Origin of the sequence: Rhizobium sp. LjRoot30 (assembly GCF_964253915.1) — a bacterium.
Classification (GTDB): Bacteria; Pseudomonadota; Alphaproteobacteria; order Rhizobiales; family Rhizobiaceae; genus Metarhizobium.
This window is the reverse complement of record NZ_CAXUSG020000001.1, coordinates 611,713-727,055: the sequence shown is the minus strand read 5'-3', so window position 1 is coordinate 727,055 and position 115,343 is coordinate 611,713. Positions and strand designations below refer to the sequence as shown.

The window sequence follows — 115,343 nt, the reverse complement described above, 5'->3', positions numbered from 1 at the left end:
TAGACCGTCGCGGTCCCGAGAGGTCATGATGCACAACACGCTTCTGAAGACGGATACCGAGCCGGCGCGAGCCGCGTTTTCGACGCGCGGCGTCAGTTTTTCCGTCGAGGGGCGCACACTGGTGCACCCGCTCGATGTGGCGTTCCGGGCCGGGCAGATGTCGGCGCTGGTCGGGCACAACGGTTCGGGCAAATCGACGCTGCTGAAAATGCTGGCGCGACAGATCAAGCCGACGGCCGGCACGGTCAGTTTCGATGGCAGCGATATCGCCGCGATGCCGGCGCGTGCTTTTGCCCGCTCGATTGCCTATCTGCCGCAGGATACGTCGGCGGCGTCGGGCATGACGGTGCGCGAACTGGTCGCCTGCGGCCGTTATCCCTGGCATGGCGCGCTTGGCCGGTTTTCGGAAACGGACCGGGAAAAGACCGAGGAAGCGCTGAAAGTCACCCATGTCGACAGTTTTGCCGATCGTATGGTCGATACGTTGTCCGGCGGTGAACGGCAGCGCGTGTGGATTGCCATGCTGGTGGCGCAGGACAGCCGTTGCCTGCTGCTCGACGAACCGACCTCGGCACTCGACATCGCCCATCAGATCGAGGTGTTGTCGCTGATCCGGCAATTGTCGCACAGCAAGGGGCTGAGCGTGGTGATCGTGCTGCACGACATCAACATGGCGGCGCGTTTCTGCGATCATATCCATGCATTGAAGGCCGGGCGGCTGATCGCCGCCGGCGCTCCGCAATCGCTGCTCAATGCCGATACGCTGAAGGATATCTATGGTATCGACATGGACGTGACCGAACATCCGGTGTTGAAAACGCCGCTTGCCTATGTCGTCTGAGACCCGGTTGCGGCCGGTGGGCCTTACGCGGCGCGGGCTGCTTGGCGGGCTGGCGGGCGGACTGCTGCTGCCGCGGCTGGCATCGGCTGCGCCGGCGCCGGCTGGCCCCGTCGTCGCGCTGGAATATGGCATTGCCTCGACAATGCTGAAGTTCGGCACCGTGCCAGCGGCGGTCGCTTCGCTCGATGGCTGGCAGAAATGGGTGGTCGAGCCGGCCATGCCGCCCGAGGTCGTCGATCTCGGCAGCGCCTGGGAGGTCAATCTCGAAATTCTTGCCGGCATGAAGCCGGAGCTGATCCTGACGACCCCTTTCCTCGCCTTCCTGACGCCAAAACTCGAACCGATCGCCCCGATCGTCAGCATCGATGTCTATGGCACCGGCGGCGATGCACTGGAGCGGGCGATCACCGAGACGGTGAAACTCGGCGATATCCTCGGGCGCCAGCAACAGGCAACGGCGCTGCTTGCCGAAGCCGAGGCGCTGTTTGACGATTGCGCCGCGCGCATTCGCAAGCTGCGGCCCGGGCCGATCGCGGTGGTGAGTTTTACCGACCGGCGGCACGCGCGCATCCACGGGCGGCCGGGTCTTTACCACAGCGTCATGCAGCGTATCGGCATCGAGAATGCCTGGACGGCGGAAACGAACATGTGGGGTTTCCAGACCATCGGCATCGAGGAACTGGGGCGGCTGCAGGCGGAGAGGACACGCCTGGTGGTGATGGAACCGTTGCCGCCGGACGTGCCGACAGCATTGGAACGTAGCACCCTGTGGCAGAGCCTGCCCTTCGTGCGACAGAAACGGGTCTCGACCATGCCGGCGGTGCTGTTGTTCGGCATGGTGGAAGAGGCACGACGGTTCGCTCGCCTGCTGACCGAACACCTGGAGAAACTTGCATGACGGCGCGGTCGCTTTCCCTGCCTTCGGGCGGTTTTGGCGCGCCGGCCGTCGTGTTGCTGCTGGCTGCGGCCGCGGCGATGCTGGCCTGGAACAATGCCGCACCGTCGCTGGCGGCCTGGGGCAATGCGCCGGCGGACTACGATCCGGCGCGCATGCTGCTTCTCTATTCGACGCTGCCGCGTCTGGTCACGGCGCTGATCTGCGGCGCGGCGCTGGCGCTGTCGGGCACGCTGTTCCAGCAGGTGCTGCGCAACCCGCTTGCCTCGCCGACGACGCTCGGCGTTTCCGCCGGTGCCAGCCTTGCCCTGTCGCTTGCCGTCTTGTTTGCGCCGGCGCTGATCGACATCGGCCGCGATCTCGTCGCGCTTGCCGGCAGCGCGGCGGCAACGGCGCTGATCTTTGCGCTCGGCGCGCGCCGGGGTTTTTCACCGTTCTCGCTGGTGCTGTCGGGGCTGGTTGTCAGCCTGTGGTGCGGGGCGTTTTCCTCGATCCTCATCCTGCTCAACGACCGCTACATGGTCAGCCTGTTTATCTGGGGCGCCGGCTCGCTGGCGCAGCAGAGCTGGGATATCCCGTTCGGCCTGTTGCCGCGCATCGGCCTGCTCACCGTGCTGGCCGTCGCCATGGCACGGCCGCTGGGCCTGCTGGAGGTCGGCGAAAACAGTGCAGGTGCACTCGGCCTGTCGGTGTCGCAGCTGCGACTGGCGGCGGTGGCTGTCGCCGTGGGATTGGCCGGTTTCGTGGTCAGTGCCGTCGGCGTCATCGGTTTCATCGGCCTGGTCGCGCCGGCGATCGCCCGGCTGGCCGGGGCACGGCGCGTGTCTAGCCAGCTTCTGTGGTCGCCGCTGATCGGCGCCGCCCTGCTGTGGTTCACCGATGAGGCGGTGAAGGCGATGGCGGGCGTGGTCTCGGATTTTCTGCCCACAGGCGCAGTCACCGCCGTCTTCGGCTCGCCGCTGCTCCTGCTCTTGTTGCCGCGGCTGAAGGCGATGCATCGCAGCGTGCCGGAGGCGCGCAAGCCGCTGCCGCCGCTGATCACGCCCTCGTCGCGTAACCTGCTTTTGGTCTTTGCCTTCTTTGCCGTGCTGGTCGCCGTCGCGCTGTTTTTCGGCCGCACGCCGGATGGGCGCTGGAGCTGGCTCGGCGCTGCGGAATGGGATGCCGTTCTACCCATGCGAGCGCCGCGGGTGTTTGCGGCGCTTGCCGCCGGCGCCATGCTGGCGGTGGCCGGGACGATCTTGCAACGGCTGACCAACAACGACATGGCAAGCCCCGAAGTGCTTGGCGTCAGCGCCGGCGCGACGATCGGCGTTGCGATCTCGCTGTTCGTTTTCCTCTCGCCGGCGCTTGGCGTGCAGATCGGCTTTGCGGCGACCGGCGCCATCGTCATCATCGCCATCATCTTCGTTCTCGGCATGCGGTCCGGCTTTGCGCCCGAACGGGTCCTGCTCGCCGGTATCGCGCTCGGCGCCATGCTGGATGCCTTCATCGGCGTGCTGGCGGCAAGCGGCGATCCGCGGGCGCTGACGCTGATCCGCTGGATGGGCGGCTCCACCTACAGCGTCGATGCCGCCAGTGCGACGACGGTGTGTGTGCTCGCCGCGGTTTTCATTCTGCTGGCGCTGGCCACGCGGCGCTGGCTCGACCTGCTGCCGCTGGGTGCTGTTGCCGCACGCGAACTCGGCATACCGGTATCTCTGGCACGCGGCCTGCTTTTCCTTCTCGCCGCCATGCTCAGCGCCGCGGCGACGCTGGTGGTCGGTCCGTTGAGTTTCGTCGGGCTGATGGCGCCGCATCTGGCGCGGGAAGCCGGGCTGACGCGGGCATTGCCGCAGCTTCTCGGCGCCGCCCTTGCCGGCGGCGGCCTGATGGTGCTGGCGGATTGGGGCGGACGCATGATGGCCTTTCCCTACCAGATGCCCGCAGGCCTGGTTTCGGCGCTCGTCGGCGCCCCCTTCCTGATCTTTTTGCTGCGGCGGCGCGCCTGATCGCGATGGCTGCCGTTACTCGCGCAGCACAGCGGCCTGCGCCTCGACTTCGAGGAAACGCGTCCGGCCGAGATGGCCGGCGCCGTCCTGGATATCGGCGGTAATGGCCAGCTTCAGGGCTTCGGCATTCTTGTTGCGGATGGCATCCAGTGCCTCGGCATGCCGATCGACACGATAGCTTTCGTGCAGGTTTTCGGTGGCCTCGCGCATGAAGGGGCCGAGCCGCAGCCAGATCGATTCGATCAGCGGCACCAAAACTGTGGATGAATGCACCTCGTAGAGACACCGGTGGAAGGCAAAATTCCGCTCGATGCCCAGTTCGATGTTGCCGGCGGAATAGGCTTCGTCGATTTCCATGTCGATCTGCTGCAGGCGCGCCAGCCGAAGATAATCGATATGCGGCAAGGCGCGCTCGGCAGCGATGGTTTCAAGCGCGATGCGGGCGGCGATGATCTCGTCGAATTTGCTGGGATTCATGTCGGGCACCCGCACCCGCCTGTTGTCGAGGTGTTCCAGGGCACCATCCGCCACAAGACGGTGCAAAGCCTCACGTACCGGCATGGCGCTGACGGCAAGCATGTCGGCGATGCCATGGATCGTCACCGGCTGCCCCGGCGGAAAACCACCCGTCATGATGGCGTGCCTCAGGCTGCGATACACCCACTGCTTGACGGATTCGGAAGACAATCTGTCCTCGGACGCCCACATTCTCTTTTCCCCCAACGGGAGCCCATCTCCCCTCCGAAATAACAGGCGCCGATGCAGGAATTTCCACCGCATTCGGCTCTTGCCATGCTAGACTGAGCCTGTCATCTTTTTGATCAAAATTCCGCCATGCACAAAAAATAACCCTTTCCAATTTGATCAAACCATGATTTCATATGATCAAATTCAACACGAGTGTAGAGCCGGATAACAATCTGTCAACAGAGGATCGGCCAAGCCGGACGACCGCCCAACAGTTCATCCGGCGCAAAACAGGGGGAATGGATGGGAAATCAGCCTGCTGGGAAAACCCGCGGCGGTGAGATTGCCATGCAGAATATCGTCAAGGACTTCGGACATTTCCGGGCCGTGAACGATGTGACGCTCAAGATCGCTTCCAATGAATTCTTCACGCTTCTCGGGCCGTCCGGCTGCGGAAAGACGACGCTTCTGCGCATGATCGCCGGCTTCGAGATGCCGACGAAGGGCAGTATCCTGCTCGATGGCGCCGAGATCGCCTCGCTGCCGCCCAACCAGCGCCCGATCAACACCGTCTTCCAGAACTATGCGCTCTTCCCGCATATGTCCGTTGCCGACAATATCGGCTTCGGGCTGAAGATGCTCGGGCGTCCGAAGGCGGAAATCGAGAAGACGGTCGCGGATATGATCCGCCTCGTGCGCCTGGATGGACGCGAGAAGAACCTCGTCACCCAGCTTTCCGGTGGCCAGCAGCAGCGCGTCGCGCTTGCCCGCGCGCTGGCACCGCAGCCGAAGGTGTTGCTGCTCGACGAACCGCTGTCGGCGCTCGACCTCAAGCTGCGCAAGTCGATGCAGATCGAACTGAAGCGGCTGCAGATGGAAACCGGCATCACCTTCGTGTTCGTCACCCACGACCAGGAAGAAGCGCTGACCATGTCCGACCGCATCGCCGTGATGTCGGAAGGCCAGGTGCGCCAGATCGGTTCGCCCTGGGAAATCTACGACCGCCCGGCCGAGCGTTTCGTCGCCGACTTCATCGGCGAGACCAATTTCCTCACCGCCGATGTGGTGTCCGTCTCCGGTGACTGGGCGCGCGTACGCCTTACCTCCGGCGCCGAAATTCCGGCAAGCTTCCCGGCCAACACCACGCCGAGCGGCAAGGTGACGGTGGTGATCCGTCCAGAGCATGCAAAGGCCACGCCGGTTTCGGCAACGTCTGCGCTGCGCGGCACCATCCACGACATCGTTTATCTCGGCACGGACACCCATCTGCATGTCGTCCTGGACGACGGCACGCCGTTCATGGTGCGCCAGCAGAACGCCCGCAGCGGTCCCTGCGGCTTCGAGAAGGGCGAGACGGTCGGCATCGAATTGAGCGACGACGTCGCGCAGATTCTGAGGGACTGAGATGGCCATCAGCCCCGCAGAAGCAAGCGAAATGGTCCGCAAGAAGGACATCCGCAGCCGCTGGCTGCTTAGTGCGCCGGCGCTGATCCTCATTGCCGTCGCCGGCGTCGGGCCGCTGTTGATCGTCGTCTTGTATTCCTTCCTGGCGCCGGGCAATTATGGCGACGTCAAGTGGGAGTTCTCCACAGACGCCTGGTTCAACGTCTTCCTCAGCCGCGACATCTTCGACGACACCGTCACGCTGGCGGACGCACACCTGTCGATCTTCCTGCGCAGCATCCAGCTTGCCGTCGTCACCACGGTGCTGTGCGTCATCTTCGGCTTCCCGACTGCCTATTTCATCGCGACGCGGCCGGTGCATACACGGCAGATCTGGCTGTTCCTGATCACCATCCCCTTCTGGACGAACATGCTGATCCGCGCCTTCGCCATCCAGGAGGTGATCCGCAACGAGGGCATCGTCAACTCGCTGCTGATGGGGCTCGGCCTTATCGCCGCGCCGATCCCGATGATGTTCAGCGATTTCGCCATCCTGGTCGGCATGACCTACGTCTTCCTGCCGCTGATGGTGCTGCCGCTCTATGCCAGCATCGACAAGCTGGATTTCCGGCTGATCGAAGCGGCCTATGATCTGTACGCCAGCCGCTTCAACGTGCTGATGCGGGTGATCGTGCCGCTGGTGAAGCCTGGCCTGATCGCCGGCTCGATCCTCGTCTTCATTCCGGCGCTCTCCTCCTACGTCATCCCGCGCGTTCTCGGCGGCGGCAAGAACCTGATGATCGGCAACCTGATCGAGCTCCAGTTCGGCCAGGGCCGCAACTGGCCGCTCGGCGCCTCGCTGTCGGTCACGCTCGTCATCGTCGTGTTGTTCGCCATGCTCTATTATGTGCGCAACGCCAGCCGGTCAGGAGGCTCCCATGGCTAGGCCATTCTCCGTCAGACGCCTCCCCGGCTTCTCCACGATCGCCATGATCTGCTTCATCGGCCTCTACATGCCGATCATCACCCTGGTGGTGTATGCCTTCAATGCCGGCACCTCCATCGCGGTCTGGGAAGGGTTTTCGCTGCGCTGGTTCCACAGCGCCTGGAACAACACCCAGGTGGTCGATGCGTCGATCCGCTCGCTGCAGATCGCCATCTGCGCCGCAATCCTCGCCACTATCGTTGCCACCATGGCAGCGATTGCCACGACGCGGACGGCGCAATATCGCGGCCTGACCTTCAAATATGCCTTCATCAACCTGCCGCTGCTGGTGCCGGAAATCGTCACGGCTGTGGCACTTCTGATCTTCTTCTCGCAGATCAAGGTCTATACCGGTTACTCCGGCCTCGGCTACCTGATCGCCGCCCACGCCGCTTTCTGCATTCCCTTCGCCTACCTGCCGATCCGGGCGCGCCTGGAAAGCATGGACCTGACGCTGGAGCGCGCCGCCGCCGACCTCTACGCCACGCCGTTCCAGGCCTTCCGTTATGTAACGCTACCGCTGCTCTGGCCCGGTATCCTCGCCGGCATGATGCTCGGCTTCGTCATTTCGCTGGACGACGTGGTCATCACCGAATTCGTCAAATCCGGCGGGCAGGACACCCTGCCGACCTATATGCTCGGGCAGTTGCGCCGTGTCGTGACACCTGAAATGAATGCGATCTCGACAGTCTTTCTGCTGCTGTCGTTTGCTATCGTGACAATCTTCTTCTTCCTCAGCAGAAACGAAAAAACATCATAACAGGAGAACATGCATGCAACGGAAACTGGGATTTGCAGCGCTGGCGCTGCTCGGCTCGACGGCCATCGCGCATGCGGAAGGCGAGCTGAACATCTATAACTGGGGCAACTACACTAGCCCCGAAATGATCAAGAAGTTCGAAGACACCTTCAAGGTGAAGGTGACCGTCACCGACTACGATTCGAACGATACCGCGCTTGCCAAGGTCCGCCAGGGCGGCCACGGCTTCGACATCGTCGTACCGTCCGCCAGCGTCATGCCGATCTGGATTTCCGAAGGGCTGCTGCTCGAGTCGCGCCCCGACCAGATGGAAAACTTCAAGAACGTCGATCCGGTCTGGGTTGACGTACCGTTCGATCCGGGCCGCCACTACTCCGTTCCGTGGCAGTGGGGCACCACCGGCGTGACCGTCAACAAGTCGGCCTACGCAGGCGATATCAACACCTCGGCCATCTTCCTCGATCCGCCGGCGGAACTGGTCGGCAAGGTCAACGTCGTTCCGGAAATGTCCGACGTCATGCACATGGCCGTCACCTATGCCGGTGGCGAACCCTGCACCGGCGACAAGGCAATCCTCAAGAAGACCCGCGACATCCTGGTCGCCGCCAAGCCGAAGTGGGCCTCGATGGCTTACGGCAACGTCGAGCAGTACATCAAGAACGACCTGATGGCCGGCGTGAACTGGAATGGCGCCTCCTTCCGTGCCCGTCTCGGCAACAAGGATGTCGCCTACGGCTATCCGAAGGAAGGTTACCCGATCTGGATGGACAACGCTTCCATCCTGAAGGACGCCAAGAACGTCGATAACGCCAAGCTGTTCATCAACTTCATCATGGACCCGGAAAATGCCGGCATGATCTCGACCTTTGCCCGTTACGGCAATGGCATCAAGGGTTCGGAAGCCTTCATGCCCGCGGACATGAAGGACGCACCGGAAATCAACATTCCGGCAGAACTGAAGGCCGCCGGCAAGTTCAACCTCGCCTGCCCTCCGGAAGTCCAGGAAATCTACACGAAGATCTGGACCGAACTGCAGAAGTAACGGCTTAGGCCAAAACTGGGACTGCCGAGCGGAGGAGCACACTGCTCCTCCGCACATCGGCGGATGATTGCAATGACCCGCACCTTTTCCGATACGCATGGCTTTCCCCGCGCAGACGTGACGCTCGCCACCTGGCGAACCGCCCCCTACAATGTCTGGGCCTTCCAGAACCTTCGCGACCTCGTGCCGACCGCCGAGATCACCTGCGCCAAGGTCGAACCCGAAGAAGCAATCGCCGCCGACAGCATCGCCGATGCAGCGATCGACCCCGGCATTGACGGCATTTCCAAGGTCAGCGACTTCCTGCGCTACGCCCATACCGACGGCCTCGTCGTCATGCGCGACGGCAAGATCGTCGGCGAATATTATGCGCCGCATGCCGACGTGAACCGGCCGCATGTGATCTTTTCGGTGAGCAAGTCGCTGACCGCGCTTATATCAGGCATTCTCGAAGGACAGGGCGTCATCGACCCGGACAAGCCGGTCACCGCCTATATTCCCGAAGCCGCCGGCAGCGCCTATGGCGACGCCACCTATCGCGATGTGCTCGACATGCGCGTCAGCCTCGATTTCGAGGAAGCCTATCTCGATCCGAACGGCGCCTTCGCCCGCTATCGCCGCGCCACCCTGTGGAACCCACGCGACCCCGGCCTGCCCAGCGAAACGCTGCCGGATTTCCTCTTGTCGCTCAAGAAGGCCGGCAGGCCGCATGGCGGCAAGTTTGCCTATCTTTCGCCGAACTCCGACATGCTCGGCATGCTCTTGGAGCGGATCACCGGGGTGCGTTTCGCCGACCTGATGTCCGAACTCCTGTGGAAGCCGCTGGGTGCCAAGAACAACGGTTATGTCACCGTCGACGCGGTGGGCAGCCCGCGCACCGCCGGCGGCATCAATATCACCACCCGCGACCTCGCCCGCGTCGGCGAATTGTTGCGCCAGGGCGGTGCGATCGGCGGCAAGCAGATCGTCAAGCCGGCCTGGATTGCCGACATGACGCAGAACGGCGACCGGCAGGCCTGGATCGACGGCGGCAGCGAGCTGCTGGCCAACGGCCGCTATCGCAGCAAATGGTACCAGACCGGCGAGGCCGACGGCTCCTATTGCGGTATCGGCATCCACGGACAGTGGCTGTGGGTCGATCCGTCCACCGACACGGTGATCGCCACTGTTTCGTCGCAGCCCATTCCGATCAACGACGCGATGGAGAAGGACACCATCTCCTTCTTCCGCGCCATCGGGCGCCTGGCGCTCTAAAAGACAAGAACCATACGAGGGAACACCATGCAGACCGAAGCGAATTTCATCATCCGCAATGCGCGGGTGCTCACCATGGACGAGGCCAAGCCGCGCGCCGAAGCGCTGGCGATCGCCGGCAACAAGATCATCGCCGTCGGCACCGAGGCTGATGTTGCCGCCTTCTCTGGCCTGGACACGATGGTGATCGATGCCGAAGGCAAGAGCGTGCTGCCTGGCTTCAACGATGCGCATGTGCACATCTTCGGTGGCTCGGTGGAGCTGTCGGAGCTGTCGCTGTTCCGCGTCAAGGGTTTTGAGGCGCTGAAGACGGCGGTTCTCGACTATGCCGCCGCCAATCCCGATCTGGCGCTGATCGTGGCGCAGTCGGCCGACTACACCATCATTTCCGACGAGGAGCGCGTCACCCGCCATCACCTCGACCGCATCCTGCCCGACCGGCCCTTCCTGATGTTTGCCCCCGACCACCACATCGCATGGGCCAACACCATCGCGCTGGAAAAGGCCGGCATCCTGCATGGCCGCGACGTCGGCGTCGGCAACGAGATCGTCATGGGCGAGGACGGGCTGGCCAATGGCGAGCTGCGTGAATCGAATGCCATCCGCCCGGTTTCGACCATGGGCAAGACGGGTGCGCGCGAAATGCTCGGCGTCGGCACCGGCGGCGAACCGGAAGGTGTCACGGCGGAAGACCGGGCAAACGACATTGCCGTGCTGAAAGAGGGTCTGGCCTATTGCGCCTCGCTCGGCATCACATCGATCCAGAACATGGACGGCAACCTCTACCAGCTGGAGCTGATCGAGGAGATCGAGAAGGAAGGCGCCCTGCCGGTGCGCGTGCGTATTCCCTTCCACATGAAGAATTTCATGCCGCTCTCCGACCTGGAAGACAAGGCCGCCACCTGGCGCGCCCGCTTCAATACCGACCGGCTGCGCAGCGACTTCGTCAAGATGTTCGTCGACGGCGTGACCGAAGGCGAGACGGCCGTGTTCGTGGATGACTACAGCCACAAGCCGGGCTGGAAGGGCGAAGCGCTGTTCACCCAGGAGCATTTCGACAGCATCACCACCGCTGCCGACAAGCTCGGCCTGCAGATCGCCGTGCATGCCATCGGCGACGGCGCCGTGCGCATGGTGCTCGACGGCTACGAAGCCGCCGCCAAGGCCAACGGCAAGCGCGACAGCCGCAACCGCATCGAGCATATCGAGGTGGTGCATCCCGACGACATCAAGCGTTTTGCCGAACTCGGCACCGTCGCCTCAATGCAGCCGACGCACCCGCCGGGCAGCGCCGGCCTGCCGACGGAACCCTACCTCACCTATATCGGCGAGGAGCGTTGGCCCTACGCCTTTGCCTGGCGGACGCTCGTCGATGCCGGTGCCAAGATCGTCTTTGCCACCGACTGGCCGGTCTCGCCGCTGGCGCCGATGAACTGCATCGAATCGGCGATGACCCGCGGTGTCTGGAAGGAAGGCATGAAGGACGAGCGCCTGAGCTTGCATGAGACGCTGGCAGCCTATACCAAGGGTGGTGCCTATGTGGAGTTCATGGAAGACCGCAAGGGCTCGCTGAAGGTCGGTTATCTCGCCGACGTGGTGATCCTCGACGCCGATGTCGAGGCGACGGCCTTCGAAAAACTGGCAGCAGTTCGTCCGATCAAGACGATCTGCGACGGCAAGATCACTTACGAAGCATGAGGAAGAGCCGCCCGGCAAGGCGGTGAAGGCATGAGCATGATACGGTTTCTGATCTACAACGAAGAGACGGGCTATCGTTAGCGACGACCCTTTTTCGCGCGGGCGCTTCTACGCCCGCGACCGTAGATCAGAACATTTCAGCAATTTGGTGCCTTATGGACAATATGACCTATGCGCAGGATTTCCTGCGTGAGAACCCGGATATCGAGGTTCTCGAAGCCTTCGTGATCGACGTCAACGGCGTGCCGCGCGGCAAATGGATACCGCGCGAACGCGCCCTCGACGTGCTGACCAAAGGCATGGCGATCCCCCGCTCCGTCTATGCCCTCGACGTCTGGGGGCGCGACGTCAATACAGCCGGCCTTGCCGAAGGAACCGGCGATCCGGACGGTATCTGCTTCCCCGTTCCCGAAACCCTGTCGCGCGTCACCTGGCTCAACCGGCCGACGGCGCAGGTGATGCTCGGCATGCACAATGCCGATGGCAGCGGCTTCTTCGCCGACCCGCGCCAGACGCTGGCCGAGGTGCTGCAGCGCTACAAGAAGGCCGGGCTGACACCGGTCGTCGCCACCGAGCTTGAGTTCTACCTGATCGACCCGGTGCGTTCGGCGCTCGATCCCGTTCGGCCGCCGAATTCCCGCGAGGGCCGCTGGCATACCGGCCAGACGCAGGTGCTGTCGATTTCCGAACTGCAGGATTTCGAGGAGGTGTTCCACGACATCTCGATCGCCTGCAAGGCGCAGAAGGTCGCCGCCGATACGACGCTGCGCGAAAACGGCCCCGGCCAGTATGAAATCAACCTCAACCACGTGCCGGATGCGCTGCAGGCGGCCGATTATGCCGTGTTGCTGAAGCGCATCGTCAAGGGTGTCGCCCGCAAGCACGATCTCGACGCCACCTTCATGGCCAAGCCTTACGGCCGGCAGGCCGGCAGCGGCATGCACGTGCATTTCTCCGTACTCGACGAAAACGGCCGCAACATCTATGTCGGCGAGGACGGACCGGCCGATACGCTGATGCATTCCGTCGGCGGGCTTCTGGCCAACATGGGCGAGAGCATGGCGGTGTTTGCGCCGCACGCCAATTCCTATCGCCGGCTGCGGCCGAGCGAACATGCGCCGACCTATGCCTCCTGGGGATTCGACAATCGCTCGGCCGCCGTGCGCGTCATCACCGCCTCCAAGCCCGCAACCCGCATCGAGCACCGCGTTGCCGGCTCCGACACCAATCCCTATCTGGTTCTGGCGATGATCCTGAATGCAGCGCTGACCGGCATGAAGGAAAAGCTGCAACCGGGCGGCGCCATCACCGGCGACGATCACGCCATCAACCACGAGCCGCTGCCGACCAACTGGGATTACGCCCTGCAGCGTTTCGCAAAGTCCAGCTTCGCTTATGCGACGCTCGGGCAGAAATACCGCGCGCTCTACACCGCCTGCAAGCAGCAGGAGCTTTCGGAGTTTTCGCTGCGCGTGACCGACGTCGAATACGACGCATACATCAGGATTGTCTGAGATGAACGCCAAACTTTCCTCTGCCAGCACGAACCCCGGCCACGCCGCCTCCTGGTATGCCGCAAGCGCCAGGGACCAACGGATTCGACCGATGCTCGAGGGTGAGATCGAGGCGGATGTGTGCATCATCGGCGCCGGCTTCACCGGTATCTCCGCAGCGCTCGAACTCGTCGAACGTGGTTATTCCGTCGCCGTCGTCGAGGCGGTGCGCATCGGTTTCGGCGCTTCCGGGCGCAACGGCGGCCAGATCGTCAACGGCTACAGCCGCGATCTCGAAACCATCGCCGGGCGCTACGGCCGCGACAAAGCCGTAAAACTAGGCGCCATGTCGCTGGAAGGCGGCGAGATCATCCGCGGCCGTGTCGCCAAATACGCCATCGATTGCGGCCTCGTGCATGGCGGTTTCTTCGCCGCCTTCACGCCGAAGCAGGTGCGTGAGATGGAGACCCACAAGGCCCATTGGGAAAAGCACGGCCATGGCGGACTGGAGATGGTCTCCAAGGCCGATATCGGCACATACGTGAAGGCCGACCGCTACGTCGGCGGTATGATCGACAAGCTCGGCGGCCATATCCATCCGCTCGACCTCGTTCTCGGCGAAGCCGCCGCGGTGGAAAGCCAGGGCGGCCGGATCTTCGAAAACTCCCGCGTCGAATCCGTCAGCATGGGCGCCAATCCTGTTGTCCGTACCGAGCGCGGCGCGGTGAAGGCGAAATATGTACTCGTCTGCGGCAATGCCTATCTCGGCAAGCTTCTGCCGCAGATCGGCGACCGGATGATGCCGGTCTCTAGCCAGGTGATGGCAACCGAACCGCTGTCGAAAGAACTGATCGAAGATCTGCTGCCGGCCAACTACTGTGTCGAGGACGCCAATTACGTGCTCGATTATTACCGCCGCACCGCCGACAACCGGCTGCTTTACGGCGGCGGTATCGGTTATGGCGGGCAGGACCCGGCCAACCTCACCGGCGTCATTCGCCCCAACATGCTGAAGACCTTCCCGCAGTTGGAAAACGTCAAGATCGACTATGCCTGGAGCGGCAATTTTGCGCTGACCCTGACGCGCATTCCGCATATGGGGCGGTTGGCCGACAACGTCTACTTCTCGCATGGCGACAGCGGCCACGGCGTGACGACGACGCACCTGCTCGGCAAGATCCTCGGCGAGGTTGTCGCCGGTCATGCGGAGCGCTTCGACATCTGGAGTTCGCTGCCGAACTACCCCTTCCCCGGCGGCAAGACGTTCCGCGTGCCGCTGACCATGCTCGGCGCCTGGTGGTACGGCATGCGCGACAAGCTTGGTATCTGAACCTCCCCTTCTCCCCGGCGGGGAGAAGGTGGCCCGAAGGGTCGGATGAGGGGGTTACACGGACAGGTTTTGCCGTGTGGCACCCCTCATCCCGCTGCCGCGACCTTCTCCCCGCCGGGGAGAAGGGGCAGAAGGCGCCCTCTCGTTCCATCCGCGATAGCGCGGGGGTAATACAGGGCCTGCATCGCCAGGCCTGCCCGCCCTTGCCTCTCCCGAGGAATACCCCTAGTTCAGGCGGCAGGGAAACAGGATGGGAGCCTTCATGATCGCCGCGTTGAAGCTGGCCCGCACCATAGCCGCGGCCATGATGGTTTCCGCGGTCACGCTTGTGCTGCCCGCGACGGCCGCGCCGCGCGACATCTCCATTTCCGAACTCTACGATTTTTGCCGTACCCCGGTTTTCGCCGAGGCCCTTCGCAAGGCGGAGAGTTTCGGCTGGCCGCGGATGGACGAGGCCAAGCTGGAAAACTGGCGCGCTTCGTTTCTTAATTACCTCGGCGGTCCGGTGGAGGTGTCCGGCTGGCAGCGCGGCGAGGAAGGCAAAGCCGACGCGCTGTCCTTCTGGATCGCCCATGGCGCAAACGGCCACCGCGCCTGCGTCTACGCCACCCATGACGGCCGGGCGCTGGAAAAGGCACTGACAGAGGAATTCGGCACGCCTGATATGGCCGAGGATTCCGAAATCTCCCGCTCCGCCATCTGGACGCGCGACGGCGCCGAGATTTCCTTCATGAATGTCGGCACTGCGGCACAGGTCAATATTTCATCTCGACCCTGATTGCAGGAAAGACCATGAAAAGCGCCGCCCCGTCGTGCAGGGCGGCGCCCAAGCCGAATTTGCTTGTAGCGATCAGTGCTGGATCATCTCATCAACGATCTGCTTTCCGTCGAGCGACGCCGGATAGTAGGTCGGCCAATTCGTCACCTCCTCCAGCAGGGCCGCGCGATCATTGCCCGAATAGAGATGGTAGTGATCGGCCTTCTCCGGCGCGATCTTGTGATCGCTGAACTGGATAAAGCCGGGCGCATCCGCATCACCGTCCGTCTTTTTGAAAATGAAGCGAACGCCGCGATTTCCCTTCTTGTAGGTCAGAATCTCGTGGCCGTCGGTCACATACTGTCCCGAGACCGATTTGCCCTGGCGCGTGAAGGTGATCTTGTCGCCGGCAATGACGATGCCATCGACATCTGTCTTGTATCCGACCTCGTAATAGTCGCGGACTTCAGCAGCGCTCTTGTCGCCGCTTTCCGCCTTGTGGGCCCAAACCGGCTCCAGCGTGCCATCGACAAGATAGGGATAGACCGACTGCCATTCCCCCTGCCAATCCGAAAGCGGCCGAGCCTTGATCTGATCATCCTCGAAGTAGCCGTGATAGACATCCTTGGCGTTTTCGGAATGCGTATGGTTATGGGTCTTTTCCGACGCGGCGCCCACCACGTTGGCCGTCATCGACACCGTAACCAGCGCCAGTACGGCTCCCAGGACAAGACCGGCCCGCCGGCCTCCAAACATCTTCTGCATCTTCACCTCGATGGTTGTCGGAAGGCGCATCTTCCATTGATTTTCGTAATGTAATACCATTACATTCGTCGAGATAACTTTGAATGCGCTCGCTTGCAAGCCCTTTTTCACATTGTAGAAGATTGCCTGGAGCATTTCCGCGAAACGCGAGAACGCTCCAGCCTTTTGTTTTACGCAATTCCGGACGAAAAACCGCCCCGCATTTTGCTGCAATTGCTTAGCTGCGCAGACCCGGCGCCTCGTGACCGGTGCGCTCGACATATTCGGTGTAACCGCCGCCATACTGATGGATGCCATCCGGCGTCAGTTCCAGCACACGGTTTGACAGGGCTGCGAGAAAATGCCGGTCGTGCGAGACGAACAGCATGGTGCCCTCGTATTCCGACAGTGCCTTGATCAGCATTTCCTTGGTGTCGAGGTCGAGGTGGTTGGTCGGCTCGTCGAGCACCAGGAAATTCGGCGGATCGAACAGCATGCGCGCCATCACCAGCCGAGCCTTCTCGCCGCCCGAAAGCACCCGGCATTTCTTCTCGATATCGTCGCCGGAAAAACCGAAGCAGCCGGCGAGTGCCCGCAGCGGCGCCTGGCCCGCCTTCGGGAAGGCTTCCTCCAGCCATTGCAGGATGGTGGCGTCGCCGTCGAGCAGGTCCATGGCATGCTGGGCGAAATAACCGAGCTTGACGCTGGCGCCGACCGTTACCGTGCCCTGATCCGGTGCCGCCGTGCCGGTGACGAGTTTCAGAAGCGTCGACTTGCCGGCGCCGTTGATGCCCATGATGCACCAGCGCTCCTTGCGACGGACCATGAAGTCCAGCCCGGAATAGATGTTGCGGCTGCCATAGGCCTTGTGGACGTTCTTGATGTTGACGACGTCTTCGCCCGAGCGCGGCGCCGGCTGGAATTCGAAAGCGACCGTCTGGCGCCGGCGCGGCGGCTCGACGCGGTCGATCTTCTCCAGCTTCTTGACGCGGCTCTGCACCTGCGCGGCATGCGAGGCACGTGCCTTGAAACGCTCGATGAACTTGATTTCTTTGGCGAGCATCGCCTGCTGGCGCTCGAACTGCGCCTGCTGCTGCTTTTCGTTCTGCGCCCGCTGCTGCTCGTAAAAACCGTAGTCGCCGGAATAGACCGTCAACGACCCGCCGTCGATTTCGATGATGCGGTTGACGATGCGGTTCATGAACTCGCGGTCGTGCGAGGTCATCAAAAGCGCGCCGTCATAACCCTTCAAAAACTGCTCCAGCCAGATCAGGCTTTCGAGGTCGAGGTGGTTGCTCGGTTCGTCAAGCAGCATCACATCCGGGCGCATCAGCAGGATGCGGGCGAGCGCCACGCGCATCTTCCAGCCGCCGGACAATTTTCCGACGTCCCCGTCCATCATTTCCTGGGTAAAGCTCAAGCCATCCAGCACCTCGCGCGCCCGGCCTTCGAGGCCGTAGCCGTCAAGCTCCTCGTAGCGCGCCTGCACCTCGCCGTAGCGTTCGATGATCGCATCCATCTCGTCGAGACGATCCGGATCGACCATGGCCGCTTCGAGCTCGCGCAGCTCGGCGGCGACGGTGCTGACCGGCCCGGCGCCGTCCATCACCTCGGCCACCGCGCTGCGGCCGGACATCTCGCCGACATCCTGGTCGAAATAGCCGATGGTGACGCCCTTATCGACGGAGACCTGGCCTTCGTCCGGCTGCTCCTCGCCGGTGATCATCCGGAACAGCGTCGTCTTGCCGGCGCCGTTCGGGCCGACGAGGCCGATCTTCTCGCCCCTGTTGAGCGCTGCCGACGCCTCGATGAAGAGGATGCGGTGGCTGTTCTGCTTGCTGATGTTTTCGATGCGGATCATGTGTCTTCGGCGCCCGGGATTGTTGCGGCGCCCTTATGCCACGAGTCCCAGTCGATGTCGCAGCTTTTCCCGTCACTTTTGTTGCAGTGCGGCAACACAAAGCGGATCACCTGACGGCCCAGACGTCCCGGTTTCGCAGCAACGGAAATCTTCTCCCGCAAAATGCCCGTTTAAGAGTGAATCTTTCTATCCTGCCGCGGATGCAAAGACCCGGATGTCTCGTACTCCTTGTCTCCCGCGGCTATTTTCCGGAGCATCACAGATTTAGCGAAATTTCCGCGGAGACATCCATGAAACGCCTTCTGCTTATCGGCGCCGCCCTGGCCACCCTTGCCGGCCCGGCCCTTGCCCAGTCGCCGACCACGATCCTCAATGCGTCCTACGACGTCGCCCGCGAAGTTTTCGCCGCCGAAAACGAGGCTTTCGTCAAGCTGCATCCGGGTGTCAAGGTCGATCAGTCGCATGCCGGCACCTCGAAGCAGGCCCGCGCCATCGTCGAAGGCCTGGAAGCCGACGTCGTGACTTTCAACCAGGTGACGGACATCGATTTCCTGGCGAAGAACGGCTTCGTTTCGCCGGACTGGCAGAAGAATTTCCCGAACAATGCCTCGCCTTTCTATTCCTTTCCGTCCTTCCTGGTGCGCGCCGGCAATCCGAAGAACATCAAGGACTGGGGCGATCTTGCCCGTGACGACGTAAAGATCGTCTTCCCGAACCCGAAGACCTCGGGCAATGCCCGCTACACCTATCTGGCGGCCACCGCCTACGCCAAGGAAGCGTTCAACAACGACGAAGCCAAGGTCGAGGAATTCGTCAAGAAGATCTTCGACAACGTTCCGGTGTTCGACACCGGCGGCCGTGCGGCGACGACGACCTTCGTCGAGCGCGAAATCGGTGACGTGATCATCACCTTCGAAGCCGAGACTCGCTCGATCGCCAAGGAATACGGTACCGACAAGTTCGAAAGTGTCGTGCCTTCGGTGAGCCTGCTGGCGGAGTTTCCGGTCGCCGTCGTCGACAAGGTGGCCGACAAGCGCGGTTCGCGCGATCTGGCCAAGAGCTACCTCGACTTCCTCTACACCGAGGAAGGCCAGCGCATCGCCGCCGAATTCGGCCACCGCGTCCATGATGAAAAGGTGGTTGCCGAGTTCAAGGACAAGTTCCCGGAAATCCGCCTCGTGAAGGTCGACGACGTGTTCGGCGGCTGGAAGAAGATCCAGGAGGAACACTTCGCCTCCGGCGGCATCCTCGACAAGCTCTACGGCGAACGTTGAACCGTAAAGCCGATTGACACAACCGGACCCCGGCAGGCAAAAGCCCGCCGGGGTTCTTCAGGTGATTGCCATGCCGCGCCCCTCCGTCCGTCATGGTCGGGCTTGCCTCGCTAGTCATCGCCGAAGCCTCTGCTGGATCCTCGCCTCAAAGACGAGGATGACCAGGGAGGGACAACAACCCACCCCGCCGCGGCGCACGTCCGGCGGGCGTTTCGATTTCAGGTGAAGGGAAACCCGTTGAAACGTAATGTCCTGCCAGGATTGCATCTGTCGCTCGGCGTCACGCTGTTTTATGTCGGCCTGATCGTCGTGCTGCCGCTGGCGGCCCTCGTCTTCAAGGCGGCAAGCCTCGGTCCGCAGGATTACTGGGCAATCATTTCGTCGCCGCGCGCCGTGGCAAGCTATCGCGTCACCGCGCTTTGTGCGCTGGCCGCCACCGTCTTCAACCTGTTCTTCGGCCTGGCACTCGCCTGGGTTCTGACACGCTATCGCTTTCCGGGCTGGCGCCTCGTGGATGCCATTGTCGACCTGCCCTTCGCCTTGCCGACGGCGGTGGCCGGCATCGCCCTCACCGCGCTTTTTGCCAATAACGGCTGGTTCGGCTCGCTGCTATCGCCGCTCGGCATCAAGGTCGCCTATACACCGATCGGCATCATGATCGCCATGTGCTTCACCAGTCTGCCCTTCATCGTCCGCACCGTGCAGCCGGTGCTGGAGGATCTCGATCCGGCGCTGGAAGAGGCGGCGCAATCGCTCGGCGGCAGCGACTGGACGATCTTCCGCAAGGTCATCCTGCCGCTCCTGACCCCTGCCCTGCTCGCCGGCCTGTCTCTCTCCTTTGCCCGCTCGCTTGGCGAGTTCGGCGCCATCATCTTCATCGCCGGCAACAAGCCGATGGAAACGGAAATCACCGCGCTGCTCGTCTTCATCCGGCTGGAGGAATACGACTACCAGGCGGCCGCGGCGATCGCCTCCGTTCTGTTGATCACCGCCTTCGTGATGCTGGCGCTCACCAACCTGCTGCAGGCGCGTGCCCTGCGCTACACGATCCGGAACTGACCATGCAGCAGGCCAAATCGAAAAAACCGCCCCGCGTCGGTGATACCCCGGCGGTTCGCCGCACGCTGATAACAGTCGTGCTGCTGCTCGGTGCGTTGCTGGTGCTGGCACCGCTGATCGTCATCGGCGCGCAGGCGTTTTCGGAGGGAGTTTCCGTCTTCGCGGCGGCAATTTCCCATCCCGATACGCTGCATGCCATCCTGCTGACGGTGGTCACCGCCCTGATTGCCGTGCCGCTCAACACCGCTTTCGGCGTCGCCGCCGCCTGGTCGATCACCAAGTTCGATTTTCCCGGCCGGCGTTTCCTGCTCGTCGTCATCGAGATCCCCTTCTCGATCTCGCCGATCGTCGCCGGTGTCGCCTATCTCTTCGTCTACGGCCTGCAGGGCCTGTTCGGTCCGCTGCTGGATGCCTACGAGGTCAAGATCCTGTTTGCGCTGCCCGGCATCGTGCTTGCCTCCATGTTCGTCACCGCGCCCTTCGTCGCCCGCGAGCTCATTCCGCTGATGCAGGCGCAGGGCCGCGACCTGGAAGAGGCCGCCACCTCGCTCGGCGCCTCCGGCTGGCGGACCTTCTTTTCGGTGACGCTGCCCAATATCCGTTGGGCGATGCTCTACGGCGTCATCCTGTGCAATGCGCGGGTGATGGGCGAATTCGGCGCCGTCTCGGTCGTGTCCGGCAACATCCGCGGCCAGACAAATACGCTGCCGCTGCATATCGAACTGCTCTACCACGATTACCAGACGACCGGCGCCTTTGCCGCCGCCTCGATCCTGACGCTGATCGCCATCGTCACCATCGTCGCCAAGGTGGCGCTGGAGCGTCGCGGCGCCGGCCGCCGCTCCAGCCGTCCGGCACTTGCCGCCCCCGTTTCCAAAGTTGCAGAGAAGACATCATGAAGATCCGCCTCGACAAAGTCGTCAAGACCTTCGACACGTTCCGCGCCGTACGCGACGTTTCGCTCGACATCGAAAGCGGCGAGCTGGTGGCGCTGCTCGGCCCCTCCGGTTCCGGCAAGACGACGATCCTGCGCATGGTGGCCGGCCTCGAATATTCCGATGGCGGCAACATCTATTTCGGCGAGAAGAATGCCACGAACATCCCGGTGCGCGACCGCGGCGTCGGTTTCGTCTTCCAGCACTATGCCCTCTTCCCGCATATGACGATCGGCGAGAACATCGCCTTCGGCATGAAGGTTTCGAAGGTCAGGCGTTCGCCCGATGCGATCACCAAGCGGGTTCGCGAGCTGCTGCGGCTGGTCAAGCTCGAAGGCCTCCAGGACCGTTTTCCGGCACAGATCTCCGGCGGCCAACGGCAGCGCGTGGCGTTGGCGCGGGCGCTGGCCGTCGATCCCAAGGTGCTGCTGCTCGACGAACCCTTTGGCGCGCTCGACGCCAATGTCCGCCGCGACCTGCGCCGCTGGCTGCGCGAGATCCACGCCGAACTCGGCATCACCACTCTGTTCGTTACCCACGACCAGGAAGAAGCGCTCGATCTCGCCGACCGCGTCGTCATCCTCAACGAAGGCAAGATCGTGCAGCAGGGCACGCCGAACGAGGTTTGCCGCGCGCCGAACTCGGCTTTCGTCATGCGTTTCCTCGGCGATACCAACACACTTTCCACCACCGTAAGAGCCGGAAAAGCCGCCCTGCCGTCCGGCGAAATCGACGCACCCGGCTGCCCGGACGGACCGGCCGATGTTTATGTGCGGCCGACCGACCTCGACTGGGCACTGGACGGCGCCGGCATTCCCGCCACCATTTCGCAGGTGCTCGACCGCCCCGGCAGCCGCCGCGTCATTGCCTCCACCGAAACGGGCGAAGCGCTGGAATTCGACGTCGCGCCGGAAAATGAGGTCAAGGCCGGCGACCATGGCGTGATCCGGCTTCGTCGGGCAAGGGTTTTTCCCCAGCAGGGTTGAGGCGACAAGGCGGCTTCCCATGCAGCCGCCTGCCCCTCGCACGTCAAAAGCTGCGGTGCCGAAAGGCGCCGCAGCTTGTTTCTGAAAACCCGTTATACCGGCCGGGTCCCCAAATCGTCATTCAGCCGCCTGCGCGACCGCCACGGCGCCGGAGCGATCCTTCTCGCCGGACAGACTGCGCTGGCCGAGGCCGACGGTCAGCACGGTGAGGATCCCGGCGGCAACTGACACCCAGAAGCCGGACGGCGCGCCAAAAGTATCGACCACCCAACCGGCAAGGAAGGCGCCCAGCGCCATGCCGATGCCGATCCCTGTCATCACCCAGGTGACGCCTTCCGTGAGCATGGCTTCCGGAACCCGGCGCTCCACCAGTCCGAAGGCGGTGATGAAGGTTGGCGAGATGGCGATGCCGCTGATGAAGACGGCGATGGCCAGAGCCGTGACGCTTGATGCGGCAAACAGCAGCGGCACGGCAGTGACGGCGAGGACGGCGACCGCCAGCAGCAACTGCCGATGCAGCGGCAGCGATGGATTGAGCGCGCCGAGGACAAGGCCGACAATGAAGGATCCCAGCGCATAGACGCCGATGACGAGGCTTGCCGCATCCGGCTGGCCGAGTTCCTTGGTGAGGGCGACGACGCTGACTTCTGCCGTTGCAAACATCGAACCGACGAAGATCAAGGCGAGCGTGATGATCTGCACCGGCCGTTGACGGATCGCCGAACCACGCGGACCATCGTTTTGAAACGGCCTGACCTTCGGCTCGGTCGAGCGCTGCAGGATGAAGACCGTGGTGCCGAGCGCAAGAAACGCCGTGCTGATCAGCATGCCTGCTTCGGGAAACAGGGAGACAGCAAGCCCCACCGACAGCGAGGCGCCGGCAATGTAGACCAGTTCGTCGGCAGCGGATTCAAAGGCGAAAGCCGTGTTCAGCTCCGGTCGGTCGCGGAAAATTTCCGTCCAGCGTGCCCGCAGCATCGCCGGGATGCTCGGCATCGAGGCGGCGAGCAGGGCGGAGAGAAAGAGCGTCCATTCCGGCCAATTCCGGTTGGCACCGGCAATCAGCGCCAGAAAGGCGACAACGGAAACGATCGTCGTCGGAACGATCACCGCCGTCTGGCCAAGGCGATCGACGAAACGCGAGATCTGCGGGGAAATCAAAGCGTTGGCCAGGGCATAGGTCGCCGAGACGGCGCCGGCAAGCCAGTATTCGCCATGGGTCTGCGACAGCATGGCAACGATGCCGATGGGCGCCATCGCAATCGGCAGGCGGGCGAAGAAGCCGGCGAGCGAGAACGCCTTTGCTCCCGGTATCAGGAAGATTTCTCTGTAAGGATTGGTCATGGGGTCATCCTTTGACGAAACAGATGCGCAGCCTACATACGAAGCGTATGTGAATAGCTAGTTGCATACGTCTCGTATGTCAAATAAAATACGCTGCGTATGTGAATGAGGAAAATTCATGAGCAAACCACGCCAGGAGATGATTGCCGAAACACGTGCCAAGCTGCTTGCTGCCGCGCGCAGGGCGTTCGGGACTGTGGGTTATGCCCAGGCATCGATGGACGATTTTACCGCGGAGGCCGGGCTGACGCGCGGCGCTCTCTATCACCATTTCGGCGACAAGAAGGGTCTGCTGCAGGCAGTGGTGACGGAGATCGATGCGGAAATGTCGGCGCGGCTCTGCAAGATTTCCGCCGATGCGCCGACGCGTTGGCAGGGGTTCGTCGATGAATGCGTTGCCTATATCGAGATGGCGCTCGAGCCGGAAATCCAGCGCATCATGTTTCGCGACGGCGCCGCCGTGCTGGGTGACATCTCGCAATGGCCGACCGCCAGCGGCTGCATTGCCGCGACCAGCCGGAACCTGCAACGCCTCAAGGCCGATGGCGAGATTCCCGCACATCTGGACGAGGAGACGGCCGCCCGCCTGATCAACGGCGCCAGCGGCCAGGCAGCGCTATGGATCGCCAATTCGGAAGATCCGCAAGCGACGTCGAAAAAGGCCGTCGATGGTTTCCGGATCCTGCTCGACGGCTTGCGCGTCAAATCGGCCAACTGAGCTACCCGGTCATGTGTTGCCGAACGAAGAAAGTCGTTGCCGGCGTACAGGAGTAGCGGCTGGCCGACAGGCCAACCGCTGTGTTCTTCCTCAAACGGCCGGCGCCCCTTCTGCGGCTTCGGCGCGCACTTCATCGCCGAAGTGCAGCATTGTCGGGATATCGCGGGCCGCGGCGGCCTTGAGGGCAGCCGGCAGGTCGGCGTAATGCGCGAGTTCCTCGGCATGCCAGCCGTAGGCCTTGCCGATCGCCAGAAGGTCGGGCGTATAGATATCGACGCCGAGCGGCGGGATGTTCTGCGAGACCATGTAGGACTTGATCTCGCCGTAGCCGTTGTTGTTGTGCAACATCAGGATCAGCGGCGTTTTCGCTTCGGTCGCCGAGGCCAGTTCGGCGATGGAGAATTGCAGGCCGCCATCGCCAACCAGCGACACGACTGGCCGGCCGGGTTGGCCGACCTTGGCGCCGATGGCCGCCGGCAGGCCGTAACCCAGCGTGCCGTAACCGGTCGCCGAGTTGAAATAGCTGCCCGGTTGTCCCGAACGGAAGCCGAGGTTGCCGGCATAGACCAGCTGGGTGGAATCGCCGACGATCAGCACGTCCGGCAGCGTATCGCGGATGGTGGCCAGCATGGCAAGGTCGCCACGGATCGCCGGCGTCAGATCGGCGGGGGCCTTGGCGATGGCCGCTGCGGTGCGTGCCGCACCGTCATGCTTGCCACCCGGCAGGGCGGCCCGCAGCGCATCGGCGCAGGCAGCGGCATCACCGACAATGCCGATCTCGGCGGCACGGGTGCGCATGATCTGCTTCGGATCGATATCGACGCGGATCAACGTGCCGGGAATCTGGAAGAAGCCGTCCTCATACATGTCGTAATCGGTCGAACCGAATTCGGTACCGATGGCAAGCACGACGTCGGCCGCCTCGATCACCGCGCGCGACGAAACGCAGCTTGGCGACAAGGGTACGTTGAGCGGATGATCCGGGGGCAGGATGCCGCGTCCGTTGGTGCTGGAGATGACCGGGGCATCGAGCTTTTCCGCCAGCGCCCGCACGCTTTCGGCAGCCTGCGCCGCGCCGCCACCAACGAGGATAACCGGCGTCTTGGCGCCTTCCAGCGCCTTTGCCGCAGCGGCAATCGCCGCGACATCGCCCGTGGGGCGTGAAAGCCGCGTTACCTTTTCCGGGACCGGCAGGTGGCCGGCATCGGCGAGCATGACGTTGATCGGCAGTTCGATATGGACGGGGCGGGGCCGCTCGCTGTCGAACACGGCGAAGGCGCGGGCGAGAACCAGCGCCAGTTCTTCCGGTCGGTTGACGGTGTAGCTGAAGGCGGAAACCTGGCTCATCAGCGCCTGCTGGTTCGGCAATTCGTGCAGCCAGCCGTCGCCGGAACCCATGCGGCCGTGCTGGTTGACGGTCGAAATCACCAGCATCGGGATCGAATCGCCATAGGCCTGGCCCATGGCGGTGGCGATGTTGGTCATGCCGGGGCCGGTGATGATGAAGCAGACGCCCGGCTTGCCGGTGGCGCGGGCATAACCATCGGCCATGAAGCCGGCGCCCTGCTCGTGACGAGGCGTCACATGGCGAACCGTGCTGCCGGCCAGGCCGCGATAAAGCTCCACGGTGTGGACGCCAGGAATACCGAAGACGGTATCCACGCCATAGGCTTCCAGCAATTTTGTCAGATACATGCCAGTGCTGATCACGCTTGTCTCCCTTGCGTGTCGAATTATTATACACTTGTATATTAAGACTGCCGTGGCCGGCGCAAGCGAAATCTCAGACCTTGCGCGACAGCAGTGCTGTAACGACCGTCTTCACCAGGATGACGGTGATGACAATGGCGATGAGCACGACCGAAATCGCTGCGATGGCCGGGTCGATATTGTCCCGCAGGCCCATCCACATCATGCGCGGCAGGGTGATGGCGTTGACCGAGGTGACGAACAGCGTCACGCCGATTTCTTCCCACGACAGCACGAAGGACAAAAACAGCGCCGTGAGGATGCCGAAACGGATGTTCGGCAGGATGACCTTGAAGATGCGGGTGCGGATGCCGGCGCCGAAACCGCGTGCCGCAAGATCGATGCGACGGTCCACCTGTGACAGGGCAACGGTGATCAGCACCACGGCGAAAGGTGCGATCATCACCGCATGGGCGACGGCGACGCCGATCCAGGTGTCGTAGCCGACGAGATCGTTGACCTTCGACAGGCCGATCAGGAAGAAATAGAGGGTGATCGCCGAAACCACCGGCGGTGCCACCATCGGCAACAGCACGAAGCCGAGCAGGATATTGGCGAACCACGGCCGGAACATCCAGATGCCGAGGCTGAACATCAGCGCCAGCACCGTCGAAATCACCGAACTGAGGATGCCGATGCGGATCGAAAGCCAGACGCTCTGCAGCCAGGCAGGATTATCGAGCAGCGCCTGGTAATGGCGCAGTGACCATTCGCCTGACGGCATGGCGAGGAAGCGGGTTGGGGTGAAGGACACCGGCACCACCGCAATCAGCGGCAGCAGCAGGAACAGCGCGATCAGCGTCGCAAGCAGAAGGGCAATGGGCGTGGGTTTCGACATGGCCGGTCACCGCAACATGGATTTGGGACGCGCATAACGCATCATCAGCGCCAGCAGGCCGGCAACGATCAGCATCAGGATGACGCTCATGGCGGCGCCCAGGCCCCAGTCGGGGCTTTGGAACAGCCGGAGATAGATCAGTTCGGCGATCATGACGCTGCGGCCGCCGCCGAGGATGGCCGGCGTGATGAAGAAGCCGAGCGCGAAGACGAAGACGATGATGCCGGCGCCAAGCACGCCCGGCAGCGTCATCGGCACGAAGATCGCCCAGAAGGTGCGCAGCCGTGTGGCACCCATGCCGCGGGCAGCCATCAGCACCCGCTCGTCGAGGCTGCGCATGGCGGACGCAATCGGGAAGACGGCGAAAGGAATGAGGAAATGCGTCATGCCGAGCACGACGCCGAATTCGTTGCGCACCAGCGTCAGAGGTTCGGAAATGATGCCGATCTGCTGCAGCCAGGTGTTGATCAGGCCGCGATTGGTGAGCAGCGCCACCCAGCCGAAGGAGCGGGTCAGGATCGAGATCCAGAAGGGAATGAGAATGCAGATTTCCATGGCCAGCCGCTGCATCGGCGTGCCGCGCACCCAGACATAAGCGATGCAATAGGCGGCAGCGATGGAGAGGATGGTAACGATCAGACAGATGCGGAAGGTCCGGATGAACACCGAGATGATCAACGGGTCGGAGACGGCCTTGACATATTGCCCGACCCCGGGCTCCGGCAGGGTGACGCTCCACTGCATGACGCCGAGGAAGGGCACGAAATAGGCAAGGCACAGGAACAGCACCAGCGGGCCGAACAGCAGGGCCGGTTTCATCCTCTCGCTCATCCTCGATCCCTCCTCGATTCCCTTGCCGGCAAACAGGTTTCGCACGCCTGCCTTGCAGAGAATTTTTGCCAATCGCCTTTGCCTCGGCGTATGGCCCCTTCCCCTAACCCTCTCCCTGCATGCAGGGAGAGGGAACTATGCAGCCATGTGCCGCGGCCTTTTGCATCGCCTCTCTCCGCCTGCCACGAGACGTGACAGATCCGCCGGACGGCGAGAGGCGGCTAAACGGTTCGGCGCAATCTCTTCTCCCCGCGAACGGGGGGAAGAAACCGGCAGGCAGATGAGGGGCAGAAGCGCCCCTCTCCAATCAGGCCGAGATGATCTTAGTGTACTCGTCCAGCGCCGGGCCGTAGTTGGTTTCGTACCAAGCCATGTCGAGCGCGACCTGCTTCGACATGTTGGCCGGGTCGACCGGGTTGAGGCGTGCCTGTTCGGCAGACAAGAGCGCGTCGGCGGCCGGGTTGGCCGGGCCCTGGCCGAGCATTTCGAACATGATGACCTGCTTCTTCGGGTCCTGGGCGCTGGCGATGAACTTCATCGCCGCTTCCTTGCCGCCGGGATTGCCCTTCAGCACCGCCATGGCGCCGGGCGAGATCAGGCCCTGGTCCCAGACGAACTTGATCGAACCGCCGGAATCCTTCTCGATCAGGCTGGCGCGGGTCGACCAGATCAGCGCCATCGAGGCTTCGCCGTTCAACAGCACCGACTGGCTTTCGGAACCGCCACCCCAATAGGAGACGATATTGTCCTTAAAGGCGGCGATCTTCTTGTGGGCGCGCTCGAGATCGAGCGGATAGAGCTTCGAGGGCTCGACGCCATCGGCCAGCAGCGCCGCTTCCCACATGCCGGCGCCCCACTTGTAGAGCGAGCGCTTGCCCGGGAATTTTTCGACGTCGAAGAAGTCCGCCATGCCGGTCGGCACCTTGTCGCCGAACTTCGAGGCGTCATAGGCAATGATGTAGGAGAAGAAGTAGGTCGAAGCGGCATATTCCCAGCCGAAACCTTCGCGCATCTTGGTCTTGTCGACGATGGCGTAGTCGATCGGCTCGATCATGCCTTTCTTGCCGAGCGCCTGGGCGGAGAACGGGTCGGCATCGACGATATCCCAGCTCGGCTTGCCGCTCTCGACCTGCGCGGCAATCGCGCCTTCCGTCGGGCCGGAACCGTCCTGCTTGACGGTGATGCCGGCCTCTTCCTTGAACGGTGCGCCATAGGCCTTGTCGTAGGCCGTGCCGGCATCTCCCCCCCAGTTGACGAACACCAGTTCGCCTTCGGCGGCCATGGCGCGCGAGGCATTGAGCGCGATCGGGCTGGTGGTCAGCATCAGCGCCGCCATCTGCGTAAAGCGACGGCGGGTCAGGTTGAATTGGGTCATGCAAGTTCTCCTCTGGTTATAAGGCGGTCGCTTGCCGCGCCGTCCTTCTGTTTATTCTTTCACGACCGGGACGCACCCGGTGGTCAGTTTCCGACGAAAAAACCCTGGGTGGCTGGCCAGCCGGCCCAGACGGTGCGGCCCGGCTCGAACTCCGCGCTCACCTCCCGCGTCGGCATCTGCAGCACGATCGGCGTGCCGCCCAGCGTCTTAAGGGCAAAGCGCGTTTCCGAACCGAGATAGGTGACCCCCTCGATCTCCGCCTGCAGCATGTTGCCTTCGTCAGGCGCCTTTTGCGTCAGCACCATATGCTCCGGCCGGATGGCGAATTGTTTGGTGACCGTTTCCCCCGGCGCGATCAGCCGGATCTGCCGGCCTTCGAACATCGCCTCACCGCCATTGCCGGTCGCCTGTGCCTCGCTGAGCGGCAGGATGTTCACGTCACCCAAAAACTCCGCCACGAAGCGGTTGGCCGGGCGCTCGTAGACCTGTTTCGGCGTATCGAGCTGCTGCAGGTGACCCTGGTTGAAGATGCCGATCCGGGTGGACAGCGCCAGTGCTTCCGACTGGTCGTGGGTGACGAAAACGAAGGTGGTGCCGAGCTCCTGGTGCAGGCGGCGCACTTCCTCCTGCATCGAGACGCGCAGGTTCTTGTCGAGCGCCGAAAAGGGTTCGTCGAGCAACAGAACGGCCGGCTCGAACACCAGGGCGCGAGCGAGCGCCACACGCTGCTGCTGGCCGCCGGACAGGCCGGAAGGCCGCTTCTTCTCATGGCCGCGCAGGCCGACGCGATCGATCATATCGTCGACGAGGATCTTGATCTCGCCGGGCGCCCGGCCCTGCACCTGCAGCGGAAAGGCGATGTTCTGCTCGACCGTCATGTGCGGGAACAGGGCATACCCCTGAAAGACCATGCCGAAGGCGCGTTTTTCCGCCGGCACGCGGGTGATGTCGATGCCGTCCTTCTTCAGCGTGCCGCTGGTGGCCTCCTCGAAGCCGGCGAGGATCATCAGGAACGTGCTCTTGCCCGAGCCGGACGGCCCGAGCAGCGTCAGGAATTCGCCGGAACCGATGGTCAGCGAGATGTCGCGCAAGGCGTGGAAGTCACCGAAGGTCTTGCCGATTCCCACTGCAGTGAGTTCGGCAGCTCCCTGTCTTTTCCCCATTTCTTATTCCTTCTTTTATTGGAAATGGTATGAGCCTTTTTTCCATCCGACAAACGAATTCTTTTTCCGCGGAAGACAAATTTTATTTGCCGTTCTCCTGCCGAAAGCTTGACCGGATTGCCGCCAAGGCTCAGGCATCTGCATCAATTTCAAGCATCTCCGAGCGCAACCAGTCGCAAAAGGCCACCACGGCCTGGCTATCCGCTTTCGCCTCGGAGGCCACAAGATAATAGGAACGCTGCGACGAGATCCCGACATCGAAGGGGCGCACCAGCTGGCCGCTTTTCATCGCATGCCGACAGGTGAAGCGGTCTCCCATTGCGATGCCCTGCCCCGACAAGGCGGCGGCGAAAACGAGGTTCATGTCGGAAAAGATGATGCCGGACGCGGCATAATCGCTATCGACCCCGGTCAGCGCAAACCAGTTTTGCCAGTCCTCGTGATCGGTCAGATGCAGCAGGCAGGCTTTCTTGAGGTCTTCGGGTTCCCCGAGACCACCGATCTTGTTGAGCAGCGCCGGGCTGCAGAGCGGCGAAAACTCGGTGTCCATCAACCGTTCCACCTGCATGTTCGGCCAGTTGCCGGTGCCGAAAGCGATGAAGATATCGACGTCCGGATTACTGACATCATCGAGCCGCCGCGGCGTCACCACCGAAATGCGGATATCGGGATAGGCCTCGCGAAAGGCGGAAATATAGTTGCAGAGCCAGTTGGAGGCGAAGCCGGGTGTCGAGCTGACAGTAATGGCGCCACTGACGCCACGGCCGGCATAACGGGAAGCGGAACCGGAAATAGCGCTCAAGGCCTGGCGAATGTCTGCAGCATAACCGACGCCCTGCTGCGTCAGCTCGATGCGCGTGCCGATACGGTTCAAGATCTGGAAGCCGAGTTCGCGCTCCAGCAATCGCAGCTGGTGGCTGACGGCGCTGCGGGTGAGATGCAGCTCGTCGGCCGCCTTCCACACCGTGCCGTGGCGGGCGAAACTTTCCAGCGCCCTCAGGGCCTGCATCGACGGGATTCTCTGCATCGCGCCTCCTTCCCTCTTGCAAAAGCTAGTCCGGATTTTGGGCAATGGCGAACGAAATTTGTCGAAGCAGGAAAAACATTTCACTTTTTCGACGCGGCGTTCGGGGTTTTACTGAAAATCAAAATGGGAGAAGATTTTCATGACCGCTTCACCGGCGCAAATCCATGCCTTGAACCACATCCAGGCGATCCGTCCGGAGCTTTCTGCCTGGACGGCAAAAATCTTCGAACTCGGCGAAACGGCATGGCGCGAATACGAATCCTGCGCCTTCTATGTTGATCTGCTGCGCCGCGAAGGTTTTTCCGTCGAGGAAGGCTCGGGCGGCATGCCGACGGCTTTTTGCGCCCACTGGTCGAACGGACCGGGGCCGACCATCGGCATGTACGGTGAATATGACGCCGTACCGGGCAACTGCCAGGCGGCCACGACGGTCCGCCAGCCGCGCGATACGTTGGGCTACGAGGCCGGCGGCCATACGGACCCGCATTCGGCGCTCGGCATGGGTTCGCTCGGCGGATTGCTGGCCACCAAGGCGGCCATGCAGCATTTCGGCATCAAGGGCACGTTGCGTTTCACCGGCGAACCGGCGGAGAAGGTGCGCGGCTCGAAGCCGATCCACGCGGCGAAAGGCTATTACGACGGCCTCGATGCGATGTTTTCCTTCCATCCCTTCTACATGCTGCCGATGTGCAACACGGTGCGCTGGAATACGCATTGCGGTGCCGCCTATTCGATGATCTACCGCTTCATCTGCGACCAGCCGGAACTCTGGGGCCGCAGCGACGACGCACCGATTCCGCAGGCGCATTCCGCCGTTCGCGCGCCGGGCGCCAACGATGCGCTGATGACCATGTACATGGCCTCCAAGGCCCTGCGTGATTCGATGCTGACGCATCAGGGCGGCTGGTCGATCAGCGAGGCGATCCTGACCGCCGGACAGGCGACCGCCGACAACCTGCCGGCAGGACTTGCGGAAATCCAGTACATGATGCGCATGCCGACGCTGGCGATGGCCGAGCAGGTGACCTCCGTGCTCGACCGCAACGCCGCCGCCGCTGCCGCGATGACCGGCTGCCGTTATGAGCGCCACTGGGTCTGCAAGTCGCGGCACGGGCTGGCCAACCACGCCATGGCCGATCTCGTCTGGCAATCGCTGCAGCATGTCGGCGCGCCGCGCTGGGACGAGGCGGCGAAGGACGTCGCCCGCGACATCCAGAAAAACCTCGGCCTCGAACCGATGGCCGACCCCTTCATCGACGAGATGGAAAAGCTGATTTCGCCGCAGGAGGCGGAAGCGATCCTGCGGCGCGACCTGCCGCCGTCGCAGCAGAACTCCACCTCGGACGATTACACCGACATGACCTGGCACGCCCCGACGGCACGCTTCTACATTGCCCGCCCGGCGCTGAAGGCACCCAAGGGCTATGCTTATCCCGGCTGGGTGATGAATGCGCTCGGCGGCATCCCGGCCACCATCGACCCGACGGTGGTGACGGCGGCAAGCGTCATTGCCCATGCAGCGTTGCGTCTTCTGGAAGACGAGACAATGCGGGAGGCGACGAAACGCGAATTCCTGGAGCGCACCGGCGGCGGCGTGGGCGGCACCAAATGGACCCCGCCGCTCTGCGACTACCCGCCGCCGATCGATTTCCGCTGGCCGGAATATGTCACCACCGCCCGTGGCCGCGACTGGTGGATCCCGAACTTCAAGACCGCATGACAACAACAACGACAACGGAGCAAAGATCATGACGCAAAGCCCCTTCAACGAACCCTTTTCCCTGCAGCGCCGCAATCTCCAGGGCGGCACCAAGCCGCTGACCGCCTGGGGCTTCAGCAACGAAACCGACCCGCTGACCGACGTCCTGCTCGGTTCGCCCGCCTATCTCCGGCACCTGGCGACCAGCTCGCTGTCGCGCAAGCACCTGCGGGAAAACCCCTGCAACATCCAGGTGGCGCAGGCACAGCACAAGGAGCTGGTTTCGGCCTACGAACATTTCGGCGTCAAGATCCACTGGCACGAGCCGACGCCGGAACTGCCGATGCAGGTCTATTCGCGCGATTCGAGCGTCATGACGCCCTACGGCGCCATCATCACCGCCATGGCCAACTGGTGGCGGCGCGGCGAAAACTATGCAGCGATCCGCACCTATGAAAAGCTCGGCATCCCGATCTACGACATGGTCACCGCCGGCACCTTCGAAGGCGGCGATTTCAACGTCATCGAGGAAGGCTGCGTGCTGATCGGCTGCGGCGGCGCCCGCACCCAGGAAGAAGGCGCCCGCCAGGTGGAGGAATGGTTCAAGAAGGAAGGCTGGGAAACCCGGCTCGCCTTCATCGACGAATATTACGTCCACATCGACCTGATGGTCGTGCCGATCGCGCCGAAGCTGACGGCCGTTTGCCTCGCCTGCACCGAGCCGGGCATCGTCGACTGGCTGAAGGGCAAGGGCCACGAAATCATCGACGTTCCTTTCCAGGATACGATGGCGCTCGGCTGCAACTTCATGTCTCTCGGCGGCGACCGGGTGATCGCGCCGACGGCCTCGAAAACACTGATCGAGAAGCTGCGCGCCCGCGGTTTCGAAGTCGCAGCCGTCGACATGAGCGAAATCTCCAAGACCGGCGGCGGCATCCACTGCATGGCGCAGGCGCTGAAGCGCGCTGCCTGATGTGACGACGGGTGCGGACACGCCTTGCCAAGCAGGGCCTGTCCGCACCGGCTGTTCCGTAACGATACCGACCTTAACCTTCTGGCACCCAAAGATACCCTCAAGGCTTGCGTAATAGGCCTCATACTGAAACTTTTCGCGCGTAACGACATATCTTTCCGATGTGTCACAGTGCGAAGCAGGAGGGGCGCATGTATCTCGGGGTGATCTCGACAACCGAAAATCCGAGCGGCCTGGCAAATTCCTGGGGTCTCTTCAGCCTGCTGGTCGAATCGCCTGTAGGCGTCGATTGCAGAGATCTGGTTGCCCTGCACAAGCAGGAGCAGACCAATCGATTTCTGCAGATCTGGAACGATACCGCCGTTGTCCTTTTGTCCAAGAGCAAAAGCAACATGATGAAGGCGCTCGCGAAGATGGCGAGATACAGCTTCCAGTGCAAAGACGGTATCCAGAGCCTTGGCTATTTCTGCCATGAATATGACTTCCTCGAACACTCCAACGCCAGCAAGATAAAACTCAAACTGAGCAACCTCGTATCTGGCGACACCAGCGACCTGAAGGCCAGGAAGGAGCTTCGCGCAAAAGGTTTCTGCGTCGTCGTGACGAGTGCAGCCCGGCTGGGTCATGTTACCGGCAGCCACAACGTCCAGGATTCGGACGATCTTTCCTTGCCTGCATTTGCAAGACTGGTCGACATCCTGCATTCCCACAACGTGCAGCTGGACGAGGCGACATCGAGCAATGCCCAAAGCGTCGTCACGGCATCGGCGTCACGACCCTTTGTCTCGGGCAAGAAGACAGATGGCGAGCCAAAGCCGCTGTTTTCCTCAACCCGCCTGGAATAGCGGCTCAAGGCCAGCAAGCACCCGCGCCACGATCTCCTCCACAGAACCGTCGATGCCGACGGTGACAACGCCCGGTTCACCGGTCGGCACTTCCAGCGTCTGCAACTGGCTTTCGAGCAGGGAGGCCGGCATAAAATGGCCGGTTCGGGCGCCCATGCGTTTCGACAGCAGTTCTTTCGATCCATCGAGATAGACGAAAATCAGCTTTCCGCCCGCTGCCGTTCTCAAACGCTCGCGATAGATCCGCTTGAGCGCCGAGCACGAAACCACCAGCCCGCTGCCTGCAGCAAGCGTCCGATGGATCTCGGCGCCGATCGCATCGAGCCAGGGCCAGCGGTCTTCGTCATCGAGTGGGGTGCCACGAGCCATTTTTTCGACATTGGCGGAGGAATGCAGGCTGTCGCCTTCGATGAAACGCACGCCGTAGACCTCAGCCAACCTTTCGCCGACAGACGTCTTGCCACTGCCGCTGACACCCATGACGCAGATGGCCCTGTTGCCGTGGTCAATCGTCACTGTCATTCCATCCTTACCGTGAAGGCCCTTCCCGCTGAAACCCTAACGCCGCAAAACCGGCATTCCAAGTGGTGGACCGTAAGCTTATTCCTTCATCCGGTTGCGGCGGGTGACGAGCGGCATGAAGGCCGAGAGGAACAACAGGCGCAAGACATGATGGCTACCGACATAAGCGGCATCGACATGCATCATGACCGCCATTGCCGCCATGGTTTCCAGTCCGCCGGGAGCGAAGGCGATCAACACCGCATTCAGCGGCACACCCGTGAGCCAGGACACGAACAGTGAAATCGCCCCGGCGGCGACGGTGACGAGCAATGTCACCACCACGCCAGCGAAAAACGCCGTCCGCAGCGCCATGATCGAAATGCCTGAGAAACGCGAGCCGATCATGCAGCCGAGCACGACATAGACCGGCGTGGTGATCCATGCCGGCACGCCGCCATGCACAAAACCGGTGACATGGGTGGAAATCGACACGACAACACCACCAAGCAGCAAGGCAGCCGGAAATTTCAGCTTGAGGAAGACGAAACCGATGGCGGCGGAGGCAACGATCGCGGCTGCCAGCACCGGCAATGCCATGTCGCCGAGTACGACCGGCGGTTCGCTGCTGACCAGGCCGAGGAAATCGACGATGAACGGCACCGTCAGCGTCAGCGCCAGCACCCGCACACTCTGGATGATGCTGACGGTGACGACGTCGCAACGCGAATCGACGCCGAGGCTGATGATGAAGCTGAGATGGCCGGGCGATGCCGCCAACATCGCCGTCTGCCGGTCGTAACCGAATGTCTTCAGCAGCACGAAGTAACCGGCATAGAAGATCAGCATGACCGCCGGGATGAGGAGCAGGAAGCTCGCCGGCCAGGTTTTCGCCGCGTCGATCACCTCCGGCGTCATACTGGTGCCCATGGTGATGCCGACGATGACGAAGCAGATGTTGCGCATCCAGTCCGGCACGGAAAGCTTGAGGCCGGCGAAGCTGGCGATGGTCAAAAGCAGCGCCGGGCCGAGCAGATAGGGGGCAGGAAAAGAAAGGAAAGCCGCAAGGACCGCGCCCACCGCGCCGATCAGCAATGTGATCGCGGCTTCGCGCAAATCTGTTTTGGACATTAGCAGGAAGAACCTTCACACGCTGGCAGGACACGAAGCACCTAGCAGGTGCCTGTGACGGTTTTACTGCAATGCGAAAGCCGGTCAACTCCGCGGACGCCGCAAGACGGCATCCGCGAAATTCAAAAGCGTGTCACGATCTTTCAGATTCGCTCTCACGCTTTCGTTCTTTGTTGCCGCATGTCGCGCAAAACCGCTGCGCACTTTTGCGCGACATGCTTTAAATCGGGTTCAGGCGGCGTTCTTGCGCGCCAGACGGGCCTTGATGCTCTCGACATCGGCACGCGGCGTCGCCGAGAACAGCGACTTGGTGTAGGCGTGTTTCGGATCGCTGAACACCTCTTCGCGCGAACCGTATTCCACCGCCTCGCCATAATACATCACCATCACGTCGTCGGCGATGTAACGCACGACGGAGAGATCGTGGCTGATGAAGACGTAGGTCAGCTGGAACTCGTCCTGCAGGTCGGCCAGCAGGTTGAGCACCTGTGCCTGCACCGAAAGATCGAGCGCCGAGACCGGTTCGTCGAGAACCAGCAGCCGCGGGCTGAGCATCAGGGCGCGGGCGATGGCGACACGCTGGCGCTGGCCGCCGGAGAACATATGCGGGTAACGGCCGAAATGTTTCTCGTCGAGGCCGACCTTCTTCAGCATCGCCATGGCCCGGTCACGCCGCTCGTCGTATTTGATCGAGGTGTTGATGACCAGCGGTTCCATCAGGATGTCACCGATCTTCTTGCGCGGGTTGAGCGTGCCGTAGGGGTTCTGGAACACGATCTGCACCTTGCGGCGCATCTCCGGCGTCAGGCCTTCCTTGGCGATGTCGACCTTCTGGCCGTCGATCAGCATTTCGCCGGCGGTCGGCGCGTCGATCATGGTGATCATGCGGGCGAGCGTCGACTTGCCGCAACCGCTTTCACCAACGATGGCCAGCGTCTTGCCTTGCTCTACCGCCAGGCTGATGCCCTTGACCGCATGGATCGTCCGGCCCTTGCGGAAGATGCCGCCGGCGATGTGATAATCGCGGACGAGATTTCGTGTTTCGAGCACAGGGGTCATCGGACGGCTCCTTCGAAGATCTGTTCGTCGGACAGGAGTTCGGCAATCGTCGGCAGGCGATCGCCGGTGGCATTGTCCGGCAGGGCGGAAAGCAGCGCGCGCGTATAGGCGCTCTTCGGTGCTTCGAACAGGGAGAGCACGTCGGCCTCCTCGATCTTGCGGCCCTTGTACTGGACGATGACGCGGTCGGCGGTTTCGGCGACGACACCCATATTGTGGGTGATGATGATCAGGCCCATGCCGCGTTCGGCCTGCAACCGCATCAGCAAGTCGAGGATCTGCTTCTGGATCGTCACGTCGAGCGCCGTCGTCGGTTCGTCGGCGATCAGCAGTTTCGGATTGCAGGCAAGCGCGATGGCGATCATGACGCGCTGGCACTGGCCGCCCGACATCTGGTGCGGGAAGTGGCCGAGGCGGTCTTCCGGGTTGGGAATGCCGACGGCGGCGAAAAGCTCGATGGCGCGGGCGCGCCGCGCCGCCTTGCCGAGCTTTTCATGCACCTTTAGGACTTCTTCGATCTGGAAACCGACCGTGAAGCAGGGGTTGAGGCTGGCGATCGGCTCCTGGAAGATCATCGCCATGTCCTTGCCGACGATCTTGCGGCGCTCGGCGGGCGACATGCCGAGAAGGTTGCGGCCATCGAACGTCAGCTTGTCGGCGGTGACCTTGGCCGTCCAGGGCAACAGCCCCATGGCCGCCAGCATCGATACCGACTTGCCGGAGCCGGATTCGCCGACGATGGCGAGAACTTCGCCGGCCTTGACCTTGAGCGAGACACCATCCACCGCCCGGAACGGGCCGGAGGCGGTCTGGAACTCGACGACGAGATTTTCAATTTCGAAAAGGGACATCACGACCTCTTCAGCTTGGGATCGAGCGCATCACGCAGTCCATCGCCCATCAGGTTGATGGCAAGCACGGTGACCAGGATGGCGAGACCGGGGAAGGTCACGACCCACCAGGCGCGCTGGATGAATTCACGGGCTTCAGCGAGCATGGTTCCCCACTCCGGTGTCGGCGGCTGGGCGCCCATGCCGAGGAAGCCGAGAGCGGCGGCATCGAGGATCGCCGCCGAGAAGGCGAGCGTCGCCTGGACGATCAGCGGCCCGAGGCAGTTCGGCAGGATGGTCAGGAACATGATGCGCAACGTGCCGGCGCCGGCGACGCGCGAGGCGATCACGTAATCCTTCTCGCGCTCGGCCATCACGGAGGCGCGGGTCAGGCGGACGAAATGCGGCTGGTTGACCAGCGCGATGGCGATCATCGCATTCAACAGTCCCGGCCCGAGCACGGCGACGAGGACGAGCGCCAGCAAGAGCGACGGGAAAGCCAGGATGATATCCATGACGCGCATGATGGCGATATCGACGCGGCCGCGGAAATAGCCGGCGACGAGGCCGATCAGCACGCCCGAGATGACCGACAGCGTCACGACGACGAGGCCGATGAACAGCGAGAACCGCGCGCCATAAATCAGACGCGACAGAATATCGCGGCCGACGGCATCGGTGCCGAGCAGATAGGAGCCGTCGCCACCCACCATCCAGGACGGCGGCAGCAGAAGCTTGTCGCGGACCTGCTCGCTGGGCGCGTGCGGGGCAACGATCGGAGCAAAAACGGCAAGCAGCAGGACGATGACGAAAACGGCAAAGCCGAGGACGGCGCCCTTGTTGCGCGAGAAATAGTACCAGAACTCCGCCAGGGCGGAGGGATGGCCGGTTTTAACGGTGGCCGAACTCATGAGACCCTCCTAGTGGCGAATGCGCGGGTTGATGAAACCATAGGTGACATCGACGGCAAGATTGACGAGCATGATGACGCCGGCGATCATCAGAAGGCCGCCCTGCACCACCGCATAGTCACGCTTGAACACCGCATCGACCATCCACTTGCCGATACCCGGCCAGGAGAAGATCGTCTCCGTCAGGATCGCGCCGGCAAGCAGCACGCCGACCTGCAGGCCGATGGTGGTGATCACCGGGATCAGGGCGTTGCGCAAGGCATGGACGCCGACGACGCGCCAGGGCGACAGGCCTTTGGAGCGGGCGGTGCGGACGTAATCTTCGCCCAGCACTTCCAGCATCGCCGAGCGCGTCTGGCGCGCAATGACGGCAAGCGGAATGGTGGCCAGCACCACCGTCGGCAGGATCAGGTAACTGACCGCCGACTTGAAGGCGCCGGACTGGCCCGACAGCAGGCTGTCGATCAGCATAAAACCCGTCACCGGCGGGAAGAAATACATCAGCGAGATGCGCCCCGACACCGGCGTCCATTGCAGGTAGCCGGAGAAGAAGATCATCAGGAGCAGGCCCCACCAGAAGATCGGCATGGAATAGCCGACCAGCGCGATGCCCATGATCGACTGGTCGAACCACGTCCCTCGCTTGACCGCCGCGATCACGCCCGCGGGAATGCCGAGGCACATGGCGACGATGATGGCGCAGATCGACAGTTCGAGCGTCGCGGGAAACAACGAGAGGAAATCATCGAAGACCGGCCGCTTGCTGACGATCGACGTACCGAGGTCGCCGGTCAGCACATTGCCGAGATAATCGAAGTATTGCACGTACATGGGACGGTCGAGACCGAGATCGTGCATGATTTGGGCGTGCCGCTCTTCCGACATCACCCGCTCGCCGGACATAAGCATGACCGGATCACCGGGCAGGAGGCGGATGAAGGAGAAGGCGATCAGCGACACACCGAGGAAGGTCGGAATCAGGATCGCAAGGCGTCCGAGAAAGAAGCGCAACATGGCTTTGGATACCTAAAATTTCCGGCGGTCAGGGAAACCCGACCGCCGGACAAGCCCGGCAGACCGGGCATTTTCATCTTTTGTTGTTATTCAGCGATATCAGCGCCGTCGAAGCGGTGAATGCCGAGCGGATCCTGCACGAAGCCGGAAACCTTCTTGCTGACCGGCAGGAAGACGAGCGAATGGTCGATCGTGTTCCAGGGAGCCTCACGCTTGAAGATGACCTGGGCGTCCTGGTAGAACTTGGCGCGTTCCGCCTGGTCGGAGGTCTGCTTGGCAGCCTTCACCAGCTTGTTGAACTCCTCGTTGCACCACTGAGCGCGGTTGTTGCCGCCAACGGCTTCGCAGCCGAGCAGCGTGTCGAGGAAGTTGTCCGGATCGCCGTTGTCACCCGTCCAGCCGAGCATGACGGCGCCATCGCGCTTCACGTCGCTGGAAAGCTTGAGGTATTCAGCCCATTCGTGGGTGACGATCTCGACTTCGACGCCGACCTTGGCCAGGTCTGCCTGCATCAGTTCAGCGGCGCGGCGGGCGTTCAGCATGTAGGGACGCGAAACGGGCATCGCCCAGATCTTCATCTTCAGATCCTTGACGCCAGCGGCTTCGAGAGCCTTCTTGGCACCTTCCGGATCGTACTTGTCGTCTTCGATGGCGTCATTATAGGACCACATCGTCGGCGGGATCGGGTTCTTGGCAACCGAAGCGGCGCCCTGGAAGACGGCGTCGATGATCGCCTGCTTGTTGACGGCCATGTTCAGCGCCTTGCGCACTTCCGGCTTGTCGAAGGGGGCCATCTGCGTGTTGTAGGCGAGATAGGCGACATTAAGACCTTCTTCTTCCAGAACCGTCAGGTTCGGATCGGCCTTCAGGTCGGCAACGTCGGCAGCGTTCGGGTACGGCATGACATGGCATTCGCCGGCCTTCAGCTTCTGTGCGCGCACAGCAGCGTCGGTCGTGATGGCGAAGACGAGATCGTCGATCTTTTCCTTGCCCTTGTAGTAGTCCGGGTTCGCCTTGTAGCGGATGACGGCATCCGGCTGGTAGGCAACGAAGGTGAACGGACCGGTGCCGAGCGGCATCTGGTTCAGCTGCGCGACCTTGCCTTCGGCGGTCAGCTTGTCAGCATATTCCTTCGACATGATCGAAGCGAAGTCCATGCCGAGGTTGGCGATGAACGGTGCTTCAGGCTTGTTGAGAACGAACTTGACGGTCAGGTCATCGACCTTCTCGATCGACTTGATCAGGTCCGGGAAGCCCATGCCGGCGGCATATTCCCAGGACGCACCCTCGACATACTTGTGCCAGGGATGGTCGGCCTTGATCTGGCGCTCGAACGAGAAAATCACGTCGTCGGCGTTCAGTTCGCGCGTCGGGGTGAAATATTCGGTCGTCTGGAACTTCACGCCAGCGCGCAGCTTGAAGGTGTATTCAAGACCATCCGGCGAAATCGTCCAGCTTTCGGCGACGCCCGGCTCGATCTCGGTGCTGCCATGCTTGAACTCGACCAGACGGCTGTAGGCGGTGCGCGACGAGGCGTCGAACGTCGTGCCGGCGGTGTAGAGCGACGGGTCGAAGCCTTCCGGCGACCCTTCGGAGCAATACACCAGCGTCTTCGACCATGCCGAGGTCGCCATGACCGAGGCAAGCGCCGTCGCTGCAAGCAGGAGGGAGATCTTTTTCATGATGTCGTTTCCCAGATTGTTTTTGTTGTAAAACTGGATCCCGGAAGCTGTGTCCGGGCCATCGCCAAATGGAACGACATTTGAGGGGCGAAAGCAACAGACCCCGGCGAAATTTTGTCCAAGCGGATAAATTTAGAAATTTTTTGACCCAAAACGCTGTGGAATCGAAATATTCGTAATCCTATTCCAGTCGCGCTCAACCGTGTGAAGCAAAGTTTTCCGCAACCAGTGCGATTGCGACGCGCTGAAAACGCGTATTCCGGCCAGAAACATGTCGCAAATAAAACAGGCGCAGACGGTAAGCCGCCTGCGCCTCGATCGTCTCATATATCAGTTGACTCAGGCTGCCGGGGCAGCGATGGCGCCGTTCTTCTGCATGCGCGCCGGCAGGCCGAGCAGCATGTTGATCTGCGGGCGCGCCTTGACGAGATCGTCGATGGTGTATTCCGCCAGCACCGCGAAGAAGGCGTTCAGGGCCTTGCGCAGCGCCGAGTTGAGGCCGCAGCTGTCGACCAGCGGACATTCCACCGCGCCGTCTTCGAAGCACTCCGCCATGGCGAAGCTGTCCTCGGTCACACGCACGACGTCGAACAGGGTGATCTTGTCGGAGGCGCGACCAAGGCGCACGCCGCCATTACGGCCGCGCACGGTCTCGATCAGGCCGGCCTTGTTCAGCGGCTGCAGGATCTTGAAGAGGAAAAGCTCGGAAACTCCGTAAGCCCTGGCAATCTCGGGAACACGGCTCAGCTGACCTTCGTTGGCCGCGCAATACATCAACATGCGCACGGCATAGTTGGTCTGTTTCGTCAAACGCATGCTGATCTCCCGATTCTTGACTCTTATCCTCCCCTATATAGTCGGCCTCGTAGATTTGAACAATTCCAAAAAACAGGAAAATTGTTCAGGCCGCCACAGGGGTTTTCCAAGTGGTAAATTTTTAGCATGGCGGAATCATGAACGGCCGCCGCCAAGCAGCCGTCAGGGTTTTGCCGGCTGCTGTCCCCCCGCTGCGCCAGATGTGGAGGCGCCATCGTTCTGCTCCACCGTGGCACCACGCAACTGGGCGTCGTAGTCGAGAATGGCCTGCCGTCGTTCCGGCGTGCCCGGATGCGTCGACAGCATGCTGTTGCCACCACTATCGCCATGGATTTCCTCCAGGCGCTCGAAGAAGCGGGCGATGGCCGCGGAATCGCGACCGGCGGCGCGCATCAGTTCGACGGAGCGCCTGTCCGCCTCGCTTTCCGCCTCCCGGGAATAGGACAGCGCCAGCAAGCCGCCGCCCTGGGTGAGGATATCCTCAACACCGGAGCCGACGTCGCCGGCGATCAGCATGATCAGGCCGGCGATGCCGGCGGCGCGATAGAGCTGGCGCAGGCTGTGCTTTTTCTCGACATGGCCGATCTCGTGGCCAAGCACGCCGAGGATCATGTCGGTGTCGCCCTTGGCGAGTTCGACGAGTTGGTCGGTGAGGATCAGGCTGCCGTCCGGTAGGGCGAAGGCGTTCGGGCCGATGTAGCCGCCATCGCGAAAATTCAGCGTGTAGGCATCGGCTCCGCCTTCGGCCTTGGCCGCCAGCAGTGCAAAACCATCCGATATCCGCTTGCGGTCGGCCTCCGGCAGCGTGCTGGGCGACAGCGTGGTGCGGTCCAGCGTGGAGAGCGTGCCCGCTCCCATCCAGTCCGGCACCACAGGCGGTGTCAAAAGCACCGCAAGCTCCACCAGAGCCGGCAGGGCATACCGGTAAATGCCGGCGGCAAGCAGCATGACGAGGCCGGTGAAGACGATGAGGCGCGGATGGAACTCCTCCAACCGGTGAACGAAACCGCTGCGCCGCCCGCGACGTTTCTCGACAAAGGCGTCGATGGCATCATTGTCGCGGGTTTCGAACAACGAGCCATCCGGAAAGACAACGCGGCGGGGAATGGAGCCGACACGCGGCGAAAACTCCATTTTCTCCGGCTCGGCGGCGGAATGACGCTCTGCCGCCGCGTCGCCGACGGCAACCACCAGGCCGCCGGCCAGCTGCAGCGATGCCGGAACCGAACGGCTGGAATTGGCCGGATGCCATTCGCCGCGGGCGATAACGCTGCCCTCAGAAACCAAAATCGATCCCTTCCATGTCCATGTATTCGGCAGACATCGCCGCGCCGGTGGATTCGATCGAGGACAGTATCTCGCCGACATCACCATGGATGGTGATACCCGTATGTGCCGTCATGTAGCGCGCCAGGCGGACGGCGGCCCAGGGCCGCATCAGGCCGAGCGTCAGGATGGTGACGATCACGTTGCTGATGGCGATCCAGGCATAACGGGCGCGCGACATGTCGCTCATGAGCTCATGCTTGTCGTCGAGCTTTGTCGAGGAAAACACGACGTTGCGCACACCGGCGCGGTAGACCAGTGCCGCCAGGCCGTAGACGATAAAGACGACGAAAAACGCCAGATAGACCCCGAGAACGATGGTGAGGATCATCTCCTCCTCGGTCATGTCGGCATTGTTGACGATCGCCATGATGGCGCCGGACATCGCCAGGCCGACGATGGCGCAAAGGACCGCGCCGATCACCACCATCAGGGCGGGAACAAACCAGACGCCGTAGAGCGCGCCGACGCGCGGCTCGGTGACGAACGGCCGGTCACCATAACGCATGTTGCCGAAGACGTAACGATAGAGCCAGCGGCTGGCGAACGGCGCCAGGATGCCGAGCGATAGGAACGACACGAAGCTGCCGAGCACGACGGCGACAAAGGCGCCCTTGACCGAACCGACGAAATCGAAACGCACATTGCGATAGCTCGTCACCCGCGCATTGAACCGCAGGCCCCGCGCCACCAACCAAGGCAGCGCAATGAAGATGAGTACAGTTGTGAGGATGACGAACAGCGGATGGATGGCGGCAATGATCTGGATGCCGATGAAGAAGAGGAAAACGATCACCCGGCCGATAAAAATCTGCTTGCCGGTGGCGTGATATTCGAAGGCGCGTCCGAGGAGGACGGTGTTGCCGTAGAAATACCGGTTGCGCCGCACCTTTGCCCAGGCGGAATAGATACCGAAGGTGATGATGGTCAGCAGGACGTTGACGATCCAGATACCGAAGTATTCCGAAGCACTGCCGGTGAACGACGCACGTTCGAATTGCGTAGCTGTCTCAGGGCGTCCCGCATCTGCCACTGCCATAACTCAACCTTTCCAATGATTTCGATCCTGGCTTGCAGACGGATGTGGGCGCCTGTTTATTTCCTCATACGGCAAAAATATGAGTCTCCCGCACCACGAATAGTGGCGAAGCGTAAGATGCTTTGCAAGCCGGGAGAATTATTGCGGCAGAGGAACCGCCACCGAAACATCGGTCGGCGTCACTTTGCGGCTGTCGGCGGTCGCCGTGTCGGCCGACGATGCCCGCGCGGTGGAATCCGGCAGCGGCACGGCGACGCCATCGGTTGCCGATGCCGTTTCTGTGTCGGTCGTTTGCCGTGATCTGCGCCGGACGGGCTGCTCCTCGACATCGGTGCTCAACGTGCTGACGCGGGTTTCTTCCAGCGCGGCCGCAGGGCGAACAGCGCTATTGGCAAATCGGAATGTTGCCAGCGTCTCTTTCGATACCGGGCGCAGACGCAGCTGTTGCATCAGCCCCACCAGGCTTTCCGCCGGCAGCGTCGGATGGCAGTAACGCAGCCGGACCTGGGCAGCGTAACCCTCGCCCAAACCGCCCTTGGCAAGCTGCCATGCGTAGAGGCAGGCGCCGCGGCCGGTCGATCCCGTGGCATAGCCGAAGACGCCCTGGGCATTGTTGCCCGGCACGTTGCTGATCTGCATGCGGATGCCCGGCAGGACAGAGCGTAGCTCGGCGCGCACCGTCGCGCTGGTCGGTGCCCTGAGGTAACGGCTGCTGCTGCCCGGTGCGCCGAAATCGACGCTGACGCGGTTTTCGCCAGGCAGGGATGTGGCATTTTCGTAGAGGATCGCCTGCGACAGCCCGTCCGAGCGGACGTCCTGCTGCACACCGACGACACGCCCGGCTTCCAGCGGCAATGACGCGGTCGCGAATTCCGCCGAGACCGCATTCGAAACGGATGGCCCGGCAACGGATGTCGCGGTCGCTCCCGTGAGGAACGGATCCTGCACCGAGGTGCAGCCGGCCAGGAGGGCTGTCAGGCCAGCCGCGATGGCCAAGCGTACAAAGTTCATCGGGTCGCTCCCGTCGCGTTCAGACCATTCATGATGTTGGGATCGCTCAGATGCATGCTGAGCCGCTGGAAGATCGCATGGGCTTCCGCCTTGTGGCCAAGGCGTTGGTGCGCCCAGGCGCGCAGCACACTCATGTCGGAGGATTCCGGCATGATCTGCAGCCGGGCGTTCAACGCTTCCAGCGCCTGCTCGAACTCCTTGTTGTCGAAAGCCGCGCGGGCGCGCTGCCAGTAGATTTCGCCGCGAAGCTCGCGGTCACGGGCCGCACTGAGCGGATAGGCACTGATCACCGCTTCGGCTTCACCCGTCAGGCCGGAGCGCAGCGAGGCCAGCGCAGAGCCGTAGGCGGCATCCTGCCGAACGGACGCCTTGCCACCCTGCAGGGCGGCGTTGAAGGCGGATTTCGCTTCGGACGGGCGGGAAAGACCCATCAGGCACCAGCCGCGGATAAGCTGCGCATCGGCCGACAGGCCGCCGCGATCCTCGAGACGCTGGAGATCGCGCAGGCAGTCGTCATATCGTTTTGCCTTCAGGCTGGCGAGATAACCCGTGTCGCCGGTGGAAGCTGACGGTTTCGCCACCGTCACGCCCTTGTCGCCGCGCGGCGGGGCGGCCTTGCCGATCTCCTTGAAAAGCTCCGGGAACCGGTCGCCCTGCTCGTCACGCAACGCGGCGAACTGCTTCTTCTTGCCTTCGCGCAGGTAACTCAGCGCCAGGCCTTTCAGCCGCTCCGGCTTTTCCTGCCAGCTCCATGCCTTGGCAAACCATGCTTCCGCCGCTTCGAACTGACGGGAATTATAGGCGTACCAGCCGAGGATCTCGGCGTGGTCGGCGGCCTGCGTCTCGCTGATCGCTGCAGAATAGGCCGTAACCGTGCCGGCATCGAGCGCGCCGAGTTCCGGCTTGGAGAAGCGCGGCGACAGCGCGTTCATCAGGAAGGTGGAATCGTCGGCGAGCACGCCGAGATGATCGACGGCAAACCGGTAGGCATCCGCATCGCGTTTCTGGCGCGAAAGGCTCAGATAGAGGCCCTTGGCGGAATCGAGGGTCGCTTCGCGCTCCATCGCAGCCGAAAAAGCCGTTTCGGCAGCCGGCAGCTGGCCGAGCTTCAGGTTGTACCAGCCAAGAACGGCAAAATCGGCGCCGCCTTGCGCGGTTGCTGCCAGCGCGTTGAAACGGCTGATATCCGCATCGGACAGCGGCTGCGTTTTCGTCTCATCGGCAGTAAATCTTGCCACGTCACGGCGCAGCAGATCATCTTCGATCGGCTTGAGAGCCGCAACGGCTCCTGGCTGCGGCCAGAGATTGTTGATCACGGCGCGAATTTCCTCGCCGGAAAAATCAGCGGCTGCTTTCTGCAGCGTGGTTGCCAGCAGGTCGTCGGAAAAACGCTGGTCGCCCTGGCGGAACAGGATCCCTTTGCAGACCTCGGCGAGCGGCTCCTTCATGCCGGTGGCGTGGTAGGCGTCGATCAGCATCCAGAGAAGGTCGATTTCCGGCTCGGTTGCCGCATCCAGCCCTTCGCCGGCAGCGATCACGCCGGTCCAGTCCTTGGCGGTCGTCGCAGCGGTCATCGCCACGCGCTGCTTGCGGCGCTCGAGTTTCGACGAAAAATCCTCCGACGGCACCCAGCCGGCATGGGCTGCCTGCAGCCTGCCGATTTCAGCGTCTATACCGGCAAAGTCGTTCTTGTCGTAGAGATCCCACAAGGATTGCTCGTTGACCGACCGTTGTGCCAGGGGCAGATAGAGGTTCTTCGGCACCTGAAAACCCGGATATTTGAGCTGCAACCGGGCGATTTCCGCCTGGACACGCTCCTCCTGCTTCTGGTCGGCATAATAATAAAGTGCGGCGAGATCCACTTCGTCGGGACCGGCTACCGGGGCAGCGGCAGCTGCGTCTACCGGTTTTTCCACCGCCAGCAACGACGGTTGCCCGGACGAGGCGAGCGGGTCATTGGCGTGGGCACCCATCGGCACCAGCGCCGTGGCCGCCAGGAGAACGGCCGTCTTCAGGGAAAGAAGTTTCATTGGTCTGTCCTCACACCCTTCTTCGACACGGCGAACCCGAGCCATGCCCCGAAACCGCTCATCAGCACGATGACAAGCGCGATGTAGATCTGGAAATTGTCGGAGAACCACGAAGCGGCCAGGCGACGGAAATTGCCGAAGCTGAGATCGGTGATTTCCGTGATGATCCGCGTTGTCGCGGCGCGGCTGACAAGGACGCCGTCTTCACCACGCACCCAGGCGGAACCACCTTCAAGCCGCTGCCAGGCCGACGTCGCCGCAAGCGTCTGCATGCCGAGTGCCAGGTGATCGAGTGAATCGGAGCGGATCACCGTCCAGTTGCCGAGGCCCGATGGCGAGACGACCTGCGAGAGGGTCACGAGAGCGCCGGTTTCGTTGGACGCCTCGGCACCGGCCGGGTCCTCGTAGCGAAGCCAGCGGCGGAAGCGGCTGAACATGCTGGTCGTCCACGTTTCGGCCTGGGTGGCGAAGGAGCCGCCCGTTTCCGGCGCCACGGTCGAATTGCGGAAGGCATCCAGCAAGGCCTGGGTGTCATCGCCCTTGGCATCCGGGGCCGTGGCATCGAGTGCGGCTGTCGTCACCGGATCGGTGTCTTCCGGCGTCTTGACGGCAAAGCCGGCCATCAGGTCGGCGGCATCGCTGGCCGTATCGGCCTTGTCGGGGATGGCCGCGACCGCCGGTCCGCCGGCGGAAATCACCAGCGCATTGCGGCCCTCCGCCTCTACCGGCTGCGACAGCAGGATCTTGGCGGACAGCGGACGGGCGGCGGCAACGCCGAGCCTGGCGACGGTGGTCAGGGCGGCACCGAGAACGCGCGGATCGGCGCTGTCGATGAACACATCGAACGGCTTGCCGTCGCCGAAAGGATAGGCCGCGCCGGCAAGCGCGCCAAGATCGGGAAAATGGCCGATACGCGCCAAGGCCGGAATGTCGAGCGAGGAGGTTTCCAGCAGGATGAAACGCGGCGTCGCCTCGGCTGCGACCTGCGGCGCGCAGGCCGCATCGGCGGCAACGGGCACTTCCGCCATCACCTCGACACGGTTGACGCCCGGCCGGAAGGCGCGCAGCGGCAGTTCGATGCGCTTGCCATTGAACTGCTCGCCGTCGGCGTTGCGGAACGGCAGGCTGGTGACCACCTTGTCGTTGACACGCACCAGAAGTTGGGCGCCGAGGGCAAGCCCAGGGGCCGTGGCGCCGCGCAGGTGGAAATCGATGGTGGCATATTCGGCCGGGTAAAAATCCGCCGGCATCTGCAATTCAAAGCGAGTGCGCGACAGGCGACCGACAAACGGCGCCGTCACATATCCGGCATCGCGCAGCGTGTAGCTTTTCGACGGTTCGGCAGCGATGCGCCCCCAGGTCCCGGCAAACAGGCTGCCATCAAGGCCGGCGCGCATCGGTCCACGGACCGCGGCCAGCAGGCTTGCCGTGCGCTCGCCGGCCGTTGCGCCGCTGAGCAGGACGACCGCCCTGCCCGGCACCCGGCCTGGCTGCACGGAAAGACCGGACGCGCTGCCCGACAGCAGGCGCTTGCCCTCCGCCGTCTGTCCCGCCTCGGCACCGGAGCCAACGAACAAATCTATGCCCGGACCGCTTGCCGTATCCTTGCCCACCGTCACGACGAGATCCTCGCGGTCGAGAAACAGCGCAAGCGCCTGCACCGCGGCAATACCTTCATTGGCGAGCGCGACGGAGGCGGCACCATCGGCGACCAGGCGGATTTCCGTCTTGCCACCGGCGGTCTTGCCGACCGACAGCAGATCTTCAAGAGCCGTAAAGCCAACGGGCTTTACCGGCAGGAAGCCGCTGGCGGCCGGATCGATCTTCGTCCAGAGCTCATAGGTGGCATTCAGCGAACAATCGACGCGGTGGTGCTGGCGGGCGCGCAGGCGCACTTCGTTGCGCCCTGCCTGCAGGGCATCGGCCGGCAGGGCCAGGGTTTCGGTCTTCACGCCATTCGGAGAACGGATCGCGATTGCGCCGGCGGCCTTGCCATTGACCGTAACGTCGAGCACGCCGGTATCCGGCAACACCGACACGGCATTCTGATAGCCGATCTGCAGCTTGCCGCCGGCGGCAAGCTGGGTGGCGGCGAGATGGAAGCTCAAGACCGCCGTGTCGTCCTCACCCGTCAGCTGCAACCGGTCGGCGGCCTGCGCGAAAGGGATCAGCGACGACGATGCGGCGGCGACAAGCTGCGCCGGAGCCACGGCCGTCGGCAGCAGGGAAGCATCGGCCTTTTCGGTTTTTTCCACCACGGGCGTTTCCTGCCGTGCCGCCGGCAGCAGGCGGAACTCGCCAGCCAGGGCGGTCGATGCCATCAGACCGGTGGCGGCAAACACCAGCGCAAGCGCAAGCCGGCGGACCATCGTCTCGTCATGCATAAATACGGACCTCATTGTCTGCCGGATTGAAGGTGGCGGTTTCCCGCGGCATCTGCTTGGGGCCTTCCAGAAGCAGGATCGGCGCGTCTTCGGCCGATTGTACCGCCTGCTCGCGGATCAGGCCGATGGCATACCGCATGGCACGGAACGTCTCGGAAACCGTCCAGAAGGCGAAGCGCATCGTGCCGGTGAAGAAGCCGAGGCGCACCTGTCGGCGGGACAACCGCTCCTGCAGAACGGACTGATCGGAATACATCAGCTCGGCGATCGCCATGAACGTTTCAGGCGTGCGTTCGGCATAAGCGAAACCATGATGCGTCTGGCCGTTCTGCTGCCGGGTGCCGCGACGCACGACATCGAAGGTCATGACCTTGCCGTTGCGTCGCAGTTCGACACGGGCGTTCGCATGGTCATCAAAGTTGCTCGTCGGCTGCTCGTCGATGAATTCGACCGTGACACCGCCGCTCGAGGCGTCGTGGATCAGGATGGAATACAGCTTGCCGGCGAGATGCATCAGCGCATGGCGCTTGACCGGCAGGCGCTGGTTGCGGCGCAGCTCGCGCCGTTCGGCCACGACGCCGAGCGCGGCACCGGCAAGGCCGAGATTGATCAGGTTCCAGCCGGCAACGATCAGCAGCAGTTCCGATGCCGCCGGTTCGGTGAGGTAGCGCCAGCCCGAATAGAAGGCGGCGGCCAGAAGCAGGAAGAAGATGATGAAATAGGGACGTGCGATGGCGGAAAGGCCGCTCTTTTCCAACGTCTGGCCCTTGGCGGTGACATTGAAGGTGGGCTTACGCGGATTGCGCACGACCGAAAGGATCGAGCCGAACAGGAGCACCGACTGCACATATTCGTACAGTTCCGACACCCAGGGCCAACGCACCCGGCCGTAGAGATAGCTCTGCATCGCAAAGGAGGAGACCAGGTAGGTCAAGGCATAGGAGGCGAACTCCATGATGTTGGCCTGGTAGATTTCCAGCGAGAAGAAGATGTAGAGCAGCGGCGAGAACATGAACACCAGCCGCGACAGCGGGAACAGCCAGAAGAGGTTGATGCCGGCGTAGCAGATGCGCTGCGCCATCGTCAGCCCGCGTGCCAGAAACGGCCGGTTGAGGATGAGGATCTGCAGCATGCCCTGGCACCAGCGGGCGCGCTGGCCGATGAAGGAAACGAAGGTTTCCGGCTGCAGCCCGGCGATCAGCGGCTTGTCGACGTAAACGCTGTGCCAGCCGTTGGAATGCAGCGCCAGCGCCGTTTCACAGTCCTCGGTGATCGACTGGCCTGCAAAACCATTGGTGGTTTCCAGCGCCTTGCGGCGGAGCACGGCAGCCGAACCACAGAAGAAGGCAGCGTTCCACTTGTCGAGGCCGCGCTGCAGGATGGAATAGAACATCTCGTTTTCCGACGGCATGCGCGCGAAAGTCTTGAGGTTCTTTTCCAGCGGATCGGGATTGATGAAGAAGTGCGGCGTCTGCACGAGGAACAGCTTTTCATCCTCGTTGAAGAAACCTACCGTTTCTTTCAAAAATTCACGCACCGGCGCATGGTCGGCGTCGAAAACGACGACGAGTTCCCCGGTGGAGATCTTCAGCCCTTCGTTCAGATTGCCGGCCTTGGCGTGTTCGTTGCGGGCGCGGGTGTGGTAACGGACGTCCATGGCGGCGCACAGCGCCTTGAGGCGCTCGTGCCGGCGCAGCGCAGCGAGCGCCTGGCGCGGGTCCTTGGCGGCGCGCTTCTGCTCCGTGCCGCCGTCGTCCAGCAGGTAGACGGTCAGCTTTTCCTTCGGATAGATCATCGATTTGGCGGCGGCGAGCGTCACGGCCAGCAGTTCGGGGTCTTCATTGTAGCTCGGAATGAACACATCGACCGTCGGCAGCTCGGCGCGCGTCTTCGGCACCGGCGCCACACGGCGCAGCGGATCGGCCAGCATGAAGAAGCTGACGGCCAGCATCGCCAGGCAGTACATTTCAGCGAGGTAAAGCACGAAACCGGGAATGAAGTTCAGAGGTTCGGAAATATCCGGCAGTGTCTCGGTGGTGCGCCAGTAGGCGTATCGCAAGGCCAGAATGCCGGCGAACACGAAGGTCATCAACCTGAACGGCTTGCTGTCCGGCCGCGTCATGAAGATGAACATGAAGCCCAGGACGGCAAAGCTGAGCACCAGCTGTGCCTGAAGGCTCAAGGGCAACCAAAGGACAAAAAGTCCCAGCATGCCAGCGGCAAGCGCCGGCCACTTTGCGCACATCATGTGCAGACCTCAATTTTCAGCACCGGCTCTACATCATGTAGGCCACTCATGCATAAGCTGGATCTTAAAAGCTTGTTCCTGAATCATTTGCTAAACGGGCACGGTTGCTGGGCGGAATGGTTACGAGAGGCTTAACGTCCGCGGCAGCTTCCCGGAACGGCACAGATACCGGTCGAAAACGCCCGATATCTGCAGGGATTTAACCAAAAGGCAGAAATAGCTGGCCCGGCCTCCTGATTTAGACCCAAATCGATGCAACGATGCCAAAACGTGATTCGTCTTTCACAGGAGCGGGCAGTTGACAGAATATGTCTTGGGGGAAGCGAAATGGGGTGAAGGTTATATCGGGCGCTCCGGCGGCACGGTGACCTGGTCCTTCGCAGAGTACAACTGGAGTGGCGGTTACGAATTCGACAGGCAGATGACGGAGGAAGCGTTCCGCAGCCTCATCCGCCAGGCCTTCGACGCCTGGGAGGCCGTCGCCAAGATCGATTTCGTCGAAGTGTCCGACAACGCAGCGACCGGCATTCGCATCGGCTGGGATTACATCGACGGCGCCTATGGAACCGTCGGCGAGGCACGGTGGCAGGGCACTTCCTCCGGAAGCCAGCCGCTCTATTCGATCACAGTATCGGAAGTCCGCTTCGATACGTCCGAGACCTGGTCGACGAACAAGAACTATATCGGCAACGACACCAATTTCTACGCCGTCGCCCTGCACGAGATCGGCCATGCGATCGGGCTTGAACATACCGATGACGAAGCGACGATCATGTATCCCTCCGTTACCGACCTCTCGACGCTCGGCATCGGCGACATCCATGGCATCCAGGCGCTTTACGGCGCCAAGCAGACCACCGGCACGACGGCCACCAACGGCAACGACACGTTTACGGCGACCGCCGCCAGCGAACGTTTCGACGGCCTGGGCGGCATCGACACCACAGTCTATGCCGGCGCACGCGCAGGCTATATCGTCAGCGAGGCCTCCGGCCGCATCGCCGTCAGCGGCAACGGGACCGGCAGCGACGAGCTGATCAACATCGAACGGCTGCGTTTTGCCGACGGTACGCTCGCATTCGACACCGACGGCAATGCCGGCCAGGCCTACCGCATCTACAAGGCTGCCTTCGACCGGGTGCCGGACAGCGGCGGCCTGAGCTACTGGATCGATGCGCTGGACAAGGGCCAGGGCAACATCACCTGGGTGGCGCAGAATTTCATCAATTCCGCCGAGTTCCAGCGTACCTACGGCAGCCCGTCGACCGTTTCGAACAATGCCTTCACCGACCTCATCTACAGGAACGTTCTCGACCGCGATCCCGATGCCGCCGGTTATTCCTACTGGACCGGCCAACTGCAGGGCGGCCTGACACGGGCGCAGATGCTGGCGCAATTCTCGGAAAGCGCCGAAAACCAGCAGAACGTCGCCGCCGCGATCGATGACGGGATCTGGTACGTCTGACGACTGCATCACTCCTTAAATCGGAACCGATTTGAGGATAAAATCATGCAGCATTTCAAGGTACGACAGCCCTGGCCGTGCCCCAGGGTTCAGCGCGCGATCATATCGGGTGACCTGACCTTGATCGCAAACGATTCGAAATGTTTGAGGTTGCGGGTGATGAGGATCAAGCCATGGGCCTTGGCCGTTCCGGCAATCATGGCGTCGGCAGCGCCGGGGCTGTGGCCGGCCGAGACCGCCATGGCCTCAAGCTCGCCTGACAGCTGAGCGACCGCAGCATCGAATGGCAGGATGTTGTCACCGTAGAACGATACCAGGCCGAGGAGCCAGAAACGGATCGCCGCAGCTTTTGCCGTCGCGCCACGATGGTCAAGCAGGCGGACGCCCTTTTCGATCTCATGGACGGTTACAGCCGAGAGATAAATCCCGTTTGCGCGCTCCTGCTCTTCCATCCAGGCCATAAATCCCTCGGAAGCTGCCGCCTGCGAGGGAGAGAACATCGAGATGGCATTGGTATCGAGCAGGAAGCCGTTCAAAGATCGACCTCGCGTGACGGGGCTGGATTTCGTGCGAACACGTCTTGGTCATCGTCGAAATCGGCGGGAAAAGTTTTCATGTGGGCAACGAGGCTGGGACGATCCTTTGCAAGCGCCTTCCTCGCTGCTTCGGCCGCCGCCACACTGACGATGACGGCTGCGGCGCGACCGTGACGGGTGATCGTTACGAAGTCACCGGCCGCAGCCTGATCGATAACATTCGAAAAAGTCGCTTTGGCATCCTTGAGGCTAACGGTCGACATTCCCGCATCCTTTGCGAAAGAGGTCACTAATGACCTTTTTAGGGCGCGATATGGAGGAAATCAAGGAGCGCCTATCGCGCGTCTATCTGCTCTGCGACACGATCTGAGTCTGACATAGAAATCCAGGGTTGAAGCCAACAACCGTCGCGACGACATCGATGTAATAATGGGGAAAAGATAAATCCTCTCTCCTGGACAGTCCTAGTGGAATACAGACTGACCGGGAGAGAGGAATGGTACGGTTGAGTGGGGTCGAACCACCGACCTCAGGTGCCACAAACCTGCGCTCTAACCAACTGAGCTACAACCGCACACGGGTAACGCCGAAGACGTTATGGGCGTCACATACGAGGAGTTTTTGTCTTTTGCAAGTCAAATGTCGAGCAAAAAAGAAAGCCGGGTGTTATCGCCCGGCTTTCCTGGAAAAATAGCGCTGATATCAGGCGGCCTTGAAGCCGGAGATTGCCTTCTCGGCAGCGTCCTTGACCGGCTTGGAGACGGACTCGGCAAACTTCTTGGTGGCTTCCTGCATCGACTTGGCCTGCTCGACCGTCACTTCGGCCTGCTTGCGGATGAAGGCGGTCTGCAGTTCGAAGAACTCGGCAGCAGACTTGACGCCCAGAAGCGCTTCCATGTGGGAAAGCGAGCTTTCAGCGTTGGTGCGCAGCGCGTCGATCGCCTTGAGGCCGATATCGACCGTGCCGGTCTGGGCGCTCTGGACCGTCGCTTCAACCGTCTTGGCAGCGTCGTCGGCGGCAACCCGCATCTTCGCGTAGGCATCCTTGGACTGCTGGACACCCTTTTCCGTGAAATCGCGGAAGCTTTCCGTCAGCTTGGCGGGGTCGAAGCTGGCAACGGAGAAAACGTCTTCAATCTTTTTCATGCGATGCTCCTGATGTCGCGAGAAACGGACAAGACCGGTCGCGAAACGTCTGTTTGAGTGATGCCCATTATATAGGCGACGTTTTTGTGCATTGCAACATAATTTTGCGTCGCACAAGACATTAACCGTATTTAACGGATTCCGCCGCCTCTGCTGGACCGGGCGGGGGGTGCTTCGATATTAAAAAACTGTTAATCTCAGATAACTTCGGCATTAGCCCGCGTACAGGATTTGTTATGCCCGCAGTTCAATACCCGTTTATCGACATCGCCGTGCATGCGCGCGTGAAAGACCGGTTTGCCCGCGGCGAAGCCATCGTGCTGTTTTCAGTGGCGATGGACCGGGTACTGTGGGCGAACGGCGCAGGCGCACGGCTCTTCGGCAATCCCGGCATCTACGATTTCCTCGAGGAAGGCCCGAACCGCAACGACGTCACCTTCCGGCAGATGGAAGCCACCGCACGGCAGCTCGGCAAGGAAGGCGACAGCCGCTCGCTTCTGGTGCGCATCGCCTCCGGCTTCCAGCGCCTCAGCGTCCAGGCGACCGTCGAGCGGCTGCAGACGCCGGCCGGCGAAGATGCCATACTGTTTTCCGTTCCGCTGAAGACGACGGCGTTGAGCCGCCGCGAATGCGCCCGGCAGATGCTCGAAGGTTTCGACGATCCCGATACACATATGGCCGTGCTCGGCAATGACGGCGAAATCATCGTTGCCTCGGAGCGCTTCGAACGCCTGGGCATCACCGAACACACGGCGCATTCCCTGGTCACCATGGTCAGCAACCATCCTGATCGGCTGATGAAGCGTCCGATCCCGACCGGCCGCGGCTACCTGCCGGCAGCGGTCGGCAAGCTGTCGGAAGAGCCCGGCCTGCACCTGCTGTTCGTCGTCGAAATGGTCATCGGCAATCTCGATCCGACCGAGGATTTTTCGCAGGCCGCTCCGATACAGCCCGTTGTCGAGGCCATCGAAGACGAAACACATGCGCCGGCGCCGCGGACCGAAACCGTTCCGGAGACCGAGGCGGAAGTGCCGGCCTTGTCTGCAGAGCCGGGCGACGACTATACGGCGGCGATCGATGCCATCTCCACGATCGAAGAGGTGGAAGACCTCGACGACATGCCCGATACCGCCGCCGCCCCGAAGGATATCGAAACGAACCTTCCGGCCGAGCCCTCCTCCGATCTGCCCGATGCCGACCTTGCTTCCGTGATCGAAGATGCCGAACCGGCCCCGATGGAGCTGGCCGATGAGGGCGACGTGTCGTCCTCCGATGCGGCAGCCGATACGGAAACCGTGCAGATTTGGGACCCGCAGCCGGAAGAGGCTCCGGTGGCATTCGTGACGGAAGCTTCGGAACAGGCGGATGTCGCTCCTGCGGCCCAGGGCGCATTTGTCTTCAATCCGCAGGCCCGCGCCACACGCTTCGTCTGGAAGATCGACGCCGAAGGCCGCTTCAACGAGGTCTCCAACGAGTTCGCCAAGGCGGTCGGCCCGCACGCCTCGTCGATCAATGGCGTTGCCTTTACCGATATCGCCCATCTCTTCAACCTCGATCCGGACGGCAAGATCGCCGAACTGCTCGGCAAGCGCGACACCTGGTCGGGCAAGACGATCCATTGGCCGATCGAAGGGACGGCGCTCAAGGTGCCCGTCGATCTCGCCGCCCTGCCGACCTACACGCGCAACCGCGAGTTCGACGGTTTTCGCGGCTTCGGCATCGTCCGGCTGGCCGATGCGGTCAGCGACCCGCTGGAACTCGGTCTTTCGCTGGCGGCAGGCGCGCTGACGGGCGAGGACATCACCGCAGGTACAACCAGCGCATCGGCTGAAGAGGCAACCGCACAGGCAGAAGCCGAGTTGCAGCAAGCCGCTGCCGCCGATCCGGAAGAAACCGATGCCGCCACCTCGGTGTCGGTTGCCGATGCGGTACTGGCTGCCGATGCGGAAGACGATTCCGGGACAGTCTTGCCCGCAGATGCCGGCGACGCCCCCGATGATGAGAACGAACCGGGCGTCGACCAGCCGGACGGCGAGAAACGCGACGAAACATCGCTGATGCTGCCGTGGGGCGAGCGTCCGGCGTTGCGCCTGGTTGAAACGCCGAACCGCCGCCATTCCGACAAGGTCATTCGTCTCGAGGAACGTCGCTCCCGCGGCCGCGACGGATTGAGCCCGGTCGAGCAGGCTGCCTTCCGCGAGATCGCCCGGCAATTGCAGCCACTCAATCAGGCCGGCGAAAGCGAAGCCGCGCAGACGCCTGCGGATGATATCGCGGCAACCAAGACCGCTGCCGAAACGACGCCGATCGACGATCAGAACACGCCGCAACCGACTGTCGATGACGCGGCCTTCCCCGCGCCGTTCGCCGAAGAACAACCTGTCGAGGACGAGGCTGTCGCGTCCAATGAAGACGAATCCGAAGAGGCGGATAGCCCCGACGTGTTCGCGGATGTCGATGGCGATATCGGTCAGCGGGATGCCGAAGAACAGCAGGCAGACGACGACACGGCGGAAGAAACACCGCTGGACGTGCTCGCCTCTCTCATTCCGCCCCGCGCCCAGATGGAAGAAGGGCTTTCGGCCGGCGCCATAGACCAGATGCCGGTGGCGTTGCTGGTGCATGCCGGCGATGAACTGATCCACGCCAATCCGGAATTCCTGCGCCTGACCGGCTACGACACGCTGGCCGCCCTCGAAGAGGTCGGCGGTCTCGATTCCCTGCTGCAGCGGCAGGATCTCGACGAGGATTCCGGCCAGCCCGGCGGGCTGACTCTGGTGCGTTCCGACGACCTGCTCGTTCCCGTCATGGCCCGGCTGCAATCGATCCGCTGGGAACAGGGCAATGCGCTGATGCTGGCGCTGATGCCGCTGGGCGGACGCCAGTCCTTTGCAACGACAACGGTAGCCGAGGTGGAAGAGGCGGACGGCCGCCAGGACCGCATGCGCGCCAGGCTCGCCCGCGTCCAGGGGGAACTTGAGGAACTGCGTTCGATCCTCGAGACCGCAACGGATGGCGTCGTCATCCTTGGCCACGACGGCGAAATCCGTTCGATGAACCGCTCGGCCAATGCGCTGTTCAACTATGACAACGAGGAGACGCAAGGCAAACCCTTCGTCATGCTCTTTGCCCATGAAAGCCAGAAGTCGGTGATGGACTATCTCGCCGCGCTGGCCGGCCACGGCGTGGCAAGCGTGCTCAACGACGGCCGCGAGGTGATCGGCCGCGAAGCGTCCGGCGGCTTCATTCCGCTGTTCATGACCATGGGACGCCTGACCTCGTCGGAAGGCTATTGCGCCGTCATCCGTGACATCACGCAGTGGAAGCGCACCGAAGAGGAACTGCGCAACGCCAAGCGGGCGGCGGAAACCGCCAACGCCCACAAGAGCGAATTCCTCGCCCGGGTCAGCCATGAAATCCGCACGCCGCTGAACGCCATCATCGGCTTCTCCGACATGATGGCGACGGAACGCTTCGGCGCCATCGGTCATCCGCGCTACATCGAATATGCCAACGACATCGGCCGCTCCGGACGACATGTCCTCGATATCGTCAACGACCTGCTCGATATTTCCAAGATCGAAGCCGGTGAGATGGATCTCGATTTTATCGCCGTCGGCTTGAACGAGACGCTGTCGGAAGCCGTGGCGCTGATCCAGCCGCAGGCCAACAGCCAGCGCGTCATCATCCGCACCGCCCTGTCGCAATCGGTGCCGCATGTGGTTGCCGACCTGCGCTCGATCAAGCAGATCGCGCTCAACATCCTGTCGAACGCCATCCGCTTCACGCCCGCGGGCGGCCAGATCGTCGTCTCGACGTCCTACGAAACGAATGGCAGCGTCGTGCTCAGGATCCGCGATACCGGCGTCGGCATGACCCGTTCGGAACTGGAGCAGGCGATGAAACCGTTCCGTCAGGTGGCAACGACGAGTTCGCGCAAGCGCGGTGACGGCACCGGTCTCGGCCTGCCGCTGACGAAGGCGATGGTGGATGCCAACCGCGCCCAGTTTTCCATCAGCTCGGCCCCCAACGAAGGCACGCTGGTGGAGATCATCTTCCCCTCGCCCCGCGTTTTGGCCAACTGAACACCAGACAAAAAATAAGGCGGCACGAGCCGCCTTTTTTATAAGTTATGCTGTTCAACAAGAGTTCGAACCGACGGCACTTTTGCGCCGGAAGCCGATAGAGCTGCCCTTGATGTAAGGGTGCCTTACTGGTTACACCTTCGCAAGCGGCGCCTTAACAAGTGGTTATCGGCCACCCCGATCTTTCACCGGCAAGAACTTGGCTGACCGTGGTTTCGATTGCCGGGCAGCCTCTGTTTCACCTTACCGACCAAGCTCCGCCAGGCCTTCGAACAGATGCAGCGCCTCCGGATTGGCCAGAGCTTCCTTGTTCTTCACCGGTCGGCCGTGAACAACCTCGCGCACGGCGAGTTCGACGATCTTGCCGGACTTGGTGCGCGGAATATCGGCAACGGCGATGATCTTTGCCGGAACGTGGCGTGGCGAGGCGCCGGTGCGGATGCGCGTCTTGATCGCCTTGATGAGATCGTCGGTCAGCGCCACGCCCGACGCCAGCCGGACGAACAGCACGACACGCACATCATCATCCCAATCCTGGCCGATGCACAGCGCTTCCGCCACTTCCTCCATCTGTTCGACCTGATTGTAGATCTCGGCCGTACCGATGCGCACGCCGCCGGGATTGAGCGTCGCGTCCGAACGGCCATGGATGACGATGCCGCCATGCTGCGTCCATTCGGCGAAATCGCCGTGGCACCAGATATTGTCGAAACGCTCGAAATAGGCGGCGCGGTATTTGGCGCCGTCCGGATCGTTCCAGAACATGATCGGCATTGAGGGGAAAGCCTTGGTACAGACCAGTTCACCCTTTTCGCCGCGCACCGGCTGGCCCTCGTCGTTCCAGACATCGACCGCCAGGCCAAGCCCCGCCCCCTGGATCTCGCCGCGCCAGACCGGCTTCAGCGGATTGCCGAGCACGAAGCAGGAGACGATGTCGGTGCCGCCGGAAATCGAGGCAAGCTGCACGTCCGGCTTGATACCCTCGTAGACGAAGGAAAAACCTTCGGGCGACAGCGGCGAACCGGTCGACGTCATCAGCCGCAGGCTGGAAAGGTCGTGTGTGGTGCGCGGCGTAAAACCGCCCTTGCGCACCGCATCGATATATTTCGCCGAGGTGCCGAAGATAGCGAATTTTTCATCCGCGGCATAATCGAACAACACATTGCCATCGGGATGGAACGGCGAGCCGTCGAACAGGCAGAGCGTCGCGCCGATGGCAAGACCCGAGACCAGCCAGTTCCACATCATCCAGCCGCAGGTGGTGAAATAGAAAAGCCGTTCGCCCTCCGTCAGCCCGCAATGCAGACGGTGCTCCTTGAGGTGCTGCAGCAGCGTGCCGCCGGCGGAATGCACGATGCATTTCGGCACGCCGGTCGTGCCGGACGAAAACAGGATATAGAGCGGATGGCTGAACGGCAGGGCGACGTATTCTACCGGTTTCGCATCGAAAGGCGCGACGAAATCACCAAGCGTCCTGGCATTCGGCGTCACTGCGACGACGGCAGCGGCATCACCGGCATACGGCACGATCACCGAAGGCACGCCGAGACGGGCGGTGACGGCAGCAATCTTGCCGGACACATCCTGCAGCTTGCCGGCATACCAGTAGCCGTCGCAGGCGATGAACAGTTTCGGGGCGATCTGGCCGAAGCGGTCGAGCACGCCCTGCTCGCCGAAATCCGGCGAGCAGGAAGACCAGACGGCACCGATCGAGGCGGCGGCCAGCATGGCTGCAATGGTTTCCGGCATGTTCGGCATCATCGCCGCTATGCGGTCGCCCTTGACGATACCGGCGGCGCGGTAGGCCTGCTGCAATTTCGAGACCAGGGCGGTCAGCCGGTCCCATGACCAGCGGTCGCGTACCTTGTCTTCGCCACGGAAGATCAGAGCGTCGCCGGCGCCCGTTCGCGACAACAGGTTCTCGGCAAAATTCAGTTCTGCATCGGGAAAGAACCGGGCCTCCAGCATGACGTCGCCGTTGATCAGCGCCCGTTCACCGCGGTTTCCCTTGACGCCGCAGAAATCCCAGATCGCTGTCCAGAAATCATCGCGACGTTCGACCGACCAGGCGTGGAATGCATCGTAATCCGCAAAATTCAGGCCATGACGTTCGCCACACCAGGCGATGAACTTCGCCATGGGGCTGTCTTTGCGAATCTGGTCGGATGGGACCCACAGAGGGGCTTCGTTTGTCATGCTGTCCTCCTGCGCATTTTTGCTCTGTATAGCATGCTGCATCGCATTATAAAGTGGCCTTCCACCCCGCCGGAGACGACATGGATTTGCGCGGGCACGATAAATCCGCTATCCCGCTCCAAGGCTCCCCTGCGGAGTGGAACAAAGGCAGCCCCGCTCACCATGACCCAATCTCGAACGCGGTTTGTGCGCCGGATTTTTCGCAGGATCAATCGATCGCGCCAGTCGATCATCCGTGTGACGCTGATCGCGCTGGTGGCGTTCTTCTGCATCTTCGGTGTCGTGAGGCTATCGGCGCCCTACCTGATTTCCACCAGCCTGGTGCGCAACGGCATGGAGCGGGCGATTTCCAGCTGGACCGGCCATCGCGCCATCATCGGCGGCTCGCCGGAGCTGGAATTCTGGCCGGTTCCGCGCCTGACGCTGCAGGACGTGACCATCGAGAAACGGGACGGCGACAACCGCCAGAAGATCGCCCGGATCGACCGCATGTCGGCCTCCTTCAGCCTCGTCAGGGCCTTGCGCGGGCAGTTGCAGTTCCGCGATTTCCATTTCGTACGGCCGCATCTCTTTCTCACGCGCGGTGAGAACGGCGCGATAGACTGGACCGACAAGGGCCTGCTGGCGCGAGCGCTCGCTGAAGTGAAGCCCGGCGAAAACAACAACCAGATCCTCGAACGCAATCTCAACGCCCGCATCGGCTCCATCACCATCGAGGACGGCACGGTCGAGCTCCAGGATACGGGCGGGGCGCATTTCCAGCTTGCCGGGATTTCCGCCGACATCGACTGGCCGAGCCTGCAGGACGCCGTCAAGGCCTATGTGCTGCTGCGCATCTTCGACCATGACGTCAAGATGGACCTGGCATCCTCGCAGCCGCTGCTGCTCGCTTCCGGCCGCAATGCGACGGCCTCGCTCTCCTTCTCCTCGCCGGTGCTGACCGCGCGTTTCGACGGCGTGGCGAACCTGGCGAGCACCGCTTTCCTCTCCGGCGCGGTGGAGATCAACGCTGCCGACATCCCCGGCCTGCTCGCCTGGAGCGGCGCCAAGCTGCCGAGCGTCGCCTTGTTGAAAAGCGCCTCGATGAGCGCTGACCTGATGACCGCAGATTCCGGTGTGCGGTTCAACAACCTTCGTTTTGCCATCAACGACACGAACGCCTCCGGCGTCCTCGACCTGAACCTGCCGGAAGGGCGGCGGCCGAAGATGACCGGCACGCTCGCCTTCGACCAGCTCGACGTGCGCGCCTTCCTCTCTGCCTTCTCCCTGAATGTCCCGGCCGGTGCTACGCCCAACGAAACGGCGGATGCCACCTTCCTGCGGCAACTGGATGTCGACCTCCGGCTTTCGGCGCAGACGGCGGCCCTCTCGCCATTCGAACTGCGCGATGTCGGCGCCAGCGTGCTGGTAGCGCAGGGCAAGGCGAATTTCGATATCGGCGACAGCGAATTCGAGGGCGGCCAGATGATCGCCCACATGGATGTCGCCGAAAGCGGTTTCGAGGGCGGCGGCAACCTGGCGATTTCGATCCGCGATGCCGATCTCGCCGCCGCTGCGGCACGCATTCCACTCTCCGGCGCATTGCCGCTCGGCACCGGCTCGCTGGACCTGACGCTGAAGACCGACAAACCCGTCTGGGCGACCAGTGCCAACGACATCTCCGGCTCGGTCAAACTCTATACCGGGCCCGGATCGCTGAAGCAGTTCGACACAACCACATTCCGAAGCCTTGCGGCCAGCAAGACCTTCTTCCAGCTCAGCGAAGCCGGCAGCGGCAATTTCGATTTCGACAGCGCCGAGATCATGGCCGACTTCGCCAAGGGATCGGCGGCCCTCAAGACCGCCCGCATCATCGGCCGCAACGAGACGCTGACACTATCAGGCGTCATCCCCTACGGCACAAACGGCATGGCGCTGGCCGGCACGCTGAAACCGGCAACGGCGGACGAGACGGTGCAGCCGGTGCAATTCTTCGCCGGCGGCTCGTGGCCCGATCCGGTGATTTCCCCCATTTCTATCCTGACGGGAAAACCCGTAGAATAATTGCGAATCAACCGGATGGGGGATGTTCGGTGCTGCGCTTGCTTGCCGCGATGCTCAAGATCGCGCTGGCGTCCCTTCTGCTGGGCGCGGCGCTTTCCTTTTTCGGGATCACCACGAAAAGCCTTCTCAGCTTCGCCGGGCTGACACCGGAAGACATCTGGCTCTTTGTGGAAAAGGCCATCGGCTGGGCAATCCCCAACATGGTGCTGGGGTCGCTGATCATCATTCCGATCTGGCTTTTGACCTATATTTTCCTGCCGCCGCGCAACGACTGACGATTACGCCGCCTTGGCTGCCACATGTTCGTCGCGCTGGCGCTGGTATTCCTGCCGCTTGGTGACCACCGAGGCGACGATGACGCCGATGGTAACGATGCCGATCAGGATGGTGCAGGCGGCATTGATTTCCGGCGTCACGCCGAGGCGAACCTGACTGTAGATCTTGATCGGCAGGGTCGTCGCACCGGGACCGGTCGCAAAACTCGCGATCACCAGGTCGTCGAGCGACAAGGTGAAGGCCAGCATCCAGCCGGCGATGACGGCCGGCAGGATCAGCGGCAACGTGATCTTGAAGAAGGTCTTGACCGGCGGGCAACCGAGATCCAGTGCGGCTTCCTCCAGGCTGCGGTCGAAGGTGATCAGCCGCGACTGCACAACGATCGCCACGTAACACATGGTGAAGGTCGTATGCGCGATCGTCACCGTCCAGAAGCCGCGGTCGATGCCGACGGCAACGAACAGCAGGAGCAGCGACAGGCCGGTGATGACTTCCGGCATGACCAGCGGCGCATAGATCATCCCGGAAAACAGCATGCGGCCGGGAAAACGCGTGAACCGCACCAAGGTCAGCGCCGCCAGCGTGCCGAGCACGGTGCCGATGGTGGCCGAGAGAATGCCGACGCGGATGGTCACCCAGGCGGCATCCATCAGCCCCTCGTTCGACCACATCTGCTGGTACCATTGCGTCGAGAAACCGCCCCAGACGGTGACGAGCTTCGAGGCGTTGAACGAGTAGATCACCAGGATGATGATCGGGATATAGAGGAAGGCAAAGCCGAGGGTGAGGATGGTTGTGTCGAAGCGACCTGACTTCATGGCTTATTTCCCCTCGGCTTTCTGCTGCTGGTTCTGGAAGATCATGATCGGCACCACCAGCACGAGCAGCAGGATGACGGCCACGGCCGATGCAAGCGGCCAGTCGCGGTTGCCGAAGAATTCCGTCCAGAGCGTCTTGCCGATCATCAGCGTTTCGGCGCCGCCGAGCAGGTCGGGGATGACGAATTCGCCGGTGATCGGGATGAAGCAGATCATCGAGCCGGCGATGACGCCGGGCAGCGACAGCGGGAAGGTGATCTTCCAGAACGCCTTCCACGGCGGGCAACCGAGATCGCTGGCGGCCTCCAGAAGCGTGCCGTCGAGCTTTTCGAGCGCCGCATACAGAGGCAGGACCATGAAAGGCAGGTAGGAATAGACGATGCCGATAAAGACAGCTGTTTCGGTGCGGAAGATCTGCACCTGATCGTCGGGACCATAGATGCCGAGCGTCTGCAAGAGAAGCGTCAGCAATCCTTCGGGCTTGAGGATGCCGATCCAGGCGTAGACGCGGATCAGGAACGAGGTCCAGAACGGCAGGATCACCAGCATGACCAGCGTCGGGCGAATGCCGGCCGAGGCCCGCGCCATGCACAGCGCCATCGGATAACCGACGAGCAGCAGCAGCAAGGTGGAGATGACGGCGATGCGCAGCGACGACAGATAGGCGTCGATATAGAGCGGATCATCCGTCAGGAAGACGTAGTTCTCGATATCGAGTTGCGAGATGAAATCGCCGATCGCCCCGAAACCCTGGAAAACCGGGACGTAGGGCGGCATGGCGATCGCCGTGTCCGACAACGAGATCTTCAGGATGATCAGGAAGGGCGCCAGGAAGAACAGCGAAAGCCAGACGTAGGGAACGATGACGACCAGCCAGCGGGCCGGGCTAGGTTTGAGCGCGTGGGCTTCGGACATGGACCGCCTCCTCAGCGCGTGAGCACCAGGCCGGCATCCGCCGACCAGTTGAGCCAGACCATGTCGCCGAAGGTGATCGGCCGGTCGACGAGGCGGGCGACATTGGCCTGCGCCGCGCGCAGCACCCGGCCGTCCTGCGTCTTCACCAGGAAGAGCGAGAAGTCGCCGAGATAGCCGATATCCCAGACCTCGCCATAAGCGGCGTTGACGCTGTCATCCGCCGGTTTGTCGAGCGAAATGCGCACCTTTTCCGGCCGGATGGCGAAAGCGACGTCGTTGCCGACGACCGCGGCACATTCCTGTTCGACGGCCACGGCCAGGCCGCCGCAATCGAGCCGCACCGAGCCGGCCTGTCCGCTGGCAGCGGTGGTCGAAACCACCTTGCCGTCGAGGATGTTGATATCGCCGATGAAATCCGCGACGTAGCGGCTGTTCGGCGCCTCGTAGATTTCCGCAGGTGTCGCCACCTGCATGATGACGCCCTTGTCCATGACCGCGATGCGGTCGGACACGGTCATCGCTTCTTCCTGGTCGTGGGTGACGATCAGGAAGGTGAGGCCGAGCGTATGCTGGATGTCCATCAGCTCGAACTGGGTTTCCTCGCGCAGCTTGCGGTCGAGCGCGCCGAGCGGCTCGTCGAGCAGCAGCACTTTTGGGCGCTTGGCGAGCGAACGGGCGAGCGCGACGCGCTGGCGCTGGCCGCCGGAAAGCTGGCTCGGCTTGCGCTTGGCGAACTGCTCCAGCTTCACAAGCTTGAGCATCTCCTGCACCCGCGTGTCGATCTCGCCTTTCGGCAGCTTGTCCTGTTCGAGACCAAAAGCGATGTTCTTTTCCACCGTCATGTGCGGAAAAAGCGCGTAGCTCTGGAACATCATGTTGGTAGGACGCCGGTAGGGCGGCACGCCGGAAATATCCTTGCCCTGCAGCAGGATGCGGCCTTCGGTCGGCTCCTCGAAACCGGCGAGCATACGCATCAGCGTGGTCTTGCCGCAGCCGGAGGGACCGAGCAGCGAGAAGAACTCCTTTTCGTAGATATCTAGGGTGAGGTTATCCACCGCCACGAAGGTGCCGAAGCGCTTGGTGATGTTCTCGAAGCGGATGAACGGCTGGGCCGTCGGGTCCGTCCACGGTGTAAATTTGCGCTTCACCGGCCCAAGAGATTTCGCCATGCCCCGCCTCAACCTTTTCTAAAAATCATCTGCGTGAAATCGACACAAGCCAAGCGTCCCGCCGTCCCCGGGCGGAGATGTGGCCTGCCAAAACGAGGAGCGGGGCAACTGGTGCCCCGCTCTATCTTTTCTATATCAGCTGCCGGTCTTGATCTGTGTCCAGGTCCGGTTCAGCACACGCTGTTCCTTGGGACCGTAGGGAGAGATGGTGAAGAGTTTCTTCATCGTTTCTTCGGTCGGATAGACCGCCGGGTTCTTGAAGACGGCTTCGTCGATCAGTTTCTGCGAAGCGAGGTTGCCGTTGGCATACTGTACGTAGTTGGATGCCTTGGCGATGACTTCAGGCTTCATCAGGTAGTTGATGAAGGCATGCGCTTCTTCGACATTCTTGGCGTCGGCAGGGATCGCCAGGTTGTCGAACCACATGTAGGTTCCTTCCTTGGGGATCACGAAATTAATCTCGACGCCGTTCTTGGCTTCTTCGGCGCGGGTCTTGGCCTGCAGCACGTCGCCCGACCAGCCGATGGTGATGCAGCTGTCGCCGTTGGCCAGTTCGTCGATATAGGCCGAAGAATTGAAGGTCTTCACGAAGGGGCGGATTTTCGCGTAGACGTCGCCGCCCGCTTCGAGATCCGCCGTTTCCTTGCTGTCGGGGTTCTTGCCGATGTAGTTCATCGCAATGGCAAAGGTCTCATCCGAGGCATCGAGGATATTGATGCCGCAACCTTTGAGCTTTTCGGCATTTTCCGGCTTGAACAGCACGTCCCAGCTATCGATCGGCACGTCGCCGAGCGCTGCCTTGACCTTCTGGACGTTGTAGCCGATGCCGGTGGTGCCCCACATGTAGTTCACGGCATATTCGTTGCCCGGATCGTATTTCGCCAGGCGCTCGGATACTTCCGGCCACATGTTGGAGATGTTCGGCAGCTTGGACTTGTCGAGCTTCTGGAAGACGCCGGCCGCGATCTGGCGCGCTAGGAATGGCGCGGTCGGCACGACGACATCGTAACCCGATCCGCCGGCGAGAAGCTTGGTCTCCAGGATTTCGTTGCTGTCGAAGACGTCGTAGACGACCTTGATGCCGGTTTCCTTGGTAAAATCTGCAAGGATGGATTCGTCAATATAATCGGACCAGTTGTAAACATGGACGACTTTTTCCTGCGCCTGCGCGGACGCGGCGAGGCAGACCGACGCGAGCGCAGCGGCCGCAAAGCGGAGCAAATGGGATGTCATGAGTATTCTCCTGTTTCGGACGTACAGGCCCTTTTGCAGGACCCGATAGTTTCCCCGTCTTCTTGTTTGCAGACAGACTAGAAAGGAAATGCGGAGGCGACAAGAGGGAATTATCGGGTCCCAAGAAGAGTTTATCCGCTACTGGAAATCGAAAGCGCTCAGCCCGGTGACCATTTCGTCGAGCCCGAGCGGGCGTGTCAGCGGCGGTTCGGCGCGCGCCAGACAGCCCTGCCGTTCGCAAAGCCGGCAGGCGCTGCCGATCGCAACCGGTGGCAGCATGCTGCCGGCGACCGCCCGGCCGTAGACGATGTCGCCGGCGAAGGCGATGTCGCAACCGACAAGAAGTGCGGTTCTTCGCACCCGCTCCTCGAAACCGGCTTGCGGACCTTCCAGCGTGCGGGACATCGTCAAAAAACCCGCGCCGTCAGGCATCTCCACCGCCTCGACCAGCACCTGACCTGGTTGAGCGAAGGCAGCATGGACATTAAGCTTGGGACATTGCCCGCCGAAGCGCGCCGCCGGAAACCCCTGCGCGCCGAACCGGCGCAGCACGTTGCCGGCATTGTCGATCTCCATCAGGAAAAACGGAATGCCGGCCGCCCCCGGCCTCCCCAGCATGGTCAGCCGCGTCGCCGCCTGCTCGAAAGACACCCCGAAGCGGGCGCGCAGGAGGTCGATGTCGAAGCGGGCGCGCTGCGCGGCGGAGAGGAAGGCGCCGTACGGCATCATCAGCGCGTGCGAGGCATAGCGGGCCAGCTCGAACCGCGCGATGCGCCGTGCCTCCGGCGAGGAGAGCGACAGGCCTTCCAGCTCGGCGAGGATGTCATCGGTCAAGCCGAGCAGGCAGGCCTCCGAAGCGATCTCGCGCAGCTGGTCGAAGGGGCTGAGCCGGTCGGAGAGGAAAAGCCGCATCGAATGCCGGTCATAGCGCCGCCGCAGGCTCGGCATGGCATGGATCGGCAGGGTGCGCACGACAATGCCGTGTTCGTTCTTCAGCCACAGCTTCAGCGCCGCGGCGAGATCGTCTCCGGGGGCGAGCCTCGCGTGAAAAGCCTCGGCCGCCTCCTCGATGCGGGCAAAATGGTTCGGCCGCCGCTCCAGCGTTTCGCGCACGGCGTCGAGCGGCAGGCGGGCCGTCGACAGCGACGTTTCGTGACCTTCTCGGGCGAGAAGCTCGGCAAGGTCGGAGAGCCGCGCCGCCTGCTCGCGATAGGCGCGGTAGAGTTTGACCATGGCGCTCGCCGCATTCGGGGCGGCTTCCGCCACCTCGATCAGCTCCTGGTCACCCGGCACCTCGCCAGCCAGCAGCGGATCGGCAAAGACCTCGCGCAGCGCCGCGATGCCGCCGCTCGCCTCGCCCTGCAGCGTATCGAGATCCACCTTGTAGACCGAGGTGAGCTTGAGCAAGAGCTGCACCGTCAACGGCCGCTGGTTGCGTTCGATCAGATTGAGATAGGACGGCGAGATGCCGAGCGCTTCGGCCATCGCCGTCTGCGTCAGCATCAGCCCGTTGCGGATGCGCCGGACGCGCGGGCCGGCAAAAATCTTGTTCTCCGCCATTTGTCACGTTTCCAGACAATATTGACCACAGACGAGGCTTTACAGATTTTACAAATTTACACGACCTATCTGTCACAGACAAGACATCCTAACCTCTTTCAATGCTTGAATTTATCGAATTTCCTGGCCGTTTTGTGCGATGCGATGTAAATCTAGTCACATCAGACGGCGACATTGATGTGAGGAAAACACGTTGCCGAGAGGAGAAGGAAAAGCACTATGACTGATTTTTACAATCTCGTTCCGACTGCCCCGGCTGGCCGTTTCGACGGCATCGAACGGACCTATACCGCCGAGGACGTGAAACGGCTGCGCGGTTCCGTGGAAATCCGTCACACGCTGGCCGAAAAGGGTGCCAACCGTCTCTGGCAACTCATCCACAGCGAAGATTTCGTCAATGCGCTCGGCGCGCTCTCCGGCAACCAGGCCATGCAGATGGTCCGTGCCGGCCTGAAGGCGATCTACCTCTCCGGCTGGCAGGTCGCCGCCGACGCCAACACCGCTTCGGCGATGTATCCCGACCAGTCGCTCTATCCGGCCAACGCCGCGCCGGAGCTTGCAAAACGCATCAACCGCACCTTGCAGCGCGCCGACCAGATCGAGACCTCGGAAGGCAAGGGCCTTTCGGTCGACACCTGGTTCGCACCGATCGTCGCCGATGCCGAAGCCGGTTTCGGCGGCCCGCTCAACGCCTTCGAGATCATGAAGGCCTTCATCGAGGCGGGTGCGGCCGGCGTGCATTACGAAGACCAGCTGGCCTCGGAAAAGAAGTGCGGCCATCTCGGCGGCAAGGTTCTGATCCCGACGGCGGCACATATCCGCAACCTGACCGCCGCGCGGCTTGCCGCCGACGTCATGGGCACGCCGACGCTGGTCATCGCCCGCACCGATGCCGAAGCCGCCAAGCTGCTCACCTCCGATATCGACGAGCGCGACCGGCCCTTCGTGGATTACGATGCCGGCCGCACGGTCGAAGGTTTTTACCAGGTGAAGAACGGACTGGAGCCGTGCATCGCCCGCGCCATCGCATACGCGCCCTATTGCGACCTGATCTGGTGCGAAACCTCGAAGCCGGATCTCGACCAGGCCCGCCGTTTTGCCGAGGGCGTGCACAAGGCGCATCCGGGCAAGCTGCTCGCCTACAATTGCTCGCCGTCGTTCAACTGGAAGAAGAACCTCGACGACGCGACGATCGCAAAATTCCAGCGCGAGCTGGGGGCGATGGGCTACAAGTTCCAGTTCATCACGCTGGCCGGCTTCCATCAGCTGAACTTCGGCATGTTCGAGCTGGCCCGCGGCTACAAGGATCGGCAGATGGCCGCCTATTCGGAGCTGCAGGAAGCCGAATTCGCCGCCGAAATCAACGGCTACACCGCCACCAAGCACCAGCGCGAGGTCGGCACCGGCTATTTCGACGCCGTGTCCATGGCGATCTCCGGCGGCAAGTCGTCGACCACAGCCATGCATGAATCGACCGAACACGACCAGTTCCGCCCGGCGGCGGAATAACCGGTCCCCATCGAACCCAGGAGGAAAGACAATGGCATCCATCGCACGCGTCAAGGAACGGGCCGAGCAGCAATCCTCGGCGATGAACGACGACCAGCAGGCCGCAATCCGCATGCTGGCCAACGACCTGCACCGGCTGAACCAGTCGGTCATGAAGGCGGTCGAGGCGGGCGTATCCGTCGAACTGGTACGTTCGGCGCGCCATCACGGCGGCAGCGGCAACTGGGGTGACCTGATGATCCCGGTCATCGTCACCCAGGGCGCCACCGCTTAAATCGCAGCGGATCGCTGCACGACGATCCAGAACCGCCGGCCTCTCATGAAGAGACCGGCGGTTTTCCGTTTCCTCCGCAACAACCCGGTGGGTTAAAAACCGCGATTGGGATGCCTGCCGGCAAACAGTTCGGCCTGCCCTTTGAAAAACTTCGTCATGCGATCGACGACCGTCCGGATTTCGCGGCGGTGGCGGTCCTCGCTATTCATCACCAGCCACTGGCCGTGGCGCAATTCGGCAATCTCCTCGTCCGCCCGTTCAAGGCGCGGATCCGCATCGCCGACAAAACAGGGCAGCACTGCGATGCCGGCACCGGCAAGGGCCAGATCGCGCAGCGACCGGGGGCGGCTGACGGTAACGGTGATCTCGCCCGCCCTGTTTTCATGCGGCCAGCGCAGATAGGCGGAAATCGCCTCCTCCTCCCCGACGGCGATATACCGCCGGGCTGCTCCGGCCCGCACGCTGCGCGCCCTGTAAGGCGCATAAGCGACGATGCCGGTCCTGACCGTCGCGAGATTGGCTTCATCGGGCTCCACGGCGCGGATGGCGATGTCGGATTCGCGGTGGGTGAGGCTCGCCCGGCGCTCGGCAATGAAGAATTCCAGGCGGAAATCATCGAGATCGGTGCAGATCGCCGAAAAATTGCGGTGCAGCAGCCAGGCGCCCCAGGTGCCGGCGGCGATGCGGACCAGGGCAGGCGCACCGATCTCCCGCTTCCAGAGGTCCACCGCCCGGCTGGCGGCTTCCATCTGCAACAGCTGGTCGAAAAGCGCCTGTCCGTCGGGCGTCAGGCGATAGCCGGTCTGGCTGCGGTTAAACAGCGGCCTCCCCGTTTCCCGCTCCAGATCGAGCATGCGCCGTCCGACGGTCGCCGGGCTGAGCTCTGAAATCTGGGCAGCACCGGTCAAGCCGCCCTGGCGGGCGACAGCCAAGAAAATCTGGTAGGCATCCCAGCCGATGTTTTTCATGAATGAAAGACCTGGTGCATTCACGGCTGTTTATAGCGCAGATTTTTCTGCTTAATAGAGGTGATGTTCTTAATTGAAGGAGCATCGCCATGCATGACATGATCGCCGCGGCCGCCCTCGCCGAAGCTTTGGCCAAACCCCGATTCCATCACCGTGACAACGAGCAGGCATTTTACCTTGCCTTCGGCCGTGAGCCCTTCCTGTCGCGGGTCTTCCGCACCCTGCGCAAGGCGCTGCGGACCGGAAGCTCTCCGGGTTGCCTGTGAGATGACGGTCGCCGCTCACCAAAAACGCCACCGGGCGCGAACAGGTCGCGCCCGGTGGGTTTCGGGAAATTCCAGCAAAATGCGCCAGGGATCGGATAAAGTGCCGATCAGGCGGCGCGGGCGTAGCGGCTGCGTCCACCATTGGACAGCTTGAACTGGCGGACAAGGCCCATCAGCGCGTCCGCCTCGCCGGCAAGTTCGCGGCTCGCAGCCGTCGTTTCCTCGACCATCGCCGCGTTCTTCTGCGTCATCTGGTCCATCTGGTTGACGGTGGAATTGACTTCCTGCAGCGCCCGCGACTGGTCCTGCGCCGCCGTCGAGATCACCGCAACATGCTGGCTGATCGCGGCGATCTGTTCGCCGATCCGTGTCAGCACCGCACCCGTTTCCTGCACCAGATGCGAACCGGCGCTCACTTCTGTCGTCGATTTCTCGATCAGGCCCTTGATCTGCTTGGCGGCGTCGGCCGAACGTTGCGCCAGTTCGCGCACTTCCTGCGCCACGACGGCAAACCCCTTACCGGCCTCGCCCGCACGCGCCGCTTCGATACCGGCGTTCAGCGCCAACAGGTTCGTCTGGAAAGCGATGTCGTCGATGACGTCAATGATCTGCTCGATGTGCTGCGAGGCATCCTCGATGCGCGACATCGCGGCGATGGCATTGCCGACGATGACGCTGGAATCGTCGGCGCTGCGCTTGGTCTCCCGCACGATCGTATCCGCTTCCTTGGCGCGTTCCGCAGACGAGCGCACCGTCACGGTGATCTCGTCGACGGCGGCGGCGGTCTCTTCGAGCGAAGCCGCCTGCTGTTCGGTACGCTTCGACAGGTCTTCGGCCGATTGCGCCATCTGGTTGCCGTTGCCCTGGATCATCTGCACATTGCTGGAAATCTGGCTGATCGTATCCTGCAGGCGGCCAAGCGACTGGTTGAAATCCTGGCGCAGCTGTTCGAGGCGGCCGGTGAACGGCGTGTCGATCGTCGTGGAAATGTCGCCCTGTGCCAGGCGGCCAAGGCCGGCGGCGAGTTCGTCCACGGCAAAGCCGATCTGGCGGTCGATTTCCTGCTTCTCAACGTCGTTGCGGCGGCGCTCGTCCTCGGCGTTGCGACGCGCGGTCTCGCTTTCCGCCTCCATCCCCTTTTTCGCAACGGCCGCTTCCCGGAAGCCCTGCATGGCCCGCGCAATATCGCCGAATTCGTTGCTTTTCTGCAGGTAGGGAATGTCGTTCACGAGATCGCCGGAGGAAATTCCGCGGATCGAATGCGTCAATGCCGCCAACGGCTTTATCCTGGCGCGAACCAGGAAATAGGCGGCGGCGACAACGACCAGCAGAACGATGGCACCCAGGATCGTGACCAGCGACTGCAGGTAGGAGGCCTGTTCGAAATAGACTTCCATCGGCACGCCGATGAACAGGATGCCGACCGTCTGGCCGGCACCGGTTTTTACCGGGAAATACCCGGTCATGAATTGTTTGCCGAAGAGCTCTGCCGGACCATAAAAAGGCTCCCCGGCGGCAAGCGCCTTCTGAGCGGGGTGCTCGGCAGCGAGCTTGGTGCCGACGGCGCGGCTGCCGTCCTGCTTCTTTACATTCGTGGAGATCCGGACGTAATCACTGCCCTGCTTTTCGAAAACGGTCGCCACTCCGGCGATTGATCCGGCAGTGCGGTCGACGAGGTCGTAGTCCTCGTGCTTCACCATTGCCTCGGCCGTCACGCTTCTCAAGACGTCGTCGCGAATATCCACCTTCGAGGAAGGATCGCTGAGATTGTAGAGGAGGGCCATGGCGCGGCTTGCTTCCCGCGCATCCAATGCGGCCTCTTCCATGACATAGGATCGCAGATAGTAGTCCACAACGCCGACGACAGACGCAATACTGACGAAAATCAACAGCAGCGTTATGGAAACGATCTGGGTGACAATCGACAGGGATGAAAAACGCTGCATCGGATCTCCAAGGAACAAGCTATTCCTTAAAATCCTAATATAGAAAGGTTAAATAACTACATTCACCAATGAGCAGCCGTTTCGGGTGGCAACGGATAATGCCACCCGCGATGCGAATAATTCCAACGGGACCTGATACGATCAGGCGGCGCGGGCGTAGCGGCTGCGGCCTCCGCCGGATAGCTTGAACTGGCGGACAAGGCCCATCAACGCATCCGCCTCGCCGGCGAGTTCGCGGCTGGCAGCCGTCGTTTCCTCGACCATCGCCGCATTCTTCTGCGTCATCTGGTCCATCTGGTTGACGGTGGAATTGACTTCCTGCAGCGCCCGCGACTGGTCCTGCGCCGCCGTCGAGATCACCGCAACATGCTGGCTGATCGCGGCGATCTGTTCGCCGATCCGTGTCAGCACCGCACCCGTTTCCTGCACCAGATGCGAACCGGCGCTCACTTCTGTCGTCGATTTCTCGATCAGACCCTTGATCTGCTTGGCGGCGTCGGCCGAACGCTGGGCCAGTTCGCGCACTTCCTGTGCCACGACGGCAAACCCCTTGCCCGCCTCGCCCGCACGCGCCGCCTCGATGCCGGCGTTGAGCGCCAGCAGGTTCGTCTGGAAGGCGATGTCGTCGATGACGTCGATGATCTGTTCGATGTGCTGCGAGGCATCCTCGATGCGCGACATCGCGGCGATGGCGTTGCCGACGATGACGCTGGAATCGTCGGCGCTGCGCTTGGTCTCCCGCACGATCGTATCCGCTTCCTTGGCGCGTTCGGCGGACGAACGCACGGTCACGGTGATCTCGTCGACGGCGGCGGCGGTTTCTTCCAGCGAAGCCGCCTGCTGTTCGGTGCGCTTCGACAGGTCTTCGGCCGATTGCGCCATCTGGTTGCCGTTGCCCTGGATCATCTGCACGTTGCTGGAAATCTGGCTGATCGTATCCTGCAGGCGGCCGAGCGACTGGTTGAAGTCCTGGCGCAACTGCTCGAGGCGGCCGGTGAACGGCGTGTCGATCGTCGTGGAGATATCGCCCTGCGCCAGGCGGCCGAGGCCGGCGGCGAGTTCGTCCACGGCAAAGCCAATCTGCCGGTCGACTTCCTGCTTCTCGACATCGTTGCGGCGACGCTCGTCCTCGGCGTGGCGGCGGGCGGTCGCCCCCTCTTCCTCGACGCGGATCTTGGAAAGCGCGTTTTCCTTGAAGATGCCGAGCGCACGCGCCATGTCACCGATCTCGTCGCCTCGGGCCTCGCCGGAGATACCGGTATCGAGGAAGCCGTCGGCGATCTTGCGCATGGCGCCGGTGATCTGGCCGATCGGCCGCTGCAGTGTCAGCACCAGGGCAATGCCGCCGGAGATGGCGAAGACGATGCCGAACAGGGTGGTGAAGATCGAGATGCCGTTGGCTTCCTGGCGTTCGGCGCCGGCCGTCTGCTTCTGCACCTCGGCAAAGGTGGTTAGCTCATTCCAAATGGTGTCGATCGAGGTGCGGGCCGCCTGGAAATTGCTCTCGCGGTCACCCTTGATCGCCAGCAGCTTGCCGGCACTGTCGGCAATGCCCTGGACGACCGGCATGCTCTTGGCGGAAAGCGTCGCATAGAAATCAAGGTCGCCGGCGGTGGTTCCCAGAGCCTCGACATTGTCGGCAAGCTCGGCAAGCGACTGCTCCACGCGGACCTTGTTTTCGGTGTTGATGTCGGCGAGGAAGTCCCCGAGGACGATCTGCAGATTGTACATGGAATCGACGACGCGGCGCGAGTCATCAAGGACGGACTGCGTCTTGGTCATGCGCGCATCAAGGCCGGCGAAGATCTTCGTCGCTTCCTGCATCTTTTCCTGTGCAGCCAGCTGCATGGCCGAAGACATCTGCATGAAGCGGGACAAAAGCCGGCCGATCTCGGTCACCTTGTCATCCGGCAGCGACTCGGAGCCGAGCATCGCGGTGACATCCTTTATGGTGCCGGTCAGCGACTTCGCGATGCTTTTCTGCTTCTGCGGCAGGGACGTGTTGATGTTGCGCTGCATCCTGCCGAGTTCGACGATGCGCTCGGTCACGAGTTTCAGCTTTGCGTCGGCTCCGGATGCCTTGCGGAAATCGTAGCCGAAGGTACTGAGGTAGGCGGCGCCCTTCAACAGATGATCGGCTTCACGCAGAACGGATTTCGCCTGGCTTTCATTGACGCGGATCGCCTGCTCCAGTCGCGAGACCTCGAAGGTGATGTTGTAGCGGCTGCTCACCAGTTCCTTGCGCACCGTGTCGACGGCGCCGTACGCCGTTTCCTGATCCTGATGCAGTGTCCAGAGCTTGTCGACGAGGCCGGAAACCACCGTCACCTCGCTGCCGGCCTTTTCGAGATCGGCATAACCGACCGCATCGACGCCGATCTGGCTGCGGGTGTCGCCGAGGACGCTGGTCTGCTGGCCGAGGTCGCTTTGCACCTTGGAGCGGGTCGCTTCCGTCGTCTCCTTCAGGAAGGCATCCATCGAGCCGTAAAGCTCCTTGAAGCCCGTCAGCGACTGCAGCACGTTGTTGGATATCTCCATGCGCTCCTGAAGCAGCCCCGACGCGTAGAAACCGCTGAAGCCGACGGCCGATATGCTGACGACGAACGGCAGCACGAACAGCAGCACTTTTGTCTTGATCTTGAAACGGGACAACACGCTATCGATGAGCATGGCAGATTGGGCCTTTCACACACCGCTCCCCTGCCGCCCCTTTTCGGGCAGCCGAGTGCATTCAGACTGTAAAGAATAAAAAATGGGCACCGCCGCCAACACCGTGGCAGTTCGACCGCAAGGTTGTCCGCGGCACGTGTCAGAGACAGCGATTGACAGCCATGATGGAATGCGACGGGTTAATATATCTCTAATTGACCGGTCGTTTCCGTGCACAACCGTTTCACTTGTAAACAAGCTCGGCGCTGACGAGCGCCCGCACAGGTCTGAAGGCGCCAGGCAAATGCCTGGAGCACGTTTGCGCCGATCGAAGCGCAAAAATCACAAGGTCAGAACAGGTCGAGCGAAGGAAGCGCGATGAAGGCCGCGGTGGCGCAGGCGGCGATGATGAAAACCTTGAGAGACAGGTAGGCGTTGGCGTTTCGGGCTTCGGCAATGGCGACGGCGCGCGCGCGACGGTGCATCCTGGTCATGGAGCTCTACCTCAACACATCATGAACACATCATGCCGGCGACCGGCCTGCCGGTGGCGACATCATGTCTGCAGCGTCCTGCTGCACCGGCATGGATCAGAATGGGCCTCGGCTGTTAACAATGCCTGAAGACGCGGACACAGGCATTCATCATGCACAAATTTGGATGGCCGGCGTATGTTCGCTTTTCTCCGAACCGCGAAACCGCCCAACCTTACCTTTTTACGCCATTCCGGACGCAAAACCGCTACGCAGTTTTGCTGAAATTGCGTTAGACCGCCTCGCCGGCCGCATGGCCCGACGCCCAGGCCCACTGGAAATTGTAGCCACCGAGCCAGCCGGTGACATCGACACATTCACCAATGAAATAGAGGCCCGGAACGGCCTTGGCTTCCATGCTGCGGGAATCGATGCCGGCGGTATCGATGCCGCCCAGCGTCACCTCGGCGGTGCGATAACCTTCCGAGCCGGCCGGCTTGATCTTCCAGTCATGGATGGCCGAAACCAGCCTGCCCAGTGCTTTGTCCGACTGGTCGGCAAGCGGGGCGTTCACCGCCTGCTCCTCGGTCAGAAACTGCGCCAGCCGCTTCGGCAGGTGATCGGAAAGCACGGTCTGCACGGCCTGGCGGCCGTTGGCCTGCCGCGCCGCTCTGAGAATGGCGAGGAAATCCACATCCGGCTCCAGCGACAGCGTTATCTCGTCGCCTTCCCGCCAATAGGACGAGATCTGCAGGATGGTCGGGCCGGAGAGGCCGCGATGGGTGAAGAGCAGCGCCTCGCGGAACGCGGTCTTGCCGTGGCGCACCTCGGCCGGCACGGCAATGCCGGAGAGCGGCGAAAGCCGCTCCAGCAGGCCGGGGTCGAGCGTCAGCGGCACCAGCCCCGGCCGCGGCTCGACCATGGCAAGCCCGAACTGCTCGGCGATGCGGTAGGCGAAACCGGTCGCCCCCATCTTCGGGATCGAGCGACCGCCGCTGGCGATCACCAGGCTTTCCGCTTCGAACGGTCCTTCGGAGGTAAGCACGCGAAAACCGCTGGCCGTCTTCTCCACCGTCTCGATGGAACAGGAAAGCCGCAACTCAGCGCCAGCCGCCCGCATCTCGTCGGTGAGCATGCGGATGATATCCTTGGCGCTGTTGTCGCAGAACAACTGGCCGAGCGTCTTTTCATGCCAGGCGATGCCGTGGCGGTCGACCATGGCAATGAAATCCTGCGGGGTAAAGCGGGCGAGCGCCGACTTGGCGAAATGCGGATTGGTGGAGAGGAAATTCTTCGGGCCGGCATGGATATTGGTGAAGTTGCAGCGGCCGCCTCCGGAGATGCGGATTTTCTCGCCCGGCGCCTTCGCATGGTCGAGAACGACGGCACGCCGCCCGCGGCGGCCGGCACCGATGGCGCACATCATCCCGGCGGCCCCTGCCCCGATTACGATGACATCATATCTTGCGGCCACGTCGTTCTCCTTGCTGCGACCCTGTCTTTTGCATCATTTCGTCAAAAGTCAACGCGCCTCCCCCCTCGCCAATTGCCAAACTCCGGCTATGATGTGTTCGTTATCAACATCAAACTGGTGAGACATGCCCTCCAAGAAAACGACGCCCAAGACCTCAGGTGCAGCATCGAAATTGGCGAGTGTTCCCCCAGACCCCATCAACTCCAAGCGCGGCGTCACCACGTGGAAAGAAGCGGCGCAGTGGCTGCGCGCGCGCGGTATCGAAGATATCGAGTGCATTACACCCGACCTCGCCGGCGTGCCGCGCGGCAAGATGATGCCGTCCTCGAAGTTCACCTCGAACACCTCGCTGGCACTGCCTTCGGCAATCTACCGCCACACGATTTCCGGCGATTATCCCGAGGAAACCGAAAACTTCCGCTACGAGGCGCGCGACAGCGACCTCAAGCTGGTGCCGGATCTTTCGACGCTCTCCGTCGTGCCGTGGGAAACCGATCCGACGGCCCAGGTGATCTGCGACGTCATCAGCGCCGATGGCGCCGAGTGCCCCTATACGCCGCGCAACGTGCTGAAAAGCGTGCTCAACCTCTACCGCGAGCGCGGCTGGAAGCCGGTCGTAGCCCCGGAAATCGAGTTCTATCTCGTCGCCAAGAACGACGACCCCGACTATCCGCTGCATCCGCCGAAAGGCCGTTCCGGCCGTGCCATCCTCGGCGGCCAGGGGTACTCGATCGCCGGCATCAACGAATTCGACGAACTGATCGACGACATCTATCATTTCTCCGAAAAGCAGGGTCTGGAGATCGACACGCTGATCCATGAAGAAGGTCCGGCGCAGCTCGAAATCAACCTGCGCCACGGCGATCCGGTCGAGCTTGCCGACCAGGTGTTCATGTTCAAGCGCACCATCCGCGAGGCGGCGATGAAGTACGGCATCTATGCCACCTTCATGGCCAAGCCGATGCAGGGTCAGGCCGGTTCGGCGATGCACATCCACCAGTCGGTGGTCGACATCAGCACCGGCAAGAACGTCTTCTCCAATCCGGACGGCACCGCCTCGCGCGAATTCTTCCACTTCATCGGCGGCCAGCAGAAATATGTGCCGAGCGCGCTGGTCATGCTGGCGCCCTACGTCAACTCCTACCGCCGGCTGACGCCAGACATGTCCTGCCCGGTCAACAACGCCTGGGGTTACGACAACCGCACCACCGCCTTCCGCATTCCGGTGTCGGATGCCAATGCCCGGCGTGTCGAAAACCGCCTGCCGAGTTCGGACGCCAACCCCTACCTGGCGCTGGCGGCCTCGCTCGCCTGCGGCTGGCTCGGCATGACCAAGGGCGTGGAACCAACCGCACCGACCGAAGACGCAGCCAACGAAGGCTCGATCGACCTGCCGCGCGGCCTCCTGGAAGCCGTGTCGCTGCTGGAGGACGAGCCGCATTTCGAGGAGGTCTTCGGCCGCGAGTTCATCGGCATCTATGCCGGCGTCAAGCGGGGCGAATTCGAGACCTTCATGCAGGTGATCAGCCCGTGGGAGCGGGAGTTCCTGCTTCTCAACGTCTGAGGAGCCGGTCATGACATGGCAGAGCCCTATTTCACCGGGGATCACCTGGTATCAATCCTCCGTGGGCGCACGGCCGGACTATCCGGCGCTTGACGGATCGAAGACAACAGACGTCGCCGTGATCGGCGGCGGCTTCACCGGCCTGCAGGCCGCCTATACCCTGGCGAAAGCCGGCGTCTCGGTCGTTCTGATCGATGGCGCCCGCTTCGGCGACGGTGCCTCTGGCCGCAATGGCGGCCAGATGGGCACCGGCCAGCGCTGGGCGCCGGAGGAGATGGAAGAAAAGCTCGGCTACGAAGCTGCCCGGACGCTTTTCGACCTCGCCGAAAGCGCCAAGAGATACGTGCACGATTTTTCCGCCGAGCACGGCATCGACATCGAGTTCATGCCCGGCCAGATGAACGTGGCCCACAAGCCGGGGCATGACCGCGACTACAAGGAAAGCATCGAGATCGCCGCCAGCCGCTACGACTATCCGCACCTCAGCTTCATGGATGCGGCGGAGACGGCAGAACGCGTCGGCTCGAAACGCTTTCATTGCGGCATGCGCGATACCGGCACCGGCCATATCCATCCGCTAAAACTTCTGGTCGGTGTCGCCAGGGCGGCGCAGGCGGCGGGTGCACAGCTTCACGAGTTGACGCGGGCCACCGCCATCCGCAAGGTCGGAGCCAAGATCTTCGTCGATACGGAGAAAGGCACGATCACCGCCGACCGGGCGCTGATCGCCACCAACGCCTATATCAACGGCCTGGAGCCGGTGACGGCGGCGCATGTGATGCCGATCGGCTCCTTCATCGGCGCCACCGTGCCGCTCGACGATTTCCCGCACATCATCCCGGGACACGAGTCGATTGCCGATTCGCGATTCGTGGTGCGCTATTTCCGCAAGAGCCGCGACAACCGCCTGCTGTTCGGCGGCCGCGAGGCCTATACCTCCGACCATCCGAACGACATCTCCATCCATATCCGCAAGCAGATTGCCGAGCTTTATCCGGAGCTTGCCAATATAGAGATGACCCATTCCTGGGGCGGCTTCGTCGGCATCACCCTGCCGCGGCAACCTTTCGTGCGCGAGGTCATGCCGGGCGTCACCTCGATCGGCGGTTATTCCGGCCATGGCGTCATGCTGTCAAATTATTGCGGTAAGCTTTATGCTGAAGAGGTAATCGGCAGCGCCACGGGACTCGACCCGTTCAAGGCGCTGAAGATACCGCCTTTTCCCGGCGGGCCGCGTTTCCGCTCGCCGCTGCTGTTCCTGGCGCTGACATGGTATGCCTTGCGCGACAGATTCTGATCCCTCCCGCTTTCGGGAGTTTTTACCGCACCGCACTCTGGCTTTTTTAAATCGATTAGATTAAAAGAGCTTCCAACCACGCATGATTGAGAGACGCTTCATGAGCAGCCAAATCATTCCAGTCGAGCCCTTTGACTACGTCGTCTTCGGCGGCACGGGCGATCTTGCCGAACGCAAGCTTCTGCCGGCTCTCTACCATCGCCAGCTCGATGGCCAGTTTACCGAACCGACGCGCATTATCGGCGCATCGCGAAGCGCGCTGACACACGAGGAATACCGCAAGTTTGCCGACGAGGCGCTGAAGGAGCATCTCAAGAAGGGCGAATATGACGAGGCGGAAGTCAAGAAATTCTGCGCCCGTCTCTACTACATCTCCGTCGATGCCCGTTCCGATGCGGGCTGGGACAAGCTCAAGGAACTGCTCGACGACGGCAAGGATCGCGTCCGCGCCTTCTATCTCGCCGTCGCCCCCGGCATCTTCGGCGACATCTCGGAGAAAATCCGCGATCACAAGCTGATCACCAAGACGACCCGCATCGTCGTGGAAAAGCCGATCGGCCGCGACCTCGCTTCGGCGCTGGAACTCAACAACACCATCGGCAAGGTGTTCCGCGAAGAGCAGATCTTCCGCATCGACCACTATCTCGGCAAGGAGACGGTGCAGAACCTGATGGCGCTGCGTTTCGCCAACGCGCTTTATGAGCCGCTGTGGAACTCCGCCCATATCGACCACGTGCAGTTCACCGTGTCGGAAGCCGTTGGCCTGGAAAGCCGCGCCGGCTACTACGACAAGGCCGGCGCCCTGCGCGACATGGTGCAGAACCACATCCTGCAGCTGGTCTGCCTTGTGGCCATGGAAGTGCCGCCGTCGATGAATGCGGAAGCTGTGCGCGACGAAAAGCTGAAGGTGCTGCGGGCACTGAAGCGCATCGACAGCACCAATGTCGAAAAGCTGACCGTCCGCGGCCAGTACAAGGCAGGCGCTTCCGCCGGCGGTCCGGTCAAGGGTTATCTCGAAGAACTCGAAGGCGGCGTCTCGAACACCGAGACCTTCGTCGCCATCAAGGCCGAGATCAACAACTGGCGCTGGGCCGGCGTGCCCTTCTACATCCGCACCGGCAAACGCATGGCCGAACGCATGTCGGAGATCGTCATCACCTTCAAGCCGATCCCGCATTCGATCTTCGACGATGCCGCCGGTCGTATCGTGCAGAACCAGCTGGTCATCCGCCTGCAGCCGAACGAAGGCGTCAAGCAGTCGCTGATGATCAAGGACCCCGGTCCGGGCGGCATGCGCCTGCGCAACGTTTCGCTCGACATGAGTTTTGCCGAAGCCTTCGACGCCCGCAGCGCCGATGCCTACGAGCGCCTGCTGCTCGATGTCATTCGCTCCAACCAGACGCTGTTCATGCGCCGCGACGAAGTCGAGGCCGCGTGGCAGTGGGTGGACCCGATCCTCAAGGCCTGGGAAGCCACCGGCCAGAACGTTCAGGGTTACACCGCCGGCACCTGGGGGCCGAGCCAGGCTATCGCTCTGATCGAACGCGACGGCCGCACCTGGCATGAGAGCTGAGCCGATGGCCGCAACGCTCCACACCTTTGCAAGCGGCGCCGAACTGGCGGATAAACTGGCGACGGCCGTTGCCGAAAAACTTGCCGCAGGCATCGCTGCCCGCGGCGCGGCAAGCCTTGCCGTTTCCGGCGGCTCGACGCCCAAGGCCTTTTTCCAGGCGCTCTCCCGCAAGGCGCTCGACTGGCCGAAGGTGACGATCACCCTCGTCGACGAACGGTTCGTGCCGGCAGACAATCCGCGCTCGAACCATCTCCTGGTTGCCGAGAACCTGCTGCAGAGCGAGGCGGGCCAGGCGGTCTTCCTGCCGCTCTACCAGCCGGCGGCAACGGCGGAAGAGGCCGCGCAACTGGCAACGACGGAAACGACGGCAATCACGCCGCCCTTCGACGTCGCCATTCTCGGCATGGGCAATGACGGGCACACGGCCTCCTTCTTCCCCGGCGGCAGCAATCTGGCGCTGGCGCTCGATGCGGCGACACCGCGCGGCATCGTGACCATGGAAGCGGACGGCGCCGGCGAACCGCGGCTCACCTTCACCTTCTCCAGCCTTCAGGATGCCCGTTTCCTGGTGCTGCATATCGAAGGCGAAGCCAAGAAAACCGTGTTGGCCAAGGCGGAAGGCGACGGCGCGGAACAGGAGATGCCTATCCGGGCGGTCCTGCGCCGGGCGGCAACGCCGGTCGATATCTATTGGGCGCCCTGACGGCACCCGTTTACCCGGACGGCTTCCGGCCAGCCTTGGCCTGAAACCGTTCTTGAAGCGAACAGCGCGCAAAGCGGACCCGGACGATCCCAGGCGTCACGGAACCCTTGCGCGTGACAAAGGACAGGATGGAACCATGAGCGCAGATTCCCGCATCGCCGCGATAACCGCACGCATCGTCGAACGGTCGAAACCGACCCGAGAGCGTTATCTCGACCGTGTCCGCGCCGCCGTCGCCAAGGGCGTGCACCGCTCCGTGCTGTCCTGCGGCAACCTGGCGCACGGTTTTGCCGTCTGTTCCCCCGCCGAGAAGCAGGCGCTGGCGGAGGACCGCGTGCCCAACCTCGGCATCATCACCTCCTACAACGACATGCTTTCGGCCCATCAGCCTTTCGAAACCTATCCGGCGATCATCCGCCAGGCGGCGACGGAGGCCGGCGGCATCGCCCAGGTGGCCGGCGGCGTGCCGGCGATGTGCGACGGCGTCACCCAAGGCCAGCCGGGTATGGAGCTTTCGCTGTTTTCCCGCGACCTGATCGCCATGGCCGCCGGCGTCGGCCTGTCGCACAACATGTTCGATTCGGCCGTCTATCTCGGCGTCTGCGACAAGATCGTGCCGGGCCTGACGATCGCGGCGCTGACCTTCGGCCACCTGCCGGCGATCTTCATTCCGGCCGGGCCGATGACCTCGGGCATTCCCAACGACGAGAAGTCGCGCATCCGACAGCTTTATGCCGAAGGCAAGGTCGGCCGCGCCGAACTACTGGATGCCGAATCCCGTTCCTATCATGGACCGGGCACCTGCACCTTTTACGGCACCGCCAATTCCAACCAGATGCTGATGGAGATCATGGGCTTCCATATGCCCGGCGCCTCCTTCATCAATCCCGGTACCCCCCTGCGCGAGGCGCTGACCCGCGAGGCGACGAAGCGGGCGCTCGCCATCACCGCCATGGGCAACGAATTCACGCCGGCCGGCGAGATGATCGACGAACGCTCCATCGTCAACGGCGTCGTCGGCCTGCATGCGACGGGCGGTTCGACCAACCATACCCTGCACATCGTCGCCATGGCGCGCGCCGCCGGCATCAAGCTCACCTGGGAGGATATTTCCGACCTGTCCGACGTCGTGCCGCTGCTTGCCCGCGTCTACCCCAACGGCCTTGCCGACGTGAACCATTTCCACGCCGCCGGCGGCATGGGTTTCCTCATCAAGCAACTGCTGCGCCGCGGCCTGCTGCACGACGACGTGCGCACCGTCTTCGGCCAGGGGCTCGACGCCTACACCATCGACGTCAAGCTCGGCGAGAACGGCAGCGTGCATCGCGAACCCTCGCCGGAAGACAGCGCCGACCCCAAAGTGCTCGCCCGCATCGAAACGCCGTTCCAGCCGACCGGCGGCCTGAAGATGCTGACCGGCAACATCGGCAAGGCGGTGATCAAGATCTCCGCCGTCAAGCCGGAACGCCATGTCGTGCAGGCACCGGCCATCGTCTTCAACGACCAGCAAGAACTGCAGGATGCCTTCAAGCAGGGCAAGCTCAACCGCGATTTTATTGCCGTGGTACGCTTCCAGGGTCCGAAGTCGAACGGCATGCCGGAACTGCATCGCCTCACCCCGCCGCTCGGCGTGCTGCAGGACCGCGGCCACATGGTGGCGCTCGTCACCGACGGCCGTATGTCGGGCGCTTCCGGCAAGGTGCCGGCGGCCATCCACCTGACGCCGGAAGCCAGCGAGGGCGGCCCGATCGCCCGCATCCGCGACGGGGACATCATTCGCCTCGACGCCGTTGCCGGCACACTTGAGGTGATGGTGGATGCCGCGGAGTTCGATGCCCGCCCGCCGGCCGAGGTCGATCTGGAAGGCAACGAATTCGGCATGGGCCGCGAGCTGTTTGCCCCCTTCCGCCGGGCTGCCGGTGCTGCGGAATACGGCGCCAGCGTCTTGTTCTAACCCATGTGATCGGTTCCCTCTTCTGTCTGCACTGAGAAGAGGGCATCGTTTCTGTGCGCCGCTGCGTTAAAAATACCCGTTGCCGCCTCCCCCTCCAGTTGCATTTCTGTGACTTTGGCGCAAACTCATGCGAGAGGCGGGAGGAGAGACCATGGCCAGCAAAGAGGAACTGATCCACGCAGTGCAGGAACTCTACAATGCACGCAGAGCCAAGGATCTCGACGGGCTGATGTCCTTTACCGATCCAGCCTGCAGCTACCGTATCGTCGGCGGCGAACGCCTCGGTGCCGAGGCCACGAAGGTGGACGACCCCGAAATCCTGCGGCAGCATCATGAGGTGCTGATGAACACCTGGGATTTCTGCAACCTGCAAATCTCCAGCATCCATGTCGATGGCGACACCGTGTTCGTCCACCATGCCGGCCAGGTCAGCTTCGTGCCCAGCGGCGCATGCTTCGCCGCGGAGTTCATGGATAAGATAACCTTCCGGGACGGCCGCGTTATCGATGTGGTGCAATTCATCGATACGCTTCAGGCCGCCAAGGTGATGGGCATCGCATAAACCGACATCCGTAAAAGTGAGAAGCATTGGCTTTACTCTGCAGAGCTAATGAATTGAGAGCTTTACGCGCTGCATAAAATAGGGTACCCCCCTATAGTATGAGTCATCTTTCGAAGAACAAGACGCGCCTGCTTGCCCGAATCCGCCGCCTGAAAGGCCAGATGGAGGCGATCGAACGGGCGCTCGAAGCCGATGCGCCCTGCGGCGATATCCTCAATCAGGTTGCGTCGGTGCGTGGCGCCGTCGCCGGCCTCACGGCCGAACTGATCGAGGACCACATTCGCGAGCATATCTCCAACCCCGATCACGACGAGGATCCGGCACGGGCACAGGGTGCCGCCGAATTGATCGACGTCGTCAGGATGTATCTCAAATGACAAGATCCCGGCTTGCCAGCCCGCATGACCACGTCTTCCTGGGTGAGGACCACGAACGCAATGAACGCCGCACTTGGCTGGTGATCGCGCTCACCACCATCATGATGGTGGTGGAAATCGTCGCCGGCATCAGTTTCGGCTCGATGGCGCTGGTTGCCGACGGCTGGCACATGTCCACCCATGCGGCGGCGATGCTGATCGCTGCACTCGCCTACGTTTACGCCCGCCGCAACCGCAACAATCCGCGTTTCACCTTCGGCACCGGCAAGCTCGGCGACCTCGCCGGTTTTGCCAGCGCCATCGTGCTCGCCATGATCGCATTGCTCATCGGCTGGGAAAGCCTGCTGCGCCTCTATTCGCCGGTAGCGATCGATTTCGGTCAGGCCGTGATGGTCGCGACCATTGGGCTCGTCGTCAACCTGGTCTGCGCCTGGCTGCTGCGCGCCGATCATGGCCATCACTACCACGACCATCATCACGACCATGGCCATCATCACCACCATGGCGGCGACAACAACCTGCGGGCCGCCTACCTGCACGTGATGGCCGACGCCCTGACGTCGGTGCTTGCCATTGCCGCACTCTTGATCGGCAGTTTTTACGGATGGCCGTGGCTCGATCCGCTGATCGGTCTGCTTGGCGGCCTGATCATTGCCCGCTGGTCATGGGGATTGATACGGGATTCAGGCGCGGTACTGCTCGACTATCTGTCGGCACAGGAAGAGCTACCGGATGAAATTCGCACGGCTCTGGAAGTTGAAGAGGATGAAATCACTGACCTGCATGTCTGGCAACTTGGTCCAGGGCATCATGGAGCCATCATTTCGCTGCGGTCTCCTCGCCCGCAGTCGCCCGGCTTCTATCGGCAACGCCTTGCCGATATCCATGAATTGTCGCATGTCACCATCGAAGTGGAGACGAAGGCGGCCTGAAACGAGGTCGTTTCAGGCGCGAATGTCGAGAACCCGGTCGCGATGCGCGGGATGCGTCGAATAGACGAAGATCTTGTTCAGTTCCTTCTCGGAAAGAACGCGGAGGAAGCGGATTTCGACGGTATTGTTGGCGTTGACACGCATCAGCATGCAGCCAACCTTGGTGATGCGCGCATCCGGCAGGTCGAGATAGAACTGTTGCGGCAGCTTGTACTGGGTGAGAAGCGCCAGGATCGCACCGCTGCGGGAAATACGGACAATGTCGCACCGGCGGGACGCCATGTTCATGACGCCCTTTTCGGTATACTCGATACGCGCGGCGTTCATCGTGTCTTCCATCGGGAACCGCGTCTCGCGGTCATACATGAAAGACTCTTCCTTCCTCAGAAAATGGCCCTTTGAACCGGCGGTCGTCACGGTGCGGTCTCCTTTTGTACAGTGAAATCAGTGTATCCAAGGAGTTTTAACAGAAGGTTTGAGAAGTGACGGACCTGTGCCGTTTTTGCAGGAAAGGTGCCTAATTTCGGTACGACTTTCCGTCTGCATCAAAGAGATGCAGTTTGGCGGTATCGGCGGTAAAGCGCATCGTCTGTCCCTTGCGGGCATCGAGGATACCCGGAATCTTGGCGATGATCGGTTCGCCCGCCACAAGGCCTTCGATGTAAAGCAACGTCACTTCGCCCAAAGCCTCGACAATGGAGATATTGCCTTCGAACAGGTAGTCGTCGTCCATGGCGAGGCGCAGATCTTCCGGTCGTACGCCGAAACTCGCCGTCTTGCCCTGCTGCGATGCATCGGTTGCAACCTCGATGCGGACCAGCTTGCCGCCGGTCAGTTCGACATTGGTCTCGGCGCCGGTCTGGCGGATGGTTGCCGGGATGATGTTCATTGCCGGCGAGCCGATGAATTTCGCAACGAAAAGATTAGCCGGGCGCTCGTAAAGCTCCAGCGGCGCACCGACCTGCTCGATATGGCCGGCGGAAAGCACGACGATACGGTCGGCGAGCGTCATCGCTTCCACCTGGTCGTGCGTGACGTAGATCATCGTCGTATCGGCCATCTGCTCCTTGAGCCTGGCGATCTCGATGCGGGTCGCGACACGCAACGCCGCGTCGAGATTGGAGAGCGGTTCATCGAACAGGAAGACTTTCGGATCGCGGCAGATGGCTCGACCGATGGCAACACGCTGGCGCTGGCCGCCGGACAGCGCCTTCGGCAGCCGCTCCAGATATTTCGTCAGCTGCAGGATATCGGCGGCGGCGCGCACCCGCCTGTCGATCTCCTGCTTGCTTTCGCCGGCGATGCGCATGCCGAAAGCCATGTTGTCGTAGACCGTCATGTGCGGATACAGCGCGTAGGACTGGAAGACCATGGCGATGCCGCGCTTGGACGGCGGCACCTCGTTGACCCGCTGGCCGTCGATGACCATTTCGCCGGAGGTTATCTCTTCCAGGCCGGCGATCATCCGGAGCAGGGTCGACTTGCCGCAGCCGGACGGACCGACAAAAACGACGAACTCACCCTGCCTGATATCCAGGTCAATCCCGTGGAGGACATGCACCTGCCCGTAGGACTTACGGATATCCTTGAGAACCACTCCGGTCATTTTCCCCTCCTGTTGTTGTCGCTAGAGCATGTCCGCTTTTCTCCGAAACGCGAAAACGCTCTATCTTTTTGTTCCTACGCCGTTCCCGTACCGGAACCGTCCTAGACATGCCGCGCGAAATAGGCGCCCCATGCCGGCAGCTCGATCGAACCGACGCTTTCCCTGCATTCGAAGCCGTGATCGGCCAGATGCTGCCAGTTGCCGTCAGGCAGAACCGTCGGTTTAGACTCACCGCTCATGTTGAAGATGCACAACAGCGATTCATTGCCGTGGGTGCGCGTAAACGACAAGATCGCCACATCCGGCTCGAAGAAGGAAATCGTGCCCTTGGCGAAGGCCGGGAAGCGCTTACGGAAGGCGAGGAAGCGGCGATACTGCTCCAGCACCGAACGCGGATTGCCGGTCTGCTTGTCGACGGCATGCGGCAGGTGCTCCGACGGGATCGGCAGCCAGGTCTTGGCCGCGACGCTGAAGCCGCCATGGGCAACGTCTGCCTCCCACACCATCGGTGTGCGGCAACCATCGCGTCCCTTGAATTCCGGCCAGAACTGGATGCCGTAGGGGTCCTGCAGGTCTTCGTAGGTAAGCTCGGCTTCGGTGAGGCCCAGCTCTTCACCTTCGAAAATGCAGACGGAACCGCGCAGCGACAGCAAAAGCGCCGCCAGCATTTTCGCATAGGCATCCTTGTCAGCGACCTGCATGCCCCAGCGCGAGATGTGCCTGATGACGTCGTGGTTCGAGAAGGCCCAGCAGGCCCAGCCCTGCGGCGCCGCTGCCTCGAACGCCTGCTGCACCTGCACGACACGCAACGGGATCAGCGGATCCGGCGCCAGGAACTCGAAGGCGTAGCACATCTGCATCTTGTCGTTATCGGAGGTGTATTCGCCGACGATCTCCAGGCCGCGCTGGCTGTCGCCCACCTCGCCGACGGCGGCAATCGCCGGGAATTCATCCATGACGGCGCGAAAGCGTTTCAGGAACTCCAGGTTCTCCGGGCGGTTCTTGTCGTAGAGATGCTCCTGGAAGTTATAGGGATTGACCGCCGGTGCGGTGTTGGCGTTGCGCTGGTCGGGGGCGAGCGACGGGTTGTCGCGCAGTTCCTTGTCGTGGAAGTAGAAGTTGATCGTGTCGAGACGGAAGCCATCGACGCCGCGCTTCAGCCAGAAACGCGTCATGTTCAGGAGCGCGTCCTGAACCTCCGGATTGTGCAGGTTGAGGTCGGGCTGGGTCGAAAGGAAGTTGTGCATGTAATATTGCATGCGGGTCGAATGCCAGTGCCAGGCAGAGCCGCCGAAGATCGACAGCCAGTTGTTCGGCGGCGTGCCATCCGGCTTGGCATCGGCCCAGACATACCAGTCGGCCTTGGCATTGAAGCGGCTGGAGCGGCTTTCGACGAACCAGGGATGCTGGTCGGAAGAATGCGACATCACCAGGTCGATCATGACGCGGATGCCGAGCCGGTGCGCCTCCGCGATCAGCGCGTCGAAATCGGCCAGCGTGCCGAAGATCGGATCGACATCCTCGTAATTGGAAACGTCATAGCCGAAATCCTTCATCGGCGAGGTGAAAAACGGCGAAATCCAGATGGCGTCGGCACCGAGGGCTGCCACATGCGACAGCCTGGAGGTGATGCCCTTGAGGTCGCCGATACCGTCGCCATTCGAATCCTGGAAGGAGCGCGGATAGATCTGGTAGATCACCGCGCCGCGCCACCAGTCCTTGTCCGGCGCCAGGATGGAATCCGTAGAAATGCTCATGCTGCAAAAGTCCTGTTGGTCAGAAATATGCTGGTATCAGCCGCCCTTGACCGAACCCGCCAGCAGGCCGCGCACCAGATAGCGCTGCAGGGCGAAGAAGACGATCAGCGGAACGATGATGGTGATGAAGGCCGAGGCAGTGAGGATCTCCCAGTTGCCGCCGCGCGAACCGAGCAGGGCATTGAGATTGCCGGTCAGCACGATCTGGTCCTTGGTGGTGCCGAGGAAGACCATGGCGACGAGCAGGTCGTTCCACACCCAGAGGAACTGGAAGATCGCGAAGGAGGCGAGTGCTGGAAACGACAGCGGCAGCACGATCTTGACGAAGATCTCGAAATCGCTGGCGCCGTCGACACGGGCGCTTTCGATGATCTCCTTGGGCAGGCCGACCATGTAGTTGCGCAAGAGGTAGATGGCGAGCGGCATGCCGAAGGCGGTATGCGCCAGCCAGATGCCGGCATAGGTCTTCGACGGCACGCCGAAGATCGTGCCGATCTCGTTGTACATGCGCAGGAGCGGGATGAGCGACATCTGCAGCGGCACGACGATCAGGCCAACGACCATGGCGATCATCAGCGTCCGGCCAGCAAACCGCATCCACGACAGCGCATAAGCAGCAAAGGCAGCGACGAGGATCGGGATGATCGTTGCCGGGATGGCGACCGTCAGCGAATTGATGAAGGCGCGGCCGATGCCTTCGGAATTCAGCACCGTGCGGTAATTGTCGAAGGTGAATTCCGGCGGCGTCGTCACCGTCAGGTAGATGCGCCGGCCGCGGGAACCGTCGAAGGCTTCCGCCTTTGCATAACGATAGCTGCCGTCGGCATTGACCTGCAGCGTCTCGCCCTCGCCGAGATCGGCGGTCTCGCCGGCCTTGACGGCCGACGGCTCCTGGATGCGGGTGCCGAAACTGTCGATCGTGCGGGCATCGCCGGCTTCCCAGATATTGCCGGCAATGACGTAGAGGTTGCCCTCCTGCTTTTGCGTCGTGGGGTCGGCGAGGCGGGCGACCTCGGTGCGATGCGCGGTCGACAGCGCCGTCCACCAGCCGGAGACAGCAAGCTGGTCCTTGTCGCGCAGGGCACTGATGAAGATGCCGAGCGTCGGGAACAGCCAGAGCACGACGATGACAAGCACGGAAATATGGACGATGAGGCGGGGAAGGCCGATACGGCGAAGCTGGGTGACGGCTGCGGCCATCTCAATGTCCTCCCATTTCGCGGTTGGCGCGGCGGATGTTCCACACCATGATCGGCGTCACCGCCAGCATGATGATGACGGCGATGGCCGCACTTCGACCGCTGTCGCCACCGCCGCGGAACATCCAGTCGAACATCAGATTGGCGAGGACGATCGTGTTCCATTGACCGTTGGTCATGGTCAGCACGATGTCGAAAACTTTTAGCACCAGGATGGTGATCGTCGTCCAGACGACGGCGATGGTGCCCCAGATCTGCGGCACCATGATCTTCCAGAAGATCTGCCAGCCATTGGCGCCATCGATGACGGCGGCCTCGATGGTTTCTTCCGGAATGCCGCGCAGCGCCGCCGAGAGGATGACCATGGCGAAACCGGTCTGGATCCAGATGAGGATCGCCATCAGGAAGAAGTTGTTCCAGAAGGGCAAGGCGATCCACACCTGCGGCGTGCCGCCAAGCCCCTGGATCAGGGCGTTCAGAATGCCGATCTGCGTTTCGCCTTCGGCGCGATAATCGTAAACGAATTTCCAGATGACGGAGGCACCGACGAAGGAGATCGCCATCGGCATGAAGACGAGGCTTTTTGCAATGTTGCCCCACCAGATGCGGTCGGTCAAAACGGCGATGACCAGGCCGAAGAAGGTACAGGCGGCCGGCACCACGGCAAGCCAGAGGATGTTGTTGAAGATCGACTGGCGGAATTCGCGGTCGTTCAGCGCCCACAGGTAGTTGGACAGGCCGACGAATTGCGTGCCGCCCCGGTCATAGAAGGAGAGGATGAGCGTGGCGATGACGGGATAGACGAGATAGATCAGAAGGATCAGCAAGGCCGGCCCGACGAAGAGCCAGGGCCGCACGATCGCCCGCCGCCTGAGACTGCGCGACGCGGCCATGACATCGCCGTCGCGCACCGGGAAGATCATGTCGAGCAGTTTGTTGGAAAGCCAGAAATAGGCGACGCATACCAGCACGCCGACGATCATCACGCCGACCGCGGAAACGATCTGCTCAACCATCGAAACCCCTCCCCTACATGGTTATTTGTCTTGTCGTCCCCGCCGGTCTGCCGCCGGCTTGAAGCAGTATGTTTTATGTTCTTAATTTCAGCATGCTGGCGATTGCGGGAGCCCCCTCATCTGCCTGCCGGCATCTTCTCCCCGCCAGGGGAGAAGAGACCTAGGGGCAATGAAGGCGCTCCGTCCGCCTTCTCCCCAGCGGGGAGAAGGTCCCGGCAGGGGGATGAGGGGGTACCTCCCCCTCATTGGATAGCGAAACGCTTACTTGATCGCGTCCCAGGCCTTCTGGATATCGGCGGCGACGTCGGCTGCCGGCTTGCCGCCGACATAGTCGATCATCCCCGTCCAGAAGGCGCCTGCGCCGACCTTACCGGGCATCAGGTCCGAACCGTCGAAGCGGAAGGTGGTGGCGGTCGTCAGGATCTCGCCTTCCTTGCGCAGCGTGTCGTTGCCGTAGGTGGCGACATTGACGGCCTTGTAGGGCGTCAGGAAGCCGGACTGCGCCATCCAGATCTCATGGGCAATCGGCGTCTTAAGAAATTCGAGGAAGGCGCGCGCGCCCTTCGAATCCTTGGTGATCGCCATCAGCGTGCCGGCGCCGAGAACCGGGCGGCCAAGCTCGGGCTTCGAGGCATAAGGCGGCATGTAGAAGAAGTCCGCATCCTCGCCGAGCTTCGTGCCTTCGGGGAAGAAGGACGGGATGAACGACGCCTGATGATGCAGGTAGCACTTCGGAGGAACACCGAAGAGACCCTTCGGACTATCGCGGAAGTCGGTTGCTGCAACGCCGGCAGGGCCACCATCGGCATATTTGTCGGTGAGTGCGAACTTGCCGAACTCCTCGATGCCACCGACCACGGCAGGATCGTTGAACGGGATCTCGTTCTTCACCCACTTGTCGTAGACCTCAGGCGACTGAGCGCGCAGCATCAGGTCCTCGACCCAGTCGGTCGCCGGCCAGCCGGTGGCGCCGCCGGAGCCAAGACCGATGCACCAGGGCGTTCCGCCATCGGCAACGATCTTGTCGCTGAGCGCGATCAGTTCTTCCATGGTCTTGGGGACTTCGTAACCGGCTTCCTCGAAGTTCTCCGGTACGTACCACACCAGCGACTTGATATCGGCCTTGTACGGGAAGGCGAAGTAGGCGGCAGCTCCGTCCTTACCCTTGTAGGTACCGAGATCGACCCAGGACTGGCCCGCGCCGTAATTTTCCTTCACCCAGTCGGCCTCACCCTGGCCGAGCGGTGTCAGGAAACCCTTGCTGGCGAGGTCGGCCAAAAGGCCCGGCTGCGGCAGGATGGCGACGTTCGGCGGCGAACCCGCCTGCGTGTCGATGACGATCTGCTGTTCGTAGTTTTCCGATGAGGAATATTTCAGGTCGGCGCCGGTCGCCTCGACGAAATAGTTCAGCACGGTCGTGAACAGCGTTTCGTCGTCACCGCGCCACGGGCCGAAAACGGTGATGGTCTCGCCCTTGAGATCCGCATGCGCTGCCTTGAAGGCATCGTAGCTCGCCCAGTTGAACCGCGCATCCTCGCCAGGCTTGAATTTCAGGTCGGCAGCCGACGCACCAGACGCCAGCAAGGCTGCGGCGGCAACGCCGAGCCAGAACGATTTCTTCATGTGACTATACCTCCCGATCACAAAAGCGACTTGTGAATTCCTCGATCAGATTGGAGATGCCGAAGTTTTTTCAAAGCGCTTTGACTACCTTTCATCTCACTCCGCGGGAAAAAATGTCAAGCGCTTTTGCAGGCCAAAGTGGAAAACTCATAGCTTTTGCAACGCAACATAATTTCGCCGCGCAGCACGATCTTTTCCGGTTTGCGTAACGCCTGCACGCTGTTACATAGGTCGCAACCGCTTTGGGGCCAGAAGAACGATGAAAAAACATCGTTCTAGCGGGAGGCTGGTAGCGGAGGTGGGACGGCGTGACGTGAATTTGAAAGAGCTTTCCAAACTGCTGGGCTTGTCGCAGACAACCATCAGTCGCGCATTGAACGGATATCCCGAAGTCAATGCCGCGACGCGGGAACGCGTGCTGAAAGCAGTCAAGGAAACCGGCTACCGCCCGAACAAGGCGGCGCAACGGCTGGCGACCGGCAAGGCGGGCTCCATCGGCCTTGTCATGCCCACCGCTCCCGGCCACATGTCAGACGTGCATTTCGGCGAATTCCTCGGCGGCCTCAGCGAGGCTGCGGTGCGCCACGATTTCCACCTGGTGGTGATGCCGTCCGATCCCGACGACGAAGCCGGCGCCCTGCGACGGCTGGCGGCGAGCGGCAATGTCGACGCGCTGGTGCTGGCCTACATGCGCGCCAACGACCCGCGCCTTGCCATGTTGCGATCGCTTTCGCTGCCGTTCATCGTCCACGGCCGCTCGCGTGATGCCGAGGAGGACTATCCTTTCGTCGACATCGACAATGAAGCCGCCTTCTACGAAGCCGCAAAACTCCTGCTGCAACTCGGGCACAAGCGGATCGCGCTGATCAACGGCCAGGAATATTACGATTTCGCCATCCGGCGGAAACAGGGGGTTGTCAAAGCCCTTGCGGAAAAGCAGCTGGCGCTTTCGCCTGACATGGTCAGCCATTCCGCCATGAGCGACGATTGTGGCCTGGCGTCCATGGAGCGCTTCCTTCGCCTGCCGGAGCGGCCGACGGCGGTGCTCTGTTCCAGTACCGTGCTGGCGCTCGGTGCCGTCCGGGCGATCAATATGGCGGGATTGAAACTCGGCGAGGACATTTCGCTCATCGCCCATGACGACGTGCTGCCGGTGCTGCGGCCGGAACATTTTTCCGTACCGCTGACGACGACGCGCTCGGCCTTGCGGGCCGCAGGCCTGCGGATCGCCGAACGGCTGATCGAACGCTCGAAGAACGACGAGGCCGAGCCACAGCAGGAGCTGTGGAAGGCGGAACTGATCGTTCGCTCCTCCACCGGTCCTGCGCCGACCTGACCGGTGCTGCCTATCGCTGCGATCAGAACTTCGGGGCCGGCCGGCCAGCGGCGCGATGGGCGGCGATAACGGTATTGGCCATCAGCATGGCGATGGTCATAGGGCCGACGCCGCCGGGGACCGGCGTGATCGCACCGGCAAGCTCGGCGCATTCGGCATAAGCGACATCACCGACCAGCCGCGTCTTGCCTTCGCCCCTTTCGGGCGCCGCGACACGGTTGATACCGACGTCGATGATGGTGGCACCGGGTTTCACCCAGTCCGCCTTGACCATTTCCGGGCGACCGACGGCGGCGACGAGGATGTCTGCGGCGCGGCAGATGCCGGCGAGATCTTTCGTACGCGAGTGCGCCATGGTGACGGTCGCGTTGCAGGCAAGCAAAAGCTGGCCCATCGGCTTGCCGAACAGATTGGAGCGGCCGACGACGACGGCGTTCAGGCCGGAAAGATCGGCGCCGTGGATGGTGCGCACCAGGATCAGCGCGCCGGCCGGCGTGCAGGAGATCAGGCCGGTTTCCAGATCGCCCGTCGCAAGCTTGCCGGCATTGACGACGTGCAGGCCGTCGACATCCTTCTCGGGACGGATCGACTGGATGATCGGCTCGGAATTGAGATGTTTCGGCAGCGGCAGCTGCACCAGGATACCGTGGATCGACGGGTCGGCATTCAGCGTCTCGACCAGGGCGGCGAGTTCTTCCTGCGTCGTCTGTTCCGGCAGCGTGTGCTGCACGGATTTGAAACCGCATTCCTTGGCCATCCGGCTCTTGGAGCCGACATAGGCGTGGCTTGCGGGATCGTCGCCGACGATGACCACTGCAAGGCCTGTCTTGACGCCGGCCTCCGCCTCCAGCGCGGCACTTTTCGCCTTCACCGCATCGATCACAGAAGCGGCAACCTGCTTGCCATCAATCACCGTCGTCACGTGTTCCTCCGGGCTCGAACCGCCTGCAATCTAGGCTGTGTTTTTAGCAGGAATGTGCCTGCCAACGCCCTATGGTGTCTGAAACCGACAAATGCAAGCGGATTTGACGACGGATGCCCGTGTCGCTCAGCGGCCGCCGCGCCGGTCTGCCCAGTCCTGCACCCGCTGGCGCAGGGCCGCAACCTCTTCCTTGATCTGGCGGATGTCCTGCTGGCTATCCTCCTCGCGGAACATTGTCGGGGCAACGCGGCGCAATTCGGCCATCAGCGACGGCTGGCGATAACCGGCATGGTCACCATCGTCAAACGCATCGTAATACTCCGGAGCGGAGACCGCATGCGCCCGGTGTTCACCAAAGCGTTCATCGACATGCGGCTGCCATTGAGCTGCCTGTTCGGGATAAAGCTGCGGATGATCCCATTCCGCCGCAGCACGATAGGCATCCGGGCGCTCGAGCGGATCGTCCAGGGCATCCTGCGCCACGACATGGCGTTTGCGCCAGGCATGCATCATGCCGAGCGCGCAGGCGGCGGCGGCAAGCACAAGCAGGATGGCGAAGAAGAACTCACCGAAACGTGGATCGTCCTGCGTCTGCGGCAGCGGCAACGCCATGGCGGGCATAGCCGGCGTCGCTATGCTCGCGGTGACCAGCGGATCGACGGAGCCGGAATCTTCGTTCTGGGCCAGCGCGCTGCGGAAGGTTTCCTGCGCAGCCTCCACCGCCGACTGCAGCGCGTCGTAGCGTGCAAGATCGATGCCGGTGCCTTCGAGTTTTTTCGTCGCTTCCGCCGATTGCGCGGCCAGCTGTTTGGCTTTTGCCTGCGCCTGCTGCAGCGAGGCGCGGCCTTCGGCGAAGGCGTTGCGCAATTCGCGCTCGATATCGGACTTCAGTGTATCGACCATCGTCTGCGCCGTCTGCAGCCGTGGATGCCGTGGGCCGAACGCGACGGCGAGTTGTTCCAGCGCGATCTTGGCGTTGACGTAGCGTCCACGCAGATCTTCCAGCGCCGGTGTCAGCAGGGCCGTGGGGAAGCTGCCGTCGAGAAGGCTGGAAAGATTTCCGGAAACGGTTTTGCCGCCCTCGTCGTTCAAGCGCTTTTGCGCCAGCGCATTTTCGAGGCGCAGCTTGTCGACTTCGTTCTTGAGCTTGATTGCCGCCTGCAATTTCTCTCCGCCGCCGGCGGTGAATGCCTGCAGGTCCGCCTGCGCCTTTTCGAGCGCGATCCGTTCGGCATCGACATCCGGACCGGCGACGGCATCGACCTTGCGGACCGGCCGCTCGGCATTGACCGCTTCAACGAAGGATTCCGCCATCGCACCGGCGATGGCCGCGGATTTCTGCTCATCCGAACTGCGGACGGTGACGACGATGCTTTCGTCGGAAGGATCGATGGTGGCATCGACCGCGGCGCGCAGCCTGGCTTCGGTGCCGCGTTCGAAATCCGCTTCCGGCGACGAGGTCAGAAGCTCGGTGAGCACGCCCCAGGACGAGGCCGTCCCGGCCGCGAATTCCGGATCGTAGTCGAGCCGAAGCTTCTCCACGGTCTTCGAGAGGACGTCGAGGCCGGTAACGGCCGAAAGCCTTGCATTCAGCAAGGCAAGCCTTTCGCCGCGGTCGGCAATATCGTTCATCTCCAGCGCAATATGCGCCGAAGCCACCTGCGGCTGCGTGCCGAAACCCCACAGGCCAGCCGTTGCGACAGCGACAATGGCGAGCGTCCCGGCCAGAAGATAACGGAGCCGCAAAAGGCGCGGGCGATTGTGCGCTTTCACCGGGCTCCTTGTGACGGGCGGATGGTTCTGCTGTTCTTCGGCGGCCCGGAACTGCCGGGGCGCACCGGCTGAGAACTCGGCAGGCCCGGCCGCTACGGGCCGGCGTGAAGGATCCTGGCGGGACAGGATGGAGCCGATCGTTTCCGTCAGGCGTGGATCGGCCGGCTGCTGGAGTATTACGGTCTCCGGCGACCGCGCGCCCCTGCCCTGGCTGTCACCGCGCGTCGATGGCGGATAACGTCCGTCGAAGGTATCTGCCCTGGAATACATCTGCTTCATCGCCATGACCGCCCGCGCTGGAACGCAACCCGGCCGACGCATGCCATCACCGGGATTCTTAACGCAGATTAAATTTTCATGGCAAAGAAAAGGTTAACGTCCGCTGCCCGCTGCCGCCTTGGGGCCGGGTATTTCCGTACGACCGGCCTCGAAATCCGCCGTCTGCGGCAACGGGACGACGGGCAGCCGCTCCGCGGGCGCGGTGATGGCCGATACATTTCCGAAACGGTAACGCAACAGATTGCAGAGAAAGACCGGAATGCCGATCATGTAACGCGGCCACAGACGCTTGGGCTCCAGAAACAATCTGTAGGCCCATTCCAGGCGCAACCGGCGCACCAGCGACGGCGCTCGAGGCACCGCGCCGGCAGCAAAATCAAAAAAGGCACCCACTGTCAGCACCAGCCGGGCATGTATCGGACGGATGTTGGCGTCCACCCATTTTTCCTGCAGCGGCGTTCCCATGCCGACGATCAGGATGTCCAATCCCTGTCGTTCGATGTCGTCGACCACGTTCTGGCTGTTCTGCTTGTCGAAGAAACCATCGGAAATGGCCACGACCTCATGCCAGGGCGCATGGGCATGCAAATTCGCGGCAGCCCGATCAAGAACATCCCGGCGCGCGCCGACAAGGCCGATGCGCATCGGATGGGTCATGTAGGTCAGGAGTGCCGGCACGAAATCGGTGCCGTTGAGATTGGCGGGAAACGGCGCGCCATGGAAGATCCGCGACGCCAGGTCGATGCCGATGCCATCCGGCAGAACCAGGTGCCGGGCCAGTACCTGCCGATATTCCTCATCGGCGATCATCAGGTTGGCATTGTTGGCGTTCAGGAAAGACACGACCGTCTGGCCGAAGGGCAAGCATGCCAGATCGTTGAGGAAGGCCAGAGCACCCGGCCAACCGCAATCGCAGACGGACAGGCCGAACAGCGTGCGCCGCGATGCCAGCACCGCAAAATTGGCAGCAAGGTTCATTCATTTCCCCCATGCGCACAAAACCGGCACGTTGCGGCACCCGTCATGGCACCTCCGGCAACCGGACACGGCTCTAAGATGGTCTGCCGAAGCGGGCGGCCAGGATAAAAATCGCCTTGCGGCATCCTTCCGTCCACCGGGCGAACCGACTGCTCCAAGCTATAGAACGGAAGGATGAAATGCCGTTTAAGTCATTGTTTAAAATTGAAGACGTTTTCAGATTGGAACAGCACCACAAAAGAAAATCCGCCCTGCGAAAGGGCGGATTTCATCGTGTAACAATTTCGGGCGGCCGGCTGCCCGGCATGCACGGGTAGATCAGTGCGACTCGCTCGCGGCTGCCGCCGGCGTCTCGGCGGTGGTCCCTTCGACGATCTTGACCGGCTGCTTGACGTTTTCGGCGCCGCCGCTGACCCGCGTGTCCGACTTGGCAAGATAATCGAGCTGCTCGACCATCACGTCGGCAACGATCTCGTCGCCGAAGCGCTTGTTCATGCCTTCCTTGACGCTCTTGCGGAACTCGTCGACATTGAAGGTCGAGGTATCGGCAATGTCGACCATCTTGTTGCCGACGAGGAGCGTAAACAGCTCGTCCGTCATGTATTCCGTCATCGGCAATTCGACGCCCTTCATCTTCTCCTTGTCGAGCATGAAGGAAATCTTGCTGAGGAAATAGCCTGCGACCTTGCCGTTGGAAATCATCGGCAAGGTGATCGATTCGCCCTTGACCAATTCAAGGGCTGCTTTCTTCTCGGCATCCGGATCCGTCGCCGGCGCCGTGGCCATGACGACGGAAAAATACACCGTCCCCAACGTGACGATGCAGACCCAGGCTCCTGTGAGAATAAGCTTGATCATCACGAATCGCTATAGCGGAACTGTTCCTGGGAATAGGTGCCGTCAGCATCCGCTTCCTGAACGGCATTCTTGAGGATATCGGCAACGGCACGCACGGCTTCCAGATGCGCCTCGACGCGCTGCTGGTTGACCACGAGCTTCTTCTTCAGGCCATGCAGCTGGTCGACATACATGGTCGACATCTGGCGCGGGTCCGTATCACGAAACAGCATCGTCAGTTCGTAGAGGCAACGGCTCTTGTGCGCGTTCGAAACCTTGAGGTCGAATTCCGGATCGGCGCCGATACGCGTATTCTCGTTGTCGATGATCATCTCCAGCCGTCCGAGGACCGACTTGATGCGATAATCATTCGAAGCTACTTCAATGTTGACCGTTCCGCTCATGAGTTTTCGGCTCCCTCGTTATCTGTCGCCACTACGCCGAAAGTGCGCCGCTCGAAATCGGTCACCATGCTGAGTGCGAGCTTGCGTTCGTTGTCGTCGGTGACAACGTTGCTCATTTCATCGTTCTGCGCCCGCATCAGAGATTGCGAGAACATCTGTGCGGCAATGCCGACGCCGCCGGCCTTCGCAATGGAATCGCCGATCTGCTCGGCCATCATGCCTTTCCAGATCTCACCGGCGTTGCCCTTGCCGTATAGCTCTTCGCTCTCCGGCAGCATCGAACCGACGAAGCTCTGCAGCACCATGGCTTCGAACTTGCGGTAGCTTGCAGGAATTTTTGATTTGTCGGACGAAACATTGCCAAGACCGGCGCTCGACGCAGTGGTGTCGAGCTGATCGATGGCATTGCTGAAACCGGCGCCGCTTTCCGTCAGGCCGCGGGCAGCCGCTGCCGCACGCGTCGTCATCAGCTTCTGCTGAGCCGCCTGAACGGCCGCCGGATCGGCTGCCTTCACAACGTCCAGGACCAAATCACTTGGGGGTGAGATAGCCACGTGTCATTCCTCTCATTTCAGATCGGAACAAGTTATGGCTTTTCAACCTTGCTGGAGGCTGGCGTGTTTATCAGAATGAGTTGATCTACGAGATCGTAAATACTTTCATCGGCTTCGCCGCGCTCCTCGAGGGTGCGCGCCTCCTTCATGTTCTCCTCCAGCCGGTCGCCCTTGGCCCGCTCGCGCATGATTTTCATCTCCTGCACCTGCTGGATGCCCGCCAGTTGCTGGTCGCGCACCGAGAGCCTTCCGAACCGCTCGGAATAATGCTGGGTGAACAGGCTATGGATGCCATCGACAGAACCGATGGCCTGGATGACGACATCCATCGATTCGTTGATTTCGTGCCGGTAGCGCGTCGTGGCGGCAAGATCGCTTTCCGCCATCTTTTCCAGCTGGCGCTGAACGGCGACCAGGCGCTTGAGTTTTTTCGACTTGCTTGTTGCAGCCATGACCGTTTCCGTCTTGAAGGCAGCCCCGAAGGCTAACCGCCGATGAACACGCCGGGAAATGCGTTGGCAAACAGCCGCAGCAGGGCCGCGACCGAAAGATAGAGCATGAACAGCCCGCCCATGAGCAGGTAGGGCGTCGAGATGAAGTAGATCGGGATCTGCGGTGCCAGCTTGTTGATCAGACCGATCGAGAGGTTGAACATCAGGCCGTAGAGGACGAAGGGGCTGGCGAGCCGCAGCATGATATGCATCGTCTGATCCAGCGTATCGGTCAGCGTGATCAGCGATTTCTGGCTGCTGAACAGCGTCCCCGGCGGCATGCTGGAATAGGAATCGATTACCGCGCGGAAGACGATGTGATGGAAATCCAGCGCGAACAACACCATCAGTCCGGCAAAACTGATCATGTTCGTCAGCTGGTTTTCCGCCGTGTCTTCCAGAGCGTCCGGCGCGGGCGGCGAGTTGAAGCCGATCATCAGGGTGATGACGGTGCCGGTAAACTGCAGGCCGAGTGTGAAAAACCGCGCCAGCATGCCATACATGACGCCAACAGCCAGTTCGTTGACGATCAGGAAGATGAACGTCACCCGATCGCCGGAAACACGCGGGTAGATCGTGTCCCAAAGCAAAGGCAGCAGCGCCATTGCGACGGCCATCGCCGTCAGCATCCTGATCATCACGGGGAGGCGAGCCGATGTAAACCCCGGCAGGACCATCATGCACCCGCCCACCCGGCATAACACCACGAAGAGGGCGAGTACGGTCCCTTGGGGGTCGTCAATCATGAAATAGAGCCCAGGATCTTGATTTCGATGCCCTTGGCCAGTTCCACATGGGACAGGACCGGCAGCGTCGCAAACAAGCGTTCGATGATCATGCGCACATAGGAGCGTGTTTCCGGCGACGTGACAAGCACGAAAGGCAAGCCGCGGTCCATGAATTCACGGATAACTTTGGTCGCCTGCTCGCTGAACTCTTCGAGACTGCGCGGATCGATGTCGAATTCGACGACTTCGCCCTTCGCATCGCGCTTCAGCGCCTGGTGGAACACGAGGTCCCACTTGCTGCCGAGGCGCAACACGCGCAGCACGCCGTTGTCGGCCAGGTCGCCGCAGAGCTGCTGCGCCATGCGGACACGGACGTGCTCGACGATCTGTTCGGTCTTGCGGACATGCGGCGCGAGTTCCGCCACAGCTTCGAGAATCAGGTGCAGGTTGCGGATCGAGACGCGTTCGGCAAGCAGCAGCTTGAGCACCGCCTGCAGGCCCGAGTAGGACATGTGCGTCGAGCAGATCTCGTCGGCGAGCTTCTTGTATTCCGGATCGAGACGATCGATCAGCACCTTCACGTCCTTGTAGGACAGAAGCTGCGGCAGGTTGTTGCGAATGACTTCGCTGACGTGGGTCAGAACCACCGAAACGTTGTCGATCGGGTGGAACCCTTCGCGCTTGAGGTCTTCGGTGAAGGCCTCGAGGACGGACACCGCCGGCATGCCGAAGGCGGGTTCGCGGATTTCGTCGCCCGGCACGCTCGGCTTGCGGCCCGAACCGGTGACGACGAGAACTTCGCCGACACGCAGCAGGTTCGATGCCACCGTCGTGCCATGGATGCGGATCTGATAGGATTTTTCGGCGATGGCGATATCGTCCGTCACCTTGATTTCGGGAACGACGAAACCGTACTGGCTGGCGAACTTCTTGCGCATCTTGCCGACGCGGAAACCCAGTTCCTGGTGTGCGCCGAGCAGACGGGTCGAGACCAGCTTGCCGAGCGCCAGCTCGATTTCGGAGGTCTTGAGGACTGCCTTGACCGAATCCTTTTCCTGCTCCTTGGTCTGCACCGCCATCTTTTCCTCCTGCTCGCGCAGGATGGTGCTTTCCTTCTCCAGCTGACGGGGAATGAACCAGCTTCCGAACGCCATCAGGCCGCCAAGCGCCATGAAGGGCAGCATCGGCAGTCCGGGTACGAGCGCCAGCAGCACCATCAGTGCAGCCGCGACCGAAAGCGCGCGGGGATAACCGCTCAGCTGGTTGATGACCGCCTGATCCGTCGAACCCGACGTACCGCCGCGCGATACGAGCAGGCCGGCGGCCAGCGAAACGATCAGGGCCGGAACCTGGGAGACGATACCGTCGCCGACGGACAGCTTGACGAAAACATCGGCGGCTTCGCCGATTTCCATGCCGTGGCGGAAGTAGCCGATAATGATGCCGCCGAAGATGTTGATGGCGGTGATGAGCAAGCCGGCGACGGCGTCGCCGCGCACGAATTTCGAGGCACCATCCATCGAACCGAAGAAGGAGCTTTCTTCTTCCAGTTCGCGGCGGCGGCGCTGCGCTTCCTTCTCATCGATGATGCCGGCCGACAGGTCGGCGTCGATCGACATCTGCTTGCCGGGGATCGCGTCCAGGGTGAAGCGGGCGCCGACTTCGGCGATACGCGTCGCACCCTTGGTGATGACGATGAAGTTCACCGTCACCAGGATGAGGAAGACGATCACACCGATGACGAAGTCGCCGGACATGACGAGCGCCGAGAAACCGGCGATCACATGGCCCGCCGCCTCGTGGCCTTCATTACCGTGAGAAAGGATGACGCGGGTCGTGGCGATGTTGAGCGCCAGGCGCGTCATCGTCGCGATCAGCAGAATGGTCGGGAAAGACGAGAAATCCAGGGGTTTCTGGATCCACAACGCCACCATCAGGATGAGCACCGAGAAGGCGATCGAGAACGCCAGGCCCATATCGATCAGAAACGGCGGGATCGGCAGGAACAGGATGCAGAGGATGCCAACGATGCCGAGCGCGAAGCCGATATCGCGGGTGCTGCCGCCGAACTTGGGAATAGAAATTGCAGGTGTCTGCGCCATACTTGTCCATCTCCTCATGAGAGGCGGGCAAGGGAAACCGACCCTTCTTGCCCAATTGGAAACGATGGATAGTCAGCGAAGCTTGCGCGAGGGTGGCAGGACCGAACGAAAATGCAAAACGGCCGGAACGCGAAGGCGTGCCGGCCGTCGTTGGAAAAATGATCTGTCGTCAGAAGCCTGACTGGACCCGGGAGAACACCAGATTGGTGAACAACGAAATCTGTCCGCCGATGAAGGGCGCCGTGATGCCGACGACCACGAAGATCGCAACGATTTTCGGCACGAAGGTCAAGGTGATTTCCTGGATCTGCGTCAACGCCTGAATGAAGGCGATGACCAGGCCGACCACCATGGCCGCAAGAACCGCCGGACCGGACGCGATGAGAACGGTCCAGATGGCCGCCTGCACGATGTCCAGGGCATCTGCCTCATTCATAGGAATCATTCCTTGCTTGGGAATCGCCGAGGCGATGATTCGCCAATCCTACATCAGCTCAGGCCGGCTTCATATCGGCTTAGCCGGTGGTGTCACCGGTATTCGTATCGGTGTCGGTCGCCATTGCTTCCGCTGCCGTCGTGGGTGCGTCGCCATCAGTATTGCCGTCAGTCGGCGTCGTCGTGCCGTCGCTGATCTTGATGCCGGCCTGAATCAGGATCTTGTCACCCTTCTCGGTAATGGCGATCAGGCCGTCCGAATAGACTTCCACTTCCTTGATGACGCCAGTGACGGAATCATCGGCGCTGGTGAGCGTCTTGCCGATATAGTTCGACGCCTGGGTCAGCGACTGGCTCTGGATCAGGTATTCCAGGTTCTTGTTCGTCTGGATCGCCTGCTCGACTTGCGAGAAGGTTGCAAGCTGCGATACCTGCTCGGTGGCATCCATCGGATCGGTCGGATCCTGGTTCTTCATCTGGGCGATCAGAAGCTTCAGGAAGCTCTGATAGTTCAGGGATGCTGCCGAAGCAGCCGAATCCGCCTGACCGTTGGCGCCTGTCGGCGCGGCAACGGAATTCACACCACTTACCGCCATGGGGCAATCTCCCTACGAATCTGTTCGATGGTGGCTGGCGTGAGCTCCTGGTTGTTGAGGATACGATCCTCGGAAACGTAGAGCCCACGAATGGCCTTCAGCGCGTCGAATGCGCGACCGGAGGTCACCATTCCGTCGATCCGCTTCAGTTCGGCGAGGATTTCATCGTCCTTGAAGCAATTCAGCAGCATGGCGACGGATTTGCGGAACATCGCCATGGACTGTTCTGCGCCATCCGGATTGATCAGCATCATCTGGGCGATAAAGTACAGCTGCCGCAGCGGCGTCGTCGCATCTTCCGGCTGGAGAACGTGGTTTTCCAGAAGGAACGTCACATCATTCAAGAATTCCAGGGCGACCTTGCGGTCAACACGCAGCACCGCTCCATTTATAAAAATTCTTTCGCCGGATTTAAGCGATATGCGTAGGGTACTTTTCATTTAAGTCCATCCCTGATGATGGTGGTTACGTCGATAATGCCCTGAAAATTTTCAGACTGCCGTTTTCTGATCCGGTCGCACTCCTTCAAGATCCAGATGGCGATCGAGATGAGATTGGCCCGCAATTCGGTGTCGAGCTGATTTTCCGGCTGTTTCAAGTCCTCAATAAAGCGAATCCAGATTCGGCGCGTATAGAACAAGGCGTCGATCGCCTCGCGGTTATAGCCGCCCCGATCACGCGCAGCAGAAAGCAGTTCAATAGAGCGATTGAGTACCTGTCGTTCGCGATCTTTTGCGTCCGCGACGCCGTCTTCCATGATCTCGGCATATGAAAACTGGTACATTCATGCATCCTTCATTTTCATCGTCTTTCCTTTTACATCAAAGGAAATTTACCAGGCTTAACTGCTGTATTCTCGCCGTCAGCGTGTACGACGCGTCTACCAGAGCCAGGAGGTTCTTAACCCGTGTCGCCGCTTCGTAGCCGTCGACACCTTCCAGATCGCCGAGATAGGTCTTTATGATAGTCTGTTGGGCGTTAAGGGAATCATTGGCTTTTTCGATTCGTTCTTCAGAAAGGCCAAGCTTGCCGCGATCGACGTCAACGCCGTCGATGCCTGCAGCGATGAACTGGTTCATCTTCCTGTTGGCGGCCTGACGCGCCGGCGTATCGAGCGAGGCATCCATGAACGTCAGGGCGCTGATAGCGCCGAGCGCCATGTACCGCATGCCCTGCGTGTTGGTGTTCGTCGAGCTTTCGACCACTTCCGTCTTGCTGATGCGGCTGGTCATGTTGGTGTCGCTGGCCTGCGAAACGTAGGACGTCCAGAGATCCTCGCCACCCCGGCCGGTATGCGGCGGATCGGTCAACGTCGATGTGCCGTTGAACTTGGTTTCAACGATGGAGAGGAAGCTGTCCATCTGTGCCGGCGACATCTCCGACTTGTCGGTGAGCCCCTGGCTGGTCAGATAGAACTGCAGTTCGGTGTTGTAGGCCGTCGCGACATTGGTCTGCATGTTGGTTGCAGGCTGCACGTCGGAATTGATGCCGGCGAACAGGAATTCGCCGTTCAGCGCCATGTTCGACATGTCGGCAAAGATGGAGAAGGCGTTTTCGATCGATGTGCGCGCCGTCTTCAGACTGTTGGCATCCTCGCTGCCACTCAGGGCAAGCACGGTATTGAGCATGGACTGGCCGGCGTCGCTGATATTGCTCAGCGCGGTCTGGGAGGATGCGAGCCGCTGCGTCGAAAGGGAATTGGTTTCCGAAAGCGCCTTGAGGCGCGCAACTTCGCGGTTGAGGTCCAGGCTCTGGGACGTCCGCTCCGCAAGCGCGACGCCAAGGTCGTAATACTTGCCGGTGGTGGCTTCCGACTGGGCCTTGAGCAATTCGGATTGCGCCTGCGACACTGTCAGGCGCATGGCATTCTGAATGGATAATGACGATACAAAGGAAGTCTTCATGACTTAGCTCGCAATATTCAAGAGTGCTTGCAACATTTCATCGATAGCGGACACGAGCTTGGTCGCGGCCTTGTAGGACTGTTCGAGATCCAGCATGAGCGACAATTCTTCGTCGAGGCTGACGCCTGTCATGTTGGAATAGGCTTCCGTGGAGCGCGCCAGCAAGGCAGTCTTGCTTTCGCCGGCAGCTGTTGCGCTGCTGCGCAGGCTTTCCAGCCAGCTCAAGGAGTTGGACGAGTAGCCGATCAGCGTCTTCTGAACGTCGATACCGGCACTCGCATCAAAGGCCATCGACGTATCGAATGCCTGGTCGTACTGGTCGAGAACCGTCGAGAAACTGCTGTTGTTATCCGGGTTCTTGGTATAGGCGGCGCCGTTGATACCGCCGTCACGAACGAGCGAAGGCGTTGCCGCAGCGACCGAACTCACCCGAATGGAAGCAGCGAGGCCGGGGATGACCGTTCCGGCGGCAGGCATGGTCGTGGTGTAGCCGGTCCAGGTAAACAGACCGGGCGCCTTGTTGGCCGGCGTGGCGTTCTGGCTTTCGGCGAAAATCGTGATCAGGCCGCGGGCGACTTCATCCAGCTGTGCCTGGAATGTCGGGGCGATCTCGTCGCGAACCTGCAGCAGCGCCGGCAGCGAACCGAGCGCTGTCGTATTGGCACTCGTCGACGCATCGACAGCCACGCCGTCGATGTAGATGGCGTTACCCGCCGTCGAAGCATCGTAAAACAGCTTCCGCTCGAACGTGATCTTCCGCGGGCTGGTTTCGAACAGCGTCGTGCCGTCCGAGGTATAAAGCACCACATCGTTGTGTTCGCGATTGACGACGGAAACACCGACAATCTCGGAAATCTGCTTGAGCAGGGAGTCACGCCGGTCCAGGGCATCGTTCGGATTGCCGCCGACAGCCGTTTCCGTGGTCACCATGTCGTTGGCGACCTTGAACTCCGCCAGGAGGTTGTTCAGCTTGTCGACCTGCGCCTCGATCTGCTTGTCGGCATCGGCGCGAATGCGCTGGACTTCGCTCGACGCGGTATTCAGAGCGGTGACAGTATCCTGCGCCGCGCTGATGACACCGGCGCCGACGACCTGGTCACTCGGTCGCGTGGCATATTCGTGGATCTTGTTGCGCAGCGCCTCAAGATATTTTGCGGGTGACATTTCATAGTCCGTGCCGCCCATCACCGAACGCATGTCGCCAAGAGCGGAAAGCACACTCTGCTGTCCGCTGTTCTGCGAGATGGCGCCGAGGTTCTGACGCATCAGAACCTCGTTTTGAGCCCGAACCGTCGTCGAGACCTGCGCACCAAAAAGGGTGGTGGAGACGATCGTCGTACGTTTCGCATAGTCCGCGTTGCCCGAGTTGGCCATGTTCTTCGATACGGTCGACGTTTGCGTACCCGTATTGTTGAAGATGGCCTGGGCCGTGTTCATTGCTGAAGAGAGCGACATCCGACTCTTACCTCACCTTACCTGGGAAACATTATCTCTTGAGGTTGATCAGAACGTCCATGATGTCGGCGCCGGTCTGGAAGACCTTGGAGTTCGCCGTGTAGCTACGCTGAGCCTCGATCATGGAAGTCAGTTCACCTGCGAGGTCGACGTTGGATTCTTCCACCGCATTGTCGACGATCTGGCCGAAGTTGCCGGCATTCGGGAAGCCGATGATGACGACGCCCGATTCAGCGCCCGGAGAATAGGCGTTGCCGGTTTCGATCGTCAGCTTGTCCGGGCTGGCGACGGTTGCGAGCGGAATGCGATAGAGCGCCTCGACCGAGCTGTCGTCGTAGATGGCGTAAACCGTGCCGTCCTTGTCGATCTCGACGTCCTTGATCGCGTTGGCGGCCTTGCCGTCGATCGATGCCTTGCCGGGCGTGAACTTCGCGCCGAACTGGGTCATCGTCGAAAGGTCGATCTCGATGGTCTGGGGCGACGTGGTGTTGTCGGTGATCGTGATCGAAGCCGGCGTGGTCGTCAGCTTGCCCGTTGCCGGGTCGAATGTCAGGGTGACCGTGTCCAGCGGAGCTGCAAGCGGCGTGCCGGTGCTGTCCACATAGGGGAAGCCGGTGCCGGGAGTCGCCTGGTCCTGACGGTAAACCGTCACTTCCCATTGGTTCGCGTCGGTCTTCGTATAATAGAAGTCATAGAGAACTTCGCGGCCCAGGCTGTCATAGGCGGTCAGCGAGCTCTTGTCGGAGTATTTCGCCAGCGGGTCGTTGCTCGACGGAAGCGTCGTGACCGGCGTCGCCAGCGGACCCTGGACTGCCGCGTCGGCATTCAGGTTGGCGCCGAAGCTACCGTTGGCAGAAGCCTTGGCGGTCAGGCCGCCCTGGCCGATCTGGATCGGAACGAGACCGTCGAAGCCGTTGACGACGGCTGCCGGCGCGCCGGCAGCGAAGGAGTAACCCATCAGCTTGTAGCCGGCCGAGTTGACCAGATAACCCTCGGAGTCCTTCTGGAAGGCGCCGGCGCGGGTCATGTAAGCCTGCTCGTTGGCGCTCTGCACGACGAAGAAGCCGTTGCCCTGGATAGCCAGGTCGGTGGCGCTGGTGGTGTAGGCAAGGTTACCCTGCTCGGAAATCGAATAGCGCACATTCGTGGTGACGCCGCCGGACTGGTAGCTGCTGCTGCCCGACGGCAGAACGAGCGACGAGAATTCCGTGGAAGCGCGCTTGTAGCCGACGGTGCTAGAGTTTGCGATGTTATCGCCTACTGTGCCGAGGCGGTTCGCCTGTGCATTCATGCCGGCGACAGCCGTCTTCATAGTACCAAAAATGCTCATTTTGGATCCTCGTTTCCGTATTAATTACAGAGCTTATGAGTTGGGCCTTGCGTGAAGCTGTCTGGCTTCGTGGGAGGGCGTGGTTTCTAAGAAAGAAAATTGTCCACGCCAGCAGGCCCGTAGAATATCAGTTCCAGTCGATGCAATAGCCAAGGAAACGCTTGGAATCGACAGGATCAAAGCCAAGCTTCTTACGCAGTTTCTTGCGCAGCTTGCTGATATGGCTTTCAACGACGTTCTCTTCGACTTCTTCATCGAAGATGCCGTAGATGGCATTGAAGATCTGCGTCTTGGATACACGACGGCCGCGATTGGCAATTAGGTATTCCAGGATGCGCCGCTCGCGCCGCGGCAGGGGGAAGACTTCGCCGTGCAGTTCCGGGTCGCGACCATCCGAGAAAACCCGAATCGGGCCGACGTCTGTGAAGTTCGAAATCGCCTTCAGGCGACGACGGATCGCGGCGGCACGCGCCAGGATCTCGCGGGGATGAACCGGCTTGCGCACAACGTCGTCGACGCCGCAGTCGAAGAGCGCCAGTGTCGTCTCCAAGGAGGGATGGTCGCTGACCGCGATCACCGGTGCCATCGAACGATCGCGGATCACCCGCGGCAGCTCGAAGGTCTGTTCGCCCTGACCGATCAAAAATGCCTCCACGGCAGCGATATCCGAATCGGCTGCCGTGTTGACCCATTCCCCGAACTCCTGGGGATCAAAACCTGTGGAGGGAATACCCTCTCTGCCAAACAGGGAAGTATAGCCGTCTTTTACAAGCTCACGCTCATCAACCACTACGATCATTCGTCCGCCTCCGAATCAGTGTGGTACCTCGATGAGACAGACGTACGAATCGAGCGAATCGCGAACAACTGGAGAAAGTTAATGGCAGGAATTAATAGTAGATTAAGAATTTGGCCGTGATTTGCTCTATATGTAGTGGCGAGCGCGAATTATCCACACAAAATTTTTGCGGAAAGGTTAACGTTTGATTAACTTCAGGTTAACGGGCGTTAACCATGAGCCGCAGACCGCCGGTGCTTTAAGGATGAAACATCGCGAAGGGAAAACAACTCAGAATTGTTATCCACTGCAAAACTGCGACGCATTCGCAGTCCATTTTCCGTAGCCCGTGGCCACGAGATTGGCGATCACCCGACAGACATATCGCTTCTGAGCAGGGTCGTTATTGGGGCCTGCGTGGTAGCGAGCCACCGCCATCGTCCACGTCTGGTGGCGGTCATGAAGGTTGCGCAGGAACTTCGCCGCATACTGAACATTGCGCTTCGGATCGAGCATATCCTGCACCGATGCGAAATTCTCGCCGTGGAAATGGTGGTTGATCTGCATGCATCCGAGATCGATCAACTTGGCGCCGCCTGCCCTGGCAGCCTGGAACTGCTTGAGCGCCTCGCTCTCGGTGCGAGGGAAATAGGCCTTGCCCTCGACATTGAGGGCGTAGGGCTGGAGCGATCCCTTTCTGCCGGTCTCCGTCAGACCGACAGAATAGAGAATGCCCTCGGGAATACCGTAGCGCACGGCAGCGGCCTGGATTTCGCGCTCGCAGGCATTTCCCGACGCCCGGGCGTCAGAGGTAGAGAGACCCAGAACGAGCGCCAGCAGAGCCGGCACCGCTGTCGCTGAGGCCATCCTCGCCAGATTGCCGAGCGTTGCTCCATTGCTGCTGCGCTGCATTTCTTTCGTCCCTTCGGGAAGCAGCGCCACCGCTGCCGTCCTGCGCCCCCTGCTGGCCGAACGAACCGTTCTGGCTGCCGTTCTGGGTGCTGCTGTTACTGCTGTCGGCACTGGTCGTCGGTGCCAGGGTAACAGTGACCTGGTCGATCGAGAAACCTTGTGAACGCAGCGCCTCGATGATGCTCTTGTGATCGCTGCTCAGCTGCCGGTAGGCAGAGGCGCTTTCGACCGTCAGATCGACCGACAACTCGTCGCCGACCAGCCGCATCGTCGCGGTCACCATGCCGAGCGAGATGGGCTGCAGCTGCAATTTCAGCGTATTCACGACCTTGCCTGTGCTGGCCTGGGTCGCGGCATTGGACAGGGCGCTGCTGGGCTGCATTGCCTTTGACCATTCGGAATCGCCGGAAATCGCATCGAGCACGGCGCTGGAATTCTGCGCCAGGCCGAGATAACGGCGGGAATCGAGCACGGTCACCGTTTCGGCCGACGTCGTGCGCCGAGGCTCATCAGCAGCACCGCTGCGCTCGCGGCCACCAACGACCATGTCCATCGTCTGGCCCTTGCCATCGGCACGGGCGAACCGGAATGTCTTTGCGTCGCCACCATCGCTTGCCGTGGCGGCGATGTCTTCGCCGCCCAGACCGCTCGCGGCTTCCTTGTCGGAGATGTCATGCGGCGCCGTTCGTGCCCGGCCGACGTCATCGACGTGCTTCTCCGACGTTGCCTGCGCCTTATCCGGCGCGGTCTGCGGAATTTCGCGCAAGGCTTCCGCCCCGAGCAGGGACATCACGTCATCGCTGGACATCGCGCTCGGTGTCGCAGCCGGATCGACCTGAGTTTCATCGGCCTTGGCATTCAGTCCGGCAAGCGCGGCGGCCACGGTCTTGCGGGCGTGGGTGCCCTCACCCTTGACGACAGCCGCGGACGACGACTGGGCTTCCTCTTCGTCCAAATGCCGAGGAAGCTTTTCGATCGCGTCCTTGGATTTCGCTGTGGCAGCCTTGGCTTCCGAAAGGACGGAGCCTGCCTGGAACAGGTGCTGCTGCGCCTGGCGCTGGGATGCACCCTGCTGGATATCGATGATCGGCTTCTTGATGCGGTTAGCATCGACCGCGCCGGTCGGGGTCTCCGTCGTCTCGACGGTTTCGGCGCCTTGCTTCAGCGTCGCGTCCAGGAGGTCGTCGGAAGCCTTCTGCGACTTGCCGTCGGCTGCCGCCTTCTGTCCGTTTCGATGGTCACCATGCCCGACTTGATCGAGCGCCTCGCCGAAGCCGCCGTCCTTTTCAACTTGGCCCTGCTGGCCATGCTTGGCGGCGGGTTTGGCCGACGCGGCCGCATTCAAACCCGGTAGAGCACTTCCAATCCCCTGATCCATCATTTTTTATCGCTTTCTTTCGCCAGCAAACCGTCGATTTCCACCAGCTTGGCCCGACTGTTCGTTACAAACTCCTCGAAAACAGCGCCACTCCGGTAGACCGCCTCGTTGGCATCCGCCTGGGCAGCGGCGCCGGAGTGTCCCTGCGCTGGCAGATTTGCCGCGGAGTGTTCCTGATTCTCGACATTCACCGACGTTTCTTGCGTCAGGCTATTCATGTCCGGCTGTCGCAGCACTTCTTCGGCAACGAGCCGGGCGGCCGAACGCAGCGCCTCATCCCGCGCGGACAATGCTCCCTCCGGAATGCCATCGATATTTTCGACGGCCTGGTCGATGTCCTTCGTCGAGATCTCGGCAAGTCCGGTATAAAGGTCGGTCTGCTGCTTTCGATCCATGCCGGGCGACGTGGGAATAGCATCGGCATGGCCGGAAGCCATTCGCGCCAGGTCAATCTTGCCGGCGATCGCA

General features: G+C 61.9%; 100 protein-coding genes and 1 tRNA gene (1 of these 101 running past the window's edge). 36 read left to right on the top strand and 65 right to left on the bottom strand.

What is annotated here, in order from left to right:
- The first annotated feature begins 25 nt into the window (after positions 1-25).
- The 3 genes from ACSQ3I_RS03585 to fhuB are packed head-to-tail and all read left to right on the top strand — an operon-like array spanning position 26 to position 3,727.
- Positions 26-841, top strand: a complete 816-nt coding sequence (locus tag ACSQ3I_RS03585; protein ID WP_435996097.1) for an ATP-binding cassette domain-containing protein — start codon at positions 26-28, stop codon at positions 839-841.
- A complete protein-coding gene (locus ACSQ3I_RS03580) occupies positions 831-1,739 on the top strand; it encodes an iron-siderophore ABC transporter substrate-binding protein (RefSeq protein ID WP_435996096.1) in 909 nt (302 codons plus the stop codon). Before ACSQ3I_RS03585 ends, ACSQ3I_RS03580 begins: the two co-directional genes overlap by 11 nt.
- Positions 1,736-3,727: a Fe(3+)-hydroxamate ABC transporter permease FhuB gene (gene fhuB / locus ACSQ3I_RS03575; protein WP_435996095.1), complete on the top strand. Its 1,992-nt coding sequence runs from the start codon at positions 1,736-1,738 to the stop codon at positions 3,725-3,727. Before ACSQ3I_RS03580 ends, fhuB begins: the two co-directional genes overlap by 4 nt.
- Before the next feature lie 15 nt (positions 3,728-3,742).
- Here fhuB and ACSQ3I_RS03570 read toward each other — a convergent pair whose 3' ends face one another.
- Positions 3,743-4,435, bottom strand: a complete 693-nt coding sequence (locus ACSQ3I_RS03570) for a GntR family transcriptional regulator (RefSeq protein ID WP_435996094.1) — start codon at positions 4,433-4,435, stop codon at positions 3,743-3,745.
- A gap of 327 nt (positions 4,436-4,762) precedes the next feature.
- Here ACSQ3I_RS03570 and ACSQ3I_RS03565 point away from each other — a divergent pair, with 327 nt between their 5' ends.
- The 9 genes from ACSQ3I_RS03565 to ACSQ3I_RS03525 all read left to right on the top strand — a co-directional run bounded on the left by ACSQ3I_RS03565 (position 4,763) and on the right by ACSQ3I_RS03525 (position 15,137).
- Positions 4,763-5,818, top strand: coding sequence for an ABC transporter ATP-binding protein (locus ACSQ3I_RS03565; protein WP_435996093.1), 1,056 nt, complete (start codon positions 4,763-4,765; stop codon positions 5,816-5,818).
- 1 nt (position 5,819) lies between these two features.
- Positions 5,820-6,743: an ABC transporter permease gene (locus tag ACSQ3I_RS03560; protein ID WP_435996092.1), complete on the top strand. Its 924-nt coding sequence runs from the start codon at positions 5,820-5,822 to the stop codon at positions 6,741-6,743.
- Complete coding sequence (locus ACSQ3I_RS03555; RefSeq protein ID WP_435996091.1) at positions 6,736-7,542, top strand: ABC transporter permease; 807 nt, start codon at positions 6,736-6,738, stop codon at positions 7,540-7,542. Before ACSQ3I_RS03560 ends, ACSQ3I_RS03555 begins: the two co-directional genes overlap by 8 nt.
- 13 nt (positions 7,543-7,555) lie before the next feature.
- Positions 7,556-8,584: an extracellular solute-binding protein gene (locus ACSQ3I_RS03550; protein ID WP_435996090.1), complete on the top strand. Its 1,029-nt coding sequence runs from the start codon at positions 7,556-7,558 to the stop codon at positions 8,582-8,584.
- 72 nt (positions 8,585-8,656) lie between these two features.
- Positions 8,657-9,838: a serine hydrolase domain-containing protein gene (locus ACSQ3I_RS03545; RefSeq protein ID WP_435996089.1), complete on the top strand. Its 1,182-nt coding sequence runs from the start codon at positions 8,657-8,659 to the stop codon at positions 9,836-9,838.
- Between the two features lie 27 nt (positions 9,839-9,865).
- Positions 9,866-11,536: an amidohydrolase gene (locus tag ACSQ3I_RS03540; protein WP_435996088.1), complete on the top strand. Its 1,671-nt coding sequence runs from the start codon at positions 9,866-9,868 to the stop codon at positions 11,534-11,536.
- A gap of 155 nt (positions 11,537-11,691) precedes the next feature.
- Positions 11,692-13,050: a glutamine synthetase family protein gene (locus ACSQ3I_RS03535; protein ID WP_435996087.1), complete on the top strand. Its 1,359-nt coding sequence runs from the start codon at positions 11,692-11,694 to the stop codon at positions 13,048-13,050.
- A gap of 1 nt (position 13,051) precedes the next feature.
- Positions 13,052-14,359 carry an NAD(P)/FAD-dependent oxidoreductase gene (locus ACSQ3I_RS03530; RefSeq protein ID WP_435996086.1) on the top strand — a complete coding sequence of 436 codons (1,308 nt, stop codon included), beginning with the start codon at positions 13,052-13,054 and terminating at the stop codon, positions 14,357-14,359.
- A gap of 250 nt (positions 14,360-14,609) precedes the next feature.
- A complete protein-coding gene (locus ACSQ3I_RS03525) occupies positions 14,610-15,137 on the top strand; it encodes a hypothetical protein (protein ID WP_435996085.1) in 528 nt (175 codons plus the stop codon).
- A 72-nt stretch (positions 15,138-15,209) separates the two neighbouring features.
- Here the strand turns inward: ACSQ3I_RS03525 and ACSQ3I_RS03520 are convergent, their stop codons facing one another.
- Positions 15,210-15,881: a ZinT family metal-binding protein gene (locus tag ACSQ3I_RS03520; protein WP_435996281.1), complete on the bottom strand. Its 672-nt coding sequence runs from the start codon at positions 15,879-15,881 to the stop codon at positions 15,210-15,212.
- Positions 15,882-16,098: 217 nt separating this feature from the next.
- On the bottom strand, positions 16,099-17,721 hold the full coding sequence (locus ACSQ3I_RS03515) for an ABC-F family ATP-binding cassette domain-containing protein (protein WP_435996084.1): 1,623 nt from the start codon (positions 17,719-17,721) through the stop codon (positions 16,099-16,101).
- A 290-nt stretch (positions 17,722-18,011) separates the two neighbouring features.
- Between ACSQ3I_RS03515 and cysP the strand changes: the two genes are divergently transcribed.
- From cysP to ACSQ3I_RS03495, 4 genes are all read left to right on the top strand, one after another.
- Positions 18,012-18,995 carry a thiosulfate ABC transporter substrate-binding protein CysP gene (gene cysP, locus ACSQ3I_RS03510; RefSeq protein ID WP_435996082.1) on the top strand — a complete coding sequence of 328 codons (984 nt, stop codon included), beginning with the start codon at positions 18,012-18,014 and terminating at the stop codon, positions 18,993-18,995.
- A 237-nt stretch (positions 18,996-19,232) separates the two neighbouring features.
- Positions 19,233-20,054: a sulfate ABC transporter permease subunit CysT gene (gene cysT, locus ACSQ3I_RS03505; RefSeq protein WP_435996080.1), complete on the top strand. Its 822-nt coding sequence runs from the start codon at positions 19,233-19,235 to the stop codon at positions 20,052-20,054.
- Between the two features lie 2 nt (positions 20,055-20,056).
- A complete protein-coding gene (gene cysW, locus ACSQ3I_RS03500; RefSeq protein WP_435996078.1) occupies positions 20,057-20,953 on the top strand; it encodes a sulfate ABC transporter permease subunit CysW in 897 nt (298 codons plus the stop codon).
- Positions 20,950-21,975, top strand: a complete 1,026-nt coding sequence (locus ACSQ3I_RS03495; RefSeq protein WP_435996076.1) for a sulfate/molybdate ABC transporter ATP-binding protein — start codon at positions 20,950-20,952, stop codon at positions 21,973-21,975. Before cysW ends, ACSQ3I_RS03495 begins: the two co-directional genes overlap by 4 nt.
- Before the next feature lie 117 nt (positions 21,976-22,092).
- Here the strand turns inward: ACSQ3I_RS03495 and ACSQ3I_RS03490 are convergent, their stop codons facing one another.
- The gene (locus ACSQ3I_RS03490; RefSeq protein WP_435996074.1) at positions 22,093-23,319 is read right to left on the bottom strand and encodes an MFS transporter; all 1,227 of its coding nucleotides are present in this window, start codon (positions 23,317-23,319) and stop codon (positions 22,093-22,095) included.
- Between the two features lie 118 nt (positions 23,320-23,437).
- Between ACSQ3I_RS03490 and ACSQ3I_RS03485 the strand changes: the two genes are divergently transcribed.
- A complete protein-coding gene (locus tag ACSQ3I_RS03485; protein ID WP_435996073.1) occupies positions 23,438-24,037 on the top strand; it encodes a TetR/AcrR family transcriptional regulator in 600 nt (199 codons plus the stop codon).
- 90 nt (positions 24,038-24,127) lie between these two features.
- On the opposite strand, the gene ACSQ3I_RS03480 is transcribed toward ACSQ3I_RS03485, so the two are convergent.
- The 6 genes from ACSQ3I_RS03480 to ACSQ3I_RS03455 form a co-directional block, all read right to left on the bottom strand.
- On the bottom strand, positions 24,128-25,732 hold the full coding sequence (locus ACSQ3I_RS03480; RefSeq protein WP_435996279.1) for a 5-guanidino-2-oxopentanoate decarboxylase: 1,605 nt from the start codon (positions 25,730-25,732) through the stop codon (positions 24,128-24,130).
- Positions 25,733-25,820: 88 nt separating this feature from the next.
- Positions 25,821-26,624: an ABC transporter permease gene (locus ACSQ3I_RS03475; protein ID WP_435996071.1), complete on the bottom strand. Its 804-nt coding sequence runs from the start codon at positions 26,622-26,624 to the stop codon at positions 25,821-25,823.
- A 6-nt stretch (positions 26,625-26,630) separates the two neighbouring features.
- Positions 26,631-27,455, bottom strand: a complete 825-nt coding sequence (locus tag ACSQ3I_RS03470; RefSeq protein WP_435996070.1) for an ABC transporter permease — start codon at positions 27,453-27,455, stop codon at positions 26,631-26,633.
- 307 nt (positions 27,456-27,762) lie between these two features.
- A complete protein-coding gene (locus ACSQ3I_RS03465) occupies positions 27,763-28,830 on the bottom strand; it encodes an ABC transporter substrate-binding protein (protein ID WP_435996069.1) in 1,068 nt (355 codons plus the stop codon).
- Positions 28,831-28,913: 83 nt separating this feature from the next.
- Positions 28,914-29,993: an ABC transporter ATP-binding protein gene (locus tag ACSQ3I_RS03460; protein ID WP_435996067.1), complete on the bottom strand. Its 1,080-nt coding sequence runs from the start codon at positions 29,991-29,993 to the stop codon at positions 28,914-28,916.
- A 130-nt stretch (positions 29,994-30,123) separates the two neighbouring features.
- On the bottom strand, positions 30,124-31,020 hold the full coding sequence (locus ACSQ3I_RS03455; protein ID WP_435996065.1) for a LysR substrate-binding domain-containing protein: 897 nt from the start codon (positions 31,018-31,020) through the stop codon (positions 30,124-30,126).
- A gap of 139 nt (positions 31,021-31,159) precedes the next feature.
- Between ACSQ3I_RS03455 and ACSQ3I_RS03450 the strand changes: the two genes are divergently transcribed.
- From ACSQ3I_RS03450 to ACSQ3I_RS03440, 3 genes are all read left to right on the top strand, one after another.
- Positions 31,160-32,740, top strand: coding sequence for an amidohydrolase (locus ACSQ3I_RS03450; protein WP_435996063.1), 1,581 nt, complete (start codon positions 31,160-31,162; stop codon positions 32,738-32,740).
- Positions 32,741-32,768: 28 nt separating this feature from the next.
- Positions 32,769-33,692: a dimethylarginine dimethylaminohydrolase family protein gene (locus tag ACSQ3I_RS03445; protein WP_435996061.1), complete on the top strand. Its 924-nt coding sequence runs from the start codon at positions 32,769-32,771 to the stop codon at positions 33,690-33,692.
- A 191-nt stretch (positions 33,693-33,883) separates the two neighbouring features.
- Positions 33,884-34,537, top strand: a complete 654-nt coding sequence (locus tag ACSQ3I_RS03440; protein WP_435996059.1) for a hypothetical protein — start codon at positions 33,884-33,886, stop codon at positions 34,535-34,537.
- On the opposite strand, the gene ACSQ3I_RS03435 is transcribed toward ACSQ3I_RS03440, so the two are convergent.
- The 14 genes from ACSQ3I_RS03435 to bcsA all read right to left on the bottom strand — a co-directional run bounded on the left by ACSQ3I_RS03435 (position 34,520) and on the right by bcsA (position 52,483).
- Complete coding sequence (locus ACSQ3I_RS03435; protein ID WP_435996057.1) at positions 34,520-35,059, bottom strand: gluconokinase; 540 nt, start codon at positions 35,057-35,059, stop codon at positions 34,520-34,522. The genes ACSQ3I_RS03440 and ACSQ3I_RS03435 overlap by 18 nt on opposite strands.
- Positions 35,060-35,137: 78 nt before the next feature.
- Entirely contained in the window at positions 35,138-36,169 is a 1,032-nt protein-coding gene (locus ACSQ3I_RS03430; RefSeq protein ID WP_435996055.1) for an AbrB family transcriptional regulator, read from the bottom strand.
- Positions 36,170-36,400: 231 nt separating this feature from the next.
- A complete protein-coding gene (locus ACSQ3I_RS03425; RefSeq protein WP_435996053.1) occupies positions 36,401-37,228 on the bottom strand; it encodes a dipeptide ABC transporter ATP-binding protein in 828 nt (275 codons plus the stop codon).
- On the bottom strand, positions 37,225-38,079 hold the full coding sequence (locus ACSQ3I_RS03420; RefSeq protein ID WP_435996051.1) for an ABC transporter ATP-binding protein: 855 nt from the start codon (positions 38,077-38,079) through the stop codon (positions 37,225-37,227). The genes ACSQ3I_RS03425 and ACSQ3I_RS03420 overlap by 4 nt, the downstream gene beginning before the upstream one ends.
- Positions 38,079-38,969, bottom strand: a complete 891-nt coding sequence (locus tag ACSQ3I_RS03415; RefSeq protein WP_435996049.1) for an ABC transporter permease subunit — start codon at positions 38,967-38,969, stop codon at positions 38,079-38,081. Before ACSQ3I_RS03415 ends, ACSQ3I_RS03420 begins: the two co-directional genes overlap by 1 nt.
- A 9-nt stretch (positions 38,970-38,978) precedes the next feature.
- Positions 38,979-39,983 carry an ABC transporter permease subunit gene (locus tag ACSQ3I_RS03410; RefSeq protein WP_435996047.1) on the bottom strand — a complete coding sequence of 335 codons (1,005 nt, stop codon included), beginning with the start codon at positions 39,981-39,983 and terminating at the stop codon, positions 38,979-38,981.
- Positions 39,984-40,069: 86 nt separating this feature from the next.
- Positions 40,070-41,665, bottom strand: coding sequence for an ABC transporter substrate-binding protein (locus tag ACSQ3I_RS03405; RefSeq protein WP_435996045.1), 1,596 nt, complete (start codon positions 41,663-41,665; stop codon positions 40,070-40,072).
- A gap of 339 nt (positions 41,666-42,004) precedes the next feature.
- The gene (rirA, locus tag ACSQ3I_RS03400; protein WP_435996043.1) at positions 42,005-42,481 is read right to left on the bottom strand and encodes an iron-responsive transcriptional regulator RirA; all 477 of its coding nucleotides are present in this window, start codon (positions 42,479-42,481) and stop codon (positions 42,005-42,007) included.
- A 162-nt stretch (positions 42,482-42,643) separates the two neighbouring features.
- The gene (locus tag ACSQ3I_RS03395) at positions 42,644-43,768 is read right to left on the bottom strand and encodes a M48 family metallopeptidase (protein ID WP_435996041.1); all 1,125 of its coding nucleotides are present in this window, start codon (positions 43,766-43,768) and stop codon (positions 42,644-42,646) included.
- Entirely contained in the window at positions 43,758-44,846 is a 1,089-nt protein-coding gene (locus ACSQ3I_RS03390) for a YjgN family protein (RefSeq protein WP_435996039.1), read from the bottom strand. Before ACSQ3I_RS03390 ends, ACSQ3I_RS03395 begins: the two co-directional genes overlap by 11 nt.
- Positions 44,847-44,984: 138 nt before the next feature.
- Positions 44,985-45,857, bottom strand: a complete 873-nt coding sequence (bcsN, locus tag ACSQ3I_RS03385) for a cellulose biosynthesis protein BcsN (RefSeq protein WP_435996037.1) — start codon at positions 45,855-45,857, stop codon at positions 44,985-44,987.
- A complete protein-coding gene (locus ACSQ3I_RS03380) occupies positions 45,854-47,887 on the bottom strand; it encodes a hypothetical protein (RefSeq protein WP_435996035.1) in 2,034 nt (677 codons plus the stop codon). The genes bcsN and ACSQ3I_RS03380 overlap by 4 nt, the downstream gene beginning before the upstream one ends.
- Positions 47,884-50,271, bottom strand: a complete 2,388-nt coding sequence (locus ACSQ3I_RS03375) for a cellulose biosynthesis cyclic di-GMP-binding regulatory protein BcsB (RefSeq protein ID WP_435996034.1) — start codon at positions 50,269-50,271, stop codon at positions 47,884-47,886. The genes ACSQ3I_RS03380 and ACSQ3I_RS03375 overlap by 4 nt, the downstream gene beginning before the upstream one ends.
- Entirely contained in the window at positions 50,264-52,483 is a 2,220-nt protein-coding gene (bcsA, locus tag ACSQ3I_RS03370) for a UDP-forming cellulose synthase catalytic subunit (RefSeq protein WP_435996278.1), read from the bottom strand. Before bcsA ends, ACSQ3I_RS03375 begins: the two co-directional genes overlap by 8 nt.
- A gap of 334 nt (positions 52,484-52,817) precedes the next feature.
- Here bcsA and ACSQ3I_RS03365 point away from each other — a divergent pair, with 334 nt between their 5' ends.
- A complete protein-coding gene (locus tag ACSQ3I_RS03365; RefSeq protein ID WP_435996032.1) occupies positions 52,818-53,984 on the top strand; it encodes a DUF4214 domain-containing protein in 1,167 nt (388 codons plus the stop codon).
- 89 nt (positions 53,985-54,073) lie between these two features.
- Here ACSQ3I_RS03365 and ACSQ3I_RS03360 read toward each other — a convergent pair whose 3' ends face one another.
- The 4 genes from ACSQ3I_RS03360 to ACSQ3I_RS03345 form a co-directional block, all read right to left on the bottom strand.
- The gene (locus ACSQ3I_RS03360) at positions 54,074-54,520 is read right to left on the bottom strand and encodes a type II toxin-antitoxin system VapC family toxin (RefSeq protein ID WP_435996030.1); all 447 of its coding nucleotides are present in this window, start codon (positions 54,518-54,520) and stop codon (positions 54,074-54,076) included.
- On the bottom strand, positions 54,517-54,783 hold the full coding sequence (locus ACSQ3I_RS03355) for a type II toxin-antitoxin system Phd/YefM family antitoxin (protein WP_435996029.1): 267 nt from the start codon (positions 54,781-54,783) through the stop codon (positions 54,517-54,519). The genes ACSQ3I_RS03360 and ACSQ3I_RS03355 overlap by 4 nt, the downstream gene beginning before the upstream one ends.
- A gap of 234 nt (positions 54,784-55,017) precedes the next feature.
- Positions 55,018-55,094: transfer RNA gene (locus ACSQ3I_RS03350), tRNA-His, on the bottom strand.
- A gap of 128 nt (positions 55,095-55,222) precedes the next feature.
- Positions 55,223-55,666, bottom strand: coding sequence for a phasin (locus ACSQ3I_RS03345; protein WP_435996027.1), 444 nt, complete (start codon positions 55,664-55,666; stop codon positions 55,223-55,225).
- A gap of 236 nt (positions 55,667-55,902) precedes the next feature.
- On the opposite strand from ACSQ3I_RS03345, the gene ACSQ3I_RS03340 reads away from it, so the two are divergent.
- A complete protein-coding gene (locus ACSQ3I_RS03340; protein WP_435996025.1) occupies positions 55,903-59,751 on the top strand; it encodes an ATP-binding protein in 3,849 nt (1,282 codons plus the stop codon).
- A 243-nt stretch (positions 59,752-59,994) separates the two neighbouring features.
- Here ACSQ3I_RS03340 and ACSQ3I_RS03335 read toward each other — a convergent pair whose 3' ends face one another.
- Entirely contained in the window at positions 59,995-61,947 is a 1,953-nt protein-coding gene (locus ACSQ3I_RS03335) for an acetoacetate--CoA ligase (RefSeq protein ID WP_435996023.1), read from the bottom strand.
- A 162-nt stretch (positions 61,948-62,109) separates the two neighbouring features.
- Between ACSQ3I_RS03335 and ACSQ3I_RS03330 the strand changes: the two genes are divergently transcribed.
- Both ACSQ3I_RS03330 and ACSQ3I_RS03325 read left to right on the top strand, forming a co-directional pair.
- A complete protein-coding gene (locus ACSQ3I_RS03330; protein WP_435996021.1) occupies positions 62,110-63,990 on the top strand; it encodes an AsmA family protein in 1,881 nt (626 codons plus the stop codon).
- A 29-nt stretch (positions 63,991-64,019) separates the two neighbouring features.
- The gene (locus ACSQ3I_RS03325) at positions 64,020-64,265 is read left to right on the top strand and encodes a DUF6460 domain-containing protein (RefSeq protein WP_435996020.1); all 246 of its coding nucleotides are present in this window, start codon (positions 64,020-64,022) and stop codon (positions 64,263-64,265) included.
- A gap of 3 nt (positions 64,266-64,268) precedes the next feature.
- On the opposite strand, the gene ACSQ3I_RS03320 is transcribed toward ACSQ3I_RS03325, so the two are convergent.
- The 5 genes from ACSQ3I_RS03320 to ACSQ3I_RS03300 form a co-directional block, all read right to left on the bottom strand.
- Positions 64,269-65,084, bottom strand: a complete 816-nt coding sequence (locus tag ACSQ3I_RS03320; RefSeq protein ID WP_435996018.1) for an ABC transporter permease — start codon at positions 65,082-65,084, stop codon at positions 64,269-64,271.
- A gap of 3 nt (positions 65,085-65,087) precedes the next feature.
- Positions 65,088-65,999, bottom strand: a complete 912-nt coding sequence (locus tag ACSQ3I_RS03315) for an ABC transporter permease subunit (RefSeq protein ID WP_435996016.1) — start codon at positions 65,997-65,999, stop codon at positions 65,088-65,090.
- Between the two features lie 11 nt (positions 66,000-66,010).
- Positions 66,011-67,168: an ABC transporter ATP-binding protein gene (locus ACSQ3I_RS03310; RefSeq protein ID WP_435996014.1), complete on the bottom strand. Its 1,158-nt coding sequence runs from the start codon at positions 67,166-67,168 to the stop codon at positions 66,011-66,013.
- A gap of 135 nt (positions 67,169-67,303) precedes the next feature.
- Entirely contained in the window at positions 67,304-68,401 is a 1,098-nt protein-coding gene (locus tag ACSQ3I_RS03305; protein WP_435996013.1) for a polyamine ABC transporter substrate-binding protein, read from the bottom strand.
- A 138-nt stretch (positions 68,402-68,539) separates the two neighbouring features.
- Positions 68,540-69,961 carry a helix-turn-helix domain-containing protein gene (locus ACSQ3I_RS03300; protein ID WP_435996011.1) on the bottom strand — a complete coding sequence of 474 codons (1,422 nt, stop codon included), beginning with the start codon at positions 69,959-69,961 and terminating at the stop codon, positions 68,540-68,542.
- A 219-nt stretch (positions 69,962-70,180) separates the two neighbouring features.
- Here ACSQ3I_RS03300 and aceA point away from each other — a divergent pair, with 219 nt between their 5' ends.
- Together aceA and ACSQ3I_RS03290 are read left to right on the top strand one after the other, a co-directional pair.
- The gene (aceA, locus tag ACSQ3I_RS03295) at positions 70,181-71,470 is read left to right on the top strand and encodes an isocitrate lyase (RefSeq protein ID WP_435996009.1); all 1,290 of its coding nucleotides are present in this window, start codon (positions 70,181-70,183) and stop codon (positions 71,468-71,470) included.
- A 31-nt stretch (positions 71,471-71,501) separates the two neighbouring features.
- Positions 71,502-71,744 (top strand): SMc00767 family acetate metabolism repressor, encoded by a 243-nt coding sequence (locus tag ACSQ3I_RS03290; protein WP_435996007.1) that lies wholly within the window; start codon positions 71,502-71,504, stop codon positions 71,742-71,744.
- A gap of 92 nt (positions 71,745-71,836) precedes the next feature.
- Here the strand turns inward: ACSQ3I_RS03290 and ACSQ3I_RS03285 are convergent, their stop codons facing one another.
- A complete protein-coding gene (locus tag ACSQ3I_RS03285) occupies positions 71,837-72,712 on the bottom strand; it encodes a LysR family transcriptional regulator (protein ID WP_435996005.1) in 876 nt (291 codons plus the stop codon).
- Between the two features lie 89 nt (positions 72,713-72,801).
- Here ACSQ3I_RS03285 and ACSQ3I_RS03280 point away from each other — a divergent pair, with 89 nt between their 5' ends.
- Complete coding sequence (locus tag ACSQ3I_RS03280) at positions 72,802-72,978, top strand: hypothetical protein (RefSeq protein ID WP_435996003.1); 177 nt, start codon at positions 72,802-72,804, stop codon at positions 72,976-72,978.
- A gap of 107 nt (positions 72,979-73,085) precedes the next feature.
- On the opposite strand, the gene ACSQ3I_RS03275 is transcribed toward ACSQ3I_RS03280, so the two are convergent.
- The 4 genes from ACSQ3I_RS03275 to ACSQ3I_RS03260 form a co-directional block, all read right to left on the bottom strand.
- A complete protein-coding gene (locus ACSQ3I_RS03275) occupies positions 73,086-74,924 on the bottom strand; it encodes a methyl-accepting chemotaxis protein (RefSeq protein WP_435996001.1) in 1,839 nt (612 codons plus the stop codon).
- 141 nt (positions 74,925-75,065) lie between these two features.
- A complete protein-coding gene (locus ACSQ3I_RS03270; protein WP_435995999.1) occupies positions 75,066-77,594 on the bottom strand; it encodes a methyl-accepting chemotaxis protein in 2,529 nt (842 codons plus the stop codon).
- 329 nt (positions 77,595-77,923) lie between these two features.
- Entirely contained in the window at positions 77,924-78,067 is a 144-nt protein-coding gene (locus ACSQ3I_RS03265; protein ID WP_435995998.1) for a hypothetical protein, read from the bottom strand.
- Between the two features lie 271 nt (positions 78,068-78,338).
- Positions 78,339-79,520 carry an NAD(P)/FAD-dependent oxidoreductase gene (locus ACSQ3I_RS03260; RefSeq protein ID WP_435995996.1) on the bottom strand — a complete coding sequence of 394 codons (1,182 nt, stop codon included), beginning with the start codon at positions 79,518-79,520 and terminating at the stop codon, positions 78,339-78,341.
- A 124-nt stretch (positions 79,521-79,644) separates the two neighbouring features.
- Between ACSQ3I_RS03260 and ACSQ3I_RS03255 the strand changes: the two genes are divergently transcribed.
- The 8 genes from ACSQ3I_RS03255 (at position 79,645) to dmeF (ending at position 88,482) form a co-directional block, all read left to right on the top strand.
- The gene (locus ACSQ3I_RS03255) at positions 79,645-81,084 is read left to right on the top strand and encodes a glutamine synthetase family protein (protein WP_435995994.1); all 1,440 of its coding nucleotides are present in this window, start codon (positions 79,645-79,647) and stop codon (positions 81,082-81,084) included.
- Between the two features lie 10 nt (positions 81,085-81,094).
- Positions 81,095-82,381, top strand: coding sequence for an NAD(P)/FAD-dependent oxidoreductase (locus tag ACSQ3I_RS03250; RefSeq protein WP_435995993.1), 1,287 nt, complete (start codon positions 81,095-81,097; stop codon positions 82,379-82,381).
- A gap of 100 nt (positions 82,382-82,481) precedes the next feature.
- Positions 82,482-83,954: a glucose-6-phosphate dehydrogenase gene (gene zwf, locus ACSQ3I_RS03245; RefSeq protein ID WP_435995991.1), complete on the top strand. Its 1,473-nt coding sequence runs from the start codon at positions 82,482-82,484 to the stop codon at positions 83,952-83,954.
- 4 nt (positions 83,955-83,958) lie between these two features.
- The gene (gene pgl, locus ACSQ3I_RS03240) at positions 83,959-84,657 is read left to right on the top strand and encodes a 6-phosphogluconolactonase (protein ID WP_435995990.1); all 699 of its coding nucleotides are present in this window, start codon (positions 83,959-83,961) and stop codon (positions 84,655-84,657) included.
- Between the two features lie 136 nt (positions 84,658-84,793).
- Complete coding sequence (gene edd / locus ACSQ3I_RS03235) at positions 84,794-86,611, top strand: phosphogluconate dehydratase (protein WP_435995988.1); 1,818 nt, start codon at positions 84,794-84,796, stop codon at positions 86,609-86,611.
- A gap of 151 nt (positions 86,612-86,762) precedes the next feature.
- Positions 86,763-87,173 carry a nuclear transport factor 2 family protein gene (locus ACSQ3I_RS03230; RefSeq protein ID WP_435995986.1) on the top strand — a complete coding sequence of 137 codons (411 nt, stop codon included), beginning with the start codon at positions 86,763-86,765 and terminating at the stop codon, positions 87,171-87,173.
- Positions 87,174-87,271: 98 nt separating this feature from the next.
- Positions 87,272-87,550 carry a metal/formaldehyde-sensitive transcriptional repressor gene (locus ACSQ3I_RS03225; protein WP_435995984.1) on the top strand — a complete coding sequence of 93 codons (279 nt, stop codon included), beginning with the start codon at positions 87,272-87,274 and terminating at the stop codon, positions 87,548-87,550.
- Positions 87,547-88,482 (top strand): CDF family Co(II)/Ni(II) efflux transporter DmeF, encoded by a 936-nt coding sequence (dmeF, locus tag ACSQ3I_RS03220; RefSeq protein WP_435995982.1) that lies wholly within the window; start codon positions 87,547-87,549, stop codon positions 88,480-88,482. Before ACSQ3I_RS03225 ends, dmeF begins: the two co-directional genes overlap by 4 nt.
- A gap of 12 nt (positions 88,483-88,494) precedes the next feature.
- Here dmeF and ACSQ3I_RS03215 read toward each other — a convergent pair whose 3' ends face one another.
- From ACSQ3I_RS03215 to ACSQ3I_RS03190, 6 genes are all read right to left on the bottom strand, one after another.
- Positions 88,495-88,848: a hypothetical protein gene (locus ACSQ3I_RS03215; RefSeq protein WP_435995980.1), complete on the bottom strand. Its 354-nt coding sequence runs from the start codon at positions 88,846-88,848 to the stop codon at positions 88,495-88,497.
- Between the two features lie 151 nt (positions 88,849-88,999).
- Positions 89,000-90,088 carry an ABC transporter ATP-binding protein gene (locus ACSQ3I_RS03210; RefSeq protein ID WP_435995978.1) on the bottom strand — a complete coding sequence of 363 codons (1,089 nt, stop codon included), beginning with the start codon at positions 90,086-90,088 and terminating at the stop codon, positions 89,000-89,002.
- Positions 90,089-90,189: 101 nt separating this feature from the next.
- Entirely contained in the window at positions 90,190-91,845 is a 1,656-nt protein-coding gene (bglA, locus tag ACSQ3I_RS03205; protein WP_435995976.1) for a beta-galactosidase BglA, read from the bottom strand.
- Between the two features lie 36 nt (positions 91,846-91,881).
- Positions 91,882-93,045, bottom strand: coding sequence for a carbohydrate ABC transporter permease (locus ACSQ3I_RS03200; protein ID WP_435995974.1), 1,164 nt, complete (start codon positions 93,043-93,045; stop codon positions 91,882-91,884).
- 1 nt (position 93,046) lies between these two features.
- Positions 93,047-94,060: a carbohydrate ABC transporter permease gene (locus ACSQ3I_RS03195; RefSeq protein ID WP_435995972.1), complete on the bottom strand. Its 1,014-nt coding sequence runs from the start codon at positions 94,058-94,060 to the stop codon at positions 93,047-93,049.
- Positions 94,061-94,321: 261 nt separating this feature from the next.
- Positions 94,322-95,683 (bottom strand): ABC transporter substrate-binding protein, encoded by a 1,362-nt coding sequence (locus ACSQ3I_RS03190; RefSeq protein WP_435995970.1) that lies wholly within the window; start codon positions 95,681-95,683, stop codon positions 94,322-94,324.
- Positions 95,684-95,996: 313 nt separating this feature from the next.
- Here ACSQ3I_RS03190 and ACSQ3I_RS03185 point away from each other — a divergent pair, with 313 nt between their 5' ends.
- Positions 95,997-97,019, top strand: a complete 1,023-nt coding sequence (locus ACSQ3I_RS03185) for a LacI family DNA-binding transcriptional regulator (RefSeq protein ID WP_435995968.1) — start codon at positions 95,997-95,999, stop codon at positions 97,017-97,019.
- A 22-nt stretch (positions 97,020-97,041) separates the two neighbouring features.
- Here ACSQ3I_RS03185 and folD read toward each other — a convergent pair whose 3' ends face one another.
- The 20 genes from folD to motC all read right to left on the bottom strand — a co-directional run.
- Positions 97,042-97,941, bottom strand: a complete 900-nt coding sequence (gene folD, locus ACSQ3I_RS03180; RefSeq protein ID WP_435995966.1) for a bifunctional methylenetetrahydrofolate dehydrogenase/methenyltetrahydrofolate cyclohydrolase FolD — start codon at positions 97,939-97,941, stop codon at positions 97,042-97,044.
- Between the two features lie 126 nt (positions 97,942-98,067).
- Positions 98,068-100,035 carry a hypothetical protein gene (locus ACSQ3I_RS03175; protein ID WP_435995964.1) on the bottom strand — a complete coding sequence of 656 codons (1,968 nt, stop codon included), beginning with the start codon at positions 100,033-100,035 and terminating at the stop codon, positions 98,068-98,070.
- Between the two features lie 51 nt (positions 100,036-100,086).
- The gene (locus ACSQ3I_RS03170) at positions 100,087-100,971 is read right to left on the bottom strand and encodes a WecB/TagA/CpsF family glycosyltransferase (protein WP_435995962.1); all 885 of its coding nucleotides are present in this window, start codon (positions 100,969-100,971) and stop codon (positions 100,087-100,089) included.
- A gap of 318 nt (positions 100,972-101,289) precedes the next feature.
- Positions 101,290-101,829: a hypothetical protein gene (locus ACSQ3I_RS03165; RefSeq protein WP_435995961.1), complete on the bottom strand. Its 540-nt coding sequence runs from the start codon at positions 101,827-101,829 to the stop codon at positions 101,290-101,292.
- On the bottom strand, positions 101,829-102,194 hold the full coding sequence (locus ACSQ3I_RS03160) for a hypothetical protein (RefSeq protein ID WP_435996277.1): 366 nt from the start codon (positions 102,192-102,194) through the stop codon (positions 101,829-101,831). The genes ACSQ3I_RS03165 and ACSQ3I_RS03160 overlap by 1 nt, the downstream gene beginning before the upstream one ends.
- A gap of 14 nt (positions 102,195-102,208) precedes the next feature.
- Complete coding sequence (locus tag ACSQ3I_RS03155) at positions 102,209-102,766, bottom strand: rod-binding protein (RefSeq protein ID WP_435995960.1); 558 nt, start codon at positions 102,764-102,766, stop codon at positions 102,209-102,211.
- Positions 102,767-102,798: 32 nt separating this feature from the next.
- Entirely contained in the window at positions 102,799-103,218 is a 420-nt protein-coding gene (locus tag ACSQ3I_RS03150) for a hypothetical protein (RefSeq protein ID WP_435995958.1), read from the bottom strand.
- Positions 103,219-103,250: 32 nt separating this feature from the next.
- Positions 103,251-104,003 (bottom strand): flagellar biosynthetic protein FliR, encoded by a 753-nt coding sequence (locus tag ACSQ3I_RS03145; protein WP_435995956.1) that lies wholly within the window; start codon positions 104,001-104,003, stop codon positions 103,251-103,253.
- Positions 104,000-106,087 (bottom strand): flagellar biosynthesis protein FlhA, encoded by a 2,088-nt coding sequence (gene flhA, locus ACSQ3I_RS03140; protein WP_435995954.1) that lies wholly within the window; start codon positions 106,085-106,087, stop codon positions 104,000-104,002. Before flhA ends, ACSQ3I_RS03145 begins: the two co-directional genes overlap by 4 nt.
- A 169-nt stretch (positions 106,088-106,256) precedes the next feature.
- Positions 106,257-106,523 (bottom strand): flagellar biosynthesis protein FliQ, encoded by a 267-nt coding sequence (fliQ, locus tag ACSQ3I_RS03135; RefSeq protein ID WP_435995952.1) that lies wholly within the window; start codon positions 106,521-106,523, stop codon positions 106,257-106,259.
- Between the two features lie 79 nt (positions 106,524-106,602).
- On the bottom strand, positions 106,603-107,118 hold the full coding sequence (flgD, locus tag ACSQ3I_RS03130; RefSeq protein ID WP_435995950.1) for a flagellar hook assembly protein FlgD: 516 nt from the start codon (positions 107,116-107,118) through the stop codon (positions 106,603-106,605).
- Positions 107,109-107,558 carry a flagellar biosynthesis repressor FlbT gene (flbT, locus tag ACSQ3I_RS03125; RefSeq protein WP_435995948.1) on the bottom strand — a complete coding sequence of 150 codons (450 nt, stop codon included), beginning with the start codon at positions 107,556-107,558 and terminating at the stop codon, positions 107,109-107,111. Before flbT ends, flgD begins: the two co-directional genes overlap by 10 nt.
- Positions 107,555-107,902 (bottom strand): flagellar biosynthesis regulator FlaF, encoded by a 348-nt coding sequence (flaF, locus tag ACSQ3I_RS03120; RefSeq protein WP_109456336.1) that lies wholly within the window; start codon positions 107,900-107,902, stop codon positions 107,555-107,557. The genes flbT and flaF overlap by 4 nt, the downstream gene beginning before the upstream one ends.
- A 37-nt stretch (positions 107,903-107,939) precedes the next feature.
- Positions 107,940-109,022 carry a flagellar hook-associated family protein gene (locus tag ACSQ3I_RS03115; protein WP_435995946.1) on the bottom strand — a complete coding sequence of 361 codons (1,083 nt, stop codon included), beginning with the start codon at positions 109,020-109,022 and terminating at the stop codon, positions 107,940-107,942.
- Between the two features lie 3 nt (positions 109,023-109,025).
- A complete protein-coding gene (gene flgK, locus ACSQ3I_RS03110) occupies positions 109,026-110,477 on the bottom strand; it encodes a flagellar hook-associated protein FlgK (RefSeq protein ID WP_435995945.1) in 1,452 nt (483 codons plus the stop codon).
- Between the two features lie 31 nt (positions 110,478-110,508).
- Entirely contained in the window at positions 110,509-111,807 is a 1,299-nt protein-coding gene (locus ACSQ3I_RS03105; RefSeq protein WP_435995944.1) for a flagellar hook protein FlgE, read from the bottom strand.
- Between the two features lie 127 nt (positions 111,808-111,934).
- The gene (gene rem / locus ACSQ3I_RS03100; protein ID WP_435995942.1) at positions 111,935-112,606 is read right to left on the bottom strand and encodes a transcriptional activator Rem; all 672 of its coding nucleotides are present in this window, start codon (positions 112,604-112,606) and stop codon (positions 111,935-111,937) included.
- 279 nt (positions 112,607-112,885) lie between these two features.
- The gene (locus tag ACSQ3I_RS03095) at positions 112,886-113,452 is read right to left on the bottom strand and encodes a transglycosylase SLT domain-containing protein (protein WP_435995940.1); all 567 of its coding nucleotides are present in this window, start codon (positions 113,450-113,452) and stop codon (positions 112,886-112,888) included.
- The gene (gene fliK / locus ACSQ3I_RS03090; RefSeq protein ID WP_435995938.1) at positions 113,391-114,878 is read right to left on the bottom strand and encodes a flagellar hook-length control protein FliK; all 1,488 of its coding nucleotides are present in this window, start codon (positions 114,876-114,878) and stop codon (positions 113,391-113,393) included. Before fliK ends, ACSQ3I_RS03095 begins: the two co-directional genes overlap by 62 nt.
- Positions 114,875-115,343, bottom strand: the 3' end of a protein-coding gene (motC, locus tag ACSQ3I_RS03085; protein WP_435996275.1) for a chemotaxis protein MotC. The gene runs 806 nt beyond the window's last position; the window shows 469 of its 1,275 coding nt (coding positions 807-1,275); the start codon falls outside the window, past its right edge — the gene reads right to left on this strand; the stop codon is at positions 114,875-114,877. Before motC ends, fliK begins: the two co-directional genes overlap by 4 nt.

Excerpts from the sequence above, each read along its gene's own strand:
- ACSQ3I_RS03585 (WP_435996097.1), top strand. The coding sequence starts at position 26 with ATGATGCACAACACGCTTCTGAAGACGGATACCGAGCCGGCGCGAGCC.
- ACSQ3I_RS03580 (WP_435996096.1), top strand. The coding sequence starts at position 831 with ATGTCGTCTGAGACCCGGTTGCGGCCGGTGGGCCTTACGCGGCGCGGG.
- fhuB (WP_435996095.1), top strand. The coding sequence starts at position 1,736 with ATGACGGCGCGGTCGCTTTCCCTGCCTTCGGGCGGTTTTGGCGCGCCG.
- ACSQ3I_RS03570 (WP_435996094.1), bottom strand. The coding sequence starts at position 4,435 with ATGTGGGCGTCCGAGGACAGATTGTCTTCCGAATCCGTCAAGCAGTGG.
- ACSQ3I_RS03565 (WP_435996093.1), top strand. The coding sequence starts at position 4,763 with ATGCAGAATATCGTCAAGGACTTCGGACATTTCCGGGCCGTGAACGAT.
- ACSQ3I_RS03560 (WP_435996092.1), top strand. The coding sequence starts at position 5,820 with ATGGCCATCAGCCCCGCAGAAGCAAGCGAAATGGTCCGCAAGAAGGAC.
- ACSQ3I_RS03555 (WP_435996091.1), top strand. The coding sequence starts at position 6,736 with ATGGCTAGGCCATTCTCCGTCAGACGCCTCCCCGGCTTCTCCACGATC.
- ACSQ3I_RS03550 (WP_435996090.1), top strand. The coding sequence starts at position 7,556 with ATGCAACGGAAACTGGGATTTGCAGCGCTGGCGCTGCTCGGCTCGACG.
- ACSQ3I_RS03545 (WP_435996089.1), top strand. The coding sequence starts at position 8,657 with ATGACCCGCACCTTTTCCGATACGCATGGCTTTCCCCGCGCAGACGTG.
- ACSQ3I_RS03540 (WP_435996088.1), top strand. The coding sequence starts at position 9,866 with ATGCAGACCGAAGCGAATTTCATCATCCGCAATGCGCGGGTGCTCACC.
- ACSQ3I_RS03535 (WP_435996087.1), top strand. The coding sequence starts at position 11,692 with ATGGACAATATGACCTATGCGCAGGATTTCCTGCGTGAGAACCCGGAT.
- ACSQ3I_RS03530 (WP_435996086.1), top strand. The coding sequence starts at position 13,052 with ATGAACGCCAAACTTTCCTCTGCCAGCACGAACCCCGGCCACGCCGCC.
- ACSQ3I_RS03525 (WP_435996085.1), top strand. The coding sequence starts at position 14,610 with ATGGGAGCCTTCATGATCGCCGCGTTGAAGCTGGCCCGCACCATAGCC.
- ACSQ3I_RS03520 (WP_435996281.1), bottom strand. The coding sequence starts at position 15,881 with ATGCAGAAGATGTTTGGAGGCCGGCGGGCCGGTCTTGTCCTGGGAGCC.
- ACSQ3I_RS03515 (WP_435996084.1), bottom strand. The coding sequence starts at position 17,721 with ATGATCCGCATCGAAAACATCAGCAAGCAGAACAGCCACCGCATCCTC.
- cysP (WP_435996082.1), top strand. The coding sequence starts at position 18,012 with ATGAAACGCCTTCTGCTTATCGGCGCCGCCCTGGCCACCCTTGCCGGC.
- cysW (WP_435996078.1), top strand. The coding sequence starts at position 20,057 with ATGCAGCAGGCCAAATCGAAAAAACCGCCCCGCGTCGGTGATACCCCG.
- ACSQ3I_RS03495 (WP_435996076.1), top strand. The coding sequence starts at position 20,950 with ATGAAGATCCGCCTCGACAAAGTCGTCAAGACCTTCGACACGTTCCGC.
- ACSQ3I_RS03490 (WP_435996074.1), bottom strand. The coding sequence starts at position 23,319 with ATGACCAATCCTTACAGAGAAATCTTCCTGATACCGGGAGCAAAGGCG.
- ACSQ3I_RS03485 (WP_435996073.1), top strand. The coding sequence starts at position 23,438 with ATGAGCAAACCACGCCAGGAGATGATTGCCGAAACACGTGCCAAGCTG.
- ACSQ3I_RS03480 (WP_435996279.1), bottom strand. The coding sequence starts at position 25,732 with ATGTATCTGACAAAATTGCTGGAAGCCTATGGCGTGGATACCGTCTTC.
- ACSQ3I_RS03475 (WP_435996071.1), bottom strand. The coding sequence starts at position 26,624 with ATGTCGAAACCCACGCCCATTGCCCTTCTGCTTGCGACGCTGATCGCG.
- ACSQ3I_RS03470 (WP_435996070.1), bottom strand. The coding sequence starts at position 27,455 with ATGAGCGAGAGGATGAAACCGGCCCTGCTGTTCGGCCCGCTGGTGCTG.
- ACSQ3I_RS03465 (WP_435996069.1), bottom strand. The coding sequence starts at position 28,830 with ATGACCCAATTCAACCTGACCCGCCGTCGCTTTACGCAGATGGCGGCG.
- ACSQ3I_RS03460 (WP_435996067.1), bottom strand. The coding sequence starts at position 29,993 with ATGGGGAAAAGACAGGGAGCTGCCGAACTCACTGCAGTGGGAATCGGC.
- ACSQ3I_RS03455 (WP_435996065.1), bottom strand. The coding sequence starts at position 31,020 with ATGCAGAGAATCCCGTCGATGCAGGCCCTGAGGGCGCTGGAAAGTTTC.
- ACSQ3I_RS03450 (WP_435996063.1), top strand. The coding sequence starts at position 31,160 with ATGACCGCTTCACCGGCGCAAATCCATGCCTTGAACCACATCCAGGCG.
- ACSQ3I_RS03445 (WP_435996061.1), top strand. The coding sequence starts at position 32,769 with ATGACGCAAAGCCCCTTCAACGAACCCTTTTCCCTGCAGCGCCGCAAT.
- ACSQ3I_RS03440 (WP_435996059.1), top strand. The coding sequence starts at position 33,884 with ATGTATCTCGGGGTGATCTCGACAACCGAAAATCCGAGCGGCCTGGCA.
- ACSQ3I_RS03435 (WP_435996057.1), bottom strand. The coding sequence starts at position 35,059 with ATGACAGTGACGATTGACCACGGCAACAGGGCCATCTGCGTCATGGGT.
- ACSQ3I_RS03430 (WP_435996055.1), bottom strand. The coding sequence starts at position 36,169 with ATGTCCAAAACAGATTTGCGCGAAGCCGCGATCACATTGCTGATCGGC.
- ACSQ3I_RS03425 (WP_435996053.1), bottom strand. The coding sequence starts at position 37,228 with ATGACCCCTGTGCTCGAAACACGAAATCTCGTCCGCGATTATCACATC.
- ACSQ3I_RS03420 (WP_435996051.1), bottom strand. The coding sequence starts at position 38,079 with ATGTCCCTTTTCGAAATTGAAAATCTCGTCGTCGAGTTCCAGACCGCC.
- ACSQ3I_RS03415 (WP_435996049.1), bottom strand. The coding sequence starts at position 38,969 with ATGAGTTCGGCCACCGTTAAAACCGGCCATCCCTCCGCCCTGGCGGAG.
- ACSQ3I_RS03410 (WP_435996047.1), bottom strand. The coding sequence starts at position 39,983 with ATGTTGCGCTTCTTTCTCGGACGCCTTGCGATCCTGATTCCGACCTTC.
- ACSQ3I_RS03405 (WP_435996045.1), bottom strand. The coding sequence starts at position 41,665 with ATGAAAAAGATCTCCCTCCTGCTTGCAGCGACGGCGCTTGCCTCGGTC.
- rirA (WP_435996043.1), bottom strand. The coding sequence starts at position 42,481 with ATGCGTTTGACGAAACAGACCAACTATGCCGTGCGCATGTTGATGTAT.
- ACSQ3I_RS03390 (WP_435996039.1), bottom strand. The coding sequence starts at position 44,846 with ATGGCAGTGGCAGATGCGGGACGCCCTGAGACAGCTACGCAATTCGAA.
- bcsN (WP_435996037.1), bottom strand. The coding sequence starts at position 45,857 with ATGAACTTTGTACGCTTGGCCATCGCGGCTGGCCTGACAGCCCTCCTG.
- ACSQ3I_RS03380 (WP_435996035.1), bottom strand. The coding sequence starts at position 47,887 with ATGAAACTTCTTTCCCTGAAGACGGCCGTTCTCCTGGCGGCCACGGCG.
- ACSQ3I_RS03375 (WP_435996034.1), bottom strand. The coding sequence starts at position 50,271 with ATGCATGACGAGACGATGGTCCGCCGGCTTGCGCTTGCGCTGGTGTTT.
- bcsA (WP_435996278.1), bottom strand. The coding sequence starts at position 52,483 with ATGCTGGGACTTTTTGTCCTTTGGTTGCCCTTGAGCCTTCAGGCACAG.
- ACSQ3I_RS03355 (WP_435996029.1), bottom strand. The coding sequence starts at position 54,783 with ATGTCGACCGTTAGCCTCAAGGATGCCAAAGCGACTTTTTCGAATGTT.
- ACSQ3I_RS03345 (WP_435996027.1), bottom strand. The coding sequence starts at position 55,666 with ATGAAAAAGATTGAAGACGTTTTCTCCGTTGCCAGCTTCGACCCCGCC.
- ACSQ3I_RS03340 (WP_435996025.1), top strand. The coding sequence starts at position 55,903 with ATGCCCGCAGTTCAATACCCGTTTATCGACATCGCCGTGCATGCGCGC.
- ACSQ3I_RS03335 (WP_435996023.1), bottom strand. The coding sequence starts at position 61,947 with ATGACAAACGAAGCCCCTCTGTGGGTCCCATCCGACCAGATTCGCAAA.
- ACSQ3I_RS03330 (WP_435996021.1), top strand. The coding sequence starts at position 62,110 with ATGACCCAATCTCGAACGCGGTTTGTGCGCCGGATTTTTCGCAGGATC.
- ACSQ3I_RS03320 (WP_435996018.1), bottom strand. The coding sequence starts at position 65,084 with ATGAAGTCAGGTCGCTTCGACACAACCATCCTCACCCTCGGCTTTGCC.
- ACSQ3I_RS03315 (WP_435996016.1), bottom strand. The coding sequence starts at position 65,999 with ATGTCCGAAGCCCACGCGCTCAAACCTAGCCCGGCCCGCTGGCTGGTC.
- ACSQ3I_RS03310 (WP_435996014.1), bottom strand. The coding sequence starts at position 67,168 with ATGGCGAAATCTCTTGGGCCGGTGAAGCGCAAATTTACACCGTGGACG.
- ACSQ3I_RS03305 (WP_435996013.1), bottom strand. The coding sequence starts at position 68,401 with ATGACATCCCATTTGCTCCGCTTTGCGGCCGCTGCGCTCGCGTCGGTC.
- ACSQ3I_RS03300 (WP_435996011.1), bottom strand. The coding sequence starts at position 69,961 with ATGGCGGAGAACAAGATTTTTGCCGGCCCGCGCGTCCGGCGCATCCGC.
- aceA (WP_435996009.1), top strand. The coding sequence starts at position 70,181 with ATGACTGATTTTTACAATCTCGTTCCGACTGCCCCGGCTGGCCGTTTC.
- ACSQ3I_RS03290 (WP_435996007.1), top strand. The coding sequence starts at position 71,502 with ATGGCATCCATCGCACGCGTCAAGGAACGGGCCGAGCAGCAATCCTCG.
- ACSQ3I_RS03285 (WP_435996005.1), bottom strand. The coding sequence starts at position 72,712 with ATGAAAAACATCGGCTGGGATGCCTACCAGATTTTCTTGGCTGTCGCC.
- ACSQ3I_RS03280 (WP_435996003.1), top strand. The coding sequence starts at position 72,802 with ATGCATGACATGATCGCCGCGGCCGCCCTCGCCGAAGCTTTGGCCAAA.
- ACSQ3I_RS03275 (WP_435996001.1), bottom strand. The coding sequence starts at position 74,924 with ATGCAGCGTTTTTCATCCCTGTCGATTGTCACCCAGATCGTTTCCATA.
- ACSQ3I_RS03270 (WP_435995999.1), bottom strand. The coding sequence starts at position 77,594 with ATGCTCATCGATAGCGTGTTGTCCCGTTTCAAGATCAAGACAAAAGTG.
- ACSQ3I_RS03265 (WP_435995998.1), bottom strand. The coding sequence starts at position 78,067 with ATGACCAGGATGCACCGTCGCGCGCGCGCCGTCGCCATTGCCGAAGCC.
- ACSQ3I_RS03255 (WP_435995994.1), top strand. The coding sequence starts at position 79,645 with ATGCCCTCCAAGAAAACGACGCCCAAGACCTCAGGTGCAGCATCGAAA.
- ACSQ3I_RS03250 (WP_435995993.1), top strand. The coding sequence starts at position 81,095 with ATGACATGGCAGAGCCCTATTTCACCGGGGATCACCTGGTATCAATCC.
- zwf (WP_435995991.1), top strand. The coding sequence starts at position 82,482 with ATGAGCAGCCAAATCATTCCAGTCGAGCCCTTTGACTACGTCGTCTTC.
- pgl (WP_435995990.1), top strand. The coding sequence starts at position 83,959 with ATGGCCGCAACGCTCCACACCTTTGCAAGCGGCGCCGAACTGGCGGAT.
- edd (WP_435995988.1), top strand. The coding sequence starts at position 84,794 with ATGAGCGCAGATTCCCGCATCGCCGCGATAACCGCACGCATCGTCGAA.
- ACSQ3I_RS03230 (WP_435995986.1), top strand. The coding sequence starts at position 86,763 with ATGGCCAGCAAAGAGGAACTGATCCACGCAGTGCAGGAACTCTACAAT.
- ACSQ3I_RS03225 (WP_435995984.1), top strand. The coding sequence starts at position 87,272 with ATGAGTCATCTTTCGAAGAACAAGACGCGCCTGCTTGCCCGAATCCGC.
- dmeF (WP_435995982.1), top strand. The coding sequence starts at position 87,547 with ATGACAAGATCCCGGCTTGCCAGCCCGCATGACCACGTCTTCCTGGGT.
- ACSQ3I_RS03215 (WP_435995980.1), bottom strand. The coding sequence starts at position 88,848 with ATGTATGACCGCGAGACGCGGTTCCCGATGGAAGACACGATGAACGCC.
- ACSQ3I_RS03210 (WP_435995978.1), bottom strand. The coding sequence starts at position 90,088 with ATGACCGGAGTGGTTCTCAAGGATATCCGTAAGTCCTACGGGCAGGTG.
- bglA (WP_435995976.1), bottom strand. The coding sequence starts at position 91,845 with ATGAGCATTTCTACGGATTCCATCCTGGCGCCGGACAAGGACTGGTGG.
- ACSQ3I_RS03200 (WP_435995974.1), bottom strand. The coding sequence starts at position 93,045 with ATGGCCGCAGCCGTCACCCAGCTTCGCCGTATCGGCCTTCCCCGCCTC.
- ACSQ3I_RS03195 (WP_435995972.1), bottom strand. The coding sequence starts at position 94,060 with ATGGTTGAGCAGATCGTTTCCGCGGTCGGCGTGATGATCGTCGGCGTG.
- ACSQ3I_RS03190 (WP_435995970.1), bottom strand. The coding sequence starts at position 95,683 with ATGAAGAAATCGTTCTGGCTCGGCGTTGCCGCCGCAGCCTTGCTGGCG.
- ACSQ3I_RS03175 (WP_435995964.1), bottom strand. The coding sequence starts at position 100,035 with ATGCGTCGGCCGGGTTGCGTTCCAGCGCGGGCGGTCATGGCGATGAAG.
- ACSQ3I_RS03170 (WP_435995962.1), bottom strand. The coding sequence starts at position 100,971 with ATGAACCTTGCTGCCAATTTTGCGGTGCTGGCATCGCGGCGCACGCTG.
- ACSQ3I_RS03165 (WP_435995961.1), bottom strand. The coding sequence starts at position 101,829 with ATGATCAAGCTTATTCTCACAGGAGCCTGGGTCTGCATCGTCACGTTG.
- ACSQ3I_RS03150 (WP_435995958.1), bottom strand. The coding sequence starts at position 103,218 with ATGGCTGCAACAAGCAAGTCGAAAAAACTCAAGCGCCTGGTCGCCGTT.
- ACSQ3I_RS03145 (WP_435995956.1), bottom strand. The coding sequence starts at position 104,003 with ATGATTGACGACCCCCAAGGGACCGTACTCGCCCTCTTCGTGGTGTTA.
- flhA (WP_435995954.1), bottom strand. The coding sequence starts at position 106,087 with ATGGCGCAGACACCTGCAATTTCTATTCCCAAGTTCGGCGGCAGCACC.
- fliQ (WP_435995952.1), bottom strand. The coding sequence starts at position 106,523 with ATGAATGAGGCAGATGCCCTGGACATCGTGCAGGCGGCCATCTGGACC.
- flgD (WP_435995950.1), bottom strand. The coding sequence starts at position 107,118 with ATGGCGGTAAGTGGTGTGAATTCCGTTGCCGCGCCGACAGGCGCCAAC.
- flbT (WP_435995948.1), bottom strand. The coding sequence starts at position 107,558 with ATGAAAAGTACCCTACGCATATCGCTTAAATCCGGCGAAAGAATTTTT.
- flaF (WP_109456336.1), bottom strand. The coding sequence starts at position 107,902 with ATGTACCAGTTTTCATATGCCGAGATCATGGAAGACGGCGTCGCGGAC.
- ACSQ3I_RS03115 (WP_435995946.1), bottom strand. The coding sequence starts at position 109,022 with ATGAAGACTTCCTTTGTATCGTCATTATCCATTCAGAATGCCATGCGC.
- flgK (WP_435995945.1), bottom strand. The coding sequence starts at position 110,477 with ATGTCGCTCTCTTCAGCAATGAACACGGCCCAGGCCATCTTCAACAAT.
- ACSQ3I_RS03105 (WP_435995944.1), bottom strand. The coding sequence starts at position 111,807 with ATGAGCATTTTTGGTACTATGAAGACGGCTGTCGCCGGCATGAATGCA.
- rem (WP_435995942.1), bottom strand. The coding sequence starts at position 112,606 with ATGATCGTAGTGGTTGATGAGCGTGAGCTTGTAAAAGACGGCTATACT.
- ACSQ3I_RS03095 (WP_435995940.1), bottom strand. The coding sequence starts at position 113,452 with ATGGCCTCAGCGACAGCGGTGCCGGCTCTGCTGGCGCTCGTTCTGGGT.
- fliK (WP_435995938.1), bottom strand. The coding sequence starts at position 114,878 with ATGATGGATCAGGGGATTGGAAGTGCTCTACCGGGTTTGAATGCGGCC.